This is a genomic window from Sphingobacterium composti, assembly GCF_009829075.1.
Classification (GTDB): domain Bacteria; phylum Bacteroidota; class Bacteroidia; order Sphingobacteriales; family Sphingobacteriaceae; genus Sphingobacterium; species Sphingobacterium composti.
Map to the genome: position 1 here is coordinate 1 of NZ_WUQZ01000018.1, position 83434 is coordinate 83434.

60 protein-coding genes, 1 tRNA gene and 1 riboswitch are annotated in these 83434 nt (G+C 36.0%); of the genes, 48 read left to right on the plus strand and 13 right to left on the minus strand.

Features of this window, described 5'->3' with window-relative positions; genetic code table 11:
- Nucleotides 1-148: 148 nt before the first annotated feature.
- From GOQ17_RS11740 to GOQ17_RS11750, 3 genes are all read left to right on the plus strand, one after another.
- Nucleotides 149-616 carry a helix-turn-helix domain-containing protein gene (locus GOQ17_RS11740; protein ID WP_159637606.1) on the plus strand — a complete coding sequence of 156 codons (468 nt, stop codon included), beginning with the start codon at nt 149-151 and terminating at the stop codon, nt 614-616.
- Nucleotides 617-789: 173 nt separating this feature from the next.
- The gene (locus tag GOQ17_RS11745; protein WP_159637607.1) at nt 790-4029 is read left to right on the plus strand and encodes a SusC/RagA family TonB-linked outer membrane protein; all 3240 of its coding nucleotides are present in this window, start codon (nt 790-792) and stop codon (nt 4027-4029) included.
- Between the two features lie 3 nt (nt 4030-4032).
- Nucleotides 4033-5544: a RagB/SusD family nutrient uptake outer membrane protein gene (locus GOQ17_RS11750; protein WP_159637608.1), complete on the plus strand. Its 1512-nt coding sequence runs from the start codon at nt 4033-4035 to the stop codon at nt 5542-5544.
- Nucleotides 5545-5640: 96 nt separating this feature from the next.
- Here the strand turns inward: GOQ17_RS11750 and GOQ17_RS11755 are convergent, their stop codons facing one another.
- A complete protein-coding gene (locus GOQ17_RS11755; protein WP_159637609.1) occupies nt 5641-6702 on the minus strand; it encodes an Mrp/NBP35 family ATP-binding protein in 1062 nt (353 codons plus the stop codon).
- Nucleotides 6703-6845: 143 nt separating this feature from the next.
- On the opposite strand from GOQ17_RS11755, the gene GOQ17_RS11760 reads away from it, so the two are divergent.
- The 3 genes from GOQ17_RS11760 (at nt 6846) to hpt (ending at nt 10347) form a co-directional block, all read left to right on the plus strand.
- On the plus strand, nt 6846-7637 hold the full coding sequence (locus tag GOQ17_RS11760) for a DUF3575 domain-containing protein (RefSeq protein ID WP_159637610.1): 792 nt from the start codon (nt 6846-6848) through the stop codon (nt 7635-7637).
- Between the two features lie 126 nt (nt 7638-7763).
- Nucleotides 7764-9815 carry a transglycosylase domain-containing protein gene (locus GOQ17_RS11765; protein WP_159637612.1) on the plus strand — a complete coding sequence of 684 codons (2052 nt, stop codon included), beginning with the start codon at nt 7764-7766 and terminating at the stop codon, nt 9813-9815.
- Nucleotides 9802-10347 (plus strand): hypoxanthine phosphoribosyltransferase, encoded by a 546-nt coding sequence (gene hpt / locus GOQ17_RS11770; protein WP_159637613.1) that lies wholly within the window; start codon nt 9802-9804, stop codon nt 10345-10347. Before GOQ17_RS11765 ends, hpt begins: the two co-directional genes overlap by 14 nt.
- On the opposite strand, the gene GOQ17_RS11775 is transcribed toward hpt, so the two are convergent.
- The gene (locus GOQ17_RS11775) at nt 10344-10910 is read right to left on the minus strand and encodes a DNA-3-methyladenine glycosylase I (protein ID WP_159637614.1); all 567 of its coding nucleotides are present in this window, start codon (nt 10908-10910) and stop codon (nt 10344-10346) included. The genes hpt and GOQ17_RS11775 overlap by 4 nt on opposite strands.
- A 94-nt stretch (nt 10911-11004) precedes the next feature.
- Here GOQ17_RS11775 and GOQ17_RS11780 point away from each other — a divergent pair, with 94 nt between their 5' ends.
- The 7 genes from GOQ17_RS11780 (at nt 11005) to GOQ17_RS11810 (ending at nt 18548) form a co-directional block, all read left to right on the plus strand.
- Complete coding sequence (locus GOQ17_RS11780) at nt 11005-11940, plus strand: DUF4271 domain-containing protein (RefSeq protein ID WP_159637615.1); 936 nt, start codon at nt 11005-11007, stop codon at nt 11938-11940.
- A 10-nt stretch (nt 11941-11950) separates the two neighbouring features.
- Nucleotides 11951-12718, plus strand: coding sequence for a uroporphyrinogen-III synthase (locus GOQ17_RS11785; protein ID WP_159637616.1), 768 nt, complete (start codon nt 11951-11953; stop codon nt 12716-12718).
- 189 nt (nt 12719-12907) lie between these two features.
- The gene (gene porK / locus GOQ17_RS11790) at nt 12908-14206 is read left to right on the plus strand and encodes a T9SS ring complex lipoprotein PorK/GldK (RefSeq protein WP_236537136.1); all 1299 of its coding nucleotides are present in this window, start codon (nt 12908-12910) and stop codon (nt 14204-14206) included.
- A gap of 55 nt (nt 14207-14261) precedes the next feature.
- Nucleotides 14262-14909 (plus strand): type IX secretion system motor protein PorL/GldL, encoded by a 648-nt coding sequence (porL, locus tag GOQ17_RS11795; RefSeq protein ID WP_159637617.1) that lies wholly within the window; start codon nt 14262-14264, stop codon nt 14907-14909.
- A gap of 42 nt (nt 14910-14951) precedes the next feature.
- On the plus strand, nt 14952-16475 hold the full coding sequence (porM, locus tag GOQ17_RS11800) for a type IX secretion system motor protein PorM/GldM (protein WP_159637618.1): 1524 nt from the start codon (nt 14952-14954) through the stop codon (nt 16473-16475).
- Nucleotides 16476-16490: 15 nt separating this feature from the next.
- Nucleotides 16491-17525 (plus strand): gliding motility protein GldN, encoded by a 1035-nt coding sequence (locus GOQ17_RS11805; protein ID WP_159637620.1) that lies wholly within the window; start codon nt 16491-16493, stop codon nt 17523-17525.
- A 156-nt stretch (nt 17526-17681) separates the two neighbouring features.
- Nucleotides 17682-18548 carry a cupin-like domain-containing protein gene (locus tag GOQ17_RS11810; RefSeq protein WP_159637621.1) on the plus strand — a complete coding sequence of 289 codons (867 nt, stop codon included), beginning with the start codon at nt 17682-17684 and terminating at the stop codon, nt 18546-18548.
- Nucleotides 18549-18582: 34 nt separating this feature from the next.
- On the opposite strand, the gene GOQ17_RS11815 is transcribed toward GOQ17_RS11810, so the two are convergent.
- Nucleotides 18583-21471, minus strand: a complete 2889-nt coding sequence (locus tag GOQ17_RS11815) for a PD-(D/E)XK nuclease family protein (protein WP_159637622.1) — start codon at nt 21469-21471, stop codon at nt 18583-18585.
- A 171-nt stretch (nt 21472-21642) separates the two neighbouring features.
- Nucleotides 21643-24987, minus strand: a complete 3345-nt coding sequence (locus GOQ17_RS11820; protein WP_159637623.1) for a UvrD-helicase domain-containing protein — start codon at nt 24985-24987, stop codon at nt 21643-21645.
- 171 nt (nt 24988-25158) lie between these two features.
- On the opposite strand from GOQ17_RS11820, the gene GOQ17_RS11825 reads away from it, so the two are divergent.
- The 5 genes from GOQ17_RS11825 to metF all read left to right on the plus strand — a co-directional run bounded on the left by GOQ17_RS11825 (nt 25159) and on the right by metF (nt 28392).
- Entirely contained in the window at nt 25159-25683 is a 525-nt protein-coding gene (locus GOQ17_RS11825) for a 30S ribosomal protein S16 (protein ID WP_159637624.1), read from the plus strand.
- A gap of 112 nt (nt 25684-25795) precedes the next feature.
- Entirely contained in the window at nt 25796-26320 is a 525-nt protein-coding gene (gene rimM, locus GOQ17_RS11830) for a ribosome maturation factor RimM (RefSeq protein ID WP_159637625.1), read from the plus strand.
- A 111-nt stretch (nt 26321-26431) separates the two neighbouring features.
- Nucleotides 26432-26746: a GNAT family N-acetyltransferase gene (locus GOQ17_RS11835; protein WP_159637626.1), complete on the plus strand. Its 315-nt coding sequence runs from the start codon at nt 26432-26434 to the stop codon at nt 26744-26746.
- A gap of 8 nt (nt 26747-26754) precedes the next feature.
- Nucleotides 26755-27186, plus strand: coding sequence for an OsmC family protein (locus tag GOQ17_RS11840; RefSeq protein WP_159637627.1), 432 nt, complete (start codon nt 26755-26757; stop codon nt 27184-27186).
- Between the two features lie 94 nt (nt 27187-27280).
- A riboswitch (SAM riboswitch) is annotated at nt 27281-27379 on the plus strand.
- A gap of 56 nt (nt 27380-27435) precedes the next feature.
- Complete coding sequence (gene metF, locus GOQ17_RS11845; protein ID WP_159637628.1) at nt 27436-28392, plus strand: methylenetetrahydrofolate reductase [NAD(P)H]; 957 nt, start codon at nt 27436-27438, stop codon at nt 28390-28392.
- 42 nt (nt 28393-28434) lie between these two features.
- On the opposite strand, the gene GOQ17_RS11850 is transcribed toward metF, so the two are convergent.
- Nucleotides 28435-30105, minus strand: coding sequence for a glutamine--tRNA ligase/YqeY domain fusion protein (locus GOQ17_RS11850; protein ID WP_159637629.1), 1671 nt, complete (start codon nt 30103-30105; stop codon nt 28435-28437).
- Nucleotides 30106-30205: 100 nt separating this feature from the next.
- Between GOQ17_RS11850 and GOQ17_RS11855 the strand changes: the two genes are divergently transcribed.
- Nucleotides 30206-31447, plus strand: a complete 1242-nt coding sequence (locus GOQ17_RS11855; RefSeq protein WP_159637630.1) for a hypothetical protein — start codon at nt 30206-30208, stop codon at nt 31445-31447.
- Here the strand turns inward: GOQ17_RS11855 and GOQ17_RS11860 are convergent.
- Nucleotides 31444-32673, minus strand: a complete 1230-nt coding sequence (locus GOQ17_RS11860; RefSeq protein WP_159637631.1) for an ROK family transcriptional regulator — start codon at nt 32671-32673, stop codon at nt 31444-31446. The two genes, GOQ17_RS11855 and GOQ17_RS11860, sit on opposite strands and share 4 nt — an antisense overlap.
- A 216-nt stretch (nt 32674-32889) precedes the next feature.
- Here GOQ17_RS11860 and GOQ17_RS11865 point away from each other — a divergent pair, with 216 nt between their 5' ends.
- The 15 genes from GOQ17_RS11865 to GOQ17_RS11935 all read left to right on the plus strand — a co-directional run bounded on the left by GOQ17_RS11865 (nt 32890) and on the right by GOQ17_RS11935 (nt 54547).
- Nucleotides 32890-34179 (plus strand): MFS transporter, encoded by a 1290-nt coding sequence (locus tag GOQ17_RS11865; RefSeq protein WP_236537137.1) that lies wholly within the window; start codon nt 32890-32892, stop codon nt 34177-34179.
- A gap of 222 nt (nt 34180-34401) precedes the next feature.
- Nucleotides 34402-36255, plus strand: a complete 1854-nt coding sequence (locus GOQ17_RS11870; RefSeq protein WP_159637632.1) for an FAD-dependent oxidoreductase — start codon at nt 34402-34404, stop codon at nt 36253-36255.
- Between the two features lie 74 nt (nt 36256-36329).
- A complete protein-coding gene (locus tag GOQ17_RS11875; RefSeq protein WP_159637633.1) occupies nt 36330-37523 on the plus strand; it encodes a copper amine oxidase in 1194 nt (397 codons plus the stop codon).
- 75 nt (nt 37524-37598) lie between these two features.
- Nucleotides 37599-38999 (plus strand): DUF5009 domain-containing protein, encoded by a 1401-nt coding sequence (locus GOQ17_RS11880; RefSeq protein WP_159637635.1) that lies wholly within the window; start codon nt 37599-37601, stop codon nt 38997-38999.
- A gap of 19 nt (nt 39000-39018) precedes the next feature.
- The gene (locus tag GOQ17_RS11885) at nt 39019-39702 is read left to right on the plus strand and encodes a GDSL-type esterase/lipase family protein (protein ID WP_159637636.1); all 684 of its coding nucleotides are present in this window, start codon (nt 39019-39021) and stop codon (nt 39700-39702) included.
- A gap of 1 nt (nt 39703) precedes the next feature.
- Nucleotides 39704-40387: a GDSL-type esterase/lipase family protein gene (locus GOQ17_RS11890; protein ID WP_159637637.1), complete on the plus strand. Its 684-nt coding sequence runs from the start codon at nt 39704-39706 to the stop codon at nt 40385-40387.
- Entirely contained in the window at nt 40387-41319 is a 933-nt protein-coding gene (locus GOQ17_RS11895; RefSeq protein WP_159637638.1) for a DUF4434 domain-containing protein, read from the plus strand. The genes GOQ17_RS11890 and GOQ17_RS11895 overlap by 1 nt, the downstream gene beginning before the upstream one ends.
- An 8-nt stretch (nt 41320-41327) precedes the next feature.
- Nucleotides 41328-42497: a n-acyl-d-glucosamine 2-epimerase gene (locus GOQ17_RS11900; RefSeq protein WP_159637639.1), complete on the plus strand. Its 1170-nt coding sequence runs from the start codon at nt 41328-41330 to the stop codon at nt 42495-42497.
- 310 nt (nt 42498-42807) lie between these two features.
- Complete coding sequence (locus tag GOQ17_RS11905; protein ID WP_159637640.1) at nt 42808-46008, plus strand: SusC/RagA family TonB-linked outer membrane protein; 3201 nt, start codon at nt 42808-42810, stop codon at nt 46006-46008.
- Nucleotides 46009-46018: 10 nt separating this feature from the next.
- Nucleotides 46019-47722, plus strand: coding sequence for a RagB/SusD family nutrient uptake outer membrane protein (locus tag GOQ17_RS11910; protein ID WP_159637641.1), 1704 nt, complete (start codon nt 46019-46021; stop codon nt 47720-47722).
- A 17-nt stretch (nt 47723-47739) separates the two neighbouring features.
- Nucleotides 47740-49419 (plus strand): DUF5018 family protein, encoded by a 1680-nt coding sequence (locus GOQ17_RS11915; protein WP_159637642.1) that lies wholly within the window; start codon nt 47740-47742, stop codon nt 49417-49419.
- 65 nt (nt 49420-49484) lie between these two features.
- Nucleotides 49485-50897, plus strand: coding sequence for a family 10 glycosylhydrolase (locus tag GOQ17_RS11920; RefSeq protein WP_159637643.1), 1413 nt, complete (start codon nt 49485-49487; stop codon nt 50895-50897).
- Nucleotides 50898-50901: 4 nt separating this feature from the next.
- Nucleotides 50902-52224: an alpha amylase family protein gene (locus GOQ17_RS11925; protein ID WP_159637644.1), complete on the plus strand. Its 1323-nt coding sequence runs from the start codon at nt 50902-50904 to the stop codon at nt 52222-52224.
- 80 nt (nt 52225-52304) lie between these two features.
- Nucleotides 52305-53480: a n-acyl-d-glucosamine 2-epimerase gene (locus tag GOQ17_RS11930; RefSeq protein WP_159637645.1), complete on the plus strand. Its 1176-nt coding sequence runs from the start codon at nt 52305-52307 to the stop codon at nt 53478-53480.
- Between the two features lie 32 nt (nt 53481-53512).
- Nucleotides 53513-54547, plus strand: coding sequence for a phosphodiester glycosidase family protein (locus GOQ17_RS11935; protein WP_159637646.1), 1035 nt, complete (start codon nt 53513-53515; stop codon nt 54545-54547).
- Nucleotides 54548-54709: 162 nt separating this feature from the next.
- Here GOQ17_RS11935 and pth read toward each other — a convergent pair whose 3' ends face one another.
- Both pth and GOQ17_RS11945 read right to left on the minus strand, forming a co-directional pair.
- Nucleotides 54710-55273 carry an aminoacyl-tRNA hydrolase gene (gene pth, locus GOQ17_RS11940; protein ID WP_159637647.1) on the minus strand — a complete coding sequence of 188 codons (564 nt, stop codon included), beginning with the start codon at nt 55271-55273 and terminating at the stop codon, nt 54710-54712.
- An 85-nt stretch (nt 55274-55358) separates the two neighbouring features.
- On the minus strand, nt 55359-55958 hold the full coding sequence (locus GOQ17_RS11945; RefSeq protein ID WP_159637648.1) for a 50S ribosomal protein L25/general stress protein Ctc: 600 nt from the start codon (nt 55956-55958) through the stop codon (nt 55359-55361).
- 255 nt (nt 55959-56213) lie between these two features.
- Here GOQ17_RS11945 and GOQ17_RS11950 point away from each other — a divergent pair, with 255 nt between their 5' ends.
- From GOQ17_RS11950 to GOQ17_RS11960, 3 genes are read left to right on the plus strand one after another with little or no spacing between them, the layout of a single operon-like run.
- Nucleotides 56214-57464: an ROK family protein gene (locus GOQ17_RS11950; protein WP_159637649.1), complete on the plus strand. Its 1251-nt coding sequence runs from the start codon at nt 56214-56216 to the stop codon at nt 57462-57464.
- Between the two features lie 30 nt (nt 57465-57494).
- Nucleotides 57495-58760, plus strand: a complete 1266-nt coding sequence (locus GOQ17_RS11955) for a Gfo/Idh/MocA family oxidoreductase (RefSeq protein WP_159637650.1) — start codon at nt 57495-57497, stop codon at nt 58758-58760.
- Between the two features lie 12 nt (nt 58761-58772).
- A complete protein-coding gene (locus GOQ17_RS11960; RefSeq protein WP_159637652.1) occupies nt 58773-62171 on the plus strand; it encodes a 3-keto-disaccharide hydrolase in 3399 nt (1132 codons plus the stop codon).
- Nucleotides 62172-62305: 134 nt separating this feature from the next.
- On the opposite strand, the gene GOQ17_RS11965 is transcribed toward GOQ17_RS11960, so the two are convergent.
- Both GOQ17_RS11965 and GOQ17_RS11970 read right to left on the minus strand, forming a co-directional pair.
- Complete coding sequence (locus tag GOQ17_RS11965; RefSeq protein ID WP_159637653.1) at nt 62306-63262, minus strand: ribose-phosphate pyrophosphokinase; 957 nt, start codon at nt 63260-63262, stop codon at nt 62306-62308.
- A gap of 157 nt (nt 63263-63419) precedes the next feature.
- A tRNA-Gln gene (locus GOQ17_RS11970) sits at nt 63420-63490 on the minus strand.
- A 548-nt stretch (nt 63491-64038) separates the two neighbouring features.
- On the opposite strand from GOQ17_RS11970, the gene GOQ17_RS11975 reads away from it, so the two are divergent.
- Nucleotides 64039-67065, plus strand: coding sequence for a glycosyltransferase family 117 protein (locus GOQ17_RS11975; protein ID WP_236537138.1), 3027 nt, complete (start codon nt 64039-64041; stop codon nt 67063-67065).
- A gap of 177 nt (nt 67066-67242) precedes the next feature.
- On the opposite strand, the gene GOQ17_RS11980 is transcribed toward GOQ17_RS11975, so the two are convergent.
- Nucleotides 67243-69282: a fimbrillin family protein gene (locus tag GOQ17_RS11980; protein ID WP_159637654.1), complete on the minus strand. Its 2040-nt coding sequence runs from the start codon at nt 69280-69282 to the stop codon at nt 67243-67245.
- A gap of 12 nt (nt 69283-69294) precedes the next feature.
- Nucleotides 69295-69504, minus strand: a complete 210-nt coding sequence (locus GOQ17_RS11985) for a hypothetical protein (protein WP_159637655.1) — start codon at nt 69502-69504, stop codon at nt 69295-69297.
- A gap of 403 nt (nt 69505-69907) precedes the next feature.
- Here GOQ17_RS11985 and pyrR point away from each other — a divergent pair, with 403 nt between their 5' ends.
- Nucleotides 69908-70453 (plus strand): bifunctional pyr operon transcriptional regulator/uracil phosphoribosyltransferase PyrR, encoded by a 546-nt coding sequence (gene pyrR / locus GOQ17_RS11990; protein ID WP_159637656.1) that lies wholly within the window; start codon nt 69908-69910, stop codon nt 70451-70453.
- 28 nt (nt 70454-70481) lie between these two features.
- Complete coding sequence (locus tag GOQ17_RS11995) at nt 70482-71420, plus strand: aspartate carbamoyltransferase catalytic subunit (RefSeq protein ID WP_159637657.1); 939 nt, start codon at nt 70482-70484, stop codon at nt 71418-71420.
- Nucleotides 71421-71438: 18 nt separating this feature from the next.
- Here the strand turns inward: GOQ17_RS11995 and GOQ17_RS12000 are convergent, their stop codons facing one another.
- Nucleotides 71439-73445 (minus strand): transporter-like protein, encoded by a 2007-nt coding sequence (locus GOQ17_RS12000; protein ID WP_236537139.1) that lies wholly within the window; start codon nt 73443-73445, stop codon nt 71439-71441.
- A 328-nt stretch (nt 73446-73773) separates the two neighbouring features.
- Between GOQ17_RS12000 and GOQ17_RS12005 the strand changes: the two genes are divergently transcribed.
- From GOQ17_RS12005 to GOQ17_RS12040, 8 genes are all read left to right on the plus strand, one after another.
- Nucleotides 73774-76803 (plus strand): tetratricopeptide repeat protein, encoded by a 3030-nt coding sequence (locus GOQ17_RS12005; RefSeq protein ID WP_159637660.1) that lies wholly within the window; start codon nt 73774-73776, stop codon nt 76801-76803.
- Between the two features lie 18 nt (nt 76804-76821).
- The gene (locus GOQ17_RS12010) at nt 76822-78543 is read left to right on the plus strand and encodes a TonB-dependent receptor (RefSeq protein ID WP_159637661.1); all 1722 of its coding nucleotides are present in this window, start codon (nt 76822-76824) and stop codon (nt 78541-78543) included.
- A gap of 45 nt (nt 78544-78588) precedes the next feature.
- Complete coding sequence (locus tag GOQ17_RS12015; RefSeq protein WP_159637662.1) at nt 78589-79671, plus strand: hypothetical protein; 1083 nt, start codon at nt 78589-78591, stop codon at nt 79669-79671.
- Nucleotides 79672-79712: 41 nt separating this feature from the next.
- On the plus strand, nt 79713-80414 hold the full coding sequence (locus tag GOQ17_RS12020) for a MotA/TolQ/ExbB proton channel family protein (protein WP_159637663.1): 702 nt from the start codon (nt 79713-79715) through the stop codon (nt 80412-80414).
- 30 nt (nt 80415-80444) lie between these two features.
- Nucleotides 80445-80852, plus strand: a complete 408-nt coding sequence (locus GOQ17_RS12025) for an ExbD/TolR family protein (protein ID WP_159637664.1) — start codon at nt 80445-80447, stop codon at nt 80850-80852.
- An 85-nt stretch (nt 80853-80937) separates the two neighbouring features.
- Nucleotides 80938-81762: an energy transducer TonB family protein gene (locus GOQ17_RS12030; RefSeq protein WP_159637665.1), complete on the plus strand. Its 825-nt coding sequence runs from the start codon at nt 80938-80940 to the stop codon at nt 81760-81762.
- 8 nt (nt 81763-81770) lie between these two features.
- Nucleotides 81771-83066, plus strand: a complete 1296-nt coding sequence (locus GOQ17_RS12035) for a bifunctional folylpolyglutamate synthase/dihydrofolate synthase (RefSeq protein WP_159637667.1) — start codon at nt 81771-81773, stop codon at nt 83064-83066.
- A 117-nt stretch (nt 83067-83183) separates the two neighbouring features.
- The coding region (locus GOQ17_RS12040) for a DUF4372 domain-containing protein (RefSeq protein WP_159637668.1) at nt 83184-83434 on the plus strand (251 nt) is incomplete at its 3' end.

An 83434-nucleotide genomic window follows, 5' to 3' on the forward strand; every position in this document is an offset into this window, starting at 1 on the left:
TATAAAGCTCTCCTAGAGAGGTGTACGTTGTTTCAGCTTTTAACTGTAAATTGGCAGGAAGTACAAATTCTGGAATCATAACTAATAGTATAATATTAAATTACACATAATAATTTATATATTTGTTATTTAGATAAAATAAATTACAGTGGGAAAATCAGTCTTACAAATTCAGCGATCAGACGCAACAGAGATAAAGAAATTATTAAATACAAATGATGCTTATACCGTTGGTATAAGACTATACATGGTATATCTTGTTGCATTAGGTTATTCGAGCAGACGGTTGTCTGAACTACATAATATCAGCTTCAAGCAGATAACAAATTGGGTTCATAGATTTGAAAAAGAAGGTATTGAAGGATTAAAAGATAAGAAAGGGCGTGGTAGACGGAGCAATTTATCAAACAAACAACTCGAAAGAATCAAAAGCTTGGTCATACACGAAAAACCTTCGGATTATGGATATCAATCTGTAAAGTGGACAGGCCCACTTGTGGCTCAATGGATTGATAAAGAATATGGCTTAACCTATCAAAAGGCACAAGTCTATAACTTGCTCGAAAAGGTTGGAATTGTGTTTGAAAAGAAAAAAGGTTTAGTTCATAAAGTGTAATTAATTAACATACTTTCATCAAAATTGAAGAAGAGCCAGTATGGTCCGGAATATTCAGTTAATTTTATTTAAAATGTTAAATATTTTAACATTTTAAATAAAATTAACTATGTTAGCATATCACAATTTATTAAAGGATAAAATGTGTTAATTACTAACAAAAACTATAATTTATGAAGAGAAAATTACTCAGTACATTGTTTGCTGTGGCCTGCGTTACTAGCGTGTCATATGCGCAAACTCGAGAAGTGAGTGGTTTGGTGACATCAACAGATGGAACTCCAATTAATGGGGCTTCTGTATCTGTTGTAGGAACTAATTCTGCTACCCAAACGGATGGATCAGGTAGATTTAAAATTCAGGCTACTGCTGGATCAACGTTAAATGTATCCTATATAGGTTACACAAGCCAGCGAGTTTCCATTGGTAATTCCACAACTTTATCCATAATATTACAAGGTGGCGATCAGGCACTAGAAGAGGTGGTAGTTGTTGGATATGGTAGTACTACTCAGGAAGCGTTTACTGGATCTGCTAAAAAAATTACTTCCGAAAATCTAGAACGTAAAAATGTGTCCAATATTTCACAAGCATTAGCTGGAGAAGTTGCTGGTGTTACGGTGATTAATTCGAGTGGACAACCTGGTACTACAGCTACAATACGTATCAGAGGTTTAGGTTCTGTCAATGGTAATCGTGCGCCTTTGTATGTCGTGGATGGTGTACCTTTTACAGGTAACCTTACTTCTTTAAATATGGCTGACGTGGAGTCAACAACAGTTTTGAAAGATGGTACTGCTACTGCAATTTATGGATCTAGAGGAGCTAATGGTGTGATTTTAGTTACAACAAAAAGTTCGAAAGGGAAAGCTCCTTTTCTAGAGGCAGATGTTAATTTTGGGACAAATGCAGCATTAATCCCAAGGTATGAAACAATAAAATCCCCGGAGACTTTTATTGGATTGGCGTGGGAATCTGTATACAATCAGGCAGTCGCTGCAGGTAATGCGGATCCTACAACTTTTGCAAATAACAACCTTTTTGGAGGCACAGGAATTAGTGCTGGATATAATTTATGGAATGTAACTTCTGTTGCCGATTTGATTGATCCAGTTACTCGAACTGTTAAACCAGGGGTAACAAGAAAATATGATCCGGAGTATTGGGGTGATCACGCCTTTCAGAATGCAGCTAGAACAGATATTAATATCAAATTAGGGGGATCTGCTGAAACGAACAATTATTATACATCATTTGGTTATTTGAATGACAAAGGATATTCAATCAATTCAGACTTCGAACGCTTAACAGGGCGTGTTAATCTAGATAATAAAGTCAAGACATGGTTAAACTCAGGTGTGAACTTATCATATGCAAGAACCCAAAGAACAACTAATGGGCAAAGTGAGGATTCTGGTAGTGTATTTTGGTTTGTAGATAATATGCCATCTATTTTTCCGGTATTCCAGCGGGATGAAGATGGTAATAAAATTGAAGACCCTTACTACGGGGGATACGTATTTGATTACGGAAGAAATCCTAATCGCCGCTTTGCAGGTTCGACAAATTCAATTGCGGATGCAACTTATGGTTTAAGAAGAGCATTTAGAAATGAAGTGAATGGTCGTGCTTATGCTAATTTTAATATTATCGATGGTTTGACATTTGAAAACTCAATCGCTGTCAATTATTATCATAATAAATCTGTTGTCAGATATAGTAAATTCTACGGTCCAGGTGAACAGACTAATGGTTTGATTAGCCAAGGCAGAACAGAGACTTTTTCATACTCATTGTTGAATTTACTTCGTTATAAAACATCTTTCGTTGGAGGTCATAATCTAGAAGCCTTAGCAGCACATGAGAGCCAAGATTATTCTAATAATTATCTATCTGGCTCAAAGAATCAGCTAGTAAGAGATGATTCTTACGAGTTTGATAATGCTGTTGTTACTTTGCCTTTTTCTTCTTACGAAGAGGGGTTTGCAATTGAAAGTTACTTTGGGCAAGTAAACTATGATTATAATCAAAAGTATTATTTATCAGGAAGTGTGCGTCGTGATGGTTCTTCGAGATTTGTGAATAACAAGTGGGGAACTTTCGGTTCTATTGGAGCAGGATGGATCATGTCAAAGGAGAATTTTATGCAGAAGCAAAATGTTTTTGATTACTTGAAATATAAAATTAGTTATGGTGTAATTGGAGATCAGTCTGTGGGTTCTTACTACCCGGGGTTAGTAACATTCCCTATTACCCCACTGGATGGAGTGCCTTCTATTGGGACACCAGTTGTAGGAAATCCTGATCTCTCATGGGAGTCAGCACGTATGTTTCAAACAGGTGTAGATTTTCAAGTCGGAAATTATTTGACTGGTAGTTTTGAGTATTATATCAAAAATACAGACAATTTGATTTTTGATAGAAGACTAGGTCCTTCTATAGGTTACGCGCTAATAAGAGTTAATGATGGAAAACTACAAAATAAGGGCTTTGAATTTGATTTGACTAGTCATTTATTTAAAAGTGAGACTTTTTATTTTGATTTAGGTGTTAATGGAGAAATTTTTAGAAATAAAATCACTAAAATGCCAATTGATCCATCTACAAATGAACCTAAGAAAGTAGATGTACAAGGTAGTTATGCATGGGCTGAGGGAAGATCTATTTATGACTTTTATTTAAGAGATTATGTGGGTGTAGATCCAGAGGATGGTAGAGCAAAGTGGAGAATGTTTTGGACAGATTTGAATGGTAATGGAGTTTATGATGATGGAACGCAAAATGATGATGATGGAGACATTATTCCAGCAGAGCACATTACGAGTTTAGAGGTGTTTGAGAATACTCAAAACTTGGAGATCCAAGAGTCAGAAACTAAAACGTATCAAAGAGCTACTTTGATGTATGCTAATAAAACAGCTATTCCAAAGATTAGAGGTGCTTTCAATATATCAACAGGATATAACGGGTTTAGTCTGACCGCCCAGTTTTTATATAGCCTAGGAGGATATGCATACGATGGTGCATATGCATCTCTTATGGGGAATGGACGTATAGGTGACGCGAATTGGCATGAAGATATGCTTAATAGATGGCAAAAGGCAGGAGATGAAACCGATGTGCCTAAGCTTTCGAATAACAGAGATTTGAATATCAATTCTGCATCTACTCGTTTCCTTACTAAGGCAGATTATTTTTCATTAAACAATGTGAGGTTAGGTTACAATTTTAATGATAACGTACTTCGAACTATTGGTTTTGGTGGTTTAAGTGTTTGGGTTTCAGGAGATAATTTATGGTTGTCAACTAAGAGAAAGGGGTTCAATCCTTCGTCATCAGAAAGTGGATCATCGAGTGTTTATAGATATTCTCCTCTTTCTACTTTTTCAGCAGGTTTAAGAGCTAAATTTTAAGTTATGAAAAGAAATTATTTTTACATATTTACTGTGGCATTATTTGTATTAAGTGCATGTAGTAAGGATTTTTTGGAAAAATCACCAACCGATACTATTTCTGAGGAGGATCTTGGGAAGGCGGTTGAGCAAGATCCAGAATTGTTGAACGGAAGTGTTTTAGGATTGTATTCTACAATGTTTGAGCCTGGTACAGGGGGAACTAGTGGTGTAGATGATGATTTTGGACAGAAGGGACAAGACATCAATATGGATTTATTAACATCTGATGCTGTTATTGAAGGTACAGATTGGGGATGGTATGGCGCGATGGGACAATATACTCCAACATTAGATTTTACTACGAACAATGTTTATGTACCATGGAGATATTATTATAGGATTATTTTTGGCGCTAATACAATCATAGATGCACTAGGTGGTACAGATGTTGAAATTCCAGAAGATGAGACATCTAAAAGATACATAATGGGACAATCCAAAGCTATGAGAGCATATGCATATTTCTACTTATCTCAACTATTCTCTAGAAAAGGATATGGTTCAGATGGGGATCTTATTCTTCCGTTATACACAAAAGTGGAAAAAGCTAATTTACCTCTTTCTACATCCAAAGAAGTGTATGATTTGATTGTATCTGATTTAAAGCAAGCTATAGTTTATTTAGAAGGTTTTGAGAGAACTTCAAAGTCTCAAGTTAATAAATATGTCGCTAAAGGTTTACTTTCTTATGCTTTGATGGCAAGAGGTACACAAGCGGATTGGCAAGAGGTGGTTACATTGACTAATGATATTATTAGTAATAGCGGTCATCCATTGACTACTAAAAGTCAGACTACGGGTATTGTAACAAACGGTGTGCTTACGAATCCTGAATCAGGATTTAATAATGTTGCAACACCTAGTTGGATTTGGGGAACGGATCTTACCATCGAAAATGGTCTTTTATTCGATACATTTTGGGCTCATATGGATTATTATACATATGGTTATGCTTCCTCAGGTGATGCAAAATTAATAAGTAAAGATTTATACGACTTAATTCCCGCTACAGATATACGCAAAAGACAATTTCATGCTACACGGTTATATCCATTAAACAAATTCTTTGATCCAGCACGGGTGTGGGACGGACAAAACCCTGTTACTTGCGATTATTTGTATATGCGAGCGGATGAATTTTATTTGTTAAATGCGGAAGCTAATGCTAATTTGTCTCAAGATGCTGCTGCAAGATCTACTTTGAAAAGGTTATTAGATCTAAGATTAGATGATGCAACTTATATCAACACTTTGAGTGGTCAAGCACTGAAAGATGAAATTTACTTACAAACACGTATCGAATTGTGGGGAGAAGGTAAAATATATCTATATAATAAAAGGAATAAAAAATCAATTACAACAGCAAGTAATCACTATTCAACTAAAGGAGAAGTTATACCTTATGATGCGCAAAAACTAACTTTCCCAATACCTCAAGCAGAAATTTTAAATAATCCATTTATAACAAGGTAGATAATTTCTCTTTATTAAATATATACAGTCATTCAAAATGACTGTATATATTTAAATATTGTGTTTAGGGAGACAGTCTAAAAGCCATTTTTTTAGTTACCTATTCGCCAGGATACTCAATTCTTGAGCTACTCTTCCGGCAATATTGTTGTACGCTTCCCCGATAGGATCTTCATGATCTAATACGATTGGGAAGCCATTATCTGCCGCATCTGCTACGGATTTGACAAGAGGAATTTCGCCTAAGAATGGGATTTGATTTTCTTCTGCAAGGCGTTTCCCACCATCCTTACCAAAGATGTAATATTTGTTATCTGGTAATTCGGCAGGTGTAAAGTAGGCCATATTTTCTACAATTCCTAGAATAGGAACATTGATACCTTCCATTTTGTACATGCCAATACCTTTGATGGCATCAGCCAAGGCTACATTTTGCGGTGTAGTCACAATGACTGCGCCTGATATAGGGTAAGTTTGGGATACGGTGATATGAATATCGCCTGTGCCTGGAGGCATATCTACTACCAAATAATCTAATTCACCCCAGTCAGCATCATTAAATAATTGTTTGATAGCCGAAGTAGCCATGGGGCCTCTCCAAGGTATAGGTTGATTCGGATCTGTAAAAAAACCGATTGACAAAAGTTTTAAACCAAATTTTTCAATAGGCTCAATTTTAGTTGATCCATCTATCAATTGAGAAGCCATTGGTTTAGCGCCTTCCAAACCAAACATAATAGGTAGGGAAGGACCATAAATATCAGCATCTAGTAATCCTGTTTTAGCACCTTTACTTGCTAAAGCTAAAGCTAAATTGCTTGCAACGGTAGATTTTCCCACCCCGCCTTTTCCTGAAGAAACTAAAATGATATTTTTAATTCCTTTGAGTTGGTTAGGATCAACACTAGTGACACGCGAAGTCATATTTATTTCAACTTCTATCTCTTTGCTGACAAATAAAGCAATAGCGTTGCGACAAGCGTGTTCGATATGGCCTTTTAATGGGCAGGCTGGTGTCGTCAATACGACATCAAATTTTACTTTATTGGGAAAAATTTCAATATTTTGAATCATATGAAGAGTAACCAAATCTTTTTTCAAATCCGGCTCTTCAACGTGACTTAATGCATGTAATACTTGTTCTTGCGTAATAGTCATTTTTTACACTTTCTATTTGCACAAAGCTAATAAATCACTGATATATTCTTGTCATACGGATGTTTTAAAAGAGAGTATTAATTCATTATCATTCAATTTGAATTTTCATTAGTTTTGTGTTAAACTACAATTATTGTATAAATATGAAAAAATTATTCTTACTATTATTTTCTGTATTTGTGTATTGCCATGTCAATGCGCAACAGAGACAGTTGGAGGCTTTCGAAAAGCTTAATGCAGTTAAGTTTAATCTATTAACTTTGGCTACCGGAAAATTTGCATTTGAATATGAGCGTTTCTTGACACCAAAAATATCAGCAGGTATCAGTTTAGCTTTAAGACCAAAATCAAGTTTACCTTTTGAATCACAAATAACAAAATCATTTGATGAAGAGGATGAAATTTTAAGTTTGATTTCTGGATTCAAATCTTCAACAACCTCTTTTACTCCTGAAGTACGTTTCTACACATCTAATAGGGGAGAGGGAAGAGGTTTTTATTTAGCTCCCTATGTGAAATATACAAAATTTGGGTTTGAAGCGCCTTATATGTTTGATGTTGAAGCTGAGGTTGCCGGCGAGACTGTTTATGATCGAAAAGAAGAAATCCCATTGAATGGAGACTTAAAGACTTTTACAGCGGGTTTGTCGCTAGGAGTAAACTTCAAATTAAGCAAGAGTGTGTATTTGGATTGGCGTTTTTTTGGACCTGGTTATGGCACTTCCAAAGGTTCAGTCAGCGGAAAAATGTCATTAAATGCGGACGAACAGGATGGTCTTAAAGAAGCTCTATCAGAATTGAAAACTGATATGGAAGATCTTCCTGTAAAGATAAAGATGGATTATAATGTAACAGGAGAAGGTGCGGATATTAAAGTTAATAATAGTCCTTGGGCAAATATCCGAAGCGGTTTATCCATCGGGTATAGATTCTAAAAAATAAGGTTTTGTATAGTTAGAAAGGTTGTGCTTATCAAGGGGGCATAACCTTTTTTTGTTTTGATGTAGAAGTATTCGGTAATAAAATTCTATTTTTATTCAAGAATTTAAATTCGAAACTTCATGAGTGATTTTTTTTCGAAAAGGCGTAATAAATGGTTTGTGATTGTTGGTGCTTCCATTATTTTAGTTTTGGGAATTGGATTTGCGATAGGAATGTCCAAACGTCAAGGATTGTTGGATAAAGCAATATTCAAGGTTCAACAAAAGCTTCAGCGTGACTATAAGGTTAACTTTTCAGTTGATAAATATTACTTCTCAAGTTTAACAACTGTTGAGTTTAAAAATCTTTTAATTGTACCAGAGGATAGGGATACATTAGCCTCAATCGAAACTTTTTCCGTTTCTGTTCGCGTGTTGCCACTTTTAATTGGAAATGTGGAAGTGGGTGCAATCGGAATTGAGAATGGACATTTTTCATTAGTTAAAAAGGATTCACTAAGTAACTATGATTTTCTATTCAGAAAGAAAGATGTCTCTAAAGAGGTGAGACTTAATCAAGAATCGAAGGGGTTTGCAGATTTGGTAGAGCGTCTAAGTAATCAATTTTTTGCTTTAGTTCCAGATGACATGGATTTGAAAAATTTCGTCTTGTCGTATGCAGATGATAAAATTACGCAAAAAGTCCGTATCCCTGATGCGCAAATGAATTCTGGACGTTTTGAGTCTTCTATTTTTCTTAATGACCATGATGCCGAATGGGTGTTGTCGGGAAAGGTAGATGCTGGCGCACAGCGTATGCGTGTCGAAGTATCTTCAAAAGAGGCAGATGTAGAATTGCCCTTTTTGCGGAGTAAATTTGGTTTAGCAGTAAGTTTTGATAAACTGATTTTTGATTTAAAAGACGTAACAAAACTCAAAAAGAATTTATTAGAGGTGGGGGGAACATTTGCCTACGAGAACTTGAAAGTTTATCATTGGAGATTGTCAGATTCAACAATTGTTCTTCCTCAGGCTGAAATGGAAGGGGGATTGCAATTTGCAGACAATTATATAGCATTGCGCGAGAACTCCACTCTTCGTGTGAATGACTTTTCCGTCTCTCCCAGAGTAAAAGTTGAACTTAAGCCTTCTAAAAAAATAGATCTTGCTTTGCATACAGGAATGTTTCAGGCACAAGATTTCTTTGATGCATTGCCAAAAGGATTATTTCAAAATATAGAGGGGGTAAAAGTGGAAGGGGCCATCGCTTATGATTTGGATTTTTCAATTGATCTAGATAAGCCAGATGATCTGACTTTTGTATCTAAAATAGATGATGAGGATTTGAAAATTATGTCGTGGGGCAGCGCGAATATAGATTCATTGAATCGATCGTTTGTATACGATGCATACAACGACACCGTGTTGGTCAAGAGGTTTGTTGTTGGGCCTGAAAATCCTAATTTCAGACCTTTGAGTCAAATTCCTTATGTACTTAAGACCACGGTTAGAAATACAGAAGATCCCTTCTTTTATAAACATAATGGTTTTGAACAAGAAGCCTTTAAATTATCCATAGCGACTAATGTGAAAGAGAAGATGTTTAAGCGTGGAGCTAGTACGATTTCGATGCAACTAGTTAAAAATGTTTTTTTGAATAGGAAAAAGACATTAAACCGGAAGTTTGAAGAAATCCTATTAGTCTGGTTGATGGAGGCTTCTGGGCAAGTAAGTAAAGATCGTCTATTTGAAATTTACTTAAATGTTATCGAATGGGGTAAGAACGTATATGGTATTACAGAAGCATCAGAATATTATTTTAAGAAAAAGCCAGAGCAATTGACTTTGGGTGAAAGTCTTTTCCTGTCGAGTATCATACCAAGGCCAAAGACGGGATTATCATCCTTTGATCACACGGGACATCTTAAAAGTTGGGTTCAACGTCATTTTAATACCTATGGTTCTATTATGCGTAAGTTGGGGGAACTTAATGATGTTTCGGTGTCAGAAAATTATGGTTTCTACGACGTTGTATTGCAACCATCATTACGACCAAAAGCACCAGTAGTTAGAGATTCTACTTTTGATGTGCTTGATGAACACGAACTAATTATAAAAGAGATAGAGGCTGAAGAGAATGCACGAAAATCAATACTAGATAAATTAATTGGGGAAAAGCATGAAAATAATTGAGATTGATGATTTGCGTTTTGAGCCTTTCATCAGTTATGATCAAATAAAGAAGAGAATTCGGTTAATAGGGATTGATATTAATTTACGTTATGAGGGCAGAAGGCCAGTATTTATTGGAGTCTTAAATGGGTGTTTTATGTTTATGGCTGATTTGATGAAAGAAATTCATATTGAAAGTGAAATGAGTTTTGTCAAATTGGCATCCTATTCAGGAACTGCTCAAGGAAATATTGCGGAATTGATAGGAGTGGGTTTGGATTTGAAAGATAGGGAAGTAATTATTGTTGAAGATGTAGTGGATAGTGGTAATTCCTTGAAATTTACTATTGATGCATTAAGAAATGAAGGCGCAAAAAGTATTTCCGTTTGTAGTCTTTTGTTGAAGCCTTCATGTTTGCAACATGAATTTGATAATATAGAATATGTAGGCTTTGAGATTGATAAAGAGTTTGTGATTGGGTATGGTCTAGATTACAACGGTTATTACCGTAATCTCAAAGATATTTATAAAGAGGTGACTTTAGGAGATTAATTCCTAAAGTCACAACTTTGCAAGTGGTCGTTAACCATGCCGACAGCCTGCATATACGCATAGCAGATTGTACTCCCAAAAAACTTTATACCTCTTTTCTTTAAATCTTTAGCTATAGCTTTTGATTCAATTGATTCTACAGGAGCATCTTTTAAAGTTTCCACCTTATTTTCAATACGCTGTTGATTTGGAAGAAATTGGTACAAGTAATTGTAAAAAGAACCAAACTCTTTCTGAATAGCAATAAATATTTGCGCATTTGAAATGGAAGCCTCTATTTTGCCGCGATGCCGAATGATTGCGGGATCTTGAACTATATTCTCTACGTCCTCTTGTGTAAATCTTGCTACTTTTTCTACATTAAAGTCAGCAAATAATCTTCTGTATCCCTCCCTACGGCGCAAAATTGTGATCCAGCTTAATCCAGCCTGTGCGGATTCTAATATTAAAAATTCGAATAATGTCTTATCATCTTTTACTTGTTTGCCCCATTCCTCATCATGATACTGGGAATATAAGGGATCGTCACCGCACCAAGGGCAACGTTGTACAGTAGTTGTCATAATTGTTTAAAAATATACTACAAAATCATACCTTTGACTTTGTATGTTAGGAAATAACTATTTGAAGCAAATTATAAAAAATAAGCAACATATCATGTTGTTTTTATTTTTGTTGTGTTCCTACATAACGTCTGCAAAGCAGGAAGACTCACTATCCGTACATAACGAAGTCGGAATTGAAGATGTTCAGATCGATACATTAACGCAATCTCAGAAGAGTGCTTTACCATTTAATTATGTTATTTTGGATACAAATGCTACTGCCATATCCAATCCCATTCGAGATAGCTTATTAAGTATTATCGAGATTGAATACACTGATTTGGGTGCGTGGTTCGCAAAGATGGATAAGCTAAAAAAAGCACGTAATCTATCACCGCAAATAGAAAAATTAAATAGACCAATATGGCTTGTTTCGGTGTTGATTCTTATTCTGCTCAGCATAGGTTTAGTTCGGATTTTCTTCTATCCAACTTTCTTGAATATTATTTATGGATGTTTCAACGAAAGGGTTTTAGCGCAAATTAGTAAGGAGGATAATGTATTGACTTCATGGCCATACATCTTTTTATATATAATATTTAGCTTCTCACTGGGGTTATTTTTATTAATATATTTTAGTGCAAAACAGGATTTACTCTTTCTTACAATCAATAATTTTACACGATTGTCTCTCATTATCGGTGTGATGTTTGTGGCCAAATTGCTACTAGTACGAATTATCTCTGTGATTTTTGAGACAGAGAAATTAGCTCGCAATTATATCACAATGTTGTATATTGTGTACTTTAATAGCCTATTATTCCTCATTCCTCTACTTATTTTGGCGGTCTTTTTGCCGTTCTCATATATAGATATATTGGTAGTGATATTAGTTGTAGGTACCATTTTTCTCTTTACCTATCGAATGATTCGTACAGCTTTTAATTTATTAGGTAATCTAAAGTTTTCAATCTTTTATTTAATTCTTTATCTTTGTGCCTTAGAAATAGCACCGATTTTGATATTAGTGAAATCACTAAACAATTAAATAAAAGTTTATGCAGATTGATGTTGCTAGAGCTAAGAAAGTTAAAAGCATCTTAGTTACTTTACCAAGACCAGAAAATGATAAGTCTCCTTATTTTGCGTTAGCGGAAAAATATAACTTAAAATTAGATTTTCGTGGTTTTATACATGTGGAGGGAGTTCCTGCAAAAGAGATTAGAAAAGAAAGAATCAATTTTGCTGAACATACTGCAGTAATTTTCACCAGTAAGAATGCCGTAGATCATTTTTTCAGAGTATGTGAAGAAATGCGTTTTGAAGTATCTGCTGAAATGAAATACTTTTGTATTTCAGAGGCTATCGCGCTTTATTTACAGAAATATATTCAGTACCGTAAGCGTAAGATATTCTTCGGAAAACAAACGGCGAAGGATTTGGAAGAAGTATTGAAAAAGCACAGTAAAGAAAAATTCTTATTCCCTTGTTCGGATGTGGCTAATGAGGAAACTCAAAAGTGGCTTCAAGAAAATGGCTATAATTTTACGCCAGCTGTATTGTTCAAGACTGTAATTACCGATATTACAGATTTGAAAGATGTATTCTATGATGTGATTGTTTTCTTTAGTCCATCTAGTGTACAATCATTATATGAAAACTTCCCTGACTTTGTTCAAAATAATACGCGCATCGCAGCTTTCGGAGCCACTACGCAACAAGCCTTGTTGGATAAGGGGTTAATACTTGATATTCCTGCACCTACTCCAGTAGCACCAAGTATGACAATGGCTGTAGAGCAGTATATTAAAATGGTAAACAAATAACTTTTATAAGTTTTATAACATAAAAGGTCAGTAATTAAAATGCTGACCTTTTCTCGTTATTTGGCTACAAGTTTAGATACTTTTTCAATTAATTTTAATTAAACTTTCTTAAATGCCATAATTAGCTTATTTTTACTTGAATTTCAAGGCGATTAAATGCGTTGAACTAACCTGTATTGCTATAGACTTATGATTGTTAATCATTTGATGTTAAAATATATTTTCGGAATTCTGCTAATTGTACTGACTATTGGATGTAAGACATCTACGAATAATGGAGAATTGATTGGAGTACGATTAGACAAACTAAAAAAAAGTAAGACTCCATATGGAATGGTTTTAGTACCTGGTGGTACATTTATCATGGGGCAGTCGGATGAGGATATTACATATTCTCAAACAGCTCAAAATCGTCAGGTGACTATCGCGCCATTTTATATTGACGATTCTGAAATATCCAATAGTGAATATAGACAATTTGTTTATTGGGTTCGTGATTCCATTATGGTAACCGATTATTTAGGAGATCCTTCTTATTTTTTACAAAGTCAAGGACAAGGTAGCACTAAATATATCGATTGGGAAAAAGTAAGACGACAATCTCCATGGCGCTCTACCGATGCTAATGTAAAAACACGTTTGGAAAGCATGTATTACCAAGGTGATGATAAGTTGTTTGGTAAGAATGAAATGGATGTTCGCTTGGTAAATTATCATTATGAATGGTATGATTTGGAGAATGCAATTCGCCACAAGAATGATCGCACAAAAAAGCGTTCAGATTTTATTCACAGAGAGAAAATAAGCATTTATCCGGACACCACAGTTTGGATGACAGACTTTCATTATGCGGCAAATGAACCACTTGTAAAAGGTTACTTTTCGCACCCATCATATGACGATTACCCGGTGGTAGGTGTGAGTTGGAAGCAAGCTCAAGCCTTCAATGCTTGGCGAACAAATTTATATAATAATCAAGCTACAAAAGATAAAAGACCTCATCGTATTGATTACCAATTGCCTACTGAGGCAGAATGGGAGTATGCTGCTCGTGGTGGTCGTGTCGGTTCACCATATCCATGGGGAGGACCGACTGCGCGTAATGCGCGTGGATGTTTAATGGCGAATTTTAAGCCTGGTCGCGGTAATTATGTAGAGGATAGCTATGCATATACAGCTCCAGTCTATTCTTATTTTCCAAATGATTATGGTTTGTATAATATGGCTGGAAATGTATCTGAATGGACGCAATCATCTTATGATGAATCGGGGTATTCTTATGTACATGATATGAATCCTACTTATAATTATTCTGCTAAAGAAGGCGATACCGAAACAATGAAACGTAAGGTAATACGTGGTGGTTCTTGGAAGGATATCGGATTCTTTTTGCAAAATGGTACAAGACAATATGAATTTCAAGATACAGCCAAATCTTATCTTGGTTTTAGATCAGTAACACGTGTGGCGGGATCCGCTTCTAAATAGAAAATTAAATTAAAAAAATACTAACTCAACAAACCTAAATAATATACAAGTAATTATGGCAAAGAAGAAAAAATTTGGTTTCAGCATCAATACATTAATTAATTGGGGTGCATCAGTGGTTATTGTAGGATTAATGTTTAAAATTCTTCATTTCAAAGGTGGGGAATGGATGATTGGAATTGGATTGGCAGTTGAAGCGTTGTTATTTTTCATAATGGGCTTTATGGCTTCAGAGAAAGATGTTGATTGGACTCGTGTATATCCAGAATTGGACGAAGAATTCTCTGGTGAATTGCCAACACGAAGTGTGCAAGCCCCAGCAATTGCTCAGCCTGCAGCAATTGGAAATACTGCTGCTTTAGATAAATTATTGCAAGACGCTAAAATAGATGAAAATTTAATTGGAAACTTAGGTGATGGTCTTCGCGCATTTGGTGACAAGGTTGCGTCTATTTCCAAAGTAGCTGATACGGCTACCGCTACTAATCAATTTGCGGACAAATTAAATGCCGCGTCAACAGGAGCTTCCCAATTAAGTCATGCATTCGAGCGTGCAGCTGCAGATTTGCAGACTTTTAATGAAGCTTCGGCTGATATGCAACAGTTTAAGGAGCAAGTTTCAGCGTTTAATAAGAATTTGTCTTCGCTTAATGCGGTGTACGGAAATATGTTGTCAGCGATGAATATCAATAATCGTGCATAATTGTAGTAAAATCTAAGATTTAACGTAGAGAAATTACAAGACATGGCAGGACAAAAGGAAACTCCAAGACAACGGATGATTGGAATACTTTATTTGGTGTTACTAGGGTTAGTAGCATTGAATGTAAGTGATTCCATTTTAGATGCATTTAAGAATTTGGGTAATAGCTTAAGTACTTCTACTCAAAATACACAAACGGGTATTGATAATATGTTTTTGTCTTTTAGAGAGACAAAATTGAAGGAAAATCCAGAAAGAGCACAGCCAATATTACAGAAGGCAGAACAAGCACAAGCGTTAGTCGCAAAATTAACTGCACAAGTGGCAGAATATAACAAGTTGCTTGCGTCTGAAGGTGGAGGAGTTGATGAGGAAACAGGAGATGTAAAATTCAGAAGCAGCACAGATATTTCTGCGCGTTTAATGATTAATGAAAAAAGAGGAAAACAACTTCGTGACTTAATTAATCAGACTTCTGCTGAGCTTAAAAAATTAACAAACAATGAAGTAAGCTTTGCATTAGCTGCGGAAGATCCAGCTCCACGAGGCGGAATTAGGAAATCATGGGAAGAATCGAACTTTGGTGATGGAATTCCATTGACAGCAGCCATTACTGCATTAGAAAAAATTAATGCAGATGCAAAAAATGCGGAATCAGCGGTGGTGAAGCATATTTTTGGAAAAATGGATCAAGCTGTGGTAAACTTAGATAAGTTTGCAGCAGTGGCAGTAGCGCCAACTTCTTATTTGATTGCTGGTCAGCCTTATACAGCTAAAGTTTTTTTGACAGCTTATGATTCAAAATCAAATCCAAAAATATCTGTAAATGGATCGTCAATTCCGGTTACAGATGGTCAAGGAACTTATTCTTATACACCAGGAGTAGGAACGCATACCTGGAAAGGATCAATTTCTGTGCAGCAAACTGATGGTACTGTAAAAATATATGAGACAGAGCCTATGACATTTCAGGTGTCACAACCTTCTGCTGTAGTATCTCCTGATGCAATGAATGTAATGTACATTGGCGTTGATAATCCATTGTCTATTTCAGCACCAGGTGTACCTGCTGAATCGCTTAAATTGTCAGGGTCTGGTGTTACATTGAATGCGAGAGGTGGTGGAAAATTCACCGCACGTGTTTCTAGTCCAGGTGAAGTAACATTAAATGTTAGTGCGACTATTGATGGTAAAACACAAAATTTGGGTGTTTCAAAATTCCGCGTAAAGCGTATTCCAAAACCTACTGCAAAAATTGGTGGTAAAGATGGTGGTCGAATTTCTGCAGCGCAATTGAGAGGGCAGTCTGTTGTTTCAGCATCATTAGAAAATTTTGATTTTGATGCTAAATTTCAAGTGACTAAATTTAATATGTATATCAGTAAGCCTCGCGTAGATCCTATTGGACCTTACGCAGCTTCAGGAAATAGTTTTAGTGGACAAATGAAATCAGCATTATCAGGAATTACTGCAGGTTCAGTAGTTATGATTTATGACATTGTGGGGGTCGGGCCTGATGGTGTCGCTCAGAATTTGAATGCTATTACATTTCAAGTAACGAACTAATAGAATTTATATTCTATGAAAAAGAATTTTTTTACATTAATAATTGGTATAGTTACTACACTCGCAGTAAATGCACAAGTGGAAAACTTATCCAATAGTACGAAGCCAGTTCATGAAAAGGAACCTCCTGTGGATGGTTATGTAGTGAAATCTGATGTAGAGAATCGCAAGGTTATACCTTACGCTCCTATTCGTCAGACGGATGTGGCATTTAGCAAGCGTATATGGCGTGAGATTGATTTACGCGAAAAGATGAATCAAGCTTTTGCTTCTCCTAAGGCGCGCCTTATGGATATTATAGTAGAAGCTATTCAGAATGGTGAATTGACAGCTTATGATCCTACGCCTACGAAGAATGATCCTAATGGCGATAGTTTCAAGAATATTTTGCCAATAGATCAAGTAATGGCTAGATTGGGTGGTGATAGTGTATTGGTAGAGCAATATAACGAAAACAATGAAGTTATTGGCTCACACTACGAAATGCGCGACTGGAGTGGCGAAAGTGTTTTGAAATTCAGAATTAAGGAAGATTGGATTTTTGATAAACAAAGAGCTGTATTTGAACCAAGAATTATTGGAATTGCGCCATTAATTACACCTCAAATACCAGGAGCAGAAGTGTTTACTTCGGCGACTACTGCTACACCTGCGGCAAGTAATGTTGATCCATTCGATCCATTTGCAGTACAGTCGCAAGAGCAAGAAGCAAATTCTTCAAATCAGCCACAAGCTCCTGTTGCAGCAGCACCTGCAGTAGATAACTTTGGCCCACAGGTAGATGCTACTCCTGCTTTTTGGATTTATTTTCCAGAAGCACGACACGTTTTTGTGAATAAAGAGGTTGTGAATCGCCATAGTGATGCTACAGGCTTGAGTTATGATGATGTCTTTATAAAACGTTTATTTTCAAGTTATATAATTAAGCAGTCTAATTCAGAAGATTTACGTATTAAAGATTATATCAAAGACGATATTGATAGGTTATTAGAATCGGAACGTATCAAAAAAGCGTTAATGGATTATGAGCAGGACCTATGGTCTTACTAATTGGTGATTTGAATCACTAGAAAATATAAAATATTTCTACAAATTTGGTCGTGTATTTTATGTCTATTGTATATAGATATAAAATATGGAAAGAGTTAAAAATGTAGAAATATTTTTTTTTATGTTTGTACATACTTGGTAAAAAACTAAAAGCTTGTGAAACTAAAATCTGTTGATAGCATTTCTGGAATTACTCCTAATGATTTTGTTAGAGATTATCTAAACAAAAGTCAGCCAGTGATCTTGAAAGACTTTATTAGTAAGGATAGTGCTTGCTGGTCAAAATGGAGCTACGACTATTTCAAGGAAATAGCCGGTGATGTCAAAATTGATGTTTACGGTAAAGAAGAAGAGGGACAGAACTATGCCGCAAGTCCTCCAGTAGGAAAAATGACTTTCGGGCAGTATTTGGATAAAATAAGCTCAGAACCTACCGAACTACGATTATTCTTATTCAATTTATTGAAGATTCGTCCTGAATTGAAAAAGGATGTTATTTATAACGATGTGACAGGAGGAAAGGTTTTGCAAGGTTTGCCTTATATGTTTTTTGGTGGAGAAGGCTCTGCAACACGTAATCACTTCGATATTGATATGTCGCATGTATTTATATCTCAATTTCAAGGTTATAAGCGTATTTGGTTGTTCCCCAATGACCAATCAGATCTAATGTATAAATTACCTTACAATTTTCATAGTATCGCCAATCTGAAAACTAGCAGTCTGGAGGAATATCCAGCATTGAAATATTTGGAAGGATATGAAGTAATTATCGGTCCTGGTGAGACATGTTATATGCCTGCAGGATGGTGGCACTATATCCAATACGAAACAGAAGGTTATTCTATTTCGGTACGCGCCTTAGCCAATTCTTTGGGTGAAAAATTAAAAGGTGCTCGCAACTTATTTATTACGCGTCATTTTGATGACACCATGCGTAAAATTTTTAAGGACAAATGGTTGCATTACAAAATAGACAGAGCTCGTAAACGTGCCGATAAGGCAATGAAGAAATATAAGTAAACAAAAATGGTCGAATTCTATTCGACCATTTTTGTTATTCAAACACTTCGTCCTCCTCTTTCATAGCATTACGGTAAAATAGAGTGTATGGGTCAGATTCATAAATATGTGCTTCAGGATTGTGCTTAAAAGGAATTTCAGGATTGAAAATTTCTTCTAATGTTGTTTTTAAAAATTTAACAAATTCTTCTTTTTGTTCGGCTAAAAATTCATCTTGCATCACAGCACCACGACTTCCGTAAAATATAGTTCCTTCTTCACGCATTTTGCGAGCTACGTAAAGGTTCGGTTCTAGATTGTTAATTCCAGTTTTTTGTTCAAATACATAAGCGTAGAAAAGCGTTTGCACTAAGGCTTTGTTTTCTGTATTTGCTGCAAAAACTTTATCAATAGAGGAGAATTTCACCACATCAGCACCGGTTTTGTAATCTACAATGCGTGTCTTGACTTCACCCAAATCGGTTACAACCTCATCTACACGGTCAATGATACCATAGATTTGTACGTTTTCCTCTTTACCATTTACATGGATTGAGAAGTCAAGAACATAATCTTCGTCATTTTCTAATTCGATAATACGGAAAGACTGATAGTTATCGGCATCGTATTCCAAATACATTTTGACATATTCGCTCGCAATCTTATGCATGATGCGTTGCAAACTATTTAGTTCTTTTAATTCGGTAATCTCAACTCCGTACTGCTTAGCTATTTCGAGAATGATAAGTGTATCAACTTCATTGATTTTATCTCTTAGTACTTGAGTTGAAGTAAACTCTTTCAGACCTTTATATGGTTTCAGAATAGTTTCCATCACATTGTGAATGACTGTACCCAATACATTCATCTCGAATTCTTGTGAAATACGTGGTGGTTCTTTAATTTCAGCCACATGCTTAAAAAAGAATTGCAAGGGCGACAACAAATAAGTAGTTAATGCTGTTGCCGAAATTTTGGCTTTGCCATCTATATATTTTGCGCGCATTGTCTCCCACACTTTTCTTGTTTTGGGAATAATGAGTTCTTCCTCTTTTGGCGGAAATAGGATAGGTTGCTGTTGTTGTCTTTTAATAAATTTGAACTTACTTTCAAATTCTAGCTGACGAATAAATCTACTTTCTTCGCCTGTGCTACTTTCGTCTACAATGCTGTTGTAGAATAAATGAATACCTGTACTATATTGCAAATGGCGATAGAATAAGTAAGCCGAAAGGGCATCTTGATTTTCCAAAATAGGTAAGCCATATGCTCTACGTAAAGTATTGGGTAGAAATGTCGGAGAGCTTGAAGTTTTAGGTAAAATGCCTTCATTCGCTCCTAAAACATATACATTATCAAAATTTAGACATCGGCTTTCGAGCAACCCCATGATTTGTAATCCATTCAACGGGTCACCTTCGATAGCCGAATTAATAGGCGCAATTGCTTTTCGGATTAACCCAATTTGAAAGAGAATACTCAATTCAGGAATCTTCTCAAAACCTAGATGCAATTGGTTCAAAACTTTTTTGGTTTCAATCAAGAGATTGGCATCAATTTGCTTAATTTGGGAATCAAGTGCTAATGAGACGAGCAGCTCATCCAACAAATGTATCAAGGTCGCAATGACTTCTTTCGAAGAATTCAATGGTCTGAAGAAATGTGGTAATACAGCGTTTTTTACATTGATATCCTCAATATTGATTTCAAAAAGTTGTTTATCCGCTATGAACTTTTGTAGTTCTGTTTTTTCTTTGCTACTAACTTTTGTAAGTGGATTGTTTAAGTAAGTTTCTACTTCTTGATATGTAACTTTAGTTTTTTTGAGGTGTGAAATTTGTTCATGCACACGCATCCATAAATCCAGAATTCCAAATATCGGTGATTGTGTCAACGGAAAACCTGTCGTAATATTGACTTTAACATTGGGCAAACTTTGCAACAATGGAACCAATAAAGATTCATCAGCCAATAGAATTGCCGAAGTATTACCTTCTTTTTCATTTTCTACTAAAACATCGTGAAGTAGTTTAGTTTGACTCACTTTTCCTGTTGAAGCATATAGATGAATGTTGTCTTCACGCGAACCAATAATATTAGGAGCTTCGCCCAATGCATTTTGTAGTCCTGTTTGGAAAATATTTCTTCGGATAAATAAGCCTGCTTCTTGCTGTTTGTCCTCTAAGTAATAAGCATCAGCATCGAAATAGAACAAGGCCTTATCTTCTTCTTGCCATTGTTTGAACAATTTTGCTTCTGCATTATTCAGGGCATTGAATCCTACAAAAAGTGTTTTTTGGAAGGGCTGTACCAATGCTTTGGAATCCAAAATACCATCAGCTAGCTGTCTATATAATGTTGGATAATTAGTTTGATTCTGCTCCGTGAGTTTTTGTTTGAATGCACGATACAATATAGGAAGTCTTTTCCATAGTTTTAAAAAGCGTTCCTGCACACCTGTGTGACCAGCAATACTAAACGATTGCCAAAACTGCCGAATGAAATCTTGCTGTTCCTTGGTCAAATGCTGAAACTCAATATCGATTTTGCTCGTATCGTACAATTCCATATAGATATGATCGATATTTACTAAATCATAGTCTAATTGTCCAAAGTCACTCAATATGATTTCTGCGATAGGATAAAATTCTTCTAGCGTTTCGGGTTGGAGACCTTCTTTCGCCAAAAGTTCATTGTGCAATTCATACAGATAAAAGAATTGTGTCAATTGGCTCACTTGTTCAGCTTCTGAAGCCAAACTGACAAACTCTTGAATAGTAAAAAATTGTGGCGACCATATCGCATGGCCAAACGTATCTGCAAGATGTTTCTTGAGGTAAGTTATAGGACGTTTATTGTTAAATACTATCGCTATTTCGGATAGGTTTTTTCCAAAGCGTTGTTTAATGTCTTCTGCTACTAGTGCTAAAAATGCTGTATTCATATGTTGAATCAACTTTGTTTTCTTAAGCCCTCATGCCGGGCAGGCAATTACTTTTTTCCACAAAAAGTAATCAAAAACTCGTCGCTGAAAAATTTTGCACGAAGTCTCTTCCTTATTGCAAACGCAAAATTTTGTAAGGCGACATTTGTCGGAACTACTTCGGTTTCTTGTTTATTTTACTTCCATTAAATCATTGGATTTAGCATAGAATAGAAATCCTCTGATATTTTTATAGCCCAAATTTTGTAAGGCATTCATGTATTGGTCGACCTGTGTCTTATGCTCGATATAGTTGTCGCCAGTAAATTTGAAATCCAAAATTATTGTTTCATCCTCCTTCGTGAATACCTTGTCCGGACGCAATGTGCGTCCATCAGCGGTGATTATAGCGGCTTCATTCCAAATCTTATAATCTCCCGAAAGCCATTGATTAATTTGCGGATGATGCCAAATTTGGTAGATTTCTTTTTCAAGCAAATCTTTGTTTTCTAAGGCTAAAACACCTTCGTCAATATACCTTGCTATGATTTTCTGAATATCGGACTCTTTAGAAGCTTCAGCCATGACTTCGTGTGCTAGAATACCATATTGAGATGCTTTTTCGAGCATCAGAATAGTATTAATCGTACGTTTGCTGTTCTTATCTAACGCATTTTCCATTGCGACTGAAATCGGATAATGTGACAAGGCTATTTGTCCTTCGGCGTTTGAATCTTCCTTATTTTCCTTTTTGACAATGTTGTCTACTGCCAATTTATTTTCTTCCAATTGGAATGGTGCATTCGAATGGTCCAATACTTGATAAATGACATCTGAAATCAAATCGTCACAAATTTTTGCTTCTCCAGTTTTCTTATCTGTAGCAAAAGCTGGTGCTGTAATATAAATATGTTCTACAGCGCGTGTCGTTGCTACATATAATGTATTCAACGAATCCATGTAGTTGAATAGTTTTTCGTCGAAATATTGTTGGTAAAATATAGATTTTCCAACAGAAGAACTGTATTTAATAGGAATTCTACCCAATTGACCAAATGGTGTATTTTCTGTATTTATCCAAAAATCACCATTGGTCATACCATCCAACGTCCACGAGCAAAATGGAATCATGACTACATCATAAGCCAATCCTTTAGATTTATGAATGGTCGTGACCTCAATAGCGTTTACCTTACCATTTGACGGCAATACAGCTTTATTGCCATCTTCGTCCCAGAATTCCAAAAACTGATTGATGCCGCGTTCACCATTTGCGGTGAAATTGCCTACAATATCTTTGAAGGTTAAGATGTATGGCAAATGCACATTGTTTTCGCTCGTGAAGCCATAAATCTCAATCAACTTTTCCACAAGATGAACTAAAGGCAATTTTTGCCAAGTATTCCAATCTTCAATTAATCTTTCGGGAAGTAATGTTTTTAAATTTTCAATCTTATTTTCTTTGAAAAGAAGCCATGCATTTGGGTCAAAAGAGGTTTGATTTTGGATGATTTGATACAGATAAACCATGCGTGCATGATGAATGACATGCTTGTCACTGTTATAAACAAACGCTTTCAAGGATTCGACCAGAAGATTGATGGCGTCGTTGGAAGCCAAAGACAGGGCATCTCCAGAAATTACATCAAAACTTATACCTGTAGCGTTTTTGTATTCCATCAGCTTTTGAATAAGGAGCATCGCTTGCTTGTTACTTCTTACTAAAATTCCAATCTGTTTGGCTTCATAGCGCTTTGTTGAAATCCATTCGCCAACTTTTTCACAAAGTCGCTCGATGGATTCTTCTTGAGCTTGATTTGCCCGCCAGCGATTATCATCTACTGGTATGTACTCAATTTCGATTGAACCTTGATTTGAATTGTCATTTAATTTGAAGTCTGGAATTTCCTGCCCACTATTTTCATAAGCACGTACTAGCATGCTATCATTCTGCGCTTGACGCCACCAACGCAATCCTTCTTCTGATAATTCGGTTTGTGCTGCATCATTCAATACATTTTGCAAATGTGTTGGTATCGTTTGGTACAAATAATTATTGAATCGAATAATGTTTGGAAGACTACGGAAATTAGTTTCTAGATTTCCATTTTCGATAAAATGCTTTTTTCCTTCTTCATCCAAATGAAAATTTTGTGTGACTTGTTCTTCTACTTGTTGCAACAGAATGCGCCAATCACCATTTCGCCATCGGTAAATGCTTTGTTTAACATCTCCTACAATCAAATGCTCATTTTGTAATCCTTCGGTATTACTTAATGCATTTAACAATAAGGGGCTGTAGTTCTTCCATTGTATACGTGAAGTGTCTTGAAACTCATCAAACAGGAAATAATTATAGCGATTGCCAATTTTTTCCCAAATAAATGTTGGATCATTATGTGCATCCAATCCCAACTTATTCAGCAATATTTGTGAATCCGAAATTAGTTGCGCGCTGTTTTCTTTCCGCCATACACTCAATAAATCCGACATCTCTTTGAGTAAGCGCAAATAATACAGATTTCCTTGAACAGCCTTATAAGCAATGTATGATGGAAATAGAGCAAATATTTGATTAATCTTATCAAGAATCAATTTAAAAGAATTGATTAAATCATATCTTATTTCTTTCTTTTTAGAACAAAATACCTCATCATAATTATTTAGTGCAAGTAACTTATCAAATATCTCTTCTTGAATCTTAGAAGGAGATAATTTTGCTGGTTCGACTTTAATTCTATAAGCTGTGAATATCTTATTATTTTTTCCCTGTTTTAATTCTTCAGGGTCTGCTCCTGAAGTTTCGACTGTATTTTTATATTCTTTGAGTATTTCAGAAAGAATTGATTCAAACTCTTGCGTTTTATCAAAAATCTCTTTGTTCAGTAAATTAAAAACCTGATTGGTGTCTGCAGAAGCTAATGCTCCGTCAAATTCTTGAAAATTTTCCGAGAATATCAAACCGGCTAATTGACTCAATTGATTGCGATAATTCCAGTTCTCATTGTTAGCTATTTTCTTTTCGGCGTAACCGATAATCCATTCCAATAATTCGGGTTTTTCATCCAACAGTTGATTCAGCATCATAGTCAAATCCGCTTTGACCTTGTTGGTATTCATTTCGATTTTATATCCTGCATCCAAATTCAATTCATACGTAAAAGAACGGATAACCTTTTGAGAAAAGCCATCAATCGTACTAATCGTAAAATGACTGTAATCGTGCAAAATTCTCCGGTAGACGCGATGTGCTTTTTCTTGAATCAAGTGAGCTGACCATTTTGGATTTTTATCCAACAACAATTTTCTGAAACTCTCAATTTTATCCGATTTATCTCCTGTAGCCAAACCTTGCAAAACCGAAAGAATACGTTCTTTCATCTCGGCAGTAGCTTTGTTGGTGAATGTAACAGCTAGAATTTCTCTGTAACTGTTCTCATTGGTTAGCAGCAACGTAATATAATGAAGGGTCAGGCTAAATGTTTTACCAGAACCTGCGGATGCTTTCAGAATTTTTAATGGAGCTACATGCGTCATTTTCGAAATATGATTTGGAAGATTGAAAATACACTAAAATCATGGCTTAATCAAACACAATGTGAATTGGTCTCATTTAAAGCTTTTTAGTTTGAAAAAATCTTTTTATCTTTGCGTCCCCTCTTACATGAAGTACGGGGGATATGTTGAATACATAAATAATTACAAAACATGGCAACTAAAATCAGATTGCAAAGACATGGTAAAAAAGGACGTCCTTTTTACCACCTAGTAGTAGCAGATTCACGTGCTCCACGTGATGGTAAATTCATCGAACGTATCGGTTCTTACAACCCAAACACAAATCCAGCGACTATCGTTTTGGATTTTGACAAAGCTTTGGATTGGATGAACAAAGGTGCGCAACCTACAGACACAGCTCGTGCTATCCTTTCTTACAAAGGTGTATTGTACAAAAAACACTTGCAAGGTGGTTTGAAAAAAGGTGCTTTTGATGAGGCTGCTTTAGAAGAAAAATTTGCTGCTTGGACTGCATCTAACGAAGCAAAAATTGCGGGTAAAAAAGACGGTTTAGCAAACACTAAAGAAGAAGCTAAAAAAGCTGCTTTAGTTGCTGAGGCTGCTAAAAAAGAAGCTAAAGCTGCTGCTATCGCTGCTAAAAATGCTCCTGTTGCTGAAGAAGCACCAGCTGAAGAAGCGGAAGCTACTGAAAACACTGAAGAAACTGAAGGTTAATCCTTTCATAAAGTATTCAAATGAGCCGATTCATATTTTGAATCGGCTTTTTTTATAGTGGAGGCCTCTACAGTCTCTTTTATTTTTTAATTTTGTCTTTTTAAATTATAGCATGACAATAGAGGAAAGTTTTTACATCGGATATGTATCCAAGACACGCGGTCTAAAAGGGGAAGTGCAATTGTTTTTCGAATTTGAGGATTACGACGAATTGGATTTGGATGTTATTTTTCTTGAAGTAAACAAAAAGTTAGTTCCTTATTTTGTTGATGCTATCAAATTACAGAAAAATAGTACAGCTTATGCTACATTTGAAGATGTAGACCATATCGATAAAGCGCAAGCGATAGTACGTCGCAAAATGTATCTTCCGAACGACAAAATGCCGGAGCGCGACCCGGATGATTTTCGTTATACGGATTTGGTAGGCTTTTTGGTGATTGATGAAGAGCATGGTGAGTTGGGGGAGATTACAGAAGTCCGTGAAATGCCACAGCAATTTATCGCTACTGTTGATATGGATGGCAAGGAGTTGATGTTTCCGTTGTCCGAAGATTTGATCTTGGATATTGATGCAGAAGAAGAAGTTATCGAAGTTGACTTGCCAGAAGGTTTGGTTGATTTGTATAAAGAGTAAAAAAGGAAGATTTAATCTTCCTTTTTTTGTTTATTAACCTAGATTAATTTTTCTGATTTTATATCTACATATTTTTGAGTATCTTATTACTAATTAAAGCAAGGAGCAGATATGAAACCAGAATTCGAAAATATTTCTTTAGTAAAGAATGAAGAAGCCAAACGATTTCAATTAACCGTTGATGGTTATACAGCTTTTATAGATTACAAAGAAAGAAATGCTGTCATTACACTGATTCATACCGAAAGCCCAGAAGAACTAGCTGGTCGTGGAGTGGCAACCGCTCTTATTGAAAAGACATTAGCTTACATTGAAGAGAAAGCGTATACGTTAGTGCCGTTATGTCCTTTGGTATTTGCCTATATCAAAAGACATCCAGAATGGGTAAGAATTGTACGTGATGATTATAAGGAGAAATTTAAGTAGAATATTTTATGGATGCTAAGTCAGAAGTAAACACGATAAATGCGGAGGTAACAGCTTCAATTGCTGATGTTAAATATATAACCACTATTACCACCTTAGATGGTAAAGAAATTATTGGGGATGAACCCGAATCATTAGGTGGACAAAATAAGGGATTTAATCCTTATGAATTGTTGGCTTCATCATTGGGAATGTGTACTGCTGCAACTTTAAAAATGTATGCTGACCGCAAAGAATTGAATCTTGGTAAAATCGAAGTTAATGTTGAATTGGTGCACAATACAACCGATAGGACAGCAACTTTTAAAAAGTCTATTTCATTTGAAAATAAAGAAATCGAAGAGAAAGATTTGAAAAGATTAATGGCAATTGCGGAAGCGTGTCCAGTCAATAAGTTGCTGTCTAATGAAATTTTGATAGAGACAAGCTTAAAAAACTAAGAATACTAAATTTTTTAAGTTGATCCTTTAGTGTTTTTGTAAATCTTTTTGCAATTAAATTTTAACTTTTCAGTTAATACACCGATATTAGCGAAGCTTATAGAGAAAGGCAGAGGGAATAGACCCGCTGAAGCCTTAGCAACCTGTCACTGTACAAGGTGCTACATTCTACCCCCAATGGGAAAGATAAGTTTTGGATAGACCGTACCTCTGTGTCTTTTCTCTTGGCCTAAAACGAAAAGATTAATCATGAAAATCGTAGACCATATCAAAAACGCGAACGGGAAAACTTTGTTTTCTTTCGAATTATTACCTCCTGCAAAAGGTCAAGGCATCCAAAGTATTTTCAATACAATGGATTCACTGATGGAATTCAATCCTCCTTTTATCGATGTTACTTATCACAGAGAAGATTACTTGTACAAGCAACACGATAATGGGTTGCTCGAACGTGTGGCTTATCGCAAGCGTCCTGGTACTGTGGCTATTTGTGCGGCAATAATGAATAAATACAAAGTGGATGCAGTTCCTCATCTGATTTGTGGTGGTTTTACGAAAGAAGAAACGGAAAATGCATTAATAGATTTAGATTTCTTGGGAATTGATAATGTTTTGGTTTTACGAGGCGATGCACGTAAAGGAGATGCGGATTTTATTCCTACTCCGGGCGGTCATGCTTATGCAACAGATTTATTAGAACAAGTATCTGATATGAACAATGGAAAATACTTGCATGAGGATATCGAAAACAGTTCAAAAACTAATTTCTGTATTGGCGTGGCAGGTTATCCCGAAAAGCATTTTGAAGCGCCCAACTTTAATACGGACTTCAAGTATTTGAAGAAAAAAGTAGAAATGGGAGCTGAATTTATTGTAACTCAAATGTTTTATAACATTGAGAAATACAAAGAATTTGTGGTAAAATGCCGTGAAAACGATATTCATGTTCCTATTATTCCAGGATTAAAGCCTTTGACGACGAAGAAGCAATTGATTGCTCTACCAAAAATTTTCCACTTGGATATTCCAGAGGAATTAAGTGATGCGGTAGAAGCTTGTAAAAACAATGCGGACGTACAGAAAGTGAGTACAGAATGGATGGTCAATATGTGTAAGGAATTGATTGATTTTGGTGTGCCGGTATTGCACTTTTATACTATGAGTAATCCAGGTCCTACAAAACGAATAGTAGAAAAGTTGGTATAACATATTAAGGAGGTCAATGACCTCCTTTTTTGAATATATTTTTTATCCTTTTTTGACTTCTTTAGCCCACGAATCTTTTAAAGTAACTGTTCTGTTGAAAACCAAATTTTCTGGAGTTGATTTGGTGTCCAAATTGAAATATCCTAAACGGATAAATTGATATCCTTTTCCTGGGACAGCATTTGCCAAGTCAGGTTCTATATAAGCCTTTGGAATAATTGTCAAACTATTTGGATTCAACGAAGCTTTGAAATCTTCTTCAGCTGCTGGGTTTTCCACTTGGAAGAGACGGTCATACAAACGTACTTCCGCTTCTTTGGCGTGAGCCGTAGAAATCCAGTGGATCGTTCCTTTTACTTTCAATCCTGATGTATCTTCGCCAGATTTTGAATTTGGAATGTAGTTACAGTGAACTTCTGTTACATTTCCATTCTCGTCCTTTTTGAAGTCGTGACATTCTACAATATATCCGTGCTTCAAACGTACCGAAAGACCAGGACCTAGACGGAAGAATTTCTTTGGAGCATCCTCCATGAAATCTTCGCGTTCTATCCACAATTCTTTTGTGAAAGGAATGATGCGCGAACCTTCGCCACCTTCTACTTCTGGATTATTTTCGCCAACTAAATCTTCTACTTTTCCATCAGGATAGTTCGTTATGATTAATTTAATCGGGTCTAATACCGCCATTCTACGCCAAGCTGTTTTATTCAAATCCTCACGGATACAGAATTCTAACAAACTCACGTCAATCATATTTTCGCGTTTTTGAACGCCGATACGTTCTGCGAAATTGCGAATACTTGCTGGCGTATAACCACGACGACGTAATCCTGATATCGTAGGCATACGTGGATCGTCCCAACTTTCTACATGACCTTCATTTACCAATTGTAATAATTTACGCTTGCTCATGACTGTATAAGTCATATTCAGACGTGCAAATTCATATTGTTTAGAAGGGAAAATTTCTAGTTGCTCAATCAGCCAATCGTATAATGCACGGTGCGGAATAAATTCCAATGTACATACAGAATGCGTGATTTTCTCGATAGAATCTGATTGACCGTGTGCAAAATCATACATCGGATATATGCACCAATCATTTCCTGTGCGGTGATGATGAGCATGCTTGATGCGATAAATTATCGGATCACGCATATGCATATTTGGGTTTCCCAAGTCAATTTTAGCACGTAAGACTTTTTCACCGTCTTGGTATTTACCTTCACGCATTTCTTTGAATAACCTCAAGTTCTCTTCTATAGATCTGCTGCGATAAGGTGTTGGTACGCCTGGTTCAGTAGGTGTACCCTTTGCTGACGCAATTTCTTCTGCTGTACTATCATCGACATAAGCTAAGCCATTCTCGATAAGTTTGATAGCATATTCGTATAGTGTTTCGAAATAATCGGATGTATATAGTTCTTCAGCCCATTGGAAGCCTAACCACTGTATATCTTTCTTGATGCTTTCCACATATTCTGTGTCTTCCGTTACAGGATTTGTGTCATCAAAGCGAAGGTTTGTCTTGCCATTATATTTTTGTGCCAATCCGAAGTTAAGGCAGATGGATTTGGCATGGCCAATATGAAGATAGCCATTCGGCTCAGGAGGAAATCTTGTCAATACACGACCATCATGTTTTCCAGTTCGAAGATCTTCTTCGATGATTTCTTCAATAAAATTTAATGATTTTTCTTCCTCTATCATGAAGCAAAGTTACTTATATATCGTTAAATATAGGAATGTTGAGCGTAAAATATATCTGTAATTGCACTAATAAATCTAAAATACTTTTATAAATTAGAACATGAAATTTCCGCAAGCCTTAAGATATTGGATTTTGTTAATCTGTAGTCTGCCTTTATTGCTTTTAGCTAAATCGCCTAAGCCAAAAATTTTGATTTATGGCAGTACGATGGAGGCCTATGTTGCTGCATTGCAGTCCGCTGCTTCTGGTGTTCCCACTTTATGGGTGAATCCTCAGGGATATGATTTTGGAAAAGATCAAAAACAGGTCGGTGAAGAAAATACATCTTCTTTGCTAGATGGCGGTGTAATTCATCAATTTATAAAATCAGAAGTTCAGACTACTGATTCGACAGCATTATTTCAGCAGAGGGGTAAATCGCAGTCATATCAAATACTCAGTCCAGATAATTTACTTTTTACGTCAGTTGCAAACGTAGACGTGGTTCAGATCAAACGTGGGAAAAATTGGTCGATTTCATTATCAAATAAGCAAAAGTTTGATGTAGTAACTGTATTGGATGCGAGTGTTAATCGGCAGTTGATGCAGAAAACAACTTTAAAAGACATACCTTCTTTTAAATATAAGAATGCGAAAGACATCACGCTAGCTGAATCTCGTGCTGTAGTTTTTTTAGGTGTGATTGGAGAAGATGTTTATGCATCAACACTGCCTGATATTCTAACTCAGAAAGAAAATTTCTATGTAGCTGATGTGAGTGGCTTAAAAGTAGAATTGTCAAAATCTTTCAGAATGAGTTACGCACAGGTAATGGGTGCTATTGCGGGATATTGTGCTTTTTTCAAATCAACCGCTGATAAGGTCGATCTTCGTACCTTGCAAAATGAACTCTTGATGTTTAGAGCTAGATTGCTACCAGCAATTGATGTGTCAGTTCAGGATAAGAATTTTATTTCGTTACAACGTGCCTACTTATCAGGTATTTTGCCAACACGAGTTCTAGACGGACAGCCCATATTTGATTTAAAAGATTCAGTTCGTGTCTCTGATATTAAACCCATTATAAACCAATTTTATTCGCGGGCACAGTTGTGGTTTGTAGATAATAATCCTGAATATCTTACGCTAAAAGATGCATTAAATCTAATAAAATTTACAGCTTTTCGTGGTGAAGAATTAGATGTTGAAGTAAAGAATAAGTGGAATAAAGAATTAACTTTCGAAGGAGATTTTGATCCTTCAAAAGTTATTTCTCGTTATGAATTTGCGGTGTTATTTGATAGATACGCTTCGCCTTTTGTGAAAAAGGTAAGTCAAGACGGGGCTACTATATATCGTTAGTCAGTGATATTCAGTAATCGATCTCTTAATAAGAGACAAGCGCCATAAGAAGCTAAGTTTTCATTTTTAAATGATAAAATAATCTTAGTGTCTCTATTTACAGTGGATAGTGAATATTTATTTACTGCATTTTTTAGCGGTAAACTTAAGTATTCCTCAGACTTAGCAACTACACCTCCGATTATAATTAATTCGGGATTGAATATATTTATTAAAGAAGCGATACCTCTCCCTAATTTGTCTCCAATATGATTTATAGCCTCAATGCAAAGGTTGTCATCTTTTTTCGCTGCTGCTATAATATCGTTAAGTTTAATGTCTTCTAATTTTTTAAATTTTTTGGTAAGACTACTTGTGGCGCCATTATTGATTTGTTCAGTTACTAGACGAATTAATGCATAGCCTGATGCTTCTGTTTCGAGACACCCTTTTTTACCGCATTTACAAATGATGTCGTTGTCGAAAATTGAGATGTGTCCGAATTCACCAGAAAACCCTGATTTCCCATAGTATAGCTGTCCATTAATCATAATTCCTAGTCCAATACCGTTGTCCACATTTACAAAAAGAGCGTCTTTTTCTTCTGAAAGAATTCCGCTGCTGAACTCCGCATAAGACAACGCTTTTGTGTCATTTTCTAGGAATGTTGGGATACCAATATTTTCCTCAAAGAATTTTGATAAAGGATCTTCATAAAAATTGAAATAAGAATAAGAATATCCTGTTCTGTAATTAATTCGACCAGACAAGTTAATACCTATTCCCAAAATTTTAGCTTTTAGGATATTATGTTTGTCAATAAATTGATTTATTTCTTTACAGATGGCTAATAGCGATTCTTCATTGTTTTCAAGCACATAAGGGATATTATCCTTTTTGGAGACAATATCTTTCTTCATATTGATCATTGAAATGCTGAGGTTTTCACTGCCAACCTGCACACCTATAAAATATGCGGAGTTTGCGACTAATCCATATGTATTTGGTTTTCTACCTACAGCGGAGGTGGATTTTCCGTAATCTTTTACTAACTCATCTTCAGAGAGTTCAGTTATGCACTCGTTTATTTTGGGGATACTGATATTAAATTCTTTGCTCAATTCTGCAATGGTAGCCGTTTCATTCGTAGCAAAATAGGCTAGTATTTTTTTCTTTAGTCGAATATTTTTATAGGCGACTCCATTTTTAGTTGCCTCATGAATATCTTTAAAAAAGTTAGATGTCATATAAATTATTGGCTAAATCTTTATTTATTCAAGTTTACGGAATATTGATCGTATTTGTAAAAATTTTTAATAACTAAATTTTAATAATTGATTTTTTTTAAATATAATTGAAAACTTTTTTGTAGCTAAAAGCTAATTTATAGTAAATCTAGATTATTTTTAGTTGAAAACCTAATTTTGGTTTACAGAATCATAACATAACTAATATTCTAAACGGTGAAAAACGAATCCACTAAAAAGTCAATCCATCCAATATCTTGGATACCTACCACTTGGTTTGCAATGGGCCTTCCATTTGTGGCTCTGTCTGGTGCAAGTTCTATTATGTACAAAAACTTAGGTGTATCAGATGCGCAGATTGCATTTTGGACATCTCTTATAATGTTACCATGGACCTTAAAGCCTTTTTGGGGACCATTTTTAGAGCTTTATAAAACTAAAAAATTCTTTGTTTATGTAACGCAGATTTTTACTGGTATTTTATTTGGGTTAGTAGGTCTGACGCTGCAGTTAGATCATTTTTTTAGTTTTTCAATAGCAATTCTTACTATCATAGCTCTGAGTGCTTCTACTCATGATACTGCAGCTGATGGAGTGTATCTAAATGAATTGGATGCTAAAAACCAAGCAAAGTATGTTGGTTGGCAAGGAGCCTTTTACAATATCGCAAAGGTATTTTCTGGTGGGGTACTGGTCTACTTAGCTGGTGAATTAGAGCAAAAAATTGGTATTAGCAACGCGTGGATGGTGGTCATGTTCTGCTATGGTGTACTAATGATTGGGTTGGGTATATATAATGCTAAAGCATTGCCAAATTCCCAACAAGAAGCTAAAACAACTTCATTGAAAGAAGGATTTGAAACACTTAAGGATGTTATAATTACATTCTTTCAGAAAAAAAATATCTGGTATAGTTTACTCTTCGTAGTTTTCTATCGTTTTGCAGAAGGACAGGCGATCAAGATTATTCCCTTGTTTTTTAAAGCTGATCGTGCTGAAGGTGGTTTGGGGTTAAGCACATCAGAGATAGGTTTATTGTATGGAGTATTTGGTGCGATCGCGTTCGTTTTGGGATCAATTTTGGCTGGTAATTATGTTGCTAAAAAGGGTTTGACACGCAAGACATTACTAACGCTTTGTGCTTGTTTTAATATTCCTTTTGCGGCATATGCTTTCTTGGCGATCTTCGTTCCTACAAATCTAGTGGTAATTGCTACTGCGGTAATTGTTGAGTATTTCGGTTATGGATTCGGTTTTGTCGGTATTATATTATTTACTATGCAAAATATTGCTCCAGGGAAATATAAAATGGCGCATTATGCCTTTGGTAGCGGTCTTATCAATTTGGGTTTTATGTTGCCTTCTATGATTAGCGGTGTTTTGAGTGATTGGATGGGATATAAGGTCTTCTTTGTATGGGTTTTAGTTTCTACTATCCCTGCTTTTATTGTCACTTGGTTAGTGCCTTTGCGAAAACCAGAGGAAGTTGAGGGAGATGATTTGTAGTTCTAATTAATTGTTATTTACTTATAAGATATTTATCTAGATAATTGGCAGTGATCATTTTTAATTTTTCTTAAAAAAGAACTTGTGTTTATAAATAAAATTTTATTATTTAGCTTTTGTTTTCAAAAAGTATATTTTTTTGAACAATAGACGGTAAAATATAATTGCATAAGTAATTTCTTTAGATCGTTTACTAACGTTTAATATTTTGAACCATATACAATGCGTAAAATTTTAGTGCTATTCAGTTTGCTTGTAGGAGTATTAGCCAATGCCTTTTCTCAGCTTAAGACTGATGTCATAATAATAGGAGGAGGTGCCAGTGGGACTATGGCTGCCATTCAAGCTTCGCGATTAGGGGTTAAGTCTATCGTTTTAGAGGAGACGACTTGGTTGGGCGGAATGTTGACTTCTGCTGGGGTTGCGGCTATCGACGGAAATCATAATATGCCATCTGGTTTGTGGGGTGAATTTCGCTCACATTTGTACGCGTACTATGGTGGTCCGAAAGAAGTTGAAACTGGCTGGGTAAGTAATACTTTATTTGAACCTCAAGTAGGTAATCAAATACTGCAGAAAATGGTAGCTGATGAGTCGAATATTAAAGTATTATTTGAATCAAAGTGGAAAGTTGCAGAAAAAAAAGCTAACGGATGGTCTATCTCATATTTGGATGCTAAGAATAAGCTACAAACAGTAGAAGGTAAGGTGTTGGTTGATGCAACAGAATTGGGTGATGTGATGGCTTCGCTTAAAATTCCATATTATTTGGGAATGGATAGCAAAGAGCTGACTAAAGAACCTTTTGCGTTGGATCAAGCAAACGATATTGTGCAAGATTTGACTTATGTTATTACTTTGAGGGATTTTGGTCCAAAAGCAAATAAAACTATTAAAAAACCCAAAAACTACAATAAAGAAGAATTTGCTGGCTGTTGTGATGTTTCTGACCCTGCAACATTCAACCAAGACAATAACGATTGTTTCAAAATGTTGACTTACGGCAGATTGCCAAACAACAGATTTATGATCAACTGGCCCAAAAAAGGCAATGATATTTATCTAAATGTAGTGGAAATGTCTCCTGAAGACCGTGTTAAGGCATTGGAAGAAGCAAAGCAAATGACATTACGTTTTGTATATTATATACAGAATGAGTTAGGCTTTAAGAATTTGGGTATTGACTATGACCAATATCCAACTAAAGATGGTTTTCCAATGATCCCTTATCATAGAGAATCAAGACGTGTGGTGGGTAAGTCTTTGTTTGCATTGCAGCATATTATGACACCTTACGATACTCCAGAAAAATATTATCGTGCTGGTGTGATTGTAGGCGATTATCCTATTGATCATCATCATTACAAATACGGTAACGCACCTGAAATTGATTTTGTAAAAATACGCGTTCCTTCTTATAATGTGCCTTTAGGCGTCTTATTGCCAAAAGATTATGATGGATTAATCGTGGCGGAAAAAAGTATTGGGGCAACAAACATTGTTAATGGTGCTACACGTTTACAGCCTGTAGTACTAGGTATAGGTCAAGCTTCAGGTGTTTTGGCTGCCTTGGCAGTAAAACAAAATAAGCAGCCTTCAGAGGTTTCTATACGTGATGTGCAATCAACGCTTTTGGATAATAAGGCTTATATTATGCCTTACTATGACGTACCTCCGACTGATCCTCAATTCAAAACGCTACACAAAATTGGTGCAACAGGCGTAATGAAAGCAGTTGGTGTTCCTTATAAATGGGCTAATCAAACTTGGTTTTATCCAGAACGTGAAATTAGTGAGTATGAGTTGATTGAGGGATTGCGCTTATACTATCCAGAACTGAATACTGTGTGGACAGCTTCAGGCAAAGCGTTGACTGTACAGGGTTTACAAGATATATTGAAGGAAATTAAACAGGATATCAGTCTTGTTGATTTGAATAACATCTTATCCAAAAATAAGTTAGAAATATTAAAAGACGAAGGTTCAAAAATTAATCGTCGTTATTTATCCGTGATATTGGATTCACATTTACGCTTATTTGAAAAGGAAATTGATCACTCAGGAAATCTAAAATAATTATTTACAATCTACTTATGATTTGTTATAGATTTCCTAAAAGGAATTCTAGCAAATCTTCAAAATCTAATAAAATGAAAAAAATATTTGGTTATGCTGCTTTTATAGCGTTACTAGCTGTCTCTTCTAATTTGAATGCCCAAGATTTTAATAGCCCAAAGGTGTTGGGTAAAGTCGAACAAGCGATAAAAAAAGCGAAAATTGGAAATATTGTTGTTTTAGATGAGTTCTTAACAACAGCTTATCCTGAAGTGAAATATACAAAAGAAGTGTTGCCAGGCCCACAATTCTTAATTTCTGATGACCCTGAATACATTCGTGAAAATGACGCTATCGCAATGCAGGAAAACGTAGCTCCAGGTGCAGTACGTTTGTATGTATATAATGTGAATGGCATAAAAGAGCCTCAGCAAATAAAAACCAAAATTACAGCAGTAATTAAAAACACAGGTAAAGAGAAAATGACTTTGCGTATGCTAAAGTATTCTTCTCAAAAGCCATCATTGAATTATTTTGCTATAGGAAAAAAAGGGCTTGAGGATTTCTTTAATTCTAATGTGGAGAATGATGTAAGATATATTCAGCCGGGTGAGGTAGTTGCTATTGACCCTCAATTGGAAAAGAATATTGTTAGTTATGACGAATTAGTTCATGGTTTTTATGAATTCGTGGTTGATCAACCTGGGCAGATTAGTATTTTGCAGACCTCTCCTGAAAAATCAGGTCCAGAGGCTTACGCACAGATAAAAACTGTGATTCCTAATAGTCATGAAAATGCTGGTCGTGGAATTTTCGGTGTTTCCAACTATAAAATTACTTCTGCCGATACTATCAGTACTGCTAATGGCGTGACGCAATTGGTTATTGCTGATGGAAAATCAGATCCTTGGGTTACAGGCACAGTAGGAGAGAATAAAGATTTTGCGCAAAATGCAGGGAATTATGGTGTGATGTATCATACTAAATTAAAGTGGAAAAGTACAGATGGAAAAGGTTTAGCTCTGGTAACATGGAATTCAAGATCCGCTGACAACAGATGGTGCGGAGGAATGGGCTTGACAATGGACTTAAAAACTGCTGATGGAAAAAGTGTTGTAAGACAGCTTCCATCTGATGTTTTGGTAACTAAAGCTGCTCCTGAAGCAATTTTAGTTGAGATTTATAAACCAGATCCTACAAAAGAAATTCAAGAAATAGAATTTATTTACTCTCCTCCAGGAGCTTCATGTTTACCGACTCCTTTAGTTTTAATTCCTATTAAATTATAATTTATAGTAGATAGCTTCCCTTTTTAAGGGAAGCTCTTACTTATTAACCTATCAATTGAATTTGCGAATTAAGCAATGACGAAATACAGAAATTTGAGTATTGACTTTATGCGAGGTATAGCCATATTTGGTATGGTACTCGCTGCGGTCATTCCTTGGAGCGCGCAATTTCCAGGCTGGATGTACCATGCTCAAGTGGGGCCTCCTGATTTTGTTTTTAATGCTAATAATCCTGGAATAACGTGGGTGGATTTAGTTTTTCCGTTCTTTTTGTTTGCTATGGGAGCAGCTTTTCCGTTTTCCTTACGTAATAAATTAGAAAACAAACAATATGCTACACTGCTTACGGGTATACTTAGACGGGGCATATTATTGGTGTTTTTTGCTATCGCATTAGCTTATCTCACACCCAATAATCTAACCGGAGCTCCTTGGGTGAATTACTTAACTTCCTTAGCCACTTTTGGTAGTTTCTTTCTAATCTTTATGCGATTTGAAGGTTCTGTTCTGAAAAGGTACGGTATACAGCTATTAGGATTTACTCTCGTAGCAATTTTCACATATTACCATAGTGAGATTTTAGGAAATGAATTTAGTAAAAGCAAAAACAATATAATTATCCTTGTGCTGGCCAATATGGCTGTTTTTGGATCATTGTTTTGGCTATTGACGGCTTCCAATATATATTTACGCATTGCCATAATAGTAGCCTTTATGGGTGTGTACTTCACTCATAATATAGAGGGAAGTTGGACAGCACATATTTGGAATTTCTCTCCTGAATTGCATTGGTTCTACAACTTCGCTTTTCTAAAGTATTTGTGTATTGTTTTACCAGGTTCCATATTGGGTGACTTGGTTTTAAAGTACAAAGCTGATACAAATAGATTATATGCTTCTAATGAAGTTCGTGAGCCAGGTTTAATAGCTATGGTATGTTTTGCATTTTTGTTATTCCATGTCGTCACACTTTATACGCGTGACTTATCATTTAATATTGCGGGGCATTTTTTGTTTGTCGCTTTATACTTTGTTTATTTTTCACGTGAAAAAAATGGTCAAGTAACGTTTTACAAAATTATAATTGGCTGCGGTCTTATTTTTTCTACGCTTGGATTGTTTTTCGAGCCTTTGGAAGGTGGTATAAAGAAAGATCCTTCGTCTTTTTCCTATTGGTTTATGACAAGCGGCTTAGCATTTATTTTTTATGTGACTTGTGACTATCTGACTAAAATGCATTCAAGAAATATCTTTATTGGTTCGTTGGTCAAATGTGGTCAAAATCCAATGATTGCCTATTGTGTGACTGCATTCTGTGTTACCCCAATGTTGGGATTATTACAAATCCTTCCTTTGTTAGATAATATCGCTGCTTCAAGTCCTTATTTAGGATTGATTCGTGCTGGCGTTTTTATGTTTTTGATGATACTAATTACCAATATAGCTACGAATAAAAAGTGGTTTTGGAGGTCTTAATAAACAAACCAATTTGAGTATGAAGAAAAATGTGTTTGCCGCGGTGCTAGGTATGTGTGCGCTAACTCAAGTGTATGCGCAGGAGCAGTCTTCCGTAGACAGTAATTATGTTTTTTCGGGGTACACCGAGAAAATGGAAATATTTAACAAAATGCCTGTACGTAAGGGTGCTATTGTGTTTGTAGGGAATAGTCTTACAGATGCAGGTCGTTGGAATGATATTGCACCAGAATTACCCATTCTGAATCGAGGAATCAGTGGCGATATTTCATTTGGTGTAGTTGCTAGATTAGATGAAATTCTACGTCACCAACCTAAGAAAATATTTTTGATGATTGGTGTGAATGATTTGAAACGTAATGTTCCTACAGATTATATCATAGCCAACTATTACAAAATAGTTGCTAGGATTCAAAAAGATTCTCCCAAAACAAAAATTTACTTGAACAGTATTTTGCCTATCAATGAGACAACGCTAATTGATGCTTTTAAATCCGTAAAAAATCAGGATGTCGCTACGTTAAATGTTGCGCTTAAAAAAATAGCCCAAGAGAATAAGCAAGTGCAGTTTATTGATTTGCATACAATCCTTGCGGATGATAAAGGGCAGTTGCGTGCAGATATAACGCCTGATGGAATTCATTTAGAAGTAGCAGCGTATATAGAAGTAGTTGATTATTTAAAAAAGATAAAGGCATTGTAAGATGAAATATTGGGGTTTATTAATTGTTTCGTTATTAGGTGTGCAGGGGCTTTATGCTCAGGCACAAAGAGATTTGGCGACAGATAGTACTTTTAAAAATTGGTATTACGATTCGCGCGAGAAATTATATCAAGGACTTAAATCACAGCAGGTTGATGTGGTGTTTTTTGGTAATAGTATAACGGAAGGCGGACCGTGGCATGAGCTTTTTGGTTCGAAATACAAAATTGCAAATAGAGGTATTGGTGGTGACAATACATTTGGGATGAAAGCAAGGGTAGCTGATGTTGTCAAGTCCCAACCCAAGAAGATTTTCTTGATGATGGGTATCAATGATATTGGTCGGGGTCAAGCGACTTCTTGGACTTTGAAAAACTATGAAGAAATAATTCAAATTATTAAAAAGCAAAGCCCTAAAACCAAAATTTATCTGCAAAGTACTTTACCACTTAATGATAAAGTTTTGAAATACGATTACTTGTTAGGTAAAGAGGAAAAGATTCGTGCATTAAATGTTGGAATAGTTGAATTGGCGAAAAAGTATAAGTTGCAATATGTTGATGTAAAGGAGGTTTTGGCTGATGGTTATGTACTTAAGGCAAATTATACAAAAGACGGTATTCACCTTACAACAGATGCATACTTGGAATGGGCAAAATATTTGAAAGCTAAAAAGTATTTATAATGAAAATTACGGGAACGTTTATTGACGAAATAAGTCACGATATACCACACCAAAATTGGGGTAGAGAAGAGTGGGATCGAGATTTCGCGTACATGAAAGCTGTAGGGATAGATACCGTAATCTTAATAAGAAGTGGGTATAGACGATTTATCACTTATCCTTCAGCATGGTTACAAGATCAATATGGTTGTTACCAACCGCCTGTTGATTTAGTAGAAATGTATTTGCAGTTAGCGGAGAAGCATGGGTTAAAATTTTATTTCGGGCTTTACGACAGTGGGAAATATTGGGATACAGGAGTAATGCAACATGAGATTGATGCTAATCGCTACGTGATAGATGAAGTCTGGAAAAAATATGGACATTATTCGAGTTTTGCGGGTTGGTATTTGAGTATGGAAATTAGCCGTCAAACGAAAGGTGCGGCTAGTGCGTTCCGTATTTTGGGCGAACAGTGTAAAGGCGTGAGTGGTAATCTACCGACTTTTATATCTCCATGGATAGATGGTAAAAAAGCAGTTATGGCAGCTTCGTCTGAACTTTCCAAAACTGATTTCGTTTCCTTGCAACAACACGAGACTGAATGGAATGAGATATTTCATGAAATTCATACTGCAGTAGATGCTGTTGCTTTTCAAGATGGGCATATCGATTATCACGAATTAGAAGACTTTTTTACGATTAATAAAAAGTTGGCTGATAAATACAATATGCAATGTTGGACGAATGCAGAATCTTTTGATCGTGATATGCCTATTAAATTTTTGCCAATCAAATTTGAGAAACTAAAATTAAAATTGGATGCAGCTCGTAGAGCAGGTTATGACAAGGCTATTACTTTTGAGTTTTCACATTTTATGAGTCCGCAGTCTGCATACTTACAAGCAGGTCATTTGTACAATAGATATAAAGAATATATAGAAACGCTGTAGATTTTGTGATGGAAGAATTTGTTACTAAATACAAAAAAGAATTAGTAGAGAATGTTTTACCGTTTTGGGAGAAATATTCTATTGATAAAGAATATGGTGGGTACTTTACCTGCTTAGAACGTGATGGATCTGTGTTTGATACGGACAAATTTATGTGGCTTCAAGGTCGTCAGATTTGGACAATGTCTACGATGTATGATCGTGTCGAATCCAGAGAAGAGTGGAAGTCTATTGCTGAGCATGGTGCGCGATTCATTTTGGATCATGGTCGCGATGCTAATGGCGATTGGTATTTTGCATTAGATCGTACTGGTAAACCTTTGATTCAACCGTACAATATCTTTTCGGATTGTTTTGCCACAATGGGATTAGCCTCGTTGTACAAAATCACCAACAAAGATGAGTATGGGCAGGTTGCTGTTGATACCTTTAATCGAATCTTAGAAAGACAAGATAATCCGAAAGGAAAATACAGCAAGGCATATCCTGGTACGCGCAATCTGAAAGGTTTTTCTCTTCCAATGATCTTGAGTAATCTATCCTTGGAATTAGAACATCTTGTTGGTACGCAGACTGTGGAGACGCTTATTGATGAAATCATCCATGAAGTCATGGAGGTTTTCTACCAAGCTGATAGCGGGTTGATCATGGAAAGCGTTCATTTGGATGGATCTTTCTCAGACACTTTTGAAGGACGTTTGGTAAATCCAGGTCACATCATCGAGGCGATGTGGTTTATGATGGATTTGGCTGATCGTCGTCAGGATGCTGCATTGATGAATAAATGTATTGATATTGCTTTACGTGCGCTGGAGTATGGTTGGGATGAGCAATATGGCGGTATTTTATATTTCAAAGATATTTTGAATCGTCCACCTCAGCAGTTGGAGTGGGATCAGAAATTGTGGTGGGTACATTTGGAAGCTTTAGTATGCATGGCCAAAGGTTATGCTTATACGGGCAATGAGAAATGTAAGTTGTGGTTTGAAAAATTGGATGCTTATACCTTTGCCCGTTTTTCGGATCCGGAATATGGCGAGTGGTTTGGCTATTTAAATCGTCAAGGAGAGCCACTATTGACACTCAAAGGAGGGAAGTGGAAAGGCTGTTTTCATGTTCCTCGCGCATTATTAAAAGTGTACGAAGCTTTAGAATCAAAGATTATAATATCTGTGTAAGATATTAAGTATTAAGGCAGAAGATCTACTTAAATTTTATCAGCTATTTTACTAAATATTAGTGTATAAATAAAACTTTAGTAAACTTCTGCTTTATTTATTAATTTTTTTTAAAAATATATTTGTTGTTAAATTTTATATTTATAAATTAGTGGAGATTTTATAATATAATGTATGCAACTCTGTGTATTAGTTTAAAAATTATAAAAACCAACAAATGCCTTCAGTCTACATTACAGCGAGTAAGTAGGTTGATAAGAATAGAATTATGATAATTCCAAATACACCCAAAAAAACAAAATAATAAATTATGAAATGTCTAAACTTTACAACATCTTTTTTGTTTAGAGCTTTCTGTGTAATTTTTATGTTGTTTAGTACGATAACACTCTATGCGCAACAAGCGCTGCGCGGAGTAGTTCATACTAAGCAAGATAAACCCATTGCAGGAGCTACAATTAAAGTAAAAAACACTAACCAAATTTCATTCTCTTCAGCAAATGGAGAGTTCTCAATTAATGTTGAAAAATTTCCCTTAGAATTAGAAGTTTCTTACTTAGGGTATGCTAGCCAAACATTATCTGTTAGCGAATCAAGATTCTTAACGGTAAAATTGGATGAAGCAGATAATGAAATCGATGAAGTGATGGTCGTGGCTTACGGTACACAAAAGAAAAGTACTATGGTAGGATCAGTTGCTCAAATTAGCAGTGCAGAAATTAAGAAAACACCTGCTATGAATATTACCAATACGTTAGCGGGGCGTCTTCCTGGATTAACTTCATTGCAACAATCTGGTCGTCCAGGAGCTGATAATGCTTCATTATACGTTCGTGGAATTGGTACATATGGCTTAAATAAAGGTCCATTAGTTATTGTAGATGATATCGAAAGACCTTCTTCTACTTTGGCTTATTTGGATCCAAATGAGATTGAAACCATTTCAGTGTTAAAAGATGCGGTAGCAACAGCTGCATACGGAGTGCAGGCTGCGAATGGTATTATTATCGTAAAAACTAAATCAGGTTCAAAGTCTAAGCCGAAGGTTTCTTATGATTTCTCATATAACATTGGAGAAAATACACGCTTCCCAAAATTCTTAGATGGTCCAGATTATATGGCTTGGTACAATAAGGGTACTGAGGTAGATAATGATATTTTAATAAATACTGGAGCTGATCCTGTTGCTTTTGTATTTTCACAAGAAATGATTGATGCTGTTCGTAATGGTACAAATGACAATCCGTTGTTAGGGAATACAGATTGGATGGGCATATTAGCGGGCAACAATAGCTATTCTCAACATCATGCAGCAACTATTAACGGTGGTTCTGACAATACACAATACTTTGCTTCCATTAACCACTTGGAGCAAGATGGTGTAATTAATCATACGAATTTCAAACGCTATAACGTTCGTACAAATATCAATACGAAGGTTACAGACTATTTGAAAGTAGGCTTGAATATTGGTTTGAGAAACCAAGAAAGTAATACGCCAGGTATTTCTCCGGATAATACAGCCTATATGAATCCATTCTATCAGGCTACTCGTATGTTGCCTAACTTGCCAATGTTCGCTCCAACAGGTGAATATACTTCATCTAGAAATGGTGCTGGTTTGATGAGTCCTATCGCTTCAGTTGAAGAATCTGGTTACCAAAAATACCTAATGAATATTTTCCAAGGAACAGGTCACTTAGAATTTTTTGTTCCTGGTGTGAAAGGCTTAACAGCTAAATTGCAAGGAGCTTACGATTATCAAGGCCAAGAAGCTAAAACTTGGACGCAACCCTATACCACTATGATGCGTGATCAAGAGCAAGTTTCTGGAAATTATGTGGCTCAATATGTTGTTCCTGGTATTTCTAAAACAACTTTAAGACAAAGTTATTCTGCAAACTATAGTAAAACTTTGCAAGGTAGTTTAAATTATAGCAACACATTTAATGATCATTCAGTAGGTGGATTACTTTTATACGAGTTTTATAAGGGAACAGGGAATGTATTTTCAGCTGGTGCTAGTAATTTCCCAATTACTGTGATTCATGAAATCGATTACGGCTCAAAAGTAGATGAGGACTTAATTCCATCAACAGGAGGGTCTAATGCAGAGATTACACGTGCTGGTATAGTATCCAAATTTAATTACGGATACCGTGATAAGTATTTATTTGAAGCTGCTGTACGTTGGGATGCATCTTCAAACTTTGCGAAAAATAATCGTTGGAAAATGTTTCCTGGCGCAGGTTTAGGTTGGGTAGTGTCCAAAGAAGATTTCTTTACGGATGTTGAGTCAATTGAATTCTTGAAATTAAAAACATCTTTTGGTAGAACAGGAAATGATAGAGGGCTTCAAGGTACTTTCCCATACATGCTTTCTTATGAACAACAAACATCTGCTGGATTGGTAATTGGAGGAAAACCAATCACAGCTGTATACTCTGCTATCTACCCTAATCTAGCTCTGAAATGGGAAGAATCGGAGATGTTTAACATCGGATTTGAATCGCGTTTGTTTAAGAATTTTGGATTTGATTTCGAATGGTTTTACCGATATACCTTTGATATTATAGATGGTGTAGGAGGTTTGTATCCTCCAACTATTGGAGGATGGTATCCATCAAGAGCCAATATAGGTGAGATGGCTAACAGAGGTTTTGACGCACAATTACGTTACAACAATACTTTCGGTGATTTTAAATTAGGGCTAACAGGTAATATTAACTGGTCTAAAAATAAATATTTAAAATATCAAGAGGCGGATGGTACGCCAGCTCACTTGAGTGTAATTGGTCGTTCGCTGGGTGAGAAGACTGGCTATGTAGCAGATGGATTTATTGAAACTTGGGAAGAAGCTAAAAACACCTCATCACCTTCGACAGGTATTATTGCCCCAGGATTCTTCCGTTACAAGGATTTGGACGGTGACGGTCGTATCACAGCTTACGGCGATCGTACGTTTATTGGACGTTCGAATATTCCAGAGTTGATGTTCGGTTTAAATATCGATATGGCTTATAAAGGATTTGATTTCTCTGCGTTATTACAAGGTGCTGCACTAGCTGACGTATCATTAGCTGGAGGGTATGAAGGTGCTGTTGGAGTTAGTGGTGTACATGATAATACAGTGTGGACTAAAACATTCTATGGCGGAGGTAACTCTCCTTATTTCTTGATGGAAAATGCATGGAGACCGGACAATATGGACGCTGAATACCCTCGTTTGACGGCTAATAAAGTGGGCGTTTCACCACATAATGCGAATGGTAACTCAGGATGGTTAAGAAAAGGTGATTACTTACGTCTTAAGTCTGTTCAATTGGGTTATACGCTTCCTAAATCTTTATTGGATAAAGCAAAAATGGATAATGTTAGATTATTTGTTACAGGATCAAATTTATTTACTTGGGATCATTTGAAATTTATTGATCCAGAAATGCCTAACGTAAATTTAGGATTCTATCCACAACAACGCATTTATGCATTTGGATTAAGTGTTACTTTTTAATTAGAAAGTTATGAATTTTAAAGCAAAATTTAAATATACAGTATTGGCATTGATGTCATCATCGCTAATTAGCTTAAATAGCTGTGATATAGAAGTTGTACCTAAGACTAGATTCTTTGAAGGGACAGTTTGGACAGATCCTACAGTAGTAGAATTATATCTGAATGGCCTATATTCAGAATTTAAGACATTTCAATTTGGAGTTTTCCCAGGCTTGGGGTACGACAATGCGATGGATGCATTAGCCGATGGAATGAAGTTTACATCTACAGTTTCTGGTAATGGAACAGTAAATATACTTATAAGTAATGCCAATCAATTTTCTCCTTCAAGTGTAGGACTAAACTATTGGAGTGCGGGTTATAATAGAATTCGTCGTATCAATGAATTTATTGATGGAATCAAACATAAAAGTACACTGTCAGAAACAGAAAAAATAAAAATTGAAGCTGAATCAAGATTTATTAGAGCGTATGTATATCACTGGTTGGCAAAGATTCATGGATCAGTGGTGATTTTGAAAGATATTAATGAGTATGACGTAAAAGATAGACAACGTTCTTCGGAAGCAGAAGTTTACGACTTTATGATTGAAGATTTGAAATTTGCAGCAGCAAATCTTGGAAATACAAGCTTGGCAGGTCGTGCGAATAAAGGTACTGCAAATGCGCTCCTATCACGTGTGGCGTTGTATGCAGGTTCGATTGCTAAATATGATTTAAATCAATTCAATACGGATGAGTTAACTGGTATTCCAGCTAGTCGTGCTAAAGAATATTATAAAATTTCTGCAGATGCTGCAGAAGCTGTTATCAGTTCTGGAGTTTACCAACTAGAGTCTGACTTTGCAAGTGTGTTTAATCGTAAGGTTGACGAATCAACGAAAGAAGCAATTTTACGTACTGATTTTGTTGCTCCACAAGTGACTCACCAATATGATTTTGGTTATGCGCCACCTCGTGATAACAATGGCAATACTATGGTTTATGGTGTGCCGACGGCAGAATTAGTAGATGAGTTTGAGATGGCTGATGGAACGAAATTCTCATGGTCAAATGCGGCACATGCTGCTAATCCTTATGAGAACCGTGAACCTAGATTCTACGCATCTATTTTATATCACGGAGCTGCGTGGAAAGGACGTACATTAAATACTTCTGTTGAAGATGCGCAGGAGGGATTTTCTCAATATGGAGTATTAGCAGAGCCTCGTCGTACAGTGACGGGTTATTATACAAAGAAATTTCTAGATCCTAGAAACACAAATTTTGGTGTAAATAGAAGTTCTCAAAGCTGGATTGAATTACGCCTAGGTGAAGTATACCTTAATCTGGCTGAAGCAAAGGCAGGCTTAGAAGATTATTCGGGTTCGGCAGCAACCTTATCGATCTTACGTAATGCTCGTAAATTAAACTCGATTAACTATAATACAGCAGCTACTGCTTTAGCAGCTATAGAACACGAAAGAATGGTAGAGTTGGCTTTTGAAGGTCATCGTTTTTGGGATTTAAGACGTTGGAGGAAAGCGCATATTACACTGAATAATAGACGTGTATCAGGCCATCGTGTCGAAGTGGTTGGACAGAATGTATCCTATACTACTGTCCAAGCAGATGATAGAGATCGTAGCTTTACAGGTAGATTATATTATTTGCCTATTCCTGAGGCTGAGGTTCAGGTGAACACAGCATTAACACAAATTAAAGGGTGGTAACTATAAACTTATAGAATATGAAAAAGTTTTTAAGCAATATCACAGGTTTGATTATGGTGTGTGCATTAGTATATTCATGTGCTAAGCCAGAACATATTCTCCCTAATGATGAAAATATAATAGCAGATTTTTATGCATCACTTGATGGTGATGGCAGAAATAGACATTTTAATAGTCGTATTAGTAATGATACTGTATACGTAGATATAGACTATTATTATCCAATTGATTCAGATAATGAAGTTGACTTAACTAAAATGTTGTTAAGAGCATCTATCCCTACTGATGCTAAGATATCTCCTTCTTTAGAGGGCTATACAGATTTGACAAATCCTGTACATGTAACTGTAACTGCAGGTGATGGCACTAGCAAAGATTATGTTATCGTAGCTAACAAAAAAGGTAATACTAGTGTAATTTCCGCAAAACTTGCATTCGAAGATGTAAGCGGTGTAACACAAGAAACAGATGCTATTATCATTGGCAATGATATTAACTTCTCAATGGTACCAGGTACAGTGATGAACAATCCACGTATGACATATACGTTGAATAGACATGCGGCTGGATCAATTACTAATGGATCTACTGTTAATTTATCGTCTCCATTTACCTTTACGGTTACTTCAGCAGGTGATGCTAAGACAAATTATAAAGTACAACAGGTAGTAGCATCTAAGCTGGCTAAAGGTATTCGTCCTGGTAGTGGCAAGATCATGTTTGTTAAGAAGTTGAAGGGAGACTTAGGTATTACGGTAGACAATGTTACTGGTGGTATTGCAGCAGCAGGCAAGTACTTAGTTATTAACACTAGAAATGAAAATAGCATTTATATTGATGGTGTTACAGGTCAGAAAGTTGGTGCAGTTGAATTGGGTGAAGTACGTGGTAATGTGCGTAATTTCTATTCTACATCAGATAAAGCAGGTAATGTATTGATTAATAACTTGACTGCGAATGATGGTACAACCTTCAAAATTTGGAAATTATCATCAGTAACAAGCTCTCCAGAATTACTAATCTCTTGGGATGCTAAAGGTGCTGGGTATGGACGTAAGGTGTCAGTAATTGGTGATATTACTAGAGATGCAATCATCACAGCTCCATTAGTAGGACTAGCTTCACAAAACAGTTTTGCACGTTGGAAAATAACAAATGGTGCAGTTGTTTCACAAGATCCAGAGATCGTAACAATAAATGGTTATTCATGGGCTTGGAATAATGCTGATGTAATTTATACAAATCCTACAGATGTAAAAAGCGATTACTTTGTAGTAGGCTATGGTCAAAACACTCTAGGTAAAGTTAATGGCAACACGAATAATGTAGTTAATGAGAACGGAAAACTTGATGGAAACTTTGTTTGTAATGCTGTTGACTATATTGAATTTAATAATGCAAAATTCGCTGCATATAATCACGTAAATGGATTTACTTGGGGATCTGCTGATAATGTATTTTTGTATGATGCTGAATCAGCGATGTCTGGAAATCCTGGAGCAGTAGGTGCACCAGGCGTATTGTGGAAGTCGACATCAGGCATTTACGGAGCAAATTCAAATAACGGAGTAGTAAATGGTAATACAACAGGAGATGTGGTGATGAGTACTTCTGAAAATGGTTATTACATGTACTTATATTTTATGTTTACGAATGGCTGTGTAGTAGGTGTACAATTTGATTGTATAGATTTATAAGAATGAAGGTTTACTGCAGCTATGTCAAATTAAAATTTGGCATAGCTGCATAATTTTTAAATAATATGAAGTTTAGTACCAAGAATATTTTAAGTGTCTTACTGGTTTGCATGATGGTGTCTTGTTCAAAGGACAAGCCTTCAGCTCCACCTGAAGTAGGAGGTCCTTCCAAACCAGACGATGAGAAGCCTATAGAAACTAAACCTGGGGGTAATGTTTTGGCTTGGGTTGATGCGCATTCCAATGTTTTTGGAACTTATGGTAAGTTTAGTGACAAGGCAGAGATTGTTAAAATCTTAGATAAATTAAAAGACGCAGGTGTAACGGGCTTAGTTATCGATGTAAAACCTTCTACTGGTCATACCATGTATCCTAGTGCTATTCGTAAAGATTTAACGACAAGAGATGGTAAAACTCGACCAACTGATTACGTTGAATTCTTAATTGCGGAGGCAAAGAAGCGTCAAATGAAATCGTATTTGTCTATCGTTACATTTGTTGAAGGCGATGCGCATAAACAAGTAGGTTTTGTATACGATAATCCAGCATATAAAGAAAAGAACGAAAGTTTTGTAGTAGCCAATGAGCAAGGTGATATTAGACGTATTTCTACTGTACAAAATGCAGTATTTGTAAATCCGGCACAACCTGAAGCCCAAGAGCGCGCACTTGATTTGGTTAAAGAAATTACGGGCAAATTTCAGTTAGACGGGTTAATTCTTGACTATTGTCGATACAATGATATCAATGCTGATTTCTCAGATTATTCAAAAGAGAAATTCATTGAATTCTTAAAAACGAAATTCAATGATAATGCTGCAGCAAATATGGATTTCCCAAAAGATATTGTCAGCTCTTGGAAATCTAACAACGGACAAATCGTACCGAACGTAACAGGTAAATATTACAAGCAATGGTTGTATTTCAGAGCTTCGGTTATCCAAGGTTTTGTGAAAAAGGCTCGTGCAGCTGTAAAATCTGTTAAACCAAATGCAGAATTTGGTGCTTATGTAGGTGCTTGGTACGGATCTTACTATAATGTAGGTGTAAACTGGGCTAGTAAAAATTACGATCCTTTCCAAGATTACAACTTGCGTATGGATTGGGCATATCCTGGATATGGCGAAACGGGTTATTTCGAAGAGCTAGACTTATTAATGACTGGTAATTATTTTACACAAATCATGTTAAGTGAAAATCCAGCAACAGCCGGTATGAAATATCACTGGTGGAGTATGGAAGGTTCGTTAAATGGCATCGAATACATTACGAAAAACACTCGACCTATCTATGGTAGTATGGATATCGGTAATATCAATTACAAAAGCAAAGAAGAAATTTCTCGTGGTATCAAATATATGCTTGGAAGAACTTCAGGTGGCGTGATGCTATTTGATGTTGTACACATGTATGTACCGCAATACAATTACTTAAAGCAAGAACTGTTTGATGCAGTTAAGGCAGGGGTTAAAAATTAAAAACATGTTTAGATTATTATATTTAGTATTAGCTAGTACGATTACTTTTATTTCATGCTCAACACAGAAAAATGTTGACGATAAAAGTAAATATTTTGTAGACCGTAATATTTTATGGTTTGATGCCACAGCGAATTTTGATCGTTTTTGCCACAAAGATTCCATTACTTTTTACTTAGAAAAGTCAAAAGAAGTAGGTGTCACAGATATTGTAGTTGACGTAAAACCAATCACAGGTGAGGTTCTTTATCCAAGCAAAATCGCTCCTGTAATGGAATCATGGGGTGGAACTGGTGTAAAGAAAGACTTGTCTTGGGATATGTTATCCTATTTCATCGAAGAAGGTCACCGACTAGGACTAAAAGTGCATGCTTCTACAAACGTTTTCGTAGCGGGGCACAATTACTTTGATAGAGGTGTAGTGTACGAAGATTCTACCAAAGCAGCATGGCAAACGATCTCATACTTGCCAGAAGGATTTGTGAAAATTACTGATCAGAAAACCAAATATTCTGCTATGGTTAATCCAGTATTGGAGCAAGTAAGAAATTATGAACAATCAATTCTAAAAGAATTAGTTTCATCTTACCCAAAATTGGATGGTATCATATTGGATCGTGTACGTTTTGATAATTTAAATGCGGATTTTTCGGATTCAAGTAGAGTTGCTTTCGAAAAGTATTTAGGCCAAACAGTAGAGAATTATCCACAAGACATTTTCTATTTCGAAGGTAAAGATCGCAAAGAAGGAAAATTGTACAAAGTGTGGCTGGAATGGAGAGCAAGTATTATCCATGATTTTATTTATTCAACACGTGAACAATTAAAGGCGATTAATCCAGATATCATTTTCGGTGATTACACTGGTTCTTGGTACCCTTTATATTTTGATGTAGGTGTAAATTTTGCGAGCAAATCCTATGATCCGAGCAAAGAATTTGATTGGGCGACTGAGAAATATAAAGATTATGGCTATGCAGACGCTTTAGATTTGTTTACTACCGGAAACTATTATTTCGAAGTTGATAAAACGGAGTTGATTAAAGATGACGGTACAGCTGAAAGAACATTAGAGTCTGGGCTTGTTGTTAAAAAAGAAGATTGGTATACTGTAGAAGGTTCTGCTGAATTAGTAGAAAAAGTTGTAAAAGGCGAAACGCCGGTATACGCAGGCTTGTATGTAGAACAATATAAAGATCACCCAGAGCAATTTATTAAGGCACTAAAAATGTGTCGTAAGAAATCTCAAGGTTCAATGATTTTTGATATCGTTCATATCATAAACTATGGCTGGTGGGATGAGCTAAAGGCAGGATTGCAAGACTAACTATATCTAATCATCCACACAAAATATCATTGTGTGGATGATTTTTTTTATTTAAAAAATTAAATCTTGGATTCAATATAATGATCGAATTTGCAAGAAAATACAAGAGTGAATTAATAGAGAATGTTTTACCCTTTTGGGAAAAGCATTCCATAGACAAAGAATTTGGCGGTTACTTTACCTGCTTAGAACGTGATGGATCTGTGTTTGATACAGACAAATTCATGTGGCTTCAAGGCCGTCAAATCTGGACGATGTCTACGATGTATGATCGTGTTGAATCCAGAGAAGAGTGGAAATCAATTGCCGAACATGGCGCACGTTTCATTTTGGATCATGGTCGAGATGCCAATGGCGATTGGTATTTTGCATTAGATCGTACAGGTAAAGCGTTAGTACAGCCTTACAATATCTTTTCGGATTGTTTTGCCACAATGGGATTAGCCTCGTTGTACAAAATCACCAACAAAGATGAGTATGCGCAGGTTGCTGTTGATACATTCAACCGAATCTTAACAAGACAAGATAATCCGAAAGGAATATACAGCAAAGCTTATCCGGGTACGCGTAATCTGAAAGGATTTTCTCTTCCGATGATTTTAAGTAATCTTTCGTTGGAACTGGAACATCTTGTAGGTACACAAACGGTAGAAACACTAATTGATGAAATCATACATGAAGTCATGGAGGTTTTCTACCAAGCTGATACTGGCTTGATTATGGAGAGTGTTCATTTGGATGGATCTTTTTCAGATACATTTGAAGGTCGCTTGGTGAATCCGGGTCATATCATTGAGGCGATGTGGTTTATGATGGATTTGGCGGATCGTCGCCAGGATCCTGTTTTGATGAATAAATGCATGGATATTGCTTTACGTGCGTTGGAATATGGTTGGGATGAGCAATATGGCGGTATTTTATATTTCAAAGATATTTTGAATCGTCCACCTCAGCAATTGGAGTGGGATCAAAAATTATGGTGGGTGCATTTGGAGGCTTTAGTATGCATGGCCAAAGGTTACGCATTTACAGGTAATGAGAATTGTAAGTTGTGGTTTGAGAAATTGGATGCTTATACCTTTACACGTTTTTCAGATCCTACTTATGGCGAATGGTTTGGCTATTTGAATCGTCAAGGAGAGCCACTATTGACACTCAAAGGAGGTAAGTGGAAAGGCTGTTTCCACGTGCCACGTGCCTTATTAAAAGTATATGAGGCTTTGCAGTCAATAAGCAAACAACCAATAAGAGTTTAGTCCAATTTTTAAACATTTTATATTCCTAAATTATGATAAGATCGAGTTTAAAATTACTTTTAGTTTTAGCTATTTGTACGAATATTTCCTGCAAGGAAGAAACACATGTACCACCTACATGGGGCGTAGAAGAGCCTGATAAAGGTGGTGAGAAAAATGAAAACATAGTGAAATTGGGCTGGACGAATATTGAAAAAACATTTGGAGATCTTCCAGGTCATATAGCTGTTTATAAGTCTCCTGCTACTTTGCAAAATAAACAAGCTATCGCTTATATTGCAGTAGCTGATATGTCAAAAGCTACTTTTGATATTTTGGGAGATATAGCTTATGATGAAACTGCTAAAGGTTATGGCTCGAAAACTGTTAATACATTAACGCAGTTTTATACCAAAACTCAAAAACCTATTATTATTAATGCAGGCTTATTCTATTATGCTAATGCTTTTTATTTCTCCCAAAATTTAGTTGTGAAGAATGGCGTCATGCTATCTCCAAATCAAAATTATTTTTCAAAAGATTGGGTAACGATGTGGTATCCGACTTTAGGTGCTTTCTCCCAAATGCAGGACAATTCATTTAAAACCTCTTGGACATATTTTACGAGCGCTGGAATGAATTATTCTTATAATAAACCTGCTGAGAATGATGCGTCAAAAACTCCTTTGGCGGTGCCTACTGCAACATTTCCAGAGACTGCAACAGTTTTAAACGCTAAAACTGCGATTGGTGGTGTTGGCGTATTATTGAAAAATGGAGAAGTGAAAAATACTTATGTGCAAGAGATGTTGGATGTTTCTTCAACTTCCAATCAGCCTCGTACTGCAATTGGGATTACAGCAGATAAGAAAATGGTCTTATTTGTTTGCGAGGGACGTAATGTAACGCCAGGTGTTGCTGGTCTTACGACATTAGATGTAGCAAATGTGATGAAAGCATTAGGGTGTGTCGAAGCGCTAAACTTAGATGGAGGTGGCTCAAGTGGTATGTTGGTAAATGGGAAAGAGACAATTAAACCGAGCGGTGGTTCAGAGCGTGCGGTTCTTACAGCGGTTAGTTTACAATAATATTTTATAATACCGATTATATAATAAAATACTAAGCTTTAAAAATGAAAAATCTACTGTAATAATTAAAGTTACAGACTGATTCGGGAATACCTATCAATCTACCATTGATTAAGCAGAAGGCCACTCATTAGAGTGGCTTTCATTTTGAACAAGTATTTATTATTTCGTGTTCAAATTTGTCATCGTAAGCTCAATACCAATGCTTACGAACGAATGAACCATCTTTACAGCGTGTTCAATAAGAGCAGGAAGTTCTTTCTGTTCTTCTTTCTCAAAAGGACCCAATACATAATCTACCTGTCTTCCTTTTGGGAAATTATCTCCAATGCCAAAACGTAATCTTGGATAGTTTTGTCCTCCGCAGAGTGATTCTATTGACTTAAGCCCATTGTGTCCTGCTGCTGAACCTTTTGGTTTCACGCGCAAAGATCCAAATGGTATAGCCAGATCATCCACAATTACTAATACATTGTCGATTGGAACTTTCAATTGTTGCATCCAATAGTTGACAGCTTTACCGCTTAGATTCATGTACGTGGTCGGTTTGATGACATAGACATTGTGCCCGCGCATCTTGAATTCTGTATAGTAAGCGTGTTTCTGTAATGACCACGATGTGCCAGCTTGATTTGCAAGCTCATCTGCCACCATAAAACCAATATTGTGTCTTGTATCTGCATACTCGCTGCCGATATTTCCTAAACCAACAATCAAAAAATTCATGGTACAAAGGTAAAAAATGATTTGATAAGCTACGAAAAAGGGCATCGTTTTCGATGCCCTTCTAAATTTTGCAATGAAGCAAAAATTATTTTTTCTTACCGCCTTTAGCAGCTTTAGCAGCTTCTTGCTCAGCTTGACGTAATGCACGTGACATGATTACAGATACGATAGTATCGTCAGCGTTGTTTAATACTTTTGCGTTCTCTAATTTTACTTGGTCAACGCGGAAAGATTTACCAACTTCTAAAGATTCCATAGGAACTTCGATTACTTGAGGTAAGTTGTTAGGTAAAGCTTTAACACGTAATTTACGTAATTTTTGAACTAATTTACCCCCCATTTTAACACCTGGAGAAGTTCCTGTCAATTTAATAGGAATATTTAATGATACTTCTTTGTCATCAAATAATTCTAAAAAGTCAATATGAGTAACTAAATCAGTTAATGGGTGGAATTGCGCGTCTTGAACGATAGCTCTTACAGTTTTTCCATCGAAGTTTAATTCTACGATAACTACATCTGGAGTGTAAAGAACTGGTTTCAAATCAGCTGCGGATACAGAAAGGTGAGTTTGTGTAGCACCACCATAAAGAACTGCTGGAACTTGTCCTTCATAACGCAATTCTTTTGCATCTCTTTTCCCTACGTTCTGTCTTACAGAACCGCTAATAGCAATTGATTTCATATTAAAAATATATAAATTTTGAGGTGCAAAGATAATCATTAAATCTATCTTATCAACATAATATTAACTTTTTATTAGAAAGGCTATTAAGTATAGGAATGGAAAGAAAATAAATCTTTCTATTTAGTTATAATCACTATAATAAATTAGTGATTTTGTAAAACTTGATTAAAAATTTTAGTAAAGTTTTTGTTATGTTGAAATATTTTTTCATTTCTAAAAATCGTTTTATTACATTTGAATATAACCTACATTATGAGTCTACTAGAGGATTTATTAAGAGAAGTTGGTTCGGCAAAGACAACCATAAAACGTAAGTCAGCTTTAAATAAAGTAAAGTTGATGATGACGCTTTTTGATAAAGAAATGCTGACCTTGGGCGAGTTGGTTCAAGATGTTGGATTGAGTTTTCCGACTATGAATAACCTTATATTAGACTTACATAAACGAAAACTTTTAATACCCAAAGAAAAGGGTGAGTCTATCGGCGGCAGAAAACCAGTTTTATATCAACTCAATGATGGTGTTTTTAACGTGCTGTGTGTAGAAGTTGAACGCTTTTCTGTTCGGATGGAGGTCATGGACAATAATAATAACGTATTGTTCCCTCGAAAATCTTATCCATTCGAAATAAGTACAGACGAAAAGGATATTGATGATCTTATTCTAGTTATACAGCAATATTATATAGATATGCAAGTAGATGAGCAAGAGATTTCCGCTATCGGTTTAAGTATGCCAGGTCTAATTAATTACAAACAAGGAACCAATCAAACATTTTATAGCAATAATGCATTTAATATTTCTGCTTATCTAAAACAAAAGCTCGATAAGCATGTCGCTGTGATTAATGATGTAAAAGGTGCTGCATTAAGTGAATTGGCTTATGGCGCCGCCCAAAATAAGGAAAATGTGCTTGTCATCCTAATGGATTGGGGTATCGGATTAGGAGTTATCATTGATGGCAAGGTCTATATGGGTAATGAAGGATTTGCTGGTGAGATGGGGCATATGGTTTTTGTAGATGAAGGAGAGTTGTGTTATTGTGGCAAAAGGGGATGTCTTGAGACTATAGCTTCGGGAATTTTTTTGGTGAATCAAGCACGTCACGACATAGAAAATGGAGTGCCTACTTTACTCAAAAATCTTCCTAATCTGGCGGATCTTCAACCTCAACATATTATAGAAGTAGCCAATCAAGGTGATCAGTACGCTATAGATTTGATTGCAAATCTGGGTAATAATTTAGGAAAGGCAATATCCTTATTAATTCAAATCTTAAATCCAGAATCGGTAGTGTTAAGTGGCAAATTCGCAAAAGCAGGGTCTTTAATTACTATTCCTATACAGCAAAGTTTGAATAAATATACGATGAATGCAATTAGACAAAAATGTGAAATTCACGTGTCTACGTTGGGCGAGAATGGCTATGCCCAAGGATTGGTAAGATATACTGTTGTAGATTATTTTAAAAGTAATTTAGACGCATTAATAACGAATAACTAAACTCATTTTATAAAATTAATTATTTAAGATATGGACAAACAAAATTCTTCAAGACGTGATTTTATCAAAAAATCATTGATTGGAGCTGCTGCCTTTACAATTGTTCCAAGATTTGTTCTGGGCAAAGGGTATTTGGCTCCTTCCGATCATCTTACAAAAGGCGTGATTGGAGTAGGTTCTATGGGAAGAGGTCACTTTGGCTATGCAGGTACAAAAACTGTAGCAATCTGTGATGTAGATACAAGACACTTAGCATTAGCTCAAAAAGCTTTAGGCGGTGGCGTAAAGGAGCATCATGATTTTAGGGATTTGATTCAAAATCCAGAAGTAGACATCGTCCATATCGCAACTCCTCCACATTGGCACGGATTGATGGCTCTTGAAGCTGCTCGTTCAGGTAAAGATATTTGGTGTGAAAAACCAATGACTCGCACTATTGGAGAAGGTAAAAAAGTAAAAGAAGCTATTGCACAACATGGCAATATATTCCGTTTGAATACTTGGTTTCGTTTTGACGCGAATTTCTATGGTATGAATGTGCCTGTGAAGAAAATTAAAAAAGTTGTGGACACAGGAATGTTAGGATGGCCGTTGAAAGTTACGATCAGCAAGCATACAGGATTTGACTGGAAGTTCTATTGGGTAGGAAAGGAAAATCTACCAGTAGAGCAAGCTCCAAAAGAATTGGATTACGATATGTGGTTAGGCCCAGCGCCATACAAGCCGTATAGCACTCACCGTGTGCACACGACATTCCGTGGTTATTGGGATTATGATGGTGGCGGTCTAGGTGATATGGGACAACATTATTTGGATCCAGTGCAATATTTCTTAGGAAAAGATTCAGAAAGTCCTGTGAAAATAGAAGTAGATGCTCCACAGCAACATTCAGATGCGGTAGGTACTTGGCGCAAAATTACGTACACATATGCTGACGGCTGTCAAATTATTTTGGATGGAGAAGGAACAGAAGTAGGTAAAGCCTATATCGAAGGACCTAAAGGTAAGTTATATAGAGGCTTCAAATCGGATATACCAGATTTGGAACGCAAGCTAGCACAATATCCTGATCCAGCACCACAGATGACTGATTTTGTGGAGGCTGTACGCACACGTCAAAAATTTGCATTGAATGAAGAAAATGGCTACTATTCGGGTACTTTGGTGAATCTTGGCTTAGCAGCTTTACGTTTGAATCGCACGTTATACTTCGATTCTGATAAACAAATGTTTGTGAATGATGAGGCAGCGAATCGTTTAATAGATCAACCTATGAGAGGTCCTTGGACAATGTAATTATACTCACCCATGAAAAGAATTTTTAATACCCTATCTATATTATTGTTGTTGCAAACAGCTTCGTATGCACAACAACCATCAGGCCGTACCACAGCAACCAAAATAGCTGATGTATTGGCTCAACAACCGGCTGAGGAGCAATCAAAATTTTTGTTGGCAATGAAAGAATTGGACGGCTTTACTCCGGAAGATGTTGCTGCTCTATTAAATAGATTGAAGCCTCAAGGTGCGCCTAATGCCACCATTGAATACGCTACTAATTCGTATGCTTTTTATGTGATGCAACCTAACAAAAGTGCAGAACGTGAAAAGTATGCAAAAGGTCTTTTGTTGGCATTAGATCAAGTAGCTGACAAAGATAATAAAGGTTATGTACTTGAATTGTTGAAGTTTTGCGCTAAGAATGAATCGGTTGATAAAGTTTCGACTTTCTTAACGGATGATTATCTAGCAGAAAAAGCTGCCCGAGTTTTAAGTGCAATTAATACTCAAGAGTCATCTGCAGCATTAAATAAAGCATTGGCTGGAAATGTAAATGAAAAGACAGCTACGGCTATTATCGGAGCATTGAGTGAAGTCAAAAATCAAGATGCGGAAACGCGAATTATTGAGTTAATAGGTCAATATTCTGCTGATAATTTCCAAAGAAATGCTTTTACTGCATTGAGCAAATTTGGTGGAGAAAAATCATATGATGTACTTTATAACAAAGCAAAATCTGTTGGATTCGGCTTTGATCGTACAAACGCCTCCTCTTTGTTACTAGAATTTGCTAATAATTTATCGAAAAACAACAATCAAAACTTAGCTACAAAAGTCGCAACACGAGTATATAAAGAAGCTAATAGTGAATCTGCTATCGGTGCTAAAGTTGCTGCTTTAGAATTATTAGCAAGATTACAACCCGCTAAGCAAAAGAAGGAATTGTTAAAGCTTTCTTCTAGTAATAACGCTATTCTTCGAAACGTAGCGTTAGGCTTATTAGGTAAAGGTGCTACAGCTTCGGATATGAAGAAAATTGCTTCTTCTTTATTGAAACTTGATGCACAAGGACAAGAAAGTATATTTAACTTTTTAAGAACTAAAGATTCAAAAGCTTCAATTGCTGTAATCGAAAAAAGTTTGCCTAAATTGAAAGATGAAGAGTCAAAAATTGCTGCATATAATACATTGTCAGCATTGACAGAAGGTGCAAACACGGAATTCTTAATTGGTCAGTTGGCTACAGCCTCTATTAAAGAAGCTGATGTCTTGAAAACATTATTATTGACATCAAAAAATGGACAAACTATTGATGCTGTAAATAAAGCAATCGGTTCTACTGATGAGAAAACTCAATTAGCATTATTGGATGTGTTAGCAAAACGTTCTAATCAAAGCTCGGCTGCGCAAGTTTTCAATTTATTGAATTCTTCAAATAGTAACATTAAAGCAGCAGCATATACAGCTTTGCCGAATGTAGTAAATGATAATGATTTCGATAAGATTATTGAAGTTTTAGGCAAAGCAGATCCAAAAGATGTACAAGCTGCACAGCAAGCTGCTATCATCGCTTTACAAAATAATTCGAATAAGGCGGATATAGTGAAACGTCTTTCCGCTAATATTTCACGTTCTTTAGCGCCATCATCAGCGCGATACTTCCCTATCTTTGCAGGTGAGGGTAGCGCAGAATCATTGCAAACGATCCAAAATTATATTGGTCAAGGTAATCCGTTGCGTGCAGAGGCAATTAAGGCATTAGCAAGCTGGTCAAACACTTCTTCTTTAGATGCATTGACAAATTTATTGCGTACAGAGAAAGATGCGGCATTATTCAGTACGATTTTCGATGGTTTTATCAGACAACTGAATGCAAGTAAAGTAAACAATGATCAGAAGACGATTTTGTTGAAGGACGCTTTCGAATATGCGCAAAGCACAAGACAAAAAAATACGGCTTTAGGAAGTCTAAAAGCTACTGGTACATATTCTGCTTTAGCATTTGCTAGTAAATATTTAGATGATAAAGATCTGAAAGGCACGGCTACAGATGTAGTAATGAATATTACAGCAGACAACAAGTCATTTATCGGGACAGATGTGCGTCAATGGCTAGAAAAGGCTCAAAACAATCTGTCAGGAAGCGAAAGTTCATATTTGCGCGAAGCGATTGTTCGTCATTTGGCTGAAATGCCTAAAGGGGAGAGCTACATTTCATTGTTTAATGGCAAGGACTTAACAGGTTGGAAAGGATTAGTAGAAAACCCAATTAAGCGATCGCAGATGAGTGCGAAGGAACTTGCTGCTAAGCAAGAAATTGCAGATAAAAAAATGCGCGACTCATGGTCTGCAATTGATGGTAATTTAGTGTTCTCGGGGCATGGAGACAATATCGCTACAGTGAAGCACTATGGTGATTTTGAATTGATCCTAGATTGGAAATTAGATAAAAATGGTAAGGAACCGGATGCGGGTGTGTATTTGAGAGGAACACCACAGGTGCAAATGTGGGATATCTCACGTACCAATGTAGGCGCTCAAGTTGGTTCAGGTGGTTTGTACAATAACCAAAAGCATGAATCAAAACCTTCTAAAGTTGCTGATAATCCACTTGGCGAATGGAATAATTTGAAAATCCGCATGGTGGGTGAGAAGGTTTGGGTTTGGTTAAATGGCGAATTAGTAGTTGATAATGTAACATTAGAGAACTATTGGGATAGAAATCAATCAATTTTCCCAACAGAACAGATCGAACTTCAGGCGCATGGTTCTCGCGTATGGTATAGAGATATCTTTATTAAAGAATTACCACGCAAGGTAACCTACTCATTAAGTGATGCGGAGAAAAGGGAAGGTTTCGAAATGTTGTTTGATGGTACGAATTTGGATAAATGGACATCTTCTACTGCTTATGAAATCACAGATGAAGGAGTTTTGCGTTCAAATCCTGATGCTAAATTTGGAAAAAACATTTATACAAAAAAGGAGTATAGCGACTTCGTCTATCGTTTTGAATTCAAACTTACTCCTGGAGCTAATAATGGTGTAGGTATTCGCACACCTTTAGAAGGTGATGCAGCATATCTTGGACACGAAATTCAAATTTTGGATGACAATGCGGAGGTTTACAAGAATTTAGCACCATATCAATATCATGGTTCTGTCTATGGAATCATAGCTGCACAACGTGGCGCTTTAAAACCACTAGGTGAATGGAATGAGCAAGAAATTCGTGTGCAAGGATCAAAAATAAAAGTAACATTGAACGGTAAAGTAATTGTGGATGGTGATATAAAAGAAGCAACTAAAAATGGAGCTTTGGATAAGAAGGATCACCCAGGATTGAAAAGAACGTCAGGGCATATCGGTTTCTTAGGCCATGGTACTGAAGTTTTCTTTAGGAATATTAGAGTGAAAAGCTTGTAATTAACATGGCTTTTTATTTTATCCAGGGATGAACAGTTTGTTCATCCCTTGTTGTTTATATTAAGCCTTAAAGCAAATACAAAGGGCTGAAATTTAATTTTCAGCCCTTTGTATTTATATTTATTATAACTTAATTAATCAACATCAAATAAGTCAGAAATTGAAGAATGCTGATTTACACTTTTGATTGCTTTAGCGAATAAATCTGCAGTAGATAATACTTTTATTTTAGTTGAGTTTTTAGCTTTCTCAGGATCCAATTGAATAGTATCCGTTACGATCATTTCTGTCAATACAGAGTTTTCAATGGTATCGTATGCCTTTCCTGATAATACAGCATGTGTACATACCGCTCTAACAGAATTAGCACCATTTTCCATGATTAAAGCAGCTGCTTTTGATAACGTTCCCGCAGTATCACAGATATCATCGATTAATACGACATCCTGACCTGTAACATCACCAATGATTGACATTGATTCGATTTCATTAGCACGTTTACGACGTTTATCACAGATAATTACTTCAGCATTGAAGAATTTAGCAAACGTACGCGCACGGTATGAACCACCCATGTCTGGAGATGCAATTGTCAAGTTAGGCAGATTTAAGGATTTGATGTAAGGAACAAAAATCACTGAACCATCCAAATGATCTACTGGGATGTCAAAGAATCCTTGAATCTGTGCGGCATGAAGATCCATTGTCATAATACGGCTTGCACCAGCAGCTGTGATTAAGTTTGCAATCATTTTGGCACCAATAGCTACACGAGGCTTATCTTTACGATCTTGACGAGCGAAGCCAAAATATGGCACAACAGCAGTAATATAGTGAGCTGAAGCTCTCTTCGCTGCATCGATCATCAATAATAACTCTAAAAGATTGTCGGTTGGTTGGTTGGTAGATTGGATTAGGAATACGTCACTTCCTCTTACAGATTCATTGTAGAACGGTTGGATCTCGCCGTCACTGAATTTCGATAGTGTCTTCTCTCCTAAAGCTTTCCCGTAAGATTGGGCGATTTTTTCTGCTAGTTCTTGCGTTCCTGAACCTGCAAATAATTTAACCGTGTTAAATTGCAAAGGCATGGTGTTGTTGTATTTATATGTTTTATGAATGATGCACAAAGTTAGATAAATACAATCGAAAATAAAAAGACTATAGTGAGAAATAAAAAGGGGTAAAATAAGTTATCGAAATAGCTTAAAAAGAAAAAGAGAGCTACAAATTTGTAACTCTCTTCTGTTGTCCGACCTGGATTCGAACCAAGACAAACAGAACCAAAAACTGTTGTGCTACCTTTACACCATCGGACATTCTTAAAAGAAGGATTTCTAATAAATATTAGTTTTCATTCTTTGTGCAAAGATAAGAACTAATAATAATTTTCAAAAATTTTTATTAATTTCTTGTCAAAAAACAAAAGAGAGCTACTATTCGTAACTCTCTTGTTGTTGTCTCACCTGGATTCGAACCAAGACAAACAGAACCAAAAACTGTCGTACTACCCTTATACTATGAGACAAACACGATCAAACTTTATGTGTCGTTGTTTCTTGTTTGACGATGCAAATATACGCTCATTTTTTATCTCAGCAAATTTTTTTGATTTGTAATTCGTATTTCTATTGATTTTCAGAGTGATATTTTTTTCTTTTATTCCTTTTATTACTTTGTGGAAGTAATAAAAAGTGTAAAGCTGTGTTAAAATGTCATTTATTTATTCATTTGTAGAAATGTATTCCTTATTTTCGAAGCGAGTTTATAAGCAAAAAAATGTTTATAACTATGATTTACATAGAATGCCGGTTTAATTATCAAGTGGTGTTTTATAAAATCAATTATTCTATAGCGCAAATAATATATGATGAATTACAATAAGATTAACAATCTGCTAGGATGGCTTTGTGCTTTTGTAGCTACACTTGTCTATGTCGTGACTGCTGAACGTACAGCGAGTTGGTGGGACTGTGGAGAATTTATTGCTTCAGCTTACAAGATGCAAATTGTGCATCAACCTGGTGCGCCTTTATTTTTGATGATCCAAAATATCTTCTCTAATATGGCGATGGGTGATAAATCTCAAATTGCTTATTGGATGAATGTAGGTTCTGCAGTGAGTTCAGGTTTGACAATTCTCTTTTTGTTTTGGTCTATTACTGCACTTGGTCGCAAAATCTTTGTAGGAACTTCAAATCTATCTACTGCGCTCAATCAAACGCAGACTATTGTCGTAATGGGTGCTGGTTTAGTAGGAGCTTTAGCTTATGCATTTACAGATACATTTTGGTTTTCGGCAGTAGAATCAGAAGTTTATGCGATGTCATCATTGTGTACGGCTGTAGTATTTTGGGCTATTTTGAAATGGGAAGTGCGTGCTGATGAAGAAGGAGCTGACCGTTGGTTAATTCTCATAGCCTATGTAATGGGACTTTCTATCGGTGTCCATCTATTAAACTTGTTAGTAATTCCTGCTATTGCGTTAGTGATTTATTTCAGAAAGGCAAAACAAGTCACTACTGGTGGTGCATTCAAAGCATTTTTGATGGGTGTTGTAGTATTAGGTTTTATCTTATGGGGTGTTATTCAATACTTAATTAAGTTTGCTGCGTTCACAGATTTATTCTTTGTGAATACTTTAGGACTTGGATTTGGAACAGGTGTTACTTTCTTTGCTTTATTAGTTCTTGGTGGATTGATTTTTGGTATTTGGTATTCTATCAAAAAAGTAAAACCAATATTAAATATTGCTTTAGTATCTCTTGGTTTTATCATTTTCGGCTATAGCTCTTTTGCTATGATTACCATTCGTGCAAAGGCTGATCCTACTTTGAATAACTCTGATCCGGATAATGCTTTTGCATTCTTGAGTTACCTTAACCGGGAACAATACGGTGATGAGCCCTTATTTAAAGGAAAATATTTCGATGCGAAACCAACAGATGCTTTTGATGCTGGAAATGTATACCGTAAGGATAAAGATAGATATGTCGTAGCGCGTAAGAAAACAAAGTACACATACGATCGTGAAACGGTATTTCCACGTATATACAGCGATAGAGCAGAACATGCGAATTTCTATAGACAATACTTGAATTTGGGTCCAGAAGAAAAACCTACCTTTTCGGACAATTTAAAGTTCTTCTTTGGCTATCAAATAGGACATATGTATTTCCGTTATTTTATGTGGAATTTTGTTGGTAGACAAAATGACGTGCAAGGACATGGATCTACATTAGAGGGGAATTGGATTTCGGGTATCAAGCCAATAGATAATATTTTGGTTGGTGGACAAAATGCCTTGCCAACTTCTGAAAAAGAAAATCCGTCACGCAATACATATTTCTTTTTGCCTTTTATTCTAGGTTTAATAGGAGCATATTGGCATTTTGGTAAGAAGCAAAAGGATGCATTGGTTGTAATGCTCTTATTCTTCTTTACAGGTTTAGCAATTGTATTGTATTTAAATCAAAATCCTTTACAGCCGCGTGAGCGTGATTATGCATATGCAGGTTCTTTCTATGCTTTCTCGATTTGGATTGGTCTTGGAGTTATTGCTTTATGGGAGATGCTTTCGCAGAAAGTGAATGCTAAATCTGCTGCAATTGGAGTTACGGCATTAGGGGTATTGGCTGGTCCAGTATTATTAGCTTCGCAAAACTGGGACGACCACGATAGATCTGAGAAGTCATTATCCCGTGATATGGCACTAAATTATTTAGAATCTGTGGAACCGAATGCGATTTTATTCTCGTATGGTGACAATGATACTTATCCATTGTGGTATTTGCAAGAAGTAGAGGGTATTCGTACAGATGTACGCGTAGTAAACTTGAGTTTACTTTCTTCAGATTGGTATATGCGTCAAATGATGAAAAAAGTTAATGATGCCGATGCATTGCCAATAAATATTGATCCAGAAAAAATCAAAGATGGTGTACGTGATGTAATATACTATTACGATTATCAAATTCCTGGAAATGTAGATTTGCAAGCGGCTTTGGCGGTGATGCTTTCGGATGATCCAGAGAACAAAATGCAAACGCAGTCTGGTGAGAATATAAATATTCTTCCAACTAAGAATTTGAAGCTGCAAGTGGATAAGCAAGCTGTATTAGCAAACAAAGCTGTTCCTGCTATTTGGCAAGATTCAATCGTAGACTCATTAACATTTACTTACCCGATGGGATACGTTTCGCGCGCTGAGTTATCGGTATTGTCTATCTTGGCAAATAATAATTGGAAGCGACCTATTTATTTTACCACAACTACACCTCAGCAATACTATTTAGGACTAGATAAGTACTTAGTGTCTGAAGGATTTGCCTTACGCTTGATCCCTGTAAATACCAATGTAGAGGATGCAGAGCAAGGAGCTATCCAATATACGGATGCGGTTTATGATAAAATCATGAATAAGTATAAGTTTGGAAATATTGCAAATGCAAAATATCTGGATCCAGACACTTACCGTTATTTGACATTCTACACAAGTTCTATCTTTGGAGAAACTGCACAAAATTTATTGCAAGCAGGTAAGAAAAAAGAAGCACATGATGTAGTATTGAAGGCTTATGAAAATCTTCCGAAAAAAGTATATCAAATGAGCGAACCAATGAGTTATGTGCCATTATTGGATGCCATGTATCAAACAGGAGAATCAGCTAAAGCAAAAGAAATCACGTTGCGTAATCTGAATTACATCAAAGAAAATATGCATTACTATGCATCCAATCAATACATCAAAGATTTGTCGTCAGAGCGTAATGTTCGTTTAGCACTTGTTGGCTTACAACGTTTAAAAATGATGGGCGAGCAATATAAAGATGCGGATGTACAAAAAGCTTCAAATGAACTTTGGAAACAATATGGCTATTTCTTCGGAGAATAAACTGTGAAAAATAGTATAAAAGAGAGAGTGGATGTCATCAAATGACATCATCTTTTTGTTGGGAAAAGATTAGAATAATCTTTCCTAAATATGTACTACTGTTGAGTTAAATATTTCAATAGCATTTCAATTAACGAATTGAAATGCTATTTTGATTACGTTTATTGTATACTATTATTAAGGTAAATACCTCCAAGGATTTAAGCCATTAAATTCAGCAAGTTCTCCTGCCCATAACATAATGTTTCCAGCAATGATTGCGTTTTGCGCATCTTCTCTTCTAATCGTGTAATTGGGGCGTGGATCACTAGCTGGGGTAGTGTATGCGTCTCCGTATGGTTTTGGTAATGGACGACCTGTAGCAGCATCATACATGAAGGGGCATATTGTCCAAGAAACAAGGTCTCCATATGATGTTAATCCCCCATCTCCTAAATAGAAGAAATTTTTTGTTTTGTGCCTGAACATAGATACCGCTGCTCCATTAGTAGCATCAAGTGCTCTATTGGCAGCCTGTCCGTATGAATATATAACTACGTCATCCGAAGGTAGGTTTTCGAGTCCTACTGAAGTGGACGCGTCTTCACCCCAGTATTTATTTCGAACATCCCCAAATGGTCCATTCAGTACACGATCATCTACATTGGTAAGTGGATACATTGAGCCGGCTCCAGTTAAGGCTTCCGCAGTAATTGCGGGAGTTGGATTATTAAATATTTTGTTGACTAGTCCCTCTAATCCTGATGTGGTGTATTCATTCATTAATATAAGAATCCCACCATCGTTGACATAGCTTACGAGGGCGTCTTGAAGTTGTGTGGAATAAGTGCTCTGTGCATAACCAATAATTACAATATCTGGTTTATCGGCAGCTACTGCTGGGTTTAGTCTTGCTAAAATCTGTGTTGTAAGTCCATTTAATATCCAATTTGCTGTATTATCTGTAGCAGTTCCTCCTTTCCATACTCCTTGTCCACTAGCATAGGGTTGCATTCTGACTATACTATTTGGTAGGTTTCCAAAGTTGTTAAGATTATTAATCATAAGCCATGGCGCATTCCGTTCCATCGCATATGAGTATGATGCACCACTTGATACATGTAGTATTCTTCTCGATTGTAATGTGTAGGATAGTTTAGCTATTGCTATAAGGTTTTGACCTCCTGCTGGCGCTGTGTAATTATAAGTGAACTCAATGTTGGGTACGGGGATGTTAGCATTACTAAATGTGGCTAAATTTACATCGGCTACACTCGGGTCTACACTATTGAAGGTAACTGGTAGGTCAGTTACTTTTACTTTAAATGATGCTAAAGAAGCCGCATCAGCAGTATAAAATACTTTCTCCCAAATATTAGTAGGGTTTGCAGTCGAAAAATCAAAAATATCTGTGGTAGGAATAGTTTGAAAATTACCCATTGAGTTATTTTTAATATCAAAAGTTCCACTCTTGATATAGTCATCTTCACTAAATATTGCTTTAAGACCATTAATATTTGCATAATCTGCCAACATATTTCCATCTACCCGAACAGTAATTTGGGTTAACTTGTGATAAAATGTGATAGCTATTGGGTATGTATGGGATTCACCGACAGGAGTATTTGGTATTGTAATTGTGCCATCAGCATATAATAAATCTTTGTCAATAGGAGCCTCTACCGTAGGATTTGTAGTGTTAGCAGGTATAGGTGGGCTCTCAGTGCTATTGTATGAATATGCATACCATCGATAGGTGTCTCCTTTGGCTACATCAATATTAATTTCTTGCCCTGCAGTGACTTCCATAGTTTGCCACAGATTGGGAGAACTGTTTCTATATATTAACAAACGATATTTGAAGCCTGGAGTCATGGGCTGTGTAGCGGCTAGGAGAGATTTTTCCGTTTTTTCATTTAATGAATTGCCAATTGGAATTTGTTTAGCAACTGCATCAACCGTAAATCCTACATCCATGTTGTGTGCTGATGAAGCTACCGCGACGGTTGATTCATAATCTGTTGAAGAAAATCTATTATTAGCTGAAGAATTCTTTTTTCTACTATCCGATTCAATGACATTAGCTCCTTGTATACCTGCAACTTTAATAGATAGTTTTATTCCTGTTTGTCCAACTTCCGACTGCTCTTTTTCCTTTGAGCATCCTATTGCAACGGTTAATAGACTGATAAGCGCAATAAAAAATGATTTATTGCATGTATAATATTTGTTTTTCATAGTTAGTTGTGTTTAAAAATCCCAAAATTGTTGGTTTTCTCTTTGTACCCAATCTTCAATAACTGGTGTTTCGCCATCGTTTTCAAAACTCATTTGAATAACTGATGTCGCGGATATAGAAGATTCTAATACATAACTAGCTAGTAGTACTGAAGGTGTTGCGTAGAGCTTTTTTTTCTTGTCTTTACAAGAGATTTTCTCAATATGTTCTTTTTTTTTCATAAGATAGTGTGTTATTGTTAAAGGTGTTTAGTAGGTATGTAATATTAAATACGTAATTAATATTTTATGTATACATGGCGGTTTTTTAATATTAAAAATATTGAACTTAATATATAATTATGTTCGATTTTCTTTATTTGTAAATCAATACCGATCGTTAATCTTAAGGTAAATGTATCTCGGGTTTTTTAGGTCGATTTTGAACTAATAACCCTCAGTTAGCTAAATGTTGTTAAATATATAAAAAATTTTCACGATAATAGTAGAATTTTAAATATATTTTTCAATCGTTAATATTTTTTTCATAAAAAAAAGGGTGGGTGTGTGTCGGTTGAAGACTAAATAAATATTTCTATTCCTAATTATTAATAAAAAAGCCTATTTTTGTCGAAATAATCCTATAATGAAACAATCGATTTTATTAGACGGTCCAAAGTTTCAAATTACAATCAAAAGATTGTGTCAACAATTGATTGAAAATCACGGAGATTTCTCGAATTCAGCAATTATCGGTATTCAGCCACGTGGTACTTTTTTGGCTAATCGTATTGCTAAAGAGTTGAAAGATATGTTGGGCAAAGATGTAGATACTGGTATTCTAGATATAACCTTCTTTCGCGATGATTTTCGTCTGAAAGGAAATTCGCCATTACTTGCCAATAGTACGCAGATTGATTTTATTGTGGAAGGCAAGAATGTGATTTTCGTCGATGATGTACTTTGGACAGGTCGTACTATTCGCTCGGCGATGGATGCTATACAGGCATTTGGTCGCTCAGAGCGTATTGAACTTTTATGTTTGGTAGACCGCCGATTCTCTAGACAGATACCTATTCAGCCTGATTATATTGGAATCCAAGTTGATTCTATTGATTCTCAAAAAGTGATCGTAAGTTGGGAAGAAGTAGATAAAGAAGATAGTATCGTACTGATTACGGACAAGAAATAAATTTTTTTAGCGAAAAATACTAGTAACAATGCCAACAACAACGGAACAGTTAAGTACACGCCATTTATTAGGCATTAAAGACCTAACTGAGCATGATATTCAATTAATTTTAGATACAGCAGCAAATTTTAAAGATGTCCTGAATCGTCCGATCAAGAAAGTTCCTTCGTTAAGAGATATCACTATTGCCAATGTATTTTTTGAAAATTCAACACGTACTCGTTTATCTTTTGAATTAGCTGAAAAGCGTCTATCAGCTGATACTATAAATTTTGCAGCTTCATCATCATCTGTAAGCAAAGGGGAAACCCTTATAGACACAGTGAATAATATCTTGGCGATGAAGGTGGACATGATTGTGATGCGTCATCCATACGCTGGTGCGGGGGTGTTTTTGAGTAAGCATGTAAATGCGCAAATAGTAAATGCTGGTGATGGGGCTCATGAGCATCCGACACAAGCCTTATTGGATTCATTCTCTATTCGTGAGAAATATGGTGATTTAGCAGGACGTAAAGTGGCTATTATCGGTGATATTTTGCATTCGCGTGTTGCCTTGTCGAATATCTTGTGTTTACAAAAACAAGGAGCTCAGGTGATGGTGTGTGGACCGACAACCTTGATTCCTAAATACATTACTTCATTGGGTGTGAAAGTAGAGCATGATTTAATGAAAGCATTGAATTGGTGTGATGTGGCAAATATGTTGCGTATTCAATTAGAACGTCAAGATATTGCTTATTTTCCTTCACTTCGTGAATATTCAATGTTGTACGGATTGAATAAAGAAATTTTAGATTCGCTAGATAAGGAAATTACCATCATGCACCCTGGGCCTATTAATAGAGGGGTGGAGATTACATCAGATGTGGCAGATAGTCCTCATTCTATTATTCTCGACCAAGTTGAAAATGGTGTAGCAGTACGTATGGCGGTATTATACTTGCTAGCAGGAAAGAGAGGTTAAGGTTTTTAACCTCTCTTTTTATTCTTGTTTTTTCTCTTTCGGTGGAAAGAAAAATTGCATGGGGCTCAACAAGAATAAAGCCCAAATTGCTTTGCTTACTAATACCAATTCGTACAGCTTCATCTTACGTGCGCGGAACGCAAGTATTAATGATAAGGTAAAACTGACTATAAAATTTACAAATCCAATCACGCCAATACCTACAATACCCCAGATAATCATATCCGTAGGTGCTCTCCAATCACTACCATACATGCCTAGAGCTAAATTTCCACTTGCAAATGTGATGTGACGGATGTCAATGTCTAAGCCCAAAAATATACCTATTGATCCAGTCATTCCCATAAAAACACCGAACCAAATATTGGAGATCACACCAGCCCATTTCTTTTTGTACCATTCAGCGAATTTTTTGGTTTTTTCTTTGCCAAATACTTTTTTAATGATGGGATGCTGCTCTATTCGGAAGTACAAGGAATTGTATTTATCACGGTTTGCGACACTTCCTGCGATAATTCCTGATAAGAATAAGAAAACGCCAGCTATAGCTGCGTGATATATTGCAGGTGAATCAACCGGGTCTAAGTCGGTAAGAAGTCCTCTCCATTTTGAAGATGCGATATTGTACGAAAATAGAGTGTCTATTCCCCAAATGAGTAACATAGCAATCGGGAAAGCTAATAAAACGTTACCTACAAAAGCAATAAACTGCGAACGAAAGACTCTTGAAAAGAAGTTGGCAAAAGACCAATATTTATAATTACGTTCTTCCTTATTTCCTGTTTTGCGTTGTAATGCACTGACTAATGCTGATGCAGTCATCGCTGGTTGCTTGGTGGCTAGTGTGCAACCTAACAAATAAATTGCTGTAAATCCCAACGCATAATTCAAACTGTATAAAACAGCATGTCCGAAGATACTGGTGTCCGCTTTTGACATCAATACTTTGATAATACATAGAAAGGCGACGATACAACCACCCCCGCAAGCTGACCAAAACATATTGGTATATTCTTTCTTCGAAGAAGTAATATAATGCTCACCAGTTTGCGCTGTGTGTTGTGTGATTTCGTAAGCAATGGATTGTGTACTTTCATTGACTAGTCGGCGTACATTTGTTTTGTTAACATTGATATAAATCAATTTTTTAATCAATGAAATTGTCTGTTCCACACCTTTATTAGGGTCATCCAAAACTAAATAGTTCAGGATTTCTCGTATACGTCCCAATTGCTGTCTTAGTCGTAATAAAGATTGATTTACTTTCATCGAAATTCCCAATTTGTGTGAGTTCGCAAAAGCGTCATCTATGTATTTGTCACACTGATTTAGAAGAATGTTTATTTGCTTGTAATATATGTCAGAGCTTTCAAGATGTGGTCTTTTCTGCGAACGAACATACTGAATAATATTTGTCATTTCTTGCAAAAGACCAATAAATGGGTTGTCAAAATTCCGATATTCAGGAGTCATTTTACTGACATCTGCTTCCATAGCACGTCCCGAAACCCGCTGAGTCAATACTTCTAAACCATAGAGTATTTCTGATACAGCATGTTTATCCACATTATCGGCATAAATGTTTTTGCTTTCCAATAACTCGAACAAGCTGATGAGTTGTTCGCCAGGAATTGTTGCAATCCACTCCGAATCTTTTCGGTCATAAAAAATCTGATTCAATATAAATTCTAGAGAATCTAATGGAGCTTGATGTGGGATAAATCTTGCGACCAACCTAAGTCGTAGTTCATATAAAAAGTCACTATAATTTATGATGCCTACATCCGATATGATTTGATCAAAATCTTTTTTTGAAATACTTAGAGACTCAATTTTCTCCAACAAAATATTTCTGTATTCAGCATTGGTTTGTAATAAATCCAACAAATCCTGAATATCAACCAATACGGCATTTCGCTGTTTTCTATATATATTGACTAAATCTATGATAAAATCTAAGCCCTCGATGTCGTTTCTAGTTGCGTTTTCAAAGAGTTGTATCAAGTTTTGTTTGGTCTGTACCATCTACGTGATTGTGTGAGTATTTAAATACAATTCGGATAAAATACGTTTTTATAACAGAATGCACAAAGAGCATCTTTGTTTTTGTAATAATTAAGCTATTGAAATATAATTCACTAATGTGAAAAAATGTTAAAAATTACGTTTAGTGCTACTTAATCGTAAAATTAGCGTTATAAAAGTGGTTTACTAACAGATGTTAACAACTTTTGAGGAAAACTTGCAACTTTACTACTATTTTAGTAGAATGAAGAATAGTATCTATTTAGCACACTAAGAGAAGCTGTTCAGGATGATTTTTAGAAAATTTAGATAAAGAAAATACACCATTATGTACAAGAAAATTTACGGATTGGGTGTCGCATTGAGCTTGATGTCTATACCAGTTTTTGGTCAGCAGACAGCATGGCAAGATATAAACAGAGCATATAAGACAGGTTTAGAATTATACGAACGTGGTAAATTTAGTTCTGCAGCCAAACAATTTGATAAAGTCGAAGAGCTGCGCACGAAATCCACGCTTCAGTTAGATGAAACGGAAGAGTTAACTTTGATTAAGGAAGGCGTACGTTTTTATCAGGCTGTATGTGCTCTTGAACTTGGAGATTCGGATGCAGAAGGTCGTTTTTTGAAGTATATTAAAGATTATCCAGCTAGTGCAAATTCTAAAGCTGCATATTTTCAGATTGGACGTTCATATTATGCCAAGAAAGATTACCCTAAAGCTATTGAATGGTTTACAAAAATCGAAAGTAGGAATTTAGCAGGAGCTGAAAATATAGAATATCGCTTTAAATTGGGTTATGCGCAATTTATGACCAATGATTATAAAGCAGCTAAACCACTATTCGAAAAATTAAAAGACGAAAATAGCCAATATCAAGAAGCTTCTATTTATTATTATGCGTACTTATCTTATTTAGATGCAGAATATAAAACTGCATTGAATGAGTTTGAGCGTCTAAATGGTTCTAAGACATTTGAAACTACATATCCTTACTACATCACCGCTTTGTACTTCTTAGATAAGCGCTATGATGATGTGTTGAGCTATGCATTACCAATTTTGCAAACTACCAAACAAGAATATGAGACAGAAATGTTCCGTATTATCGGTGCAACATATTTTATTAAAGGTGATTTAGCAAAATCAAAACAATATTACGATAAATTCCAAGCGCAAGATCAAGGTAAAACTCAGAATAACCAAGATAGTTACCAAATAGGTTATATCGCTTACAAATTAGGTGATTATGAAAAAGCGATAACGGAATTAGAAAAAATGACTGATCCGGATGAATATTATCAAAGTGCGATGATAACATTGGGTGATGCATTTATCAAAACAGGAAATAAACAAAGTGCACGTAATGCTTTCTTCAAAGCTTCGAAATTGGATTTTGATCCACAGTTGAAGGAAGAAGGTTTGTTCAATTATGCGAAACTGTCGTATGAATTAGAGTTTCATCAAGTAGCTTTAGATGCGGTTCAAGAGTATTTGGACACATACAAAAGCAACAAGCGTAATGAGGAAGCCAAGACATTATTGGCGGAAGTGTTATTAAGTACTAAAAACTACCGTAATGCGGTTGATGTATTGGAGTCATTCCCGTTGACATCTAAAGAATCTAAAGCAGCCTATCAAAAAGTTACTTTTTATCGTGGTTTAGAATTTTACAACGAACGAGCATTCGAAAATGGTATTTCGATGTTTATACGCTCTGAAGCCAATCGTTTTGACGAAGAGATTTATGCGCTAGCGACATACTGGAAAGCAGAAGCGATGTACGAAGTGCGTAAATACAAAGAATCGGTTGCTAACTTCAATAAATTCTTACAGTTGCCTGCTGCAAGGAAAACAGACGTGTATCATTATGCGAATTATGCTTTAGCTTATGCGGCATTCAGAAATGATAATTATAATACAGCGGCTAATTATTTTGAGAGATTCTTAGCTGGTGGAGGCAAAGATGGTATTGAGTTAAATACTAAAAACGATGCGATTGCTCGTTTGGCAGATTCTTACTTTGCCTCAAAAAACTATAGCAGAGCCTTATCTTATTACGACCGTTTGATTAGTTCAAATGCGCAAAGTCAAGATTATGCTTTATTCCAAAGAGGGATTATCCAAGGATTACAGGGTGACAACAATGCGAAGATTGCGACGTTGAATTCTGTAATTGCAAAATATCCAAAATCAAATTATGCGGATGATGTGGCTTTTGAGATCCCTTATACCTATTTCTTGATGAATGACTATGATAGAGCTATTAGCGGCTTAACGTCAATGGTTGAGAAATACCCAAGAAGCTCTTACGTACCTCGTGCATTGTTGACCATTGGTTTGGTACAATACAACCAAGACAACACAGATGCTGCACGTCAAACTTTCGAACGTGTAGTCAGCGAATACGCCACTACGGATGAGGCAAAACAAGCTATTCGCTCGATAGAAAATATTTATTTGGATAAAGGCGATGCGTCTGGTTACATTCGCTATGCGACTTCTACAAATATCGGTAACCTTTCTCAAGCAGAACAAGATTCTCATACTTTCGGGATATCTAGAAACTTATTTGAACGTGGAAATTGGCAAGGTGCTATAGAGGCAGTAAATGCTTACTTCGACAAGTTTCCTAAGCCAATTAATGAAAAGTTTGCTCGATTTATCCGTGGTGAAAGTTATGCGCAGCTAAAGCAAGATAAAGAGGCATTACATGATTTCAACATCATCATGAATGACTGGACGTCAGCGTATACGGAGAAGACTTTAATCAGTGTCTCAAAACTTCATTTACGCAATAAAGCCTATAATGAGGCTGTTCAAGTGTTGAAGAAACTAGAGTTGACTTCAGAATATAAAGAAAACTATGGTTTTGCAATCAAAAATTTATTGGTAGCGTATTATAACATTGGTGATCCTGTCGAGACATTGACTTATGCTAATATTTTAAAAAATTACGAGAAGTCATCAGAAGAGGATATTGGCTTAGCGCACTTGTATGCTGCAAAGGCATATACTAAACAAAATAAGGCTGCTGATGCGACCAAAGAATTAAACTTAGCTGCATTAAAATCAAAAACAGAAACTGGTGCAGAAGCACGCTATTTGGTAGCTGAGCAACAGTTGAAAGCTAAACAATTTGATAAAGCTATAGAGTCAGCATTTGATATTGCCAATACATTTTCATCGTACGATTATTGGGTGGCTAAAGGCTTTATCTTAATGTCGGATGCATACGTAGGCAAAGGAGATAAGTTCCAAGCGAAGGCTACACTAGAGAGTGTAATTGAGAATTATGAAAATGATTCTGATGATGTCTTGAAAACTGCGAAAGAACGTTTACAAAAATTGAAATAACAAGAAATAGGATATAAGATGAAATTGCATAAAACAGTATTTAAGAATTATGCTATAGTAGCATTGTTATTAGGATTGGGGCAACAAGTCTCTGCACAAGTTGATCCCGAAAGACCAGTAACGATTGATTCTTTTGATGTAGTCCGTGACTACAAGCCTATTCTTGCTGATGCGGTAAAGATTCGTCGTAGCCCAGATATGACAAATAAACGAGCGTATATGCCCAAATTGTCCTATGGAAATGTTCCTGACAAAAAATTGGATATCAATACGGGGCTTAAAGAACTGACTGTTCAAGAATTGCCATTTACGCGTGTACAAGATATAACGTCTAACTTTGTGAAGTTGGGTGTTGGTAATCTAGGGACTATTCTTGGTGAAGCATATATAGCAAATGAAGAATACGAAAATTTACGTTTTGGTGCATTTTTGAAACATTTGAATCAGAAAGGTTCGCTAGAAGAGCAAAAATTCTCGAGACAAGAGATTGGTATTTTTGGACGTCGTGTTTTGGATGCCTTTACGGTTGACGGAACGGTTGGTTACAATCGTTATGCAACGCGTTTTTACGGGATCCCAGTAGATTTGAGTGGTTTTACTCTTAATCCATCAAAAGAAGCGCAAGCATTTAATGATATCTACTTCACAGGCGAATTGACAAGCAACTTTGATCCAAATAATGAAGAAGCAATTTCTTATTCTGCAAAATTGGATGCGTATACATACAAAGATAAATTTGATGGTAGCGAAAATTCAATCGCATTGTCGGGTTATTTAAATAAGCGCGTTCGTACATTCAATATTGGAGCAAACGTTGCTTTAGATTATAATGGAATTGGTGGAGTAGGTGATGGTTTGGGTAAATTTAAAAACTCTGTAGCGAGTATCAATCCGTATATCAGCTTCAAAGGAACAAATTATACATTGACTTTAGGGGGCAATATAGTTTCAGAGTTTGGCGACGAAAGCAGGTTTAATATTTTCCCAGCAGCTGAAATTGATTTTTCTTTGGTTCCGGGCTATATTCATTTGTTTGGTGGGTTGAATGGTGGAGTGCAAAAAGCTTCTTATAAACAACTTACGCAGTTGAATCCTTATTTAGGTCCAAACCAAACTTTTCAAAATCAAGTAGATCGTTTGCATGTCTTTGGTGGTATCAAAGGGAATGCTGGCGCGACATTTGGATATAAAGCAAAAGTTATTTATAAATCTATTGAAGGATTACCTTTATTTATGAATAGCCTTGATGCACCATTTCGTTTTGATTTAGTTTATGATGGTAATGAGGATGACCAAACAAAGTATTTCGGTATCGAAGGCGAAATTAATGTTCGTTTATCACAGTTAGTAAATTTAGGAGGTCGTCTTAATATTGATGGCTACACAATGGCGACGCGAGATGAGGCTTGGCATACGCCTAAATTGCGATTAGCGGCAAATGCACGCTTTAATATCTCAGAAAAATTGTATATTGATGCAGAAGCATTATTTCATGGATCGACATGGGCAGCTACATATGATTATGATTTAAATTTATCTCCTGCTCGTATAGAGAATTCGTATCGTAAAGTAACAGTACCTGAGTTTTTTGACTTAAGCGCTGGAGCTGAATACAAAGCGATGTCTAATTTGGGGATATTTATTAAAGCAAATAATATTTTTAACAAAGAATACCAACGCTATCTGTATTACCCAAGATTGGGTTTCAACGTGATAGGTGGGGTTAATTTTTCATTTTAACAAATAGAATTATAACTTTGCATCAGATAATTATAGTTTAAATAGATGATTCTAGGAAGACAAGTAAATTCTTTGCTCCAAAGACATTCAGCAGTGTTTGTTATTGGTTTAGGTACGTTTAGGCGTATCCGCACTTCTGCGTCTTATGATGCTAAGCGTAATGTTGTTTTACCGCCATTGAGTTATATCGAATTTGAACATGATGCTTCGGATGGATATGATTTTTCTTTGTATGTACAACAGAGTAATCAAATAGAAAAAAGCGAAGCTGAATTACTCTTACAAAAAGAAGTTGACAAGCTAATTGACATTATACATACAGATGGTCAAGCTACAATTGATGAACTTGGATATTTGGTGGCATATGGCAATTCTTTTATATTCAAACCGTTAGATTTAAGTGGTTTTCAGTTTGTGCCAATAGAAGACCCATATCAAAATCCTGTCGGAGATGATAATGAAGCTTCAGCCATTAGTGATGAAAGTTCACCTATTGCAGCAGTTACGGGGATAGCAAATGCAGTAGAACAGGAGTCTGCTCAGTCTACTACCGTAGAAGAACCTGTATATTCTTTCCCACATGCTGGACAACCTCATGATCTTTTCGAAGAAGAAAGTCCAAAAAGAAATAATGCTATAGTCTATGTTTTACTGGCTGTGGTGGCATTAGTAGCCTTAGGAGGAATTTACTATTACAGCATAATTTCTAAAAAATTAGATAATGTTGATCAATATCTAAATTCTATTGATTCAGTAGATATAGAAGCAGATACACTAACTAATTTAGTAGATTCAAATGCATTACTTCCTTTAGATTCCTTGGTGTCAAACGAAGCTGATTCATTGTTATTAGTCGAGCAAAAAGTAGAAAAACCAATCGTGGAAGAGCCGGTTTTGCATAAGTACACGATTGTCATAGGAACGCATCCAAAATTGGAACAGGCACAGCAAGAGGCGGCGGACTATAATAAAAAAGGTTTTAAGCATGTACGGGCATTGCCATCTAATTTAGAGAAAAATAGAAAGAAAGTAATCTGGGACACTTACCCAACAAAAGAGTTACGTGACTCAGCTTTACGCTATGTACAAAAGAATGTCAAGTCAGACGCTTGGCCAACAGTTTTATAAGAAGTAAATAGAAACCAATAAAATAAATAGTATTACATATTATGTCATTCATTCAAGACAACCCAATCGTAGATTCATTGAATCAACTACAACAACAAGCAATTGCCGTAGCGCCTCCAGTAGAGGATCAAAATCTTATTCAATTACTTATGAAAGGTGGTTGGATTATGATTCCAATCGTAATATTGTTTTTCATTGGATTAGTGATATTTATCGAGCGTTATATTACAATCAGTAAAGCTTCTAAATCAGATGGTAATTTGATGGCTCAGATTAAAAGTAACGTATTGTCAGGCAAATTAGATTCTGCAATAGCAGTATGTCGCTCTAGTAATTCTGCTTTAGCGCGTATGCTTCAAAAGGGTTTGACTCGTGTGGGTCGTCCAATTAAAGATATTGAAGGAGCTATCGAGAACGCAGGTAAATTGGAAGTTTCTCGTTTAGAAAAAAACATTAATATATTAGGTATTATCGCAGGTATCGCACCGATGCTAGGTTTCGTTGGAACTATCTTTGGTGTAATTCAAATTTTCCGTGAGGTAGAAATTGCCGGTGGTATTGATATAGGTTCAGTTTCAGGAGGTCTTTATGTTAAAATGATTGCGTCAGCTTCAGGATTGACGATTGGTATTTTGGCATACATCGGTTATCATATCTTGAATATGATGGTAGAGCGTTTAATCCTTAAAATGGAAACCGAAGCAGTTGAGTTTATTGATTTATTAGATGAACCTGGGGTTTAATCGAGAACCAATTTTATAATCGGATAGACCATGAATATAAGAAATAGAAGAGGAAAACCGACAGCAGAAGTACATACGGCTGCGTTGAATGATATCATGTTCTTTTTGATGTTATTCTTCTTGTTGGCTTCAGCAGTAGCAAACCCTCAAGTGGTGAAATTATTGTTGCCAAAATCAAGTGCAGGTGAGCAATCAGTAGCAAAGAAAACAGTTACAGTATCTATAACTGCTGATTTGGCATATCATGTAGACAAGCAAACTGTACCTTATGAGGCTTTGGAACAGACATTGCAAGCGCAAATGAATGCAGGAGAGGAAGTTACTATTATGCTTTATGCAGATAGTACCGTGCCTATCCAAAATGTTATATCCGTAATGGATGTTGCAAACCGTTTGAAAATCAAATTGGTATTAGCAACTGAACCAAAAAAGGATTAATACAATTGATAAATTGACAAATTGAAAGTCGCAAAGTCTAATTAATTTTCAAGTATTTTAATTTTGACTTTTTTAATTTAAAACAATGTATTATCATATAAAAGAAGAAAATAATTTACCCAAAGCAATCGGATATTCGTCTATTGTGATGGTAGTATTGATTGCAATTGGCTATTTCATAGTATTTGGTCAGCCTTCTATTCCAGAATATGGTATGGGAGGTATTGTGGTAAATTATGGTACATCGGATGTGGGTACAGGAGATGATTATATGAGCATTGAGGAACCTTCCATGGACGAAAACGCTAATAATGTACAGCCTGATCGTATTGTCCCTACAGAAACGCCAACCCCTACTCCTACACAGCAAGTAGCTGATAAAGCGGTAGCGACACAAGATATGGAGGATGCTCCTGCTGTAACCAAAACGGAAAAAAAAGTCACTAATCCTGCTCCTGAGACAACTAAGGAAGTAAAAAATAGTACACCAACAGTGAATACCAATGCACTGTATAAAGGCAAAAAGAACAATGGCCAAGGTGCTGGTGACGGTGAAGGTGGTGGAGCTGGAAATCAAGGCTCTGCCTTAGGAGATCCTTTAGCTTCAAATTATGGCGAAGGTGGATCGGGTTTTGGTAATACACCAATTTCATTGACCAGTAGACATTGGGCTGTAAGACCTAATATTGACGATAAAAGTCAATTTTCAGGTGTTGTCGTGTGCGAACTGACAGTAGATAGAAATGGTAATATCATAAGTGTTCGTCCTGGTGTAAAAGGAACTACTTATTCATCACCTACAGTATACAGCATGTTGGAAAGAGAATTGCGTAAAGCAAAGTTCAATACCGTTCCAAATGCACCTGAAAGACGTGTTGTTCACGTTACGATTAATTTCAAAGTTAGATAATTTAGTTTATGCATACTTATACAGAGGTAATCGATTATTTATATAGTCGATTACCTATGTTTACACGCGACGGTGCTTCGGCGTACAAAAAGGATTTGGATCGTACAATAGCACTTTGTGAAGCTTTAGGAAATCCGCAAGAAAAATTCAAAACTATTCATGTAGCTGGAACTAATGGAAAAGGTTCTTCATCGCATATGCTTGCCGCAGTATTGGCAAGCGCAGGATATAAAACAGGCTTGTATACTTCACCACATTTGGTGGATTTTCGTGAACGAATTCGCATTAATGGCGAACAAATTCCAGAGCAATTTGTCGTTGAATACGTCAATTCACAAAAAGAACTGATTGAAGAAATTCAACCATCATTTTTCGAAGCTACTGTAGCTATGGCTTTTGACTATTTTGCGAAAGAAAAGGTTGATATTGCTATTATTGAAGTCGGATTAGGTGGAAGATTAGACAGCACGAATATTATTTCTCCAGAAGTTTGTTTGATTACCAATATCGGTATGGACCACATGAATCTGTTGGGGGATACTTTGGAAGAAATAGCCGCAGAAAAGGCGGGAATAATAAAGCCCCATACACCTATAGTTATTTCTGAAAGCAATGCAATAACAGCTCCTATATTTAATTCTAAAGCTAAACAGGAAGATGCACCTATTATTTTCGCTGACCAAAAGATAGCAGCTCTACGATTGGAAAGGAATGCGTTAACTCAGCGTCTTCAAATAATAAATGACACAGATACGATAGAATATATTTTGGATTTGACAGGTTCGTATCAAATAAAAAACATTGTTGGTGTATTAGCTGTTATAGAACAAATCCAAGGTAAAGGATTTGTAATTTCGGATGAGGACTTAAGCTATGCGTTAGCCAACGTACAAAAGCTGACCGGTTTCCAAGGTCGTTGGCAAACGTTAAGTACCGATCCTTTGGTTATTTGCGATACAGGGCATAATGAAGATGGCATTAAAGAAGTAATTAAGAATCTGAACGAAATTTCATACAACGCATTACATATTGTCATAGGCGCAATGAGAGATAAGGATTTAGATCATATGCTTCCTTATTTACCTAAAGATGCCACATATTACTTTTCGCAACCTGATATGCCAAGAGCAATGGAAGCAAATGAATTATCGGAGAAAGCCAAAGTATATGGTTTATACGGAAAAGTTTCGGGTTCTGTCATTCATGCTCTTAAAGATGCCAAAGCAGCTTATCAAAAGGGCGATTTAATTTTTGTCGGAGGATCAAATTTTGTTGTAGCGGAAATTCTGCAAAATTTAAAATAATTAAAAATTAATAAACAATTGTCTTTTAGACAGACGCGTCCTAAATAAGGAAAAAATGGCGGTGGTTTAATATAGCAGAGATTGCTATATTTAATTCGCTAAAATAATACTACCGCCATGGTAAATATAAACGTATTTTCTCAGATTTTAGGTCTAGTAGACCGTGACATTTTTAATAAATTGGTTCAGAAATACCAATGCGACAAGCATCATAAAGGAATCAACAGTTGGTCACACTTTGTTAGTATGCTTTTCTGCCATCTTTCATCTGCGGATTCCGTTCGTGATATTTCTAATGGTCTGCGTAGTACTACAGGTAACATGAGCCACATGGGCATCTCTAGGACACCCAGCAAGTCCAATTTATC

Coding starts and splice junctions, on each gene's coding strand:
- GOQ17_RS11745 (WP_159637607.1), top strand. CDS start 790: ATGAAGAGAAAATTACTCAGTACATTGTTTGCTGTGGCCTGCGTTACT.
- GOQ17_RS11750 (WP_159637608.1), top strand. CDS start 4,033: ATGAAAAGAAATTATTTTTACATATTTACTGTGGCATTATTTGTATTA.
- GOQ17_RS11755 (WP_159637609.1), bottom strand. CDS start 6,702: ATGACTATTACGCAAGAACAAGTATTACATGCATTAAGTCACGTTGAA.
- GOQ17_RS11760 (WP_159637610.1), top strand. CDS start 6,846: ATGAAAAAATTATTCTTACTATTATTTTCTGTATTTGTGTATTGCCAT.
- GOQ17_RS11765 (WP_159637612.1), top strand. CDS start 7,764: ATGAGTGATTTTTTTTCGAAAAGGCGTAATAAATGGTTTGTGATTGTT.
- hpt (WP_159637613.1), top strand. CDS start 9,802: ATGAAAATAATTGAGATTGATGATTTGCGTTTTGAGCCTTTCATCAGT.
- GOQ17_RS11775 (WP_159637614.1), bottom strand. CDS start 10,910: ATGACAACTACTGTACAACGTTGCCCTTGGTGCGGTGACGATCCCTTA.
- GOQ17_RS11780 (WP_159637615.1), top strand. CDS start 11,005: ATGTTGTTTTTATTTTTGTTGTGTTCCTACATAACGTCTGCAAAGCAG.
- GOQ17_RS11785 (WP_159637616.1), top strand. CDS start 11,951: ATGCAGATTGATGTTGCTAGAGCTAAGAAAGTTAAAAGCATCTTAGTT.
- porK (WP_236537136.1), top strand. CDS start 12,908: ATGATTGTTAATCATTTGATGTTAAAATATATTTTCGGAATTCTGCTA.
- porL (WP_159637617.1), top strand. CDS start 14,262: ATGGCAAAGAAGAAAAAATTTGGTTTCAGCATCAATACATTAATTAAT.
- porM (WP_159637618.1), top strand. CDS start 14,952: ATGGCAGGACAAAAGGAAACTCCAAGACAACGGATGATTGGAATACTT.
- GOQ17_RS11805 (WP_159637620.1), top strand. CDS start 16,491: ATGAAAAAGAATTTTTTTACATTAATAATTGGTATAGTTACTACACTC.
- GOQ17_RS11815 (WP_159637622.1), bottom strand. CDS start 21,471: ATGAATACAGCATTTTTAGCACTAGTAGCAGAAGACATTAAACAACGC.
- GOQ17_RS11820 (WP_159637623.1), bottom strand. CDS start 24,987: ATGACGCATGTAGCTCCATTAAAAATTCTGAAAGCATCCGCAGGTTCT.
- GOQ17_RS11825 (WP_159637624.1), top strand. CDS start 25,159: ATGGCAACTAAAATCAGATTGCAAAGACATGGTAAAAAAGGACGTCCT.
- rimM (WP_159637625.1), top strand. CDS start 25,796: ATGACAATAGAGGAAAGTTTTTACATCGGATATGTATCCAAGACACGC.
- GOQ17_RS11835 (WP_159637626.1), top strand. CDS start 26,432: ATGAAACCAGAATTCGAAAATATTTCTTTAGTAAAGAATGAAGAAGCC.
- GOQ17_RS11840 (WP_159637627.1), top strand. CDS start 26,755: ATGGATGCTAAGTCAGAAGTAAACACGATAAATGCGGAGGTAACAGCT.
- metF (WP_159637628.1), top strand. CDS start 27,436: ATGAAAATCGTAGACCATATCAAAAACGCGAACGGGAAAACTTTGTTT.
- GOQ17_RS11850 (WP_159637629.1), bottom strand. CDS start 30,105: ATGATAGAGGAAGAAAAATCATTAAATTTTATTGAAGAAATCATCGAA.
- GOQ17_RS11855 (WP_159637630.1), top strand. CDS start 30,206: ATGAAATTTCCGCAAGCCTTAAGATATTGGATTTTGTTAATCTGTAGT.
- GOQ17_RS11860 (WP_159637631.1), bottom strand. CDS start 32,673: ATGACATCTAACTTTTTTAAAGATATTCATGAGGCAACTAAAAATGGA.
- GOQ17_RS11870 (WP_159637632.1), top strand. CDS start 34,402: ATGCGTAAAATTTTAGTGCTATTCAGTTTGCTTGTAGGAGTATTAGCC.
- GOQ17_RS11875 (WP_159637633.1), top strand. CDS start 36,330: ATGAAAAAAATATTTGGTTATGCTGCTTTTATAGCGTTACTAGCTGTC.
- GOQ17_RS11880 (WP_159637635.1), top strand. CDS start 37,599: ATGACGAAATACAGAAATTTGAGTATTGACTTTATGCGAGGTATAGCC.
- GOQ17_RS11885 (WP_159637636.1), top strand. CDS start 39,019: ATGAAGAAAAATGTGTTTGCCGCGGTGCTAGGTATGTGTGCGCTAACT.
- GOQ17_RS11890 (WP_159637637.1), top strand. CDS start 39,704: ATGAAATATTGGGGTTTATTAATTGTTTCGTTATTAGGTGTGCAGGGG.
- GOQ17_RS11895 (WP_159637638.1), top strand. CDS start 40,387: ATGAAAATTACGGGAACGTTTATTGACGAAATAAGTCACGATATACCA.
- GOQ17_RS11900 (WP_159637639.1), top strand. CDS start 41,328: ATGGAAGAATTTGTTACTAAATACAAAAAAGAATTAGTAGAGAATGTT.
- GOQ17_RS11905 (WP_159637640.1), top strand. CDS start 42,808: ATGAAATGTCTAAACTTTACAACATCTTTTTTGTTTAGAGCTTTCTGT.
- GOQ17_RS11910 (WP_159637641.1), top strand. CDS start 46,019: ATGAATTTTAAAGCAAAATTTAAATATACAGTATTGGCATTGATGTCA.
- GOQ17_RS11915 (WP_159637642.1), top strand. CDS start 47,740: ATGAAAAAGTTTTTAAGCAATATCACAGGTTTGATTATGGTGTGTGCA.
- GOQ17_RS11920 (WP_159637643.1), top strand. CDS start 49,485: ATGAAGTTTAGTACCAAGAATATTTTAAGTGTCTTACTGGTTTGCATG.
- GOQ17_RS11925 (WP_159637644.1), top strand. CDS start 50,902: ATGTTTAGATTATTATATTTAGTATTAGCTAGTACGATTACTTTTATT.
- GOQ17_RS11930 (WP_159637645.1), top strand. CDS start 52,305: ATGATCGAATTTGCAAGAAAATACAAGAGTGAATTAATAGAGAATGTT.
- GOQ17_RS11935 (WP_159637646.1), top strand. CDS start 53,513: ATGATAAGATCGAGTTTAAAATTACTTTTAGTTTTAGCTATTTGTACG.
- pth (WP_159637647.1), bottom strand. CDS start 55,273: ATGAATTTTTTGATTGTTGGTTTAGGAAATATCGGCAGCGAGTATGCA.
- GOQ17_RS11945 (WP_159637648.1), bottom strand. CDS start 55,958: ATGAAATCAATTGCTATTAGCGGTTCTGTAAGACAGAACGTAGGGAAA.
- GOQ17_RS11950 (WP_159637649.1), top strand. CDS start 56,214: ATGAGTCTACTAGAGGATTTATTAAGAGAAGTTGGTTCGGCAAAGACA.
- GOQ17_RS11955 (WP_159637650.1), top strand. CDS start 57,495: ATGGACAAACAAAATTCTTCAAGACGTGATTTTATCAAAAAATCATTG.
- GOQ17_RS11960 (WP_159637652.1), top strand. CDS start 58,773: ATGAAAAGAATTTTTAATACCCTATCTATATTATTGTTGTTGCAAACA.
- GOQ17_RS11965 (WP_159637653.1), bottom strand. CDS start 63,262: ATGCCTTTGCAATTTAACACGGTTAAATTATTTGCAGGTTCAGGAACG.
- GOQ17_RS11975 (WP_236537138.1), top strand. CDS start 64,039: ATGATGAATTACAATAAGATTAACAATCTGCTAGGATGGCTTTGTGCT.
- GOQ17_RS11980 (WP_159637654.1), bottom strand. CDS start 69,282: ATGAAAAACAAATATTATACATGCAATAAATCATTTTTTATTGCGCTT.
- GOQ17_RS11985 (WP_159637655.1), bottom strand. CDS start 69,504: ATGAAAAAAAAAGAACATATTGAGAAAATCTCTTGTAAAGACAAGAAA.
- pyrR (WP_159637656.1), top strand. CDS start 69,908: ATGAAACAATCGATTTTATTAGACGGTCCAAAGTTTCAAATTACAATC.
- GOQ17_RS11995 (WP_159637657.1), top strand. CDS start 70,482: ATGCCAACAACAACGGAACAGTTAAGTACACGCCATTTATTAGGCATT.
- GOQ17_RS12000 (WP_236537139.1), bottom strand. CDS start 73,445: ATGGTACAGACCAAACAAAACTTGATACAACTCTTTGAAAACGCAACT.
- GOQ17_RS12005 (WP_159637660.1), top strand. CDS start 73,774: ATGTACAAGAAAATTTACGGATTGGGTGTCGCATTGAGCTTGATGTCT.
- GOQ17_RS12010 (WP_159637661.1), top strand. CDS start 76,822: ATGAAATTGCATAAAACAGTATTTAAGAATTATGCTATAGTAGCATTG.
- GOQ17_RS12015 (WP_159637662.1), top strand. CDS start 78,589: ATGATTCTAGGAAGACAAGTAAATTCTTTGCTCCAAAGACATTCAGCA.
- GOQ17_RS12020 (WP_159637663.1), top strand. CDS start 79,713: ATGTCATTCATTCAAGACAACCCAATCGTAGATTCATTGAATCAACTA.
- GOQ17_RS12025 (WP_159637664.1), top strand. CDS start 80,445: ATGAATATAAGAAATAGAAGAGGAAAACCGACAGCAGAAGTACATACG.
- GOQ17_RS12030 (WP_159637665.1), top strand. CDS start 80,938: ATGTATTATCATATAAAAGAAGAAAATAATTTACCCAAAGCAATCGGA.
- GOQ17_RS12035 (WP_159637667.1), top strand. CDS start 81,771: ATGCATACTTATACAGAGGTAATCGATTATTTATATAGTCGATTACCT.